Raw genomic sequence first — 113602 nt, 5'->3', positions numbered from 1 at the left:
CGCGCATGATCCAGCGGAGCGTCAGCACGTCGGCCCGCGGCACGTCCTTGACGAAGTCGCGCACGTAGTCGTCGGCGGGGGCGCCGACCAGTTCGTCGCCCGTGCCGCACTGCACCGTCCGGCCGTCGCGCATGATCAGGATGCGGTCGCCGAGCTTGAGTGCCTCGGACAGGTCGTGGGTGATGAACACCATCGTCTTGCCGACCTCGTGGTGGAGGCGGATGACCTCGTTCTGCATGTCGCGGCGGATCAGCGGGTCGAGCGCGGAGAACGGCTCGTCGAAGAAGAGGATGCCGGGGTCCCCCGCCAGTGCCCGGGCCAGGCCGACGCGCTGCTGCATGCCGCCGGAGAGCTGGTCGGGGTAGGAGTTCTCGTAGCCCGCCAGGCCCACCAGTTCGACGACCTCCAGGGCCCGTTTGACGCGCTCGGCCCGGCCCATGCCGCGGATCTCCAGGCCGTACGCGACGTTGTCGACGACCCTGCGGTGCGGCAGCAGGCCGAAGTGCTGGAAGACCATGGAGAACCTGTTGCGGCGCAGTTCGCGCAGCCGCTTGGCGTCGGCGGCGAGGACGTCCTCGCCCTCCAGGACGACCTGGCCGGCGGTGGGTTCCACGAGCCGGGTCAGACAGCGCACCAGGGTCGACTTGCCGGAGCCGGACAGGCCCATCACGACGAACACCTCGCCGGGCGCGACGTCGAAGTGGACGTCGCGCACGGCCGCGGTGCAACCCGTGCGCTCCATCAGCTCACGGCGGCCGAGCCCGCGCAGCTCCTGCGATTCCGGCACCCTGTCGCCCTTCGGCCCGAACACCTTCCACAGCCCGCGCACGGAGATGACCGCGTTCCGGTCCTGGTCCTGGTCCTCGTCGTGGGACGCGCCGCGCCGCTGCGGCACATCGGTCGGTGCTGGGGTCACGGTCGGCCTCTCCTGGGCGTTCAGCCGCGGAACCAGTGCTGCGGCCTGGGTCGGATGTTCTGCCAGATGTGCTTGGGCTCGCGGTACTCGTCCAGGCCGGTCGGTCCCAGCTCCCGGCCCACGCCCGAGTGGCCGAAGCCGCCCCATTCCGCCTGCGGTACGTAGGGGTGGTAGTCGTTGATCCACACGGTGCCGTGGCGCAGCCGGCGGGCGACCCGCTGGGCGCGGCCGGCGTCCCTGGTCCAGACGGCCCCGGCGAGGCCGTACTCGGTGTCGTTGGCGATGCGTACGGCGTCGTCCTCGTCGGTGAAGCGCTCGACGGTCAGCACGGGCCCGAAGGACTCCTCGTGGACGACGCGCATGCCCTGGTCGCAGTCGTCGAGGACGGTCGGCGGGTAGTAGAAGCCGTCCTGGAGCGCAGCGTCCGCGGGGCGGGCGCCGCCGCAGCGCAGCACGGCGCCCTCGGCGATCCCGGCGGCGACGTACGCCTCGACCTTGTCGCGGTGGGCGGCGGAGATCAGCGGGCCCGTCTCGGCCGCGGGGTCGAAGGGACCGCCGAGGCGGATCGCGCCGGCGCGCCGTACGACCTCGTCGACGAATGCGTCGTGGACCGTGTCCTGCACGATCAGCCGGGCCCCGGCGGAGCAGACCTGGCCGGAGTGCAGGAAGACGGCCGTGAGCGCGAAGTCCACGGCCGTCTCGAAGTCGGCGTCGGCGAAGACCACGTTGGGGTTCTTGCCGCCGAGTTCGAGGGCGACCCTCTTCACCGTGGCGGCGGCCGCGGCCATGACCCGCTTGCCGGTCTCCAGGCCGCCGGTGAAGGAGACCATGTCGACGCCGGGGTGCTCGGCGAGCGGGGCGCCGGCCCCGGGCCCGGCGCCGAGGACCAGGTTTCCGGCCCCGGGCGGGAGTCCGGCCTCCTCCAGGGCCCGCATCAGGAGCACGGAGGTGGAAGGCGTCAGCTCGCTGGGCTTGAGGACGAACGTGTTGCCCGCGACGAGCGCGGGCGCGACCTTCCAGGAAGCCTGCAGCAGTGGGTAGTTCCAGGGGGTGATCAGGGCGCAGACGCCGACCGGCTCGTACTCGACACGGCTGACCGCGTCGTCGCGGCCGGTGTCGACGACCCGTCCGGCGGAGGTCCCCGCGATGCCGCCGTAGTGGCGCAGGCAGGCGACGACGTCGGCGACGTCGTACTCGCTCTCCACGAGCCGCTTGCCGGTGTCGAGGGATTCGGCGCGGGCGAATTCCTTGGCGTCCCGTTCGACGATGCCTGCGGTGCGGAGCAGGAGGGCGCCGCGTTCGCGCTCCGGGGTGCGCGGCCAGGGGCCGTGGTCGAAGGCGGCGCGGGCGGCGGCGACCGCGGCCTCCGCGTCGGCGCCGGTCGCCTCGGAGACCGTCGCGACGAGCACTCCGTCGGCGGGGCAGCGGATCTCCCGGCGGCCTCCGGCCACCGCCTCGCGCCACTCTCCGTCCAGGTACAGGTCTGCCACGCGCGGAGTCCTCGCTTCGTTGCACATAGCGCATCGAATTGCTTGTGGTGGAACACCCTGTCCGAACGGCCACCGGCCGTCAAGGGGTGCCACGGGGTGTACGGCACATCTTGATCCGGTGAACGCGGCACCGGACACGATCAGTTGGCGGTGGCGTCGCGGTGCCGGTAGAACTGCGCCTTCGAGGGCGGCAGCGGTTCACGGTCGAGGATCAGATCCGCGGCCTTCTCGGCGATCATCATCACGGGGGCGTAGATGTTGCCGTTGGTCACGTAGGGCATCACGGAGGCGTCGACCACGCGGAGCCCCTCCACGCCGTGCACCCGCATGCTCGCCGGGTCGACGACGGCCATCGCGTCGGTGCCCAGCCTGCAGGTGCAGGACGGGTGGAGGGCGGTCTCGCCCTCCTTGGCGACCCACGCCAGGATCTCCTCGTCGGTCTCGACCCCGGGGCCGGGCGAGACCTCGCCGCCGTTGAAGGGGGCGAGCGCGGGCCGGCCGAGGATGTCGCGGGCGACGCGCACCGCCTCGACCCACTCGCGGCGGTCCTGTTCGGTGGAGAGGTAGTTGAAGCGCAGCGCGGGCTTCTCGCGCGGGTCCCTGCTCCTGATCTTCACCGAGCCGCGGGCGTCGGAGTACATCGGCCCCACGTGCACCTGGTAGCCGTGGCCGCCGGCCGGGGCCGAGCCGTCGTAGCGCACCGCGATGGGCAGGAAGTGGAACATCAGGTTGGGGTAGTCCACGTCCTCGTTGCTGCGCGCGAAACCGCCGGCCTCGAAGTGGTTGGTGGCGGCGGGACCCTTGCGGAAGAGCCACTGCAGACCGATGAACGGGTAGCGCCACTTGGCCAGGTACGGCTGCATGGAGACCGGCTGCGTGCAGGCGTACTGGACGTAGACCTCCAGGTGGTCCTGGAGGTTCTCGCCGACGCCCGGCAGGTCGTGCACGACGTCGATGCCGAGCGCGGCCAGTTCCCCGGCGTTGCCGACGCCCGACAGTTGCAGCAGCTGGGGCGAGTTGACGGCCCCGCCGCACAGGACGACCTCGCGGGCGCGCACCTGTTCGCGGATGCCCTTGCGGCGTTCGTACTCCACGCCCACGGCGCGCTTGCCCTCGAAGAGCACCCGGGTGACCAGGGTCCGGGTCCGTACGGTCAGGTTGGGGCGCCTGCGCACCGGGTCGAGGTAGGCCCGGGCGGCGGAGAGCCGGCGGCCGCGGTGGACGTTGCGGTCGAAGGGCGCGAAGCCCTCCTGGCGGAAGCCGTTGACGTCGTCGGTGAGCGGATGCCCCGCCTCCTGAACCGCCTCGAGGAAGGCGGGGAACAGCGGGCTGGAGGCGGGCCCGCGCTCCAGGACGAGCGGACCGTCGTGGCCGCGGAACTCGTCGTCGGGGCCGGCGGCGAGGCAGTTCTCCATGCGCTGGAAGTACGGCAGGCAGTGGGCGTAGTCCCACTGCTCCATGCCGGGGCCCTCGGCCCAGCGTTCGTAGTCCAAGGGGTTGCCGCGCTGGAAGATCATGCCGTTGATGCTGCTGGAGCCGCCGAGCACCTTGCCCCGGGCGTGGTAGATCCGCCGTCCGCCCATGTGGGGCTCGGGCTCGGACTCGTAGCCCCAGTCGTAGAAGCGGCTGCCGATGGGGAAGGTGAGCGCCGCCGGCATGTGGATGAAGACGTCCCACGGGTAGTCGGGGCGGCCGGCCTCCAGCACCAGGACACGGTTGCCCGGATCGGCGGAGAGCCGGTTCGCGAGGGCGCAACCGGCGGAGCCCCCACCGACGATGACGAAGTCGTACTGCACGGGAGCCATGTCAGCCTCGTCTCACTCGTCTGGCTTGTCTCGCTTGAATCGCTCGTCTCGATCGCGCGGTCGACAGGTCGACTGGCGCAGCATGCTAGTACGGTGCCGCTATGCGCACCAGGTTGCGAGCCGCGCAACTTGACAGCGGAGTTTCGGCGGTGTTTCCCGTCCGGACTCCGCCGGGGAACCCCGGCGCTGTTGTTTACCGCGCGTATAGTTTCGCTGTGAGCAACTTCAGTGCAGATACCGAAACAACCGCTGCGCAGCCGGGCGGCGTCCAGTCCGTGGACCGGGCCATCAGCGTGCTGGAGATCCTGGCGCAGCGCGGCGAGGCCGGCGTGAGCGAGGTCGCCGCCGAGATCGAGGTCCACAAGTCGACGGCGTTCCGGCTGCTCGGCGCGCTGGAGGCACGCGGGCTGGTGGAGCAGGCGGGCGAGCGCGGAAAGTACCGGCTCGGCTTCGGCATCGTGCGGCTGGCCGGCGCGGTGACCGGCCGCATCGACATCACCCAGCAGGGCCGGCCGGTCTGCGAACGGCTCGCCGAGGAGATCGGCGAGACCGTCAACATCGCCGTGATGGAGAAGCACTTCGCGATCAACCTGTACCAGGTGCGCGGACCGGCGGCGGTGACCGCGCACAACTGGGTCGGCCAGCTGACGCCGTTGCACGCGACCTCCAGCGGCAAGATCCTGCTGGCCCACCTCTCCGCCGCGCAGCGCGCGGAACTCCTCACGGACGCGGGCCTGGAGAAACTGACCCCGCACACCCTCACCTCGCGGACGAGGCTGGAGAAGAACCTCGCCGAGGCCAGGGAGCGCGGGTACGCCTGGACGCTGGAGGAACTGGAGATCGGCCTGCACGCGATGGCCGCCCCCGTCCGCTCCCGCGACGGCGAGGTCATCGCCGCCGTCAGCGCCTCCGGCCCCTCGTACCGCTTCACGCAGGAGCGCATGCACGAGCTCGCGCCGCTGCTGGTCGCCGGCGCGGCCGAGATCAGCCACCGCATGGGCTACCTGGGCTGAGCCGTGCCGAGGCGCTCGAGGACCCAGTCGTGGAAGCCGGCGATGTGGTGCTCGCTGGGGACCAGCACCCCGCCCTTGGCGTAGAGCCGGGAGCCCATCGCGGGCTGGCAGCGCTCGCAGGCCTCGAAGTCCTGGCGGTTGACCCGGTCGAAGAGCTCCACCGAGCGGCCGACGTCCCTGCCCGCGGTGACGACCTCCTCCAGGTAGAGCCAGTCGCACTCGACGACCGTGCGGTCGGCCGCGACCGGGTACATGCGGTGGAAGATCACGTGGTCCGGCACCAGGTTGACGAAGACCTGCGGCTTGATGGTGATCGCGTAGTAGCGCCGGTCCTGGGCCGCGGAGACCCCCGGTATACGGTCCAGTCCCGGCGAGCCGTCCACCGTGAAGCCCTCGATGTCCGCGCCGAACTCGGCGCCGTGGCCGACGTAGTACTGCGCCGCGTAGCCGCCGGCGAACTCCGGCAGCACCTCGGTCAGTTCGGGGTGGATCGTGGCGCAGTGGTAGCACTCCATGAAGTTCTCGACGATGAGCTTCCAGTTGGCCCTGACGTCGTAGACGATCCGCCGGCCGACCCTCAGGTCCTCGATGCCGTAGCGCTCCAGGGACTCCACGTCCCCGAGCCGGGTGACCACCTCGCCGACCACCTGCTCCTCGAAGGAGGGCGGGTCCTCGGCCAGGCAGACCCAGACGTAGCCCAGCCATTCGCGGACGTGGACGGGGACGAGCCCGTACTCGGTGCGGCCGACGTCGGGCATCTTGGTGAGGTTGGGGGCCGCCACGAGCCTGCCGTCCAGGTCGTACGTCCAGGCGTGGTAAGGGCATTGGAACGCCCGCCTGACCTCGCCGCCCTCCTCGGTGAGCAGCCGGGCGCCGCGGTGCCGGCACACGTTGTAGAAGGCGCGCACCGCGTGGTCCCGGGACCGGGTGACCAGGATGCTCTCGCGGCCGACGTCCACGGTCCTGAAGGCGCCCGGCCTGCCGAGCTCGGAAGAGCGCGCCACGCAGAACCACATCGTCTCGAAGATGCGCTCCTGCTCCTGGGCGAAGATCCCGGGGTCCGTGTAGTAGGAGCCGGGGAGGGTGGCGATCAGGCTGTCCGGCAGGCCGGTCGGGGTCACGGGCACTCCTTGCGGGACGTTGTGTAATGAGCAACGGAGTGTGCACTGCGCAACTGCAGCATGTGGTGCCGCTCCGGCGCTGTCAAGACGCGGCGGCAGCCAGCTGCTTGCGCCAACGGGTGAACGACCGGGGCCGGTTCATGCCCAGTACAGCGACCGGAACCCCGCCCCTGCGGTAGACCGCGAGGACGTCGCGTTCCTCCGCAATGCCCTCCTCGACCGTGACGGTGTCGGCCCCCGCGGCGCGGCCCGCGAACTGGATGCGCACGCCGTACTGGTCGGACCAGAAGTACGGCGGGCGGGGGGCCCGTTGCCCGCCCGCGCCGCCGGACAGCAGTGCGGCGACGGCGGTGGCCGGTCGCTCCAGGGCACCCGTCCAGTGCTCCACCCGGTGGTGCGTACCGGCGGCCGGGTCGTACCAGGCGGCGCAGTCGCCGACGGCGACGACGCCCGGCAGGCCCGTCCGGCCGTCCGCGCCGCACAGGACGCCGTCGCCGAGCTCGATCCCGGACCCGGCGAGCCAGTCCGTGCACGGGCGCGCCCCGATGCCGACGACCACGGTGTCCGCGGGCAGCCTGCGGCCGTCGGCCAGGACCACGGCCACCACCCGCCCGTCGCCGTCCGCCTCGGTCCCCCGCACCCCCGTGCCGCACAACAGCCGTACGCCGTGGTCGGCGTGGAGGCCCGACACGACGCCGCCCATCGTCTCGCCGAGCGGACCCGACAGCGGGGTGGGCGCCGCCTCGACGACCGTGACGTCCAGGCCGAGGGCGTACGCGGTCGAGGCGACCTCGGCCCCGATGAAGCCGCCGCCGATGACGACGAGCCGCCCGCCGCGCGCCAGATCGGCCCGCAGCGCGCGGGCGTCGTCCAGGGTGCGCAGGGTGTGCACACCGGACCGGCCCGCCGCGCCGGGCAGCGTACGGGCGGCGGCCCCGGTGGCGATGACGACCCCGTCGGCGGTGAGGGCGCGGCCGTCCGCGAGCCCGACGCCCCGCGTGCCCGGGTCGAGCGTCACGGCCCGGGCGCCCAGCAGCCATTCGGCCCCGAGGTCCTCGCCGTCCGCCTCAAGGACCAGGGCCGCCTCGTCGGCCCGTCCGGCGAGGAACTCCTTGGACAGCGGCGGCCGGTCGTACGGCCGGTGCGGTTCGTCGCCCACGACCACCAGCCGGCCGTCGTACCCCTGGGCGCGCAGTGCCCGCGCCGCCGACAGCCCCGCCAGCGAGGCGCCGACCACGAGGACCGCTCTCATCCGGCTCCCCCGGCGAGCCGGCCGGCCGCGCACGAGGGCGGGCCGGGGGCGGCCGCCGACAGCCGTACGTGGATCACGCCGTCCTCGACCACGACCTCGTGCGTCCGCACGGGCCGCCGGGCCGGGGGCGCGTCCACCGCACCCGTGCGCAGGTCGAACTTCGAGGCGTGCAGCGGGCACTCGACCTCGCACCCCTCCAGCCAGCCGTCCGCGAGCGACGCGTCCTGGTGGGTGCAGGTGTCGTCGACGGCGTAGAGCTCGCCCTCCTCGGTGTGGAACACCGCGACGGGCGGGTCGGTCTCGAGCCGGAAAGCCTCGCCACGCGGGAGGTCCGCGAGCCGGCACACGGGAATCATCATGACACCTCGGTGCGTATGGCGGAACTGATTGCGGTTGACGCAACATCAGTGTGGGGGTGCCCCCCACCCCTGTCAAGGCATCGTCCGGACACCCGGACGGCGTATCTGACGGGGGTTCATCCGCAGCTCCGCGGGGGAGGCCGGCGGCGGATCGTCGCGATTCGGTCACGGGGGTTGTCCGGGTTCAGGTGAATGGCATAATCCGTTCCTCTTCTGTGTGACAACGGCCGGAATACGGCCCGGAGGAAGTGACCCGCGGCATGAACGTGACCGTCTCGGCCCAGCAGCCCCGCGTGCTGGTCGTGGAGGACGAGGCGAGCATCGCCTCGATGCTCGCGATGGCGCTCCAGTTCCTGGGCTTCGACGTGGTCACGGCCGGGACCGGCGAGGAGGCGGTGAGCACGGCCGCCGACCGCGCCGCCGACGTGATCCTGCTCGACGTGGGACTGCCCGACCTCGACGGCTTCGAGGTGTGCCGCAGGCTCCGCGCCGCCCGGGTCGACGCGCCCGTCCTCTTCCTCACGGCCCGGGACGCCGTGGAGGACAAGATCAGGGGCCTGGCCCTGGGCGGCGACGACTACGTCACCAAGCCCTTCGACATCAACGAGGTCGCGGCCCGCGTGAACGCCCTGCTGCGCCGGGGCCGGGCCCCCGAGCCCGCCGGGCGCCGGCTGCGCGCGGGCTGGGTCGAGCTCGACGCGGACACCCACGAGGTGTGGCGGCACGGCCGGCCGGTCCAGGTCTCGGCGACCGAGTTCGCGCTGCTCCGCTTCCTGCTGGAGAACCCGGACCGGGTGGTGTCCAAGGGGCAGATCCTCGACGCCGTGTGGAGCTGCGACTTCCAGGGCGAGTCCGGGATCGTGGAGACCTACATCTACTACCTCCGCCGGAAGCTCGGCGACACCGACCAGTCGCTCATCCGCACCGTGCGGGGGGCGGGCTACCTGGTGAGGGCGGCGCCGGCCGGCGATACGGCTTCGCGCTGACGGTGCCCGCGCGCGGCGCTATGTTGGCCTTCGGAGGAAGAGCCGACGAGAAGAGGGCACGATCCCGAACGAAGCCGCCGCCCAGGAGCCTGAAGCGCCGCTCGACCAGCCGGGAGCGGAGCGGCTGCGCCTGCTCCGCTCCTCGGGCGACGACCAGGGCGAGCGCGAGGCGCTGCGACTGGGACTGCAGCAGGCCGTGGCGGCGCTGAACGGCTTGGGCGGACTGGTCCACCTGCGCGGGCAGGAGGCCAGGGGCGGAGTGCCCCTGCGCCTGGCCGCCAGCAGCGGTCTGCCCAGGAACCTGACCCGTGCCTGGCTCTTCCTCCCCCCGCAGGACGCCACCGCGCCGGGCCGCGCGACGACCGGCGGCGAACCGGTGTGGCTGCCCACGACCGAGACGACCCCCGGCCCGCTGCCCGGCGGGTCCGGGCTCGCCGCCGTACCACTCCCCGGCCCCGAGGGCCCGCTCGGCGCGCTCTCGGTGGTGACCGCGGACGCCGTAGCGCCGGCTCCCGGCGCGTGGGAGCTGCTGCGGGGGATCGCCGCGTGGGTGTCGGAGCGGCTGGGCCGGACGGCGGCCGTCGGGTCGCGCGAACGCTGGCGCCTGGCGGAAGGAGGCTCGGGTTCCCGGCCCCGGGAGACCCCGTCCGACGTGGGCATCGGCACCTGGGAGTGGAACGTCCGCACCGGCGAGGCCTACCTCGACGAGACCGCGCGCTCCGTCTTCGGGATGTCCCCGCAGATGTACGACGGGCGCCTGGAGACCTGGGTGGAGCTGGTCCACCCCGAGGACCTGCCCTGGGTGATCGCCGACGCCGAGGAGGCCGCCCGGGCCCGCGGCGGCTTCGCCTGGGAGTACCGGGTCCGCCGGCCCGACGGGAGCTTCCGTTGGGTGCAGGCCCGCGGCCGCAGCGTGCTCGGTGCGGACGGCAAGGCCGTCCGGCTGGCCGGTGTGCTGTGGGACAGCACGGAGACCCGGATCGCGATGGACGCCGCCGGCCGGGCCCTGCGTCACATGAGCGACGGCTTCCTGGCGGTCGACGACGACGGCCGCATAGCCTTCGCCAACCCCCAGGCCGAGCGGCTGCTCGGGGCGCGGCAGCCCCTGGTCGGCGCGGTGCTGTGGGACCTGCCCGGTGTCCACGAATCGGAGCTCGAGGCCCACTGCCGCCGGGCGGCCGAGGGCGACGCGACCGTCAGCGCGGACATCGAGTGGGGCGGCGGCACGCGCCGCTACCACCTGCGCGTCATGCCCGTGCCCGACGGCCTGACCCTCTACCTCACCGACGTCACCGAGCACCGGCTGGCCGAGGAGGCGCGCGCCGACGCCGCCCGTACCGCCGCCGACCGCGCGGCGCACATCGGCCGGCTGACCACCGCGCTCGCCGAGGCCGTCACCGTCAAGGACGTCGTCGCCGCGGTCGCCGACCGCGTGCTGCCGCTGTTCGACGCCACCGGGCTGATCATCAAGACGCTGGAGGGCGACCTGCTGCGCGTGGTCGGCTTCGTCGGCTACCCCCCGGGCCTGATGGAGCGGCTCAGCCGGACCCGGCTCGCCGAGGGCAGCCCCAGCACCGACGCCATCCGCGAGCGCGTGCCCCGCTACATCACCTCCGCCAAGGACTTCCACGAGGCGTACCCGGCCCGGGTCCACCTCCAGGAGTGGTCCCAGAAGCACGCCTGGGCCTTCCTGCCGCTGATCGTCTCCGGGAAGGCCGTCGGCTCCTGCGTCGTCTCCTTCTCCGAGCCGCGCCCGTTCAGCGAGGAGGAGCGCACCCTGCTGACCGCGCTCAGCGGGCTGGTCGCCCAGGCCCTGGAGCGGGCCCGGCTGTACGACGCCGAGCACGGACGGGCCCAGGAGCTGCAGCGCGGCCTGCTGCCGCGCGTCCTGCCCGAACTGCCGGCGGTCAGCGCCGCGGCGCGCTACCTGCCCGCCGTCGAGGGGACGACGGTCGGCGGGGACTGGTACGACGTCATCCCGCTCTCCGCCGACCGGGTCGCGCTGGTCATCGGGGACGTGATGGGACACGGCATCTCCGAGGCCGTGACCATGGGGCGGCTGCGTACCGCGGTGCACACCCTCGCCGGTCTCGAACTGCCCCCCGACGAGCTGCTCGCGCACCTCAACGAGCTGGTCAGCGACCTCGGGGACGACTTCTACGCGACCTGCCTGTACGCCGTGTACGACCCCACGAACCGCACCTGCTCCTTCTCCCGGGCCGGGCACCCGCCGCCCGCGCTGGTGCTGCCCGACGGCACCGTCCACTTCGCCGGGCACTCGCCGGACCCACCTCTGGGCGCCGCCACACCACCGTTCGCGACCGTGGAGCTGGAGATCCCCGAGGGCAGTCTGCTGGTGCTCTACAGCGACGGCCTCGTCGAATCCTCCCGCCGGGACATCGACACGGGCATGGCCGGGCTGGCGAAGGCCCTCACCGGCGCACCGGCCGCGGCACCCGTACGGCCGGCTGACGGTCGCCGGGGCGAGGTGGAGCGCCTGGGAAGGCTCTGCGACGAGGTCGCCGCCGCCCTCGACCCCCACCAGGAGCACGCCGGGGACGACGCGGCCCTCCTCATCGCCCGCACGCACGCCCTGTCGCCCGGCGACGTCGCCTCCTGGTCCCTGCCCGAGGACCCGCTCGCCGCGGGCCAGGCACGCGAGCACATCCGCCGCCGGCTGGACGCCTGGGGACTGGGCGAACTGGTCATGACGACCGAGCTGATCGCCAGCGAGCTGGTGGGCAACGTGGTCCGGCACGCCCGGGGCCCCATCGGCCTGCGGCTGATCCGCAGCCGCACCCTCGTCTGCGAGGTGTCGGACGGCAGTCTCAGCACCCCCCGGATCCGGCACGCCGGCGACACCGACGAGGGCGGCCGCGGGCTGCAGCTGGTGGCCGCGCTGTGCCAGCGCTGGGGCACCCGCTACGTCCCCGGCGGCAAGTGCATCTGGACCGAGCAGGCGATCCCCTGACCGTCGTGAGGGCGGGCGATCCCCAGCGCGGACTCTGATCCCGCTTTGATGTGACTCTGATACTCCGGTGCTTGGCTTGCGCGCATGACCACCCACGCACCGGTGTCCACGGGCCTGGATTCCTGTCTTGACCTGGGATTCACCGACTCCGGCGGAGGCGAGCCCTCGCTGCGGCGGGAGCTGTTCGCCGCCCTGATAGAAGTCGTCTCCGGCTCGGGAGAGTGGAGCGAGCAGACCGCCGCGCGGATCCGTGGCGAGGGGGTCGCCTGGGCCGCTCGGGGCGAACCGGTGAGCGCGCTGCGGGTCGCCGTCCAGGAGACGACGGAGTACATCCTGGTCTCCGGCGGGCACGCGGCGGCCGGGGCCGACGGCTCGCGCGGCGAGTTCGCCCGGCGCCTGACGGACGCGGGGCGCCGTGTGGCGCGGGAGCTAAACCGGGGCTACTTCGCCCAGTCCGGGCGGGAGGCCCCCGCCTCGGTCCCGGAGCCACCGCGGCCCGGGCCGGCCTACGCCCCGCCCGCCTACGCCGTGATGGCGCTGCGCGCACCCGGCCTCCCCCTCGGCGACGTCGAGGCCGTGGCCCGCGGCCACGGCGGCCCCGAGACGGCCGTGCTGCCCTCGGCGCGCGGGCTGTACGTGCTCACCCCCGCGCCGCGCCACGAGGAGTCGGTCGACCTGGCGGACCGCATCCACCGCGACCTCGCCGCGACGGCCCGGCTCGCGGTGCACTGGAAGCCCTACAACGAGGTGACGGCGGGTCAGCTGCTGGCGGACGACATCTGCGCGGTGGTGGACGCGCTGGGCTTCGGGCCCGGCGTCTACCAGCTGGACGACGTGCTGGTCGAGTACGCGGCAGCGCAGACGCCCGACATCGCCCAGCGGCTGGTCGGCATGGTGCAGCCGGTGCTGGACGACCATGTGCTGCGCGAGACGCTGAGCGCGGTGATCTCCGCCGACGGCGACCCGGACCTGGCGTGCGAGCTGCTCACGCTGCGCCGCAAGTTCTTCGACCGTCGGCTGCGCCGGGTCGAGGAGCTGACCGGCCGGCGCGTCGACGGCCCGCGCGACCTCCAGGTCCTCAGGACGGCCGTCGCGGTCGCCGCGATCATGCGCCAGTGAGCGCCGGCAACCGCATCCGGAACCACGCACCCGACTCCGAGGCCTCCACCCGCACCGACCCCGCGTGCGCCGCGGCGATCGCGGCCACGATGCTCAGGCCCAGTCCGCTGCCGGGGGCGGGGTGGTCGTCCCGGCGGGCGGGGCGGGGGGTGCCGCCGGCCCGGAAGAACCGCTCGAAGATCCGCTCGCGCAGTTCCTCGGGTATCCCGGGCCCGCCGTCGATGACGTCGACGATCTGCTCGTCGCCCTCGCGGCCGACCCGCACCTCGGCGGGGACGTCGTGGGCGGTGTGCGCGACCACGTTGGCCAGCAGGTTGGTGACCACCTGACGGAGCCGGTCAGGGTCGCCGGTCACCATGTGGGGCCCGGGTTCCACGACCAGGGTCACCGGGCGCTCGGGGTCGACGACGCGGGCGTCGGCCACCGCGTCGGCGCAGAGTTCGGCCAGGTCCACGGGGCGGCACTCGAGGGGGCGGCCCTGGTCGAGGCGGGCCAGCAGCAGCAGCTCGTCCACGAGGGCGGACATCCTGCGGGTCTCGTTCTGCACCCGGCGCATGGCGTCGTCCAGACGGGCCGGGTCGTCGAGGGCACCGAAGCGCACCAGCTGCGCGTAGCCGCCGATCGCGGTGAGCGGGGTGCGCAGCTCGTGGCTGGCGGCGCCGACGAAGTCGCGCAGCTGCTCCTCGGCCTTGCGGCGGCGGTTGAACTCCTCGTCGACCCGGCCGAGCATCGCGTTGACGGCGTCGGCCAGCGCCTCCACCTCCGCCGTCGACACCGGGGCGGCGACCCGCTGCGAGAGTGCGCCCTCGGCGGCGAACCGGCGGGCGGTGGCGGTGATCTCCTTGAGCGGCGAGATGGTTCGGCGGCTGAAGTACAGGGCGCCGAGCACGACTCCGGCGACCAGCGGCACACCGGAGACGGCCTCGATGACCACGAGGTTGTGCACCGTGGCCGCGTCGTCCGCGGTGGACTCCGCGATCACCAGGTAGCCGCCGTCGGGCAGCTTCTCGACGACCGCCCGCATCGGGGCCGGGCCGACCGCGCCCGCCCGGCCGGCGGTCGCCATACGGTCCAGGTCGGCGCTGGACAGCCGGATGACGGCCCGCTCCACCATCGCGCCGGACTCGCGCTGGACGACCCTGCCGATGGCGTCGGTGAGCAGCACCACGGCCGTCGCCCCGGCGGGCTTGAGGTCCGAGCTGGTCTCCAGTTCGTCGAGCCGGTCCTGGCGTATGGAGGCCAGCTGCTGGTCCAGCCGGTTCCGCAGGCCGTCGGCGAGGGCCTGCGCGGCGTAGACGTCCGCGGCCGCGACGCCGACCGTGGTGATCGCCAGGAAGCCGAGCGCGAGGCGCCAGTACAGCGAGCGGGGCCACCAGCGCAGCCGGCGCCGCCTGCCGGGTGTCTCCACGTGCCCACCCCTCGTCCGGTTCCGGCGGCTGTCGGGTTCCGGCCGCTTTCCGAGCAGATACTAGGACAGACCAGGGGGACACCCGTTCGACCGATCGAGCCGAGGAGACCGCACCATGCGCATCGCCGTCCTGGACGACTATCAGAAGGCGGCGCACCGGTTCGCCGACTGGGACGCGCTGGGAGCCGAGGTGGTCTTCCTCCACGACCACGTCTCCGGTACGGCCGAACTGGCCGGGGCGCTGGACGGCGTCGACGTGGTGGTCGCCATGCGTGAGCGCACCCCCTTCACCGAGGAGCGCTTCGCGGCGCTGCCGGCGCTGCGGCTGCTGGTGACCACCGGGATGGCGAACGCGTCCGTCGACCTGGACGCCGCCCGCCGGCACGGGGTGACGGTGTGCGGCACGGAGAGCGTCGCGCACGCCACCGCCGAGCTGACCTGGGGGCTCGTCCTGTCGCTGGTCCGGCACCTCCCCGAGGAGACCGCCGGGATGCGGCGCGGTGAATGGCAGCACACGATCGGCGGCGACCTGCACGGCCGGACGCTGGGCGTGGTGGGGCTGGGCCGGCTGGGCGCGCGGGTCGCCTCCATCGGCACCGCCTTCGGGATGCGCGTCCTGGCGTGGAGCGCCAACCTCGACCCGGAGCACGCCGCCGCGTGCGGCGCGCGGGCGGTCGCCAAGCGGGAGCTGTTCTCGCAGTCGGACGTCGTCACCGTGCACTACAAGCTCAGCGCGCGCAGTACCGGCCTGGTCGGCGCCGAGGAGCTGGGCTGGATGAAGCCCACGGCGCTGCTGGTCAACACCTCGCGCGGTCCGCTCGTCGACACCCCGGCGCTGGTCGCCGCGCTGCGCGAGCGGCGGATCGCCGGTGCGGCGCTGGACGTGTACGACACCGAGCCGCTGCCCGCCGGGGACGTCCTGCGGAGCTTGCCGGGCGCGCTGCTCACCCCGCATCTGGGCTACGTCACGGAGGCGACGTACGAGGTCTTCTACCGGCAGGCGGTCGAGGACATCGCCGCCTTCCGGGACGGCGCGCCGCTGCGGGTGCTGACCGCCTGAGCGGCGGGCGCGCTTTCCGGCCGAACCGGCGTCCCGGCACCCGCGGGGCGCCGGTCCGCGTTTTCCGGGGGCGGTGGTGGGCAGAAGCTCCGTGTACAACTGTTCACCGAATTCCCCGGAACGTCGGAGCACAGGGAAGGACCGGAATGCTGTTCCTGGTGGCCGCACTGGCCCTGTTCGGGCTGCTGCTCGGACCGGTCGCGCATCTGCCGCTGCACGTGACCCTCGCCGTCGCCGCCGTCATCGTCGGGTGGCTCGCGCTGTACGCGGCACGCCGGCGCGTCGCGCACCGAAGGGAGGGATGAGGGATGCCCGGGACACCCGTGAGCACGCGCCGCGCCCACGCGGACGGCGCGGCGGTGGCGTCGTTCGTCCTCGGACTGGTGGGCCTGCTGGTCTTCAGCGTGGTCCTCGGCCCCGCCGCCCTGGTGCTGGGCTCTATGGCGCTGTTCCAGGGCACCGCCCGCCGCGGGCGGGCCGTGCTGGGGCTCGTACTGGGGGCGGCCGACCTGGTCGTGCTCGCGGTGGTGACCGCGAGCGACCACGCCTACGTGTGGTCGCTCTGACCGCGGTGACCGCCGCACCCGCGGGTGCGGCGGTCACGGGGGCTCAGTGGCCGCGGGCGATCCACTCGTCCAGATGCGGGGCCTCGGCGCCGATGGTGGTGCTGTCGCCGTGGCCGGTGCGGACGACCGTCTCCGGCGGCAGGGTCAGCAGCCGCTCGCGGATGGACTCGATGATGGTGGGGAAGTCCGAGAAGGACCGCCCCGTGGCGCCCGGGCCGCCCTGGAAGAGGGTGTCACCGGTGAAGACCGTGCCGAGGGCCGGCGCGTAGAGGCAGACGGCGCCCGGCGCGTGGCCCGGGGTGTGGAGCACCGTGAGCTCGGTGCCGGCCACCGCAATGACCTGACCATCCGTCAGCTCCTCGTCAGGGGAGCGCTCCGGGTGGGTCTGCTTCCACAGCGGCAGGTCGTCGCCGTGCAGGAGGATCTTCGCACCGGTCCGGGCGGCGAGCGCGGGCGCGGCGTCGACGTGGTCGTTGTGGGCGTGGGTGCTCACGATCGCGACCAGGCGGCGGCCGCCCAGCGCCGCGGCGATGGCGTCGGCGTCGTGGGCGGCGTCGACGACGATCGCCTCGGTGTCGTCGCCGACGATCCAGACGTTGTTGTCGACGTCCCAGGTGCCGCCGTCCAGCGAGAAGGTGCCCGAGGTGACGAGGTGGTCGATGCGGGCGGCCATCACAGGACCACCACCGAGCGCAGCACGTCGCCGTGGTGCATCCGCTCGAAGGCCTTCTCCACCTCGTCCAGGGCGATGGTCTCGGTGACGAAGGTGTCCAGGTCCAGCCGGCCCTGCAGGTGGAGGTCGATGAGCATGGGGAAGTCGCGGGAGGGCAGGCAGTCGCCGTACCAGGAGGACTTCAGGGCCCCGCCGCGGCCGAAGACGTCCAGCAGCGGGAGTTCCAGCTTCATCTCGGGGGTGGGCACGCCGACCAGGACGACGGTGCCGGCCAGGTCGCGGGCGTAGAAGGCCTGCTTGTACGTCTCGGGGCGGCCGACCGCCTCGATGACGACGTCGGCGCCGAAGCCGCCGGTCAGCTCGCGGACCGCCTCGACGGGGTCGGTCTCCTTGGAGTTGACGGTGTGCGTGGCGCCCAGCTTCTTCGCCGTCTCCAGCTTCCGCGCGTCGATGTCCACCGCGATGATCTTCGCGGCACCGGCCAGCCGGGCGCCGGCGATCGCCGCGTCGCCCACGCCGCCGCAGCCGATGACGGCGACGGAGTCGCCGCGGCCGACGTTGCCGGTGTTGATGGCCGCGCCGATGCCCGCCATGACACCGCAGCCCAGCAGCCCGGCGACGGCCGGTGAGACGGCCGGGTCGACCTTGGTGCACTGCCCGGCGTGGACGAGGGTCTTCTCGGCGAAGGCCCCGATGCCGAGGGCCGGGGAGAGCTCGGTGCCGTCCAGCAGGGTCATCTTCTGCTTGGCGTTGTGGGTGTTGAAGCAGTACCAGGGGCGGCCGCGCAGACAGGCACGGCACTGGCCGCACACCGCACGCCAGTTGAGGATGACGAAGTCGCCGGGGGCGACGTCGGTGACGCCCTCGCCGACCGACTCCACGATGCCCGCCGCCTCGTGGCCGAGCAGGAACGGGAAGTCGTCGTTGATCCCGCCCTCGCGGTAGTGCAGGTCGGTGTGGCAGACCCCGCAGGCCTGGATCCGTACCAGCGCCTCCCCGGGCCCCGGGTCGGGCACGACGATCGTTTCCAGGCTGACGGGGGAACCCTTCTCCCGGGCGACGACGGCACGGACCTGGTGAGCCATGGGGCACTCCTCGGCTGGTACGGAACCCTGAGACGGGCGTTTCTCATTACGGCACATTCTGCACGTGCCGCAACACAAGCATCGACGACGGCCGACAGAGCGGTCAAGGACCGCGCAGCCGGGCCGGCCGGCGCGCTTCATTCTTACCAAGGATCTTGCCCGGCGGCCCCGTTCGGCGGGGCACGGCGTCCGGTGTCTTCCCCTTACTGGGCGTTGAACAGCATCCGCGGATTGCGGTCCCCCGCCGCGCGGGAGGCGGGCAGCAGCGAGAGTGCCACCGCCGCCGCGACGCACACGCCGACGATCAGGGCCAGCACCGCTCCCGGCGGGGACTGGGCGATCCCCGCGCCGACGCCGCTGGAGCCGGCCTGCAGGTCGATCAGCCAGTCGGAGGCGAACACCCCCGCGGTGACCCCCGCCGCGGCGGCGGCCAGGACCACCAGACCGACGCCGGTCACGACGGTCGCCACGGTCTGCTGGGGCGTCAGGCCCACGGCGCGGTAGGCGCGCATGTCGCGGGCGTGGTCGCGGATGCCGCTGCCGACGGCCGTGGACAGTTCGGCCAGGGCGATCAGCGCGAGCACGCTGACCAGTCCGATGATCACGCCGCGCACCGGGGAGAGTTCGGCGCCGGGGCCGGTGACCTCGCGCACCTCCAGGGCGCCGTGCGACGCGTCGGTGAGGGCGCCGCGCACCGCCGCGCGGTCGGCGCCGGGACGCAGCACCAGGCTGTAGTACGAGGGCCCGATGGAGGCGTCCTGGGCCCGCAGCACGTCGAGCGGGGCGGAGATCACCCGTCCGCCGTGCCCGGTCTCGATGCTGCGGCCGACGATGTGGAGGATGTGCGGGGTGCCGCCGACGGTGACCCGGACCCACTGGCCGACCTCGATGTGCAGCGCGTCGAGCAGGCCCTGTCCGGCGAGTGCCTCGTCGGGGCCGGCGGGGCGCCGGCCCTCCGCGACGGCGAAGGGGTAGGGGTCGGCGGTGGTGCCGATCCCCCGCAGGGTGACCGACTGCGACTGGCCGGGGGCGAGCGCGGGGAGGTCGACGCCCGGGTGCGCCGCGGCGATCTCCGGTCGTGCGGCGAGCAGCTGCCGGACGGCCTCGTCGGTGAGGCCGTTGGGGCGGGCGGTGAGCGCGCCGGCCTGGCCGAGCAGTTCGGGGTGGTGCTCGAAGCGGTCGAGGGTGGCCCAGGTCCCCAGCGCCACGGTGATCATCAGGACCGGCAGGGCGAGCCGGGCCACGGCGGCCGCCGAGCGCGCGGGCCGGTGCAGCACGCCGCGGCAGCCGAGCACCAGGGCGGGCGGGGTCCCCAGACGCAGCGCGGCCCGGGCCGCGCCGGACATCCTGCGGCGTCCCGGAACGGCCCCCCGCGCGGCGGGGATCGGCGGCACGCGGCCGGCCCGCCAGGCGGCGAGCACCGTGGCCAGGGCGATGACCAGCACGGTCGCCGCGGCCGTACCGGGGAGCGCCCAGGTGTGCTGCGGCAGTCCCTGCCAGAGCCCCATGGCGTCCCCCATCGGCCCGGGGATGCCCGGCGCGAGCGTCTCCGCGGCCACCGATCCGAGCACCACACCGGCGGTGGCGAGCACCGCGTGCTGCACGAGGAACATCCGGACCACCTGGGCCGGGGTGAAGCCGACCGCCTTCAGGACGGAGATGTCGCGGACGTACGCCAGGACGCGGGTGGCGATGCCCCCGGTCACCGCGATCGCGGCGGCCAGCAGCGCGGCCAGCCCGAACAGGCCGAGCAGCAGCCCGAGGAGGTGGTTGTCGCCCTCGGCGTCGGCGCGGGCCTCCCGCCAGGTGGCGACGCTCGTGACGCGGTCCGGTCCGACGGCGGAGACGGCCCGCTGGATGACGAAGGCGGTGTCCGCCGGGTCCTTCAGCCGCAGCCCCACGGTCTGCCCCGCCCGCGCCGGGCCGGTGGCGAGGCCGCTCACCAGCGTGGGCGACGCCCAGGCGACACCGGGGTTGTCTCCCGGGGAGTAGAGCGGTTCGGCGGTCCCGGCGACGCCGACCACGCGGACGGTGCTTCGCCGTCCGTCGCGGGTCACGCTGATCTCGTCGCCCGGCTCGGCCCACAGCGCCGACGCCACCGACCGTTCCAGCACGATGCCGTCGCCGTCGTCGCCGTCCAGCCAGCTCCCGCGGTCCATGAGCGGCCGGCCCACCGACGGCGGGCTCGTGCCCGCGGCCCGCAGGTCGAGGGCGGCCTTCTCCCGGCCGTGCTGCGCGGTGACGGTGAGGGTGCGGAAGGGTCCGGAGACCGCGGTGACCCCGTCGATCCGCGACAGGGCGCCGGTGTCGGCGCGGCCGTCCGTGCGCAGCCAGACGTGGGCGCCCTCGGTGGCGGTGAACATCCGCTGCCAGGGGTTGGCCGCGTACACCAGCAGCGCGACGGAGAGCAGCAGCGCCACGGTGATGCCCGCGGTGGCCAGGACGATGGACAGGGCCTGCCCGCGGTGGGTGCGCAGATCGGCGAGGGCCCAGCGGGCGGTGGCGCGCACGGCGGTCAGCCCTGCAGCTTCACGACGTCGGCGGCGGCACGGGAGGGACGCGAGGCGTACGGCGGGGCGTCGAGGGTGATGTCGTCGACCACTTCGCCGTCGAAGAGGCTGATCACCCGGTCCGCGGCACTGGCCACCTTGGCGTCGTGCGTGACGAGCAGGATGGTCTGGCCGCGTTCGTGGCAGCGGGTCAGCAGCCGCAGCACCTCCCGGGTGCCCTTGCTGTCGAGGCTGCCGGTGGGCTCGTCCGCCAGCAGCAGGGCCGGGCGGTTGACCAGGGCCCGGGCGAGGGCGACCCGTTGCTGCTCACCGCCGGACAGGTCGGCGGGGGTGCTGTCCTCCTTGCCCGTCAGGCCGAGGTCGGCCAGCAACTCCTGGCGCGCGGCGCGCACCTGGCGGGGCGAACGGCCGGCGAGCAGGGCGGGCAGTTCGATGTTGTCCGCGACGGTGAGGGTGGAGACGAGGTTGAAGAACTGGAAGACGATGCCGACGCCGCGCCGGCGCAGTACCGCCCAGCGTGCCTCGCTGAGCTGGTCGACCCGCTGCCCGTCCAGCCATATCCGCCCCCGGTCGGGGCGTTCGAGGCCGCCGAGCAGATGCAGCAGGGTGGACTTGCCGGCGCCGGAGGGGCCGGTGACGGCGACGAACTCGCCCGGCCGCACCTCCAGGTCGACCCCGCGCACGGCCCTGACCTCGCCGCCGTCCACGCGGTGCGTCTTGACCAGGCCCTCGACCCGGAGCATGTGCGGCGCCGCGGGGGGCGGCTCGGCCCTTCTCATTCCAGCTCCTCCTGGCAGCGCTCCAGCCAATCGAGGTCCGCCTGCAGATGCAGCGTCGCGCCCTCGATCAGCAGCTGCGCGATGGTGTTGTCCCGGTCCTCCCCCGCGGCGAGCCGGGACATGGCCCGCATGAGGTTGAGGTAGTGGCGGCGCTGCTTGTTGATCAGGGAGACCTGGTCGGCCAGGCCCGTGGCCGGGGCGAGGGCGAGCTTCATGAAGAACTCGTCGCGCACCCGCGGCTCGCTGGACGGCTCGTCGAACCAGGCGGAGACCGCCTCCCGCCCGGCGTCGGTGAGTTCGTAGATCCGCTTGTTGGGCCGGCCGGACTGGGTGACGTCCTCGCCCCGGATCAGTCCCGACTTCTCCAGGCGCGCCAGCGTCACGTAGATCTGGCCGATGTTCGGCTGAGGATAGGCCGCACCGAAAAGCTTCTCAAGTGCCGTTTTGAGCTCGTAACCATGGGCGGGCCCCTGGGCGAGGAGTGCCAAGAGCGGAAGGCGCACGCTCGACCTGCCTCCTCCCCGGCTACCTGCTTGTTAGGGGCCGCTGACCAGCCCGATCATCGGTGAGCAGGCCATCTTGCCGCAATGGCTAGTATCGCGCATGTCCAACAGGTATACATGTCCCTTCGGACGACGACGCCGTCGCCGGAAGCGGGACCTGGAGGATCGTATGCGCTGGGCGCGGGCCGCGGGCAGGACCCTGCTCGCCGCTGCCCTGCTGCTGACGGGATACGCCTCCGAGGGCGCCCGCGCCGCCGACGGACCGCCCGGCACGACGGGCCGGGGCCCGGTGACCCTCGCGACCGGACGCGATCTGACCGGCTACCTCCAGCACGTGCTGGACGGCTGGAACCGTGGCCACCCCCTGGAGAAGGCGACGCTCGTCGAACTGCCCGAGGCGGCCGACGAGGTGCGCGCGCAGATGGCCGACAGCCTGCGCTCCGGCAGCGACCGCTTCGACGTGCTCAACATCGACGTGGCGTGGACCTCCGAGTTCGCGGGCGCCGGATGGATCGCGCCGGTCGACCCGCATGGCCTGCCGCTGGACCGGCTGCTGCCCTCGGTGGTGGACACCGCCACCTTCCGCGAGCGGCTGTACGCGGTCCCGTACGTCACCAACGCCGGGCTGCTCTACTACCGCAAGGACATCCTCGACCGGGAGCACCTGGATCCGCCGCGCACCTGGGCGGAGTTGGAGCGCCAAGCGCGCACGCTCGCCCCGAAGTACGGGATCGGCGGCTACGCCGGGCAGTTCCTGCCGTACGAGGGCCTGACCGTCAACGTCACGGAGGCGGTGCAGTCGGCCGGGGGCGGCATCCTCGGCGGCGACGGCAGCCGGGTCACCGTGGACTCCGCCGCGGCCCGCGAGGGGCTGGGCTTCCTGGTGCGCGGGGTGCGCGAGGGCTGGATCCCGGGCGAGGCACTGCGGTTCAAGGAGGAGGAGTCCCGGCAGGCCTTCGAGGACGGCCGGCTGCTCTTCCTGCGCAACTGGCCGTACGTGTACGATCTCGCCTCCGCGCCCGGCTCCAAGGTCGCGGGGCGCTTCGGCGCGGTGCCGCTGCCAGGACCGGACGGGCCGGGCGCCAGCGTGCTGGGCGGGTCCAACCTCGCGGTGAACGCGCACTCGCGGCATCCGCGGACGGCCGCCGACCTCATGGCGTACATGACGGGTGAGTCCGTGCAGCGCCAGGTCCTGACGGAGGGCTCGCTGCCGCCGGTGTGGGCCGATCTGTACCAGGACCCCGGGCTGGTGCGCAGGTATCCGTACCTGCCGGTGCTGGAGCAGAGCGTACGGGCGGCCAGGCCGCGCCCGAAGAGCGCCCGCTACGAGCAGGTGAGCCTGGCGGTGGCGGCGGTGAGCCGGGACGCGCTGGCGCTGCACACCACGCCGGAGCAGGCCGTCGCACGGCTGGACCGCGAGCTGCGGGAGATCGTGCGGGACCGCTGATCCGGCGGTGCCCTTCGGTGGCTGTCGCCACCTACCTCATACCTACTTGTTAAGTAGCTGCGACAACCTCCAGATGCCCTCTCGGCTCCGGACTGCGGATCTTACTCGCACAAATCACCCCAGTAAGCGCCGTCTATTGGCAGCTCCGTTGACACCTTCCTGACACTGCTACTTAACATGCATGCATAACGAGCCACCCCGCGCGGCGTGCAATGTCGTGACCGTCCGCGCGCCCGCAGTCAGGATGGTGACGGGTGTTCACAGCCCCTCTGGAGGACGGTTCCTCCACCGCCGCCGCCCCCTCCCCGGCACTCACCGCCGTACGCCCCTGGTGGCGCGACGCGGTGGTCTACCAGGTCTACGTGCGCAGCTTCCTGGACAGCACCGGCGACGGTGTCGGGGACCTGGCCGGCGTCCGGGCCGGTCTGCCCTACCTGCGCAAGCTGGGCGTCGACGGGATCTGGCTGAGCCCCTTCTACCCCTCGCCGCAGCACGACCACGGCTACGACGTGGCCGACTACACGGGCGTCGACCCGCTCTACGGCGACCTCGCCGAGTTCGACCGCCTCGTGGCCGACGCGCACCGGCTGGGTCTGCGCACCGTCGTGGACGTCGTCCCCAACCACTGCTCGGCCGCCCACCCGTGGTTCCGCGAGGCACTGGCGGAGGGGCCGGGCGGCCCCGCCCGGTCGCTGTTCCACTTCGCCGACGGACGCGGCGAGCACGGCGAACTGCCGCCCAACAACTGGCGGGCGATGTTCGGCGGTCCCGCCTGGTCCCGGGTGACCGAGCCGGACGGCCGGCCGGGCCAGTGGTACCTGCACCTGTTCACCCCGGAGCAGCCCGACCTCAACTGGCGTGACCCGCGCGTCGGGGAGCACTTCGAGCACGTGCTGCGCTTCTGGCTGGACCGGGGGGTCGACGGCTTCCGCATCGACGTGGCGGCGGGTCTGTTCAAGCACCCCTCGCTCCCCGACTCCCCCGACCCCGCGGCGGACGAGCGGTCCCGCGACTCCGTCAACCCGCTGGCCTGGAACCGTCCCGAGGTGCACGGGGTGTGGCGGCGGTGGCGCGCGATCTGCGAGGAGTACACCGCCCGCGACGGTCGCGAACGCCTGCTGGTCGGCGAGGTCTCCGTCCCCACCCCGGCCGAACAGGCCCGCTACGTCCGCCCCGACGAACTCCACCAGGCCTTCTTCTTCCACCTGCTGAGCGCCCCCTGGAACGCGCAGGCGTTCCGCACGGCCATCGCCGAGGCGCTGCGCGACATCGCCGGGACCGGGTCCACCGTCACCTGGGTGCTCAACAACCACGACCAGGTCAGGACCGTCACCCGGTACGCGGGCGGCCCCACCGGGCACTTCGGCGCCGCCCGGGCGCGCGCCGCCGCGCTGCTGATGCTGGCGCTGCCGGGAGCCGCGTACGTCTACCAGGGCGAGGAACTGGGGCTGCCCGAGGTCGTCGACCTGCCGGACGAGGTCCTGACCGACCCGATCTTCCGCCGCACCGGCAGCCGCCGCTTCGTCCGGGACGGCTGCCGGGTACCGCTGCCCTGGTCGGGCCACGCCTCGCCGTTCGGCTTCACCGCCGAGGGCAGCGCGGCCCGGCCGTGGCTGCCGCAGCCCGACTGGTTCGCCGAGCACAGCGCCGACCGCGCGCTGCTGGACACCGGTTCCTTCTGGCACCTGTACCGGGAGGCGCTCGGCCTGCGGGCCCGGCTGCCCCAGCTCGGCGAGGGAACGCTGCGCTGGCTGGAGGCACCGCCCGGCGTGCTCGCCTTCGTCCGCGGCGAGGGCCTGGTCTGCGCCGTGAACTTCGGCGACGAGCCGGTCCCCGCTCCCGTACCGGGACAGCCGCTGCTGTCCAGCGCCCCCTGCCCGCCGGGGGTCCTCCCCGGCAACGCCGCCGCCTGGTGGGTCCACGACCCGGCGCGCACCTGACCGTTCCGCACCACTCCACCGAAGAAGGGACACCACCCCGATGAAGCGCACCCTCGTCGCGGCCACCGCCATATGCGGTCTGGCCCTCGCGACCACCGCCTGCGGCGGTGACACCAAGGCCTCCTCCGACTCCGGCCCGGCGGCCGGCGGCCAGAAGCTCAAGGGCCAGACGGTCACCGTCGCGGCCGTCTGGACCGGCGTCGAGCAGCAGAACTTCCAGAAGGTCCTGGACGGCTTCACCGCCAAGACCGGGGCGAAGGTGGCGTACGTCTCCACCGGTGACAACTTCGCGACCGTCCTGGGCAGCAAGGTCGAGGGCGGTGACTCGCCCGACGTCGCGATGGTGCCGCAGCCCGGCGTGCTCAAGGAGTTCGCGGGCAAGGGCTGGCTCCAGCCGCTGTCGCCGGAGGTGAAGGGCGCCGCGGAGAAGAACTACGCCAAGATCTGGCAGACGTTCGGCACGGTCGACGGCACCTACTACGGCCTGTACTTCAAGACCTCCGACAAGTCGACGGTCTGGTACAGCCCGCAGGCGCTGGAGACGGCCGGCGTGCAGCCGCCCAAGACCTTCGCGGAGATGCTGGACGCCGCCCGCGCCGTCTCCGACTCGGGCCTGCCCGCCTTCGCCGTCGGCGGCTCGGACGGCTGGACGCTCACCGACTGGTTCGAGAACGTCTACCTCTCCCAGGCCGGCCCGGAGAACTACGACAAGCTGACCCGGCACGAGATCCCGTGGAGCGACCCCACCGTCGTCAAGGCGCTCACCACCTTGTCCCAGCTGTTCGGCGAGGACGACCTGCTCGCGGGCGGCCGCAAGGGCGCCCTGGCCACGAGCTTCCCGGACTCCGTCGCGCACGTCTTCGGCAAGAGCCCCAAGGCCGGCCTGGTCTACGAGGGCGACTTCGTCGGCGGTGTCATCTCGGGTGACCTGGGCGGCAAGGTCGGCGAGGACGCCAAGTTCTTCCCCTTCCCCTCGGTCGACGGCGGCCCGGCACCGGTGGTCGGCGGCGGCGAGGCCGCCGTGGCGCTGAAGTCCGGCAAGAACGCCAAGGCCGCCATGGAGCTGATCGCCTACCTGGCCACCCCCGAGGCCGCGCAGATCTGGGCGAAGGCGGGCGGCTTCCTCTCCCCCAACACCAAGCTGGACCCGGCCTCCTACGCGGACGACACCCTGCGCACGGCCGCCAAGTCCCTGGTCGACGCCGGTGACACGGTGCGCTTCGACATGTCCGACCAGACCCCGCCCGCCTTCGGCGGCACGCCCGGCAAGGGTGAGTGGAAGATCCTGCAGGACTTCCTGCGCGACCCGTCGGACCCGAAGGCCACCGCGGCGAAGCTCGAGGCCGCGGCCGCCAAGGCGTACAAGGGCTGAGGCCGGATCATGTCCGCCCTCACCCGCAAGGTGCCGTCCGCCCCGGCGGGCGGCACCGCCCCGGCCTCCGTCCGGCGGCGTGCGCGCCGGGCCCGCATCACGGCGATCGTCTTCGCGCTCCCGGCGCTCGCCCTGCTCGGCGCCCTCGTCGGCTACCCCATCCTCTTCTCGGTCGGCCGCAGCCTGTTCGACGCGAGCGGCGACCGCTTCGTGGGGCTCGCCAACTACCAGGAGATGTTCAGCGACCCGTCCTCGCTGAAGGCCATCCGCAACACCGCGATCTGGGTCGTGGCCGCGCCGGCACTGCTCACCGGCGTCGGCCTGGTCCTGGCCGTGCTCACCGAGAAGATCCGCTGGGCCACCGCCTTCAAGCTGCTGATCTTCATGCCGATGGCGGTCTCCTTCCTCGCCGCGGGCATCACCTTCCGCCTGGTGTACGACCAGGACCCGCAGCGCGGCGTCATGAACGCGGTCGCCGTCGCCGTGCACGACACCTTCAACGACTCCTCCGCCTACCCCGGCGCCCGTCCCCGCGGCACGGACGTGCTGAAGGAGTCGGGCGACGGCGGCTACCAGGCGGTCGCGCGGGTGGAGCCGGGCGAGGGCGTCACGCTGGGCCTGGTCGGCCTGCCGCCCGCGTCCCTGCCGGAGCAGGCCCGCCCGGCCGCGCCCGCGCAGGCCTCCGACGACGCCGTCACCGGCGTGGTCTACCTGGACTTCGTCCCGGGCGGCGGGGGCACGCCCGGCGCCGTGGACCCCCAGGAGCGCGGGCTGCCGCACATGGCGGTCGAACTGACCAAGGGCGATGCCGTGGTCGCCACCACGACCACCGGTGACGACGGTTCCTTCCGCTTCGCAGGAGCTGGGGACGGCCCGTACGGCGTCCGGCTGCCCGGGAAGAACTTCGCGGAACCGTACGCGGGCATCGACTGGCTCGGCCCGGCACTGATCACCCCGGCGATCATCGGCGCCTACCTGTGGATCTGGACCGGCTTCTCCATGGTGCTGATCGGCGCCGGGCTGTCCTCGCTGCCGCGCGAGACGCTGGAGGCCGCCCGGATGGACGGCGCGGGCGAGTGGCAGATCTTCCGCAGGATCACCGTGCCGCTGCTCGCGCCGGTGCTGGGCGTGGTCTTCGTGACGCTGGTGATCAACGTGATGAAGGTCTTCGACCTCGTGTACATCATCGCGCCGGGCCCGGTGCAGGAGGACGCCAACGTCCTGGCGCTGCAGATGTGGCTGGTCTCCTTCGGCGGCGGCAACAACCAGGGCCTGGGCAGCGCGATCGGCGTCGTCCTGCTGCTGCTGGTGCTGCCGGCCATGGCCCTCAACATCCGACGCTTCCGCAGGAGCAACCGATGACCGTGCAGACCGCCGCTCCGCGCCCCGCTCCGCCCACCCCGCCCGGCGGGACGTCCGGCCGGACCCCCGGGCGTCCCTCCGTGGCGGGCCGGCTGGTCTCGGTGCTGCGCGGGGGGCTCGTCCAGGTCCTGCTGACGGTCGTCGCGCTGATCTGGCTCACCCCGACGGCCGGGCTGTTCGTCTCCTCGCTGCGGAACGCCGACGACAACGCCGGTTCCGGCTGGTGGACCGCCCTGGTCCACCCCGGGTCGCTGACCTTCGACAACTACTCCGCGATCCTCGGGGACAGCGGGATCACCCAGGCGTTCTGGAACACCGTGCTGATCTCGGTGCCCGCCACGGCCGCCGTCGTGGTCCTCGCCGCCCTGGCCGGGTACGCCTTCGCCTGGCTGGAGTTCCCGGGGCGCGACTGGGTCTTCCTGGTGGTCGTCGGCATGCTGGTGGTGCCGGTGCAGATCGGACTGCTGCCGGTGGCCCGGCTGTTCGGGGCGGTGGGGCTGTTCGGCACGACCGCGGGCGTGGTCCTCTTCCACGTGGCGTACGGGCTGCCGTTCGCCATCTTCCTGCTCCGCAACTACTTCGCGGAGATCCCGCGCGAGATGCTGGAGGCCGCCCGCATGGACGGCGGGACGGAATGGACGATCTTCCGGAAGCTGGTGCTGCCGGTGGGCCGTCCGGCGATCGCGAGCCTGGCCATCTTCCAGTTCCTGTGGGTCTGGAACGACATGCTCGTCGCGCTGATCTTCGCCGACAGCGGCTCGCAGCCGCTCACGGTCGCCCTGCAGTCCCAGATGCGGCAGTTCGGCTCCAACATCGACGTGCTGGCGCCGGGGGCCTTCCTGTCGCTGATCGTGCCGCTGGCGGTCTTCTTCGCCTTCCAGCGCCACTTCGTGGAGGGGGTCATGGCGGGATCGGTGAAGTAGGTGAAGCAGGTGAAGTAGCCGCCGAGCCGCCGCGGATGCGGATGCGGATGCGGATGTGGGTGTGGTGATACGTCGGAGGTATTTCTTGTCAGTCGCCCCGATCCCCCTTAGGGTCGGGGCGGAGGACAGGACTCCTCCGACGTATCACCGCATCCGCGGTCGCCTTCTCCCCTCCCGCGAGGACTCGTCAGCCATGCCCCTGCAGCCGTGGTTCGCCGACGCCAAGCTCGGCATCTTCATCCACTACGGGATCTACGCGGTCGACGGCGTGCCCGAGTCCTGGGCCTTCTACAACGGCGAGGTCCCCCACGAGCGGTACATGCGCCAGCTCGACGGGTTCACCGCGGCGCGGTACGAGCCGCGCGCCTGGGCCGGGCTCTTCGCCCGCGCGGGCGCCCGCTACGCGGTGCTGACCGCCCGGCACCACGACGGCGTCGCCCTGTGGGACACCGCGCAGGGCGACCTGTCGGTCGCCCGGCGCACCCCGGCCGGTCGCGACCTGGTCGCCCCGTACGCGCAGGCGCTGCGCGAACACGGCCTGAAGGTCGGGTTGTACTACTCCCACTCGGACTGGAACCACCCGGACTACCCCAGCGTCGTCCACCCCGCCCCGCCCACCGAGGACGTGGTGACCAGCCCCTTCGTCGCCCCGGCGGACGGCAAGGAGGACCCGGCCGCCTGGGAGCGCTACCTCGCCTACCGCGACGCCCAGGTCGGCGAGCTCGTCGACCGCTTCCGCCCCGACCTGCTGTGGTTCGACGGCGAGTGGGAGCGCAGCGAGGAGCAGTGGGGCCTGGACGCCCTGGCCGCGCGGATCCTCGCCGGGAACCCGGAGACGGTCCTGAACGCGCGCATGCTGAGCCACGGCGACTACGCCACACCCGAGCAGGGCATCCCCGTCGAACCGCCGGCCGGGCCGTGGGAGCTGTGCCTGACCGTCAACGACTCCTGGGGCTTCCAGCACGCCGACCACCGCCACAAGTCGGTGCGCCAGCTGGTCCGCTACTTCACCGAGACGATCGGTGCCGGCGGCAACCTGCTGCTGGACGTCGGCCCCCGTGAGGACGGCACCATCACCCCGGAGCAGACGGCCCGCCTGGAGGGCCTCGGCGACTGGATCCGCGGCCACGCCGACGCCGTGTACGGCACCGTCGCCGGCCTGCCGGCCGGGCACCACTACGGCCCCAGCACCCTGTCCGCCGACCGCCGCACCCTGTACCTGGTGTGCTTCGACGCCCCGCGCGAGACGATCGCGCTGCGCGGCCTGCGCAACCGCGTCCGCCGTGTGTCGGTGGTGGGCACGGGCGCCGAGCTGGGCCACCACGTGACCGGCGGGCTCCACGACGTGCCCGGCGTCACCTGGATCGACGCGCCCTTCCCCGACGCCCTGGACCCGTACGCCACCGTCCTCGCCCTCGAACTCGACGGCGAACTGGACCTCTACCGCGGCGCCGGTCGTGCCTAGCTCCGTGCCGCCCTCCCATGAGGTGCCTTCCCGTCCCCGCTTCCGGAACCCTCCCGCGCTGCCCCACGAGGTGGTGGCCGAGACCCTGGAACGGGCTCTGCGCGACCGCTCGCACGAGGCCGAGGCGGCGAGCGTCCTGGTCGGGAGCGCGCTGAACGACGACGACCGGCGGTTCGTCGAGCACTGGTGCGTCGAGGTCGGGACGCGGGCCGCGCCGGGAAGTCCCCTTCTCGGCCTGGCCGGTCTGTGCCTGGGACACACCGCCCGACGGTTCTCGGCGATGCGTCCCTCGCGCTGACGGAGTCGCTGGCGGCGCGTGCGGAGGCCGATCCCTCGGACGTGGACGCCCGGGCCCTCGACGGCCGTGCCGACGTCAGGAACTTCCTGCGCCTTCGGTGAACCGACCGCGCCGCGGTGCGGGGCCACTGGCGGGCGTCCAGCGCCGTGGGGGCGAAGGTCGCCGGGTCCATGGTGCCGTCGCTCCATTCCTGCCCGTTGGCGGTGTTGACGCCGGCGTGCAGGAAGACGCCGGATCCCGCTTCCTGTCAGGCGTATTGGGCCGGGGCCGGGACGGGGACGGCGATGTGGTCCTTCCTCAGGCGGAACGTGCGAGCGCGTCGCGGTGGACGGCGTGGGCGAGGGGCGCACCGTGGGCGAGACGTTCGATCTCCTCGATCGCGGTGTCGGCGAGCCGGGCCAGTTCGCCGCCGAGCGAGCCGGCGACGTGCGGGGTCAGCAGGACGTTCGGCAGATCGTAGAGCGGCGAGTCGGCGGGCAGCGGCTCGGGGTCGGTGACGTCGAGGACGGCGTGCAGCCGGCCGGAGACCAGTTCGGCGGTGAGCGCGGCGGTGTCGACCAGCGAGCCCCGCGAGGTGTTGACCAGCGTGGTCCCGTCCCGCAGCAGCGCCAGGCGCGCGGCGTCGAACAGGTGCCGGGTCTCGGGCAGTTCGGGGGCGTGGACGGTGACCACGTCGCCGAGCAGGCACAGTTGGTCCAGCTCGACCGGCTCCGCACCGAGCGCGACCGCCTCGCCGGGGTCGAGGTGGGGGTCGTGGACGAGCAGGCGCAGGTCGAAGGGGCGCAGCAGCTCGATGACCCGCCGCCCGATGCGGGAGGCGCCGACGACCCCCACGGTACGACGGTAGTTGCCGATGCCGGGGAACACCTCGGAGGGCTCCGGCCGGTGGCGGGCCTCCCGGTAGGCCTGCGCCGAGGCCAGGACGCGCTTGTTGGCGAACAGCACGGCGGCGACGGTGTACTCGGCCACCGGCAGGGCGTTGGCCGCGGCGGCGGTGGAGACCTGGATGCCGCGCCGCCACACGGCGTCGGTGACGTGCTGCTTGACCGATCCGGCGGCGTGGACGACCGCGCGCAGCGCGGGCATGCGGGCCAGCGCCGCCTCGTCCAGCGGCGGGCAGCCCCAGCCGGTGAGCAGCACCTCGGCCTCGGCGAGCGGTTCCGCCACGGCGGGGTCCCCGAAGTCCTCGACGAGCAGGGCGGGGTCGACGCGGGCGACGCGGCAGAGCCGTTCGAGCGCCGCGTCGCCGAGGACGGCCTCACGGGTCCCGGCACTCATGGCCAGGACGGTACGGGGACGGTGGTGCGCGCGGGTCACGTGGCGGCTCCCCCTGTGGAGACCTGCGGACGGGTGACGGCGCCATCATTCGCACGTGACCCGGCGACGTCAAGGGCGGACCGGGCCTCCCCGGCCCCGGCACGCGCACCGCCTCGGGCGCCGCACGCGGGGTACCGGACCGGGGACCGGGCCGGTACCCCCCTCAGGGGTCAGCTGCCCGCGGCGAGCACCGTCTCGTAGCCCGGCAGGACGACGTCGCGGATGATCGCGTTCCGCTCGTCGAAGGGGAGGAACGCGCTCTTGAGCGCGTTGACGGTGACCTCGCGCAGGTCCTCCGCCGTCCAGCCCGCCTCGGTGACGAGCAGCTCCATCTCGCGGGTCATGGTGGTCGCCGAGACCAGGCGGTTGTCGGTGTTGAGGGTGACGCGGAAGCCTAGGTCGCGCAGGAGGGTGATGGGGTGCTCGGCGATGGAGGTGGCGGCGCCCGTCTGGAGGTTGGAGGTCGGGCAGACCTCCAGCGCGATGCGGCGGTCGCGTATCCAGCCCGCGAGACGGCCGAGCTTGCCGTCCACGATGTCCTCGGCGAGGCGGACGCCGTGGCCGATCCGCAGCGCGCCGCAGACCTGCACGGCCTGATGGATGCTGGGCAGGCCGTGGGCCTCGCCCGCGTGGATGGTGAAGGGCACGTTCTCGCGGCGCAGGTGCTCGAAGGCGGCGAGGTGGTCGGCGGGCGGGAAGCCGTCCTCGGCGCCCGCGATGTCAAAGCCGACGACGCCCGCGTCGCGGTACGCGACGGCGAGGTCGGCCACCTCGCGGCTGCGGTCGGTCATGCGCATCGCGCACAGCAGGGTCCCCACGCGGACCGGCGTGCCCGCGGCGGCGGCCTTCGCCATGCCGGCGGCCAGGCCCTGCTGGACGGTCTCGACGACCTCGGCCAGGGTCAGGCCCCGGTGCACCAGCAGTTCGGGCGCGTAGCGCACCTCGCCGTAGACGACGCCGTCGGCGGCGAGGTCGAGCACGTACTCCTCGGCGACGCGCAGCAGGCCCTCGCGGGTGCCCATCACGGCGATCGTGTGCTCGAAGGTGGCGATGTAGCGGACCAGGTCGCCGGAGTTGGCGGCGTCGTAGTACCAGGCGGCCAGCTCGCCGGGGTCGGTGGCGGGCAGGGTGTGGCCGATCTCCGCGGCCAGTTCGACCAGGGTGGCCGGGCGCAGGCCGCCGTCCAGGTGGTCGTGGAGGACGGCCTTGGGGAGCCGGCGGATCAGGTCGGTGTCGAGGGCGGTCACGCGGTGGGCTCCTGGTCGGTGGGGGCGGTGGCGGCGGGCTGGAGGAGGTCCCAGCGGTTCCCGTAGGGGTCCTGGAAGACGACGACCGAGCCGTACGCCTCGTGGCGGGGCTCCTCCAGGAAGGTCACCCCGGCGGCGCTCATCCGCGCGTGGTCGCCCGCGAAGTCCTCGGTGTGCAGGAAGAAGCCGACCCGTCCGCCGGTCTGGTCGCCGACCCTCGACAGCTCCGCGTCGTTCTTGGCGCGGGCGAGCAGCAGCCCGCTGCCCGCGGCGCCGCCGGGCGGGCGCACGACGACCCACCGGCTGCCGCCGGGGCGCGGCTCGTCCTCGACGAGCTCGAAGCCGAGGGCGCCGGTGTAGAAGGCGATGGCCTCGTCGTAGTCGCGGACGACGAGGGTGACCAGGGCGATACGGGACATGCGCGAACGTTATACGTAACACCACGACCCGGGCAAGACGCCCCCTCCGACTGGGAGGGGGTGCCGGTCCCGGGGGCCGGGCGGGGCGGCCGGCCGCCGCCCCGCCCGGCCCCCGGGTCAGCCCGCCTCGGCCGGCCGGGCGCGCAGGGCGCGGCGCCGCAGCGCCCGGGCGTGCCGCCGCTCGTCCTCGGCCGACGCCGGCCTGAGCTCCGCCACCGGCCGGGGCCTGCCGTCGGCGCCGGTGGCCACGAAGACCAGGTGCGCGGTGACGACCTCGGTCGCCGGGCCCGGGGCGTCCCAGCGCTCGGCGGTGACGCGGACGCCGACGTCCATCGAGGTGCGGCCCGCGTGCTCCACGACCGCGTGGACGGTGAGCAGGTCACCGGCGTGCGCCGGGTGGAGGAAGGCCATCCCCTCCACGGAGACGGTCACCGCGGGGCCCGAGGCGTGCCGGGCCGCGGCCGCCGCCGCCGCGTCGTCGACGAGCTTCATCACGACCCCGCCGTGGACGGTCCCGTACAGGTTGGTGTCGTGCTCGCTCATGATGTGGGCGAGCGTCACGGCCGAGTCGGCCGGGGTCTTGTACCGCGGGGCCATCCCGCTCACCCCCGCACCCGGCGCGCGGCGGCCACCAGGTTCTCCAGCGCGGCACGGACCTCGCCCGGGGCCCGGGTCTTCAGGCCGCAGTCGGGGTTGACCCACAGCCGTTCGGCGGGCAGGACCCGCAGCGCCCGGTCGATGAGGTCGGAGATCTCCCGTTCCGAGGGGACGCGCGGCGAGTGGATGTCGTACACCCCGGGGCCGACCTCCCGCCGGTAGCCGGCGGCGGCCAGCTCGCCCGCGATCTCCATGTGGGAGCGGGCGGCCTCCAGGCTGATGACGTCCGCGTCCAGGGCCTCGATGGCCGGCAGGATCTCCCCGAACTCCGCGTAGCACATGTGGGTGTGGACCTGGGTGTCCGCGCGGACCCCGGAGGTGGCGAGGCGGAAGGCCTCGGTGGCCCACTCCAGGTAGCCGGGGCGGGCGGCGGCGCGCAGCGGCAGGCTCTCGCGCAGCGCGGGTTCGTCGACCTGGATGACCGCGGTCCCGGCCGCCTCCAGGTCGGCGACCTCGTCGCGCAGGGCGAGGGCGACCTGGCGGGCGGTGTCGGCGAGCGGCTGGTCGTCGCGGACGAAGGACCAGGCGAGCATCGTGACCGGGCCGGTGAGCATGCCCTTGACCGGCCTGCCCGTGAGCGACTGCGCGTAGGAGGTCCAGCGCAGCGTCATGGGCGCGGGCCGTGACACGTCGCCGACGAGGACCGGCGGCTTGACGTAGCGGCTCCCGTAGGACTGGACCCAGCCGTGCCGGGTGACGAGGAAACCGTCCAGCCGCTCGGCGAAGTACTGCACCATGTCGTTGCGTTCGGGCTCCCCGTGGACGAGGACGTCCAGACCCGCCTTCTCCTGGAACGCGACGACCTCGCGGATCTCGGCGGCGATCCGCTCCTCGTACTGCTGCGCCGTCAGCTTCCCCGCCCGCAGGGCCGCGCGGGCGGCGCGCAGGTCGGCGGTCTGCGGGAACGAGCCGATGGTCGTCGTCGGCAGCGGGGGCAGGCCAAGCCGGTTCCGCTGCGCCGCGGCCCGCTCCCCGTACGGCTGGGGGCGGCGGGCGTCGTCGGGACCGGCGGCCGCGCAGCGGGCCCGTACGGCGGGGTCGTGGGTGAGGGCGGAGGCGGCACGTGAGGCCCGGGCGGCACGGCTCGCGGCCAGTTGCGGGGCGACGGCCTCGCGGCCCCCGGACAGGGCGCGCGCCAGGGTGACGGTCTCGTCGAGCTTCTGCCGGGCGAAGGCGAGCCAGCGCGTGACCTGCAGGTCCAGGGTGCGTTCCCGCGTCAGGTCCAGGGGGACGTGGAGGAGGGAGCAGGAGGGCGCCACGTCGAGGTGGTCGGTCAGGCCCAGCAGGGTGGCCAGGGTGGCGAGCGAGGCCTCCAGGTCGTCGGCCCAGACGTTGCGGCCGTCGACGACCCCGGCGACCAGGCGCTTGCCGGGCAGGCCGCCGAGGCGGCCGAGCGCGTCGAGGTTCGCGGCGGCGGGACCGGTGAAGTCCAGGGCCAGCCCCTCCACGGGGGACTGCGCGAGGACGGGCAGGGCCTCCCCGAGGGCGTCGAAGTAGGTGGCGACCAGCACCTTCGGCCGGTCCTCGGCGGCGGTGAGTTCGCGGTAGGCGCGGGCGGTGGCGTCGAGCACGGCACGCGGCTGGTCCTGGACCAGTACGGGCTCGTCCAGTTGCACCCATTCCGCGCCCGCGGCCCGCAGGTCCGCCAGGAGGGACGCGTAGACCGGCAGCAGCCGGTCCAGCAGCGCGAGCGGTGTGAAGCCGGCGCCGGCGCCGGGCGCGGGCTTGGACAGCAGCAGCAAGCTGACGGGGCCGAGCAACACCGGACGGGCCGTCAGGCCCTCGCGCCGGGCCTCGGCGTACTGCGCGAGCTGCCCCCGCGGGTCGGGGGCGAAGCCGGTGCCGGGGCCGATCTCGGGCACCAGGTAGTGGTAGTTGGTGTCGAACCACTTGGTCATCTCCAGCGGCGCCAGCTCCGCCGTGCCGCGAGCGGCGGCGAAGTAGGCGTCCAGCTCGCTCACCTCGCCCGCGCGGTAGCGCGCGGGGACGGCACCGACCGCCCAGGCCGTGTCCAGGACGTGGTCGTAGAGCGAGAAGCCGCCGGTCGGGATCTCGGTGATGCCCGCCGCGCGCATCTGGCGCCGGGCGCCCGCCCGGACGGACGCGGCGGTCGCGAGCAGGTCCTCCGCCCCGACGCGGCCCGCCCAGTAGCCCTCGAGGGCCCGCTTGAGCTCCCGGTCGGGGCCCTGCCGCGGGTAGCCGTGGAGGGTCGCACCGATGTGCGTGAGTGCCATGGAACTCTCCTTCGCGAGTTCGCACGGACCCCGGCACGGGACGCCGGCACGGCACACGAAGGCCGCCGCCGACCCGCCCACGAGGTCCCGGTGGAACCGCGCCCCACCGCGGGGCACGGGCAGTGGCAGGTCTTCGGACTCACGGGCACGTCTGCCGGGCAGACACCTACTGGCCGTCGCTTCCCGGACGCTTGCGCGCCCAGTGCGTATGACGGCGGTCGTTCCCGCTCACCGCTGCGGGGCAGTCCCGGATTCCCACCGGGTTCCCTCTTGCGACGCATCCCGCCTGGCGGACGGGGCGAACCAGCTGCACGCGCCAGCCTACGGGGTGCGTCGGCCGCGGACGGGGAGATCCGCGTACCGGACGTCCCGGTGGGCACGGTGAGCGGCGCCGGGTGCCGGGGTGGCAGGGCCCGGGACACGACGGAACGGAACGGACGCAGCGCACGCAGTCGGCCGCTGGCGGTACGGGCGGCGGGCGGCCCCGCGGCACGGGTGAACCACGCGGCATGTCACCGGGCACCAGGTGGCCGGCCGGGCATCCGGCACGACCTCGTGCGGCAGGCAGGGCAAGCGCGGGTCCGCACCGACGGCGACGAGGTCGTCGTCCGGGACGTGCCGGAGGCCGCCGCGCACCCCCAACTCGGTCTCCCGCAGGGCCTGGTGGTTCCCGTAAATTGCTTCCATGGGGGCACGGGACGCACAGCACGAACCGATGCGAGGCGGCCGGCGATCGGAAGGGCGGGGCTCGGTCGAGGGCTCCGCGCATCCCCTGGCGCTCCTGCTGGCCGGCGTGGTGTTCCTCGCGGCGGGCGTCTGGCTGCTGACCGCGACGGCAAGGGACACCCTGGCCGTGCGCTACGGCGTGCACACGGTGGGCACGGTCCGCGAGGCACGCGACGCCTCCGGCGACGGCCGGCTGTGGGTGACCTTCACCGTGGCGGGCGCCGAGGTGACCCACCCGCTGCCGCCGGGCACCAACCGCCGCCAGGTGAACCACGGGGACCGGCTCCCCATCGTCTACCGGGCCGACCGTCCCGAGCGGGTCGTCGCCCGCCGTGACGTCGGGCACGGTCCCCTGCTGTTCTGGTCGGGGTTCACCGCGGTGGGACTCGTCCTGGCCGGCTGGTCCGGCCTGGCGCTGCACCGCGCCGGCCGGCGGCGGACGCGCGCCGCCCCGCGGAAGCCGTGGGTCAGTCGGTGGGGGTGATGTGGCCGTCGCGGAGTTCGAGGACGCGGTCGGCGAGGGCGAGGAGCTGGGGGTCGTGGGTGGCGACGAGGGCGGTGACGCCTTCGCTGTGGACGACGGCGCGCAGGAGTTCCATGACGGCGCGGCCGGTGTCGGCGTCGAGCTGGCCGGTGGGTTCGTCGGCGATGATCAGGGCGGGGCGGTTGGCGAGGGCGCGGGCGATGGCGACGCGTTGCTGCTGGCCGCCGGACATCTCGCCGGGGCGCTGGCCGGCGTGGCCCTGCAGGCCGACGAGGGAGAGCAGGAGGGCGACGCGTTCTTCGCGTTCGCGGCGGGGGGTGTTGCGCAGGCGCAGGGGGACGCCGACGTTCTCGGCGGCGGTGAGGATGGGCAGCAGGCCGAAGGACTGGAAGACGAAGCCCATGCGGTCGCGGCGCAGGGCGAGCAGGTCGCGTTCGCCCAGGCCGTTCAGGACGGTGCCGTCGACGGTGACGCGGCCGGCGTCGGCGCGGTCCAGGCCGCCGATGATGTTCAGCAGGGTCGTCTTGCCCGAACCGGAGCGGCCCTTGAGCGCGACCAGCTGCCCGCGGGCCACGGAGAAGGACACCCCGCCCAGGGCGTGCACCGCGGTGTCCCCGGTGCCGAAGGTGCGCACCAGGTCCTCGACCACGACCATCGCCTCGGAGGCCGCCCCGCCGCCCGCCGGGCCCTCACGCCGTTCCAGCAGTCCCTCGCTCATGCCCGCCAGCATAAGGGGCTCTCTCGTACCACTGTTCACACGGTGGTAACGAGCACGGCATCGCGGATGCGATGATCGTATCCGTTCGCCCGTTCCCGACCTCACCGCAGCGTGACGGTGGGGACACGTGTGCGATCACGTCATGACATGGGCGTAGTCTGTGTCACTCCTCACCGCTCGGCGGTGACCTGGTCGTCCACTCGCAACACACTGTTACGGGCATCGAGAACGGGGGGCATGGTGCCGGGCTTCGTCTTGCTGCGCCTGCGCGCGCACCGGCTGCTACTCGCCGCCGCATTGTTGTCCGTCGTCCTGACCACCTGCGCCGTGGCCGCGCTGGCCGCGTTCAGCGGCGCGGTCGGGGACGCGGGGCTGCGGCGCGCGCTGCAGGGACCGTCGGCCGCCAGGACACAGATCGACGTGACGTCGGAGGTGGCCGAGCAGGACGCCGGGCGGCTGGACTCCCGCGTGCGCAAGACCCTCGCGGGGGCCTACGACGGGCTGCCGGTGCGGGTCTCGTCCAGCACCCGCTCCGGTGCGTACGGACTGCCGCAGGACTCGCGCCCGGCGGACGCGCCGCGCTCGGACAATCCGGACCTCACGCTGCTCGCCACGTTCGACCGGTCCCGGGTGACCATGGTCGAGGGGACCTTCCCCGACGCGCCGCAGGCCGAAGGCCCGGTGCCGGTCGCGCTGCCCGACACGGCCGCGAAGGCCCTCGGCGTGACGCCGGGGGACGTGATCACGCTCGCCGACCGGCGGAACGGGCCGCCGCTGCGCGTACGGCTGACCGGCCTGTACCGCCCCACGGATCCGTCCGCGCTGTACTGGCGGCTGGACCCGATGGCCGGGCGCGGCGTGCGGACGCTGTCGTTCACCACCTACGGACCGATGCTCACCGATCCCCGGGCTTTTGCTTCGGGCGCGGTGCCTGCGACCGAGGTCCAGTGGACCGCGGGGGCCGACTTCTCGGCCATGACCGCCGGCCGGCTCGACAGCGTCGGTCAGGACGTCCGGCGCACGGTGGGGCAGTTGGACGACAAGCAGCTGGACGGGAAGACGACGGCGAGCAGCGAGCTGCCCGCCCTGGCGGCCGACCTGAGCCGCAATCTGCTGGTGAGCCGTTCGACGCTGCTCATCAGCGCGTTGCAGCTGATCGTCCTCGCGGGCCTGGCGCTGATGCTCGTCGCCGGCCTGCTCGCCAGCGAGCGCTCCGAGGAGACCGCCCAGCTGCGGGCCCGCGGTGGCTCCCGGTCCCGCATCGCGGGCCTGGCCTCCGCCGAGGCACTGCTGCTGGCGCTGCCCGCCGCCGTGCTGGCACCGCTGTTGGCCGGTCCGCTGGTGCGGCTGCTCGCCGGGCACGGGGCCCTGGCGCGGGCAGACGTGCACCTGGACGTACCGTCCTCCACGGCCTGGTGGGCCGGCGTGCTGGCCGCGCTCGCCTGCGGCGTCGCCGTGGCCTCGCCGGCGCTGCGCCGCACGGGCACCTACTCCATCGAGCGGCAGGCACGGACCCGCAAGGGCGCACTGCCGGGTGCCGTGCAGGCGGGCACCGACCTCGCGCTACTGCTCGTGGCGGGACTGGGCTACTGGCAGCTGTCCCGGCGCGAGGGCGGGACGGGCGCGCTGTCCACCGACACCGCGGGGAAGCTCGGACTCGATCCGGTGCTCATCGTGGCCCCCGCGATCTGCCTGCTGGCGGGCGCGGTGCTCGCGCTGCGTCTGCTGCCGCCGGCCGCCCGTCTCGGGGAGCGGCTGGCGGCCGGTTCCCGCGGCCTGCCGACCGCGCTGGCCGGCTGGCAGCTGGCCCGGCGGAGCGGCCGCGGCGCCGGCCCGGCCCTGCTGCTGGTCCTCGCGGTGTCGATCAGCATGTTCGCGATCGGCGAGAACGCGAGCTGGGAGCGGTCCCAGCGCGACCAGGCCGACTTCATGGCGGGCGCTGACGTCCGCGTCGCCGGTACCTCCACGCAGCCCTTCGGACAGGGCGGCGTCTACGACCACATACCCGGGATCGCCGCGGTGACCCCGGCGAGCCGCAGCACGGTGCCGCTGCCCAGGAACCGCGAGGCGACGGTGCTGGCGCTGGACACCACCGTGGCCTCCCGGGTGACCGGTTTGCGCGACGACCTCACCGACCGGCCGTTCCCGGACCTGCTGCGCTCCCTGCGTCCCACGGAGGGCGCCGCCTCGCGGGGCGCCGGGTTCACGCTGCCGGACGATGCGGCACGGCTCCGTCTGACCGTCCGCCTGCAGGCCCGGGACGCCCGCGGCCGCGCGAGGACGAGCGAGATCGGCGACCGGCTGTCGGCGACCTTCACCGACCGCTACGGCGTCCCCTACTCCATCGCCCTGGGCGAGGTCCCCGCCGACGACCGACCCCACGTCCTGGAGGCGGACTTCGGCGCCGAGGCGGGCCGGGCCGTCGGCACCGGCCCGGCCGGGCCGCTGCGCCTGACCGGGATCAAGGCCGGCTTCTCCGTGCCCCGGTCGTCCGAACACCACCGCCTGTCCGTCACAGCCCTGCAGGCGGTGGCCGCCGGCGGCGCCACGCATGCCGTACCCGTACCGGCCCGCTCCGCCTGGCAGGCCCACGCCCTCATGGGCAACCGGGACTTCACCGAGGACCCCGATCGCGGCTTCGTCTCCACGCGGGCCGGCAGTCCGCGCTCCGGCGGGGGCACACCGCTGACCGTCGAGTACGACACCGGTCAGATGCTCCTCGAGGGGTACGTGCCGAGCGGCTTCGACCAGGCGACCGTGATCGTGACCTCGGGACCGAAGGCTCCGGCCGCGCTGACAGGGGTCGCCACCGACTCCTTCCTGCGGGCGGTCGGCGCGAAGGTGGGCGACCCGGTGCGGATCCAGCTGGCCGGCGCGACCGTGCCGGTCCGCGTCTCCGCCGCCGTGCGCGCCCTGCCCACCGTCGTGCCCAGGACCGACGGCACCGACGGCGGGGCGCTGCTGCTGGACCTGCGCTCCGTCAACACCCTGTTGAACGGGACCGACCAGGGCTCCCTGGCACCCGGCGAGTGGTGGCTGGCGGCCGAGCCCGGCGCGACCGCCCGCGTCGCTTCGGTGCTGCGGGCCCGCGGCGACATCACCTCGCTCCTGGTGCGCGACGAGCAGCGGGCCGAGCTGCAACGCGATCCGCTCGGCGCCGGGCCGGTGTCCGCGCTGCCCGCCGCCGTGGTGACCGCAGCGGTGCTGGCCGCGCTCGGCTACGTCGTCGCGGCGGCCGGAGCGCTGCGCGAACGCTCCCAGGAATTCGCGATGCTACGGGCGCTGGGCACCCCGCGCCGCTGGCTCGCCCGGGTGATCGCCGCCGAACAGGGCCTGCTGGTCCTGGTCGCGGTGGGCGTCGGCGCCGTACTCGGCGGACTGCTGACCCGGCAGGTCGTCCCCCTGATCGTCCTGACGGCCCGCGCGCAGAGCCCGGTCCCCGAGGTCCGGGTGGAACTGCCGTCCGGCCCGCTGGCCGTGCTGCTGATCACCGTCACCGTGCTGCCCCTGCTCGGCGTCATGCTGACGGCGTGGCGGTCCGCCGACCCGGCCCAGGCGCTGCGGCGCCAAGGAGGTGAATGACGTGGCCGAGCCCCGTTCCCCGCGCAGCGGTGACGTCTCCTGGATCCGCGCCCGGCTGCGCGCCGCCCCCGGCGGGACGCTGGCACTCGCCGCGCTGGTGTTCGTCACGGCGTTCCTGGCGGCCGCGCTGCCGCGGGCCGTCGAGGGCTACGAGGACACCGCGCTGCGTGACACCGTGTCACACGCCTCGACACCGAACCGCAGCGTCACGATGTCGCTCCAGGTCTCCCAGCTGTCCGTCCCCTTCGGCCCCGAGGCGCTGCTCACCCCGCGGTCGCTGAAGGCGACGGAGGCGCAGTTCCAGCGTCTCGTGCGGCCTCCGCTGGCGCTGGACGCGGACCGGACCGTGTACGGCGTGCGTTCCGTGGAAACGGTCGCCACCGACCCCGGACTGCCCCGGTTCCCCGCGGTGGACCCGCTCCCCCCGAAGAGCACCCTGGTGGCGCAGCCCGACCTGGCGGCGAACACCCGGCTCCTCGAGGGGCGTCTGCCCCGGCCCGGCGCCGACGCCCACAGCGTCGAAGCGGTGATCACCGACCGCACCGCCAAGGTGACCAAACTGCGCACCGGTTCGGCCTTCCACCTCCAGGACGCGGTCGGATCCGTCGTGACCGTCCGGGTCACCGGTATCGTCACGCCGCGCTCACCTGGCGCCGTCTGGTGGAACGCGGAGTCCGACCTGCGCAGGCCCAGCCTGCGCTCGCTGCCCAGCCCGGGCGACGATCCCTTCCGCTACTGGCACTTCGCCGCGCTCATCGACCAGAACGCCACCAAGGCCCTGCTGAGTCTGCAGGACGGCGCGCTGGCCTACTGGCACCACCCCGCGGACGTCGACGCTCTCACCGCGCAGGACGTCCCCGCGCTGCGCGACCGGCTGTCCGCGCTGACGGCGGGCCCTGCCGCGGCGCAGTTGCAGACCCGGCAGCGCGGTCTCCACGTCGAGGAGCAGGGGCTGGGCGAACTTCTGGGCCCCTTCGTCGCGGAGCGTACGGCTGCGCAGCCGCTGGTCCTGGTCGCCGCTGTGGGTGTGGGTACCGTCGGCGCCGTCGTGCTGCTGATGGCGGCGGGCCTGTCGGCGGCCCGGCGCAGGGCCGAGTTCACCTTGCTGCGGGCCCGTGGCATCAGCATGGGCGCGCTCACCGGCCGGCTGCTGGCGGAGGGCGCGGTGGTGGCGGTGCCGTCCGCGGCGGCGGGTCTGGCCGTGGCGCTGCTCCTGCTGCCGGCCGAACGTGCCGCGCTCGCCGTGTGGTCGGCCACCGCCGTGGCGGTCCTGGCCACGGTCAGCCTGCCGCTGCGGGCGGCTGCGACGGCTCGCCGGCCGCGCCCCGAGCAGCGTGAGGACCTCGTCGCGGCACGGCCGTCGCGGCGCCGCACGGTGGCCGAACTGGCGATGCTGGTCGTCGTCGCCGGCGCCGTGGTCGCACTGCGGCAGCGCGGCACGGCCGACGGCGGTGCGGACGTGCTGACCGCCGCGGCCCCGGTGCTGCTCGCGATGGTCGCCGCGCTGGTGCTGCTGCGGCTGTACCCCTGGCCGGTACGGCTGCTGGCGCGGCCCTTCGCACGGCTCAACGGAGCCGTGCTGCACCTGGGCCTGGCCCGCGCCGGACGCGCCCCCTCCACCACCGCGCTGCCACTGCTGGCCGTGCTGGTGGCCCTCACCATCACCTCCTTCGGCGGATCGGTGCTCGCGGGCGTGGAGTCGGGACGCGACCACGCCGCGGTGACGGCGGTCGGCGCGGACGCCCGCGTGCAGAGCTACGGCGCCCTGCCGCAGGGAATCGACGCCCAGGTCCGCAAGGTCACAGGGGTGCGGGAAGTCACCGGCGTCCGGATCGAATCCGGGCAGAAACTGATCAACTACAGGGACCGGTTCGACCTGCTGGTCGTCGACCCGGAGCCGTACGCCCGGCTCGTGGCGGCCACCGGCCTGGGCTCCTCCTTCCCCGCCGGCAAGCTCGACTCAGGCGCGAAGGAGCCCATTCCCGGCATCGCCTCCCCGGCGCTCGCACGGAAGTTCGGCAACGGCGTCGGTGACCCGGAGACCGTCAGGTCCTCGGTCGGGCGGGTCATGGTGCACATCGTGGCCACGCAGGACGCCACCCCGGCCGCCCCCAACCACGAGTTCGTCATCGTGTCGCGGGCCGCCCTGGCGAAGGTCGCGCCCGGGACGAAAGAGCCGGCACACGGGCCGTCGACGCTGTATGCGACGGGCACCGGCATCGACGCGAAGGCGCTGCGCGCCGTCGTCGCCAAGACCGCGCCCAAGGCGCAGGTCACGCTGCGCACCGAACAACGCGCCTCCTACGGCACGACCTCGGCCCTGCAGTCGGGCGCACGGCACGTGTACCTCGCCGCCGTCGCCGCGGGCGCCGGCTACAGCGTGCTGGCGTTGCTGCTGTCGCTGCTGCACAACGCTCCGCAGCGCAAGGCGCTGCTGGCCCGGCTGCGGACGATGGGCATGACCGGTCGTCAGCGGCAGTGGCTGGCGGTGCTGGAGATGCTGCCGCAGGTCCTGCTGGGAGCCCTCGGCGGTGTCCTGGTGAGCGTGGCCACGGTGCCGCTGGTGCGTCCGGGCGTGGACCTGGTGGCACTGGCCTTCACGGTCCGCACGCCCGCCACGGACCTGTCGGGGGCGGTGCTGCGCACCGACGCGGCGTCGCTGCTGCTGCCCGCCGCAGGGCTGGTGCTGCTGGCCTGTGTGGTGCTGGCCGTCCAGGCCTGGCTGACCGGGCGACGGGGAGAAGGAACCGAACTCCGGATGGGGGAACGATCATGACTCAGAACACGTCCGGCACCGCCGAGCGCGACAACGTCACACTGGCGGACCTGGAACGACGCGTCACCGAGAGCCGGGAGCAGCCCGCCTACGGGCATGACGCGCTGATCGTCTGCGACCGGCTGGTGCGGATCTTCACCGCCCAGGGCGTGGAGGTCCAGGCCCTGCAGGGACTGGACCTGCTGGTGCAGCAGGGCGAACTGATGGCCCTGGTCGGCGCCTCGGGCAGCGGCAAGTCCACCCTGCTGAACATCCTGGCCGGGCTGGACACCCCCACCGCGGGCGCCGCCTCGGTCGCCGGCTTCGACCTGCTCGCCCTCGACGCCGGCGACCGCCTGCGCTACCAGCGCGAGGTCGTCGGCTTTGTCTGGCAGCAGACCTCACGCAACCTCCTGCCCTACCTGACCGCCCTGCAAAACGTCGTCCTGCCCATGCGGCTGTCCGGCCGCGTCAAAGGCCGCAAAGCGCGCACCGACCGCGCCACCGAACTGCTGGACCTGATGGGCGTCGGCTACTGCGCCGACCGCCGGCCCCAGCAGATGTCCGGCGGCGAACAGCAGCGCACCGCGATCGCCGTCGCCCTGGCCAACCACCCCTCCCTGGTACTCGCCGACGAACCCACCGGGCAACTGGACTCCGCCACCGGCGAACAGGTCTTCAACTCCTTCCGCACGGCGAACAAGGAACTCGGCACGACCATCGTCGTCGTCACCCACGACCAGGCCGTGGCCACCGCCGTCGACCGCACCGTCGCCATCCGCGACGGCCGCACCGCCTCCGAAGTCGTCCGCCGCACCAGCGTCGACGACGAAGGCCGCACCACCGTCCACGCCAGCGAATACGCCACCGTCGACCGCTCCGGCCGCCTCCAACTCCCCCGCGACTACACCCACGCCCTCGACATCCGCAACCGCGTCATGCTCGAACTCGAACCCGACCACATCGCCATCCGCCCCGACCACCCCGAAGAGGACTGACGCGGCGCAGGGCGCCTACGCGTCCTGCGCCGCGTAGACCCGCTCGCCGCCCACGAAGGTCTGCAGCACCCGCGTCGCGGTGATCTCCGCGGGCGGCCCGGCGAAGGGGTCGCGGTCGAGGACGACGAGGTCGGCGAGCTTGCCCGGGGTGACCGTGCCGGTGTCGTCGAGGTGGTTCACGTACGCGCTCCCCGCGGTGTACGCGGCGATGGCCGCGGCCAGGTCGACGCGCTGCTCCGGCAGGAAGACGGGGGTGCCGTCCGGGGCGTCCGGGGTGCGGCGGTTGACCGCGACGTGCAGGGCCTGGAACGGGTCGGGGCTGCTGACCGGCCAGTCGCTGCCGGCGGCGAGCGTCGCGCCGGAGCGGAGCAGATCACCGAACGGGTACTGCCAGGCGGCCCGTTCGGGGCCGAGGAACGGCAGGGTGAGCTCGTCCATCTGCGGCTCGTGGGCGGCCCACAGCGGCTGGACGTTCGCGGCGGCGCCCAGCGCGCGGAAGCGGGCGACGTCGTCCGGGTGGACGACCTGCAGATGGGCGAGGTGGTGCCGGGTGTCACGGAAGCCGTTGGCCGAACGGGCCGCCGCCACCGCGTCCAGCGCCTCACGGACGGCCCGGTCGCCGAGGGCGTGGAAGTGCACCTGGAAGCCGAGCGCGTCCAGTTCGGTGACGTGCTTCGCCAGCGCCGCGGGGTCCACGAAGCTGATGCCGCTGTTGGCGGAGGCGCAACCGCAGGCGGTGAGGTAGGGGCCGAGCAGCGCCGCCGTCCCGTTCTCCGCGATGCCGTCCTGCATGATCTTGACGCTGGTGGCACGGAAGCGGCCCCGGCTCACGGCGGTCCGCCGTTCGACGAGTTCGGGGATCTGCTCGGCGCCGCGCGCCCGGTCCCACCACAGGGCACCGACGACGCGCGCGGTGAGCAGCCCGTCGGCGATCAGGGCGTGGTAGGCGGACACCGGGTCGGTCATGTTCGCGTAGTCGCCGACGATGGCGTCCTGCCAGGCGGTGACACCCAGGGAGTGCAGCACGCGCTGGGCACGCAGCAGCGCGGCGGTCCGCTCGCCCGGGGTGACCGGCGGCAGGAGCCGGCCGACGAGGTGGAGGGCGCCCTCCTGGAGCATCCCGGTGGGGTTGCCGCCGGCGTCGCGCTCGATGCGGCCGTCCGCGGGGTCGGGGGTGTCCCGGGTGATCCCGGCGAGTTCCAGGGCGCGGGAGTTGACCCAGGCCCCGTGGTGGTCCCGGTTGGGCAGGAAAACCGGACGGTCGGCGACGACGCCGTCCAGGAGCGCGGCGGTGGGGGTGCCGCCGGGGAAGGCGTCCAGCGACCAGCCACCGCCGGTGATCCACTCGGCGCCGGGATGCCCGTCGGCGTACGCGCGGACGAGCCGCAGGTACTCCTGCGCCTCGTGGGCCTCCGCGAGATGGCACTGGCCCAGCTCGATGCCGGCGCCGAGCGGGTGGACGTGGGCGTCCTGGAAACCGGGCAGCAGCATCTTCCCGGCCAGGTCCACGACCTCGGTGCCGGGCCCGATCAGCTCCCTCACCTCGTCGTGGCCGACGGCGGCGATGCGGCCGTCGCGCACCGCCACCGAGGTGGCCCGGCCGAGGACGGGGTCGACGGTGTGCACCGGGCCGCCGGTGAGGACGAGGTCGGCGTGCGGGTGGGACATGGCGTGCGCTCCAGGGGCAGGGGTCGCAGGGCTTCGGGCTTCGGGCAGTGCGTCAGACGGTCGTACGGTCCACCGGCAGGGTCAGGGCGTCCGCGTCCGTGCCGCGGCCGGTGGCGAAGTAGGGAGAGCGTCGCACGGCGAGCGCGCCCATGCCGACGCCGATGCTGGTGGTGGCCGCGGTGCTGGAGGCGGTGATGGCGACGCTGTCGACGACACCCAGCGAACGGCGCAACTGGGCGGGGGATCTGGCGGGTCGGGAGGCGGAGGCGGGTCCGGTGGTCGGCATCTGTGGCTCCTCTGAGGGAGGACGGACGGGGAGGAGCCGCGCGGGGTTGTGATGAAACAGCCCGCGTTCACCTACCGTCAATGGTGTTGACATAAGGCGGCCGGGCCCCTTCACTGTGCGCGACGCCGACAGAAGGGCCCGACCATGACCGCCGCCACCGGCGACCGCGTCCCCCGGGAACGCAAGCGCCGCCGCCCCACCCGCTCAGGCGTCCTGCTGTCCGCCCCGCTCATCGTCGACACCGCCCTGCGCCTCATCGGCGAACACGGCCCCGAGGCACTGAGCGTCCGCCGCCTCGGCGCGGCGCTCGGCTGCGACCCCAGCGCGGTCTACCGCTACTTCCACAACACCGACGACCTGCTGCTCGCCGTCGCCGACCGCATCATCGGCGACGCCATGGACGGCTTCACCCCCGGCGACGACTGGCAGGCCTCCCTGCGCGACATGGCCGTCCGGGTCCGCGACGGATACCTCGCGCACCCGCGCGCCGCCGCCATGGCCTCGTACCGGATCACCCGCCGCGAACACGAGTTCCGCGCCGTGGAGGCCGGCATCGGCATCCTGCTGCGGGCGGGCTTTGCACCCGACAGCGCCGTCCCCCTCTACCTGGCGTTCATCGACACCGTCCTCGGCCACGCCGCCCTCGACGCCGCCCACCTCGCACTGCCGCGCGCCCAGCGCGAGGCCGACCGGCGCGCCTGGACCCAGGAGTACCGCTCCGCGACGGTCGACCCACAGGCCTACCCCGCACTCTCCGCCGCCCGCGGCCACCTGCACCTGATGGCCGGCAGCTCCTTCGACACCACCGTCGACCTCATGATCACCGCCCTCGCCGCACGATTGCGCCCACAGCGTGATCGCTGACGTCCGGCCGCACCGCGGGGCACAGTGGCCGGTATGAAGCTGCTGACCCTGGGTGGAACCGAATTCGTGGGACGCGCCGTCGTCGAGGACGCGCTCGAGCGCGGCTGGGAGGTCACGGTGTTCCACCGCGGCCGGCACCAAGCACCGCCCGGCGCCACCGTGCTGCTCGGGGAACGCGGCACCGAAGGCGGCCTCGCCGCCCTCGCACACGGCGAGTGGGACGCAGTCGTCGACACCTGGTCCGGCGCACCGGCCGCCGTACGGGCCACCGCCCGCCTCCTGGCCGGCCGCGCCCGGACGTACGCCTACGTCTCCAGCCGCTCCGTCTACACCTACCCCGCCCCCGCCGGACTCGACGAGGAAGGACCCGTCGTGGACGCCTCCCCCGGCGACGGACCCGACGTCGACTACGCCCGCGCCAAGCGCGGCGGCGAACTCGCCGCGACCGAGTCCTTCGGCGACCACGCCCTGCTGGCCCGCGCCGGCCTCATCCTCGGCCCCTACGAGAACATCGGCCGCCTCCCCTGGTGGCTCACCCGCATCGCCCGCGGCGGCCCCGTCCTCGCCCCCGGCCCCCGCGACCTCCCCCTGCAGTACGTCGACGCCCGCGACCTCGCCGCATGGGTCCTGGACGCCGCGGAATCCGGCCTCGGCGGCGCCTACAACCTCGTCAGCCAGCCCGGGCACACCACCACCGGCGAACTCCTGGCCGCCTGTGCCGCGGTGACCGGCTCCGACGCCGAACTGCGCTGGACGGACCCGGAGACGGTGCTGGCCGCGGGCATCGAGCCCTGGACCGAACTGCCGGTCTGGCTCCCCCCGGGCGAGCTCTACGACACGCTCCACACCGCCGACGTCTCCCGCGCCATCGCCACCGGACTGCGCTGCCGCCCCGTCACCGAGACCGTCGCCGACACCTGGGAGTGGCTGCGCTCGCTGGGCGGCACCGCACCCCAGCGCCCCGACCGGCCCACCGTGGGCCTCGCCCCGGAGAAGGAGGCCAAGGTGCTGGGCGGTTGAGACCCACCGCCCGGCACCGACACCGGCACCGGCACCGGCACCCGTGCGAAGCCCCGCGTCACGCCTGCCCCGCGCCGCGACGACGCCCCGGCGCGGACAGCGCGGCGGCGAAGTCGCCCAGGGCCGCCAGGTCATGGGCGCTCACCACGGCGTCGCAGTACGGCAGCGCCGCGGCCATCCCACCCACGAGCGGACGGTAACGGGGGCTGGCGGTACGAGGGTTGGCCCACACGACCCGGAAGGCCACCCGGGCGAGCGCCGCCATGTGCCGGGCAAGGACGGCGGGGTCGCCGGTGTCCCAGCCGTCCGAGACGATCACCACGACGGCACCGCGGGCCATGCCACGGCGTCCGTACCGTTCGTTGAACTCCCCCAGGCACGCGGCGATCCGCGTGCCCCCCGACCAGTCCGGTGCCGTACGCCCGGCGCGCGCCAGCGCGTCGGAGGGCAGGCCGGGCCGCCGCAGGACGGGGGTCAGCCGGGTGAGCCGGGTGGCGAACGTGAAGACCTCCGCCCGCGCGCCGCGCGACGCGCAGTAGAGCAACTGCAGCATCGCCCGGGCGTACGGCTCCATCGACCCCGAGATGTCGCAGAGGACGACCAGGCCGCGGCGGCGGGGCCGCGGCACGAAGCGGCGCAGCCGCAGCGGGTACCCGCCCGTGCGGCGCCCGGCGGCGAGGGTGCGGCGCAGGTCGATGCGGTCTCCGTGGCGGGCGGGCCGGCGCCTGCGGGACGGGCGGAGCGGGGTGTTGAGCACGATCGCGCGCATCGCCCGTGCCAGGAGGGCGAGCTCGTCCTCGGTCAGCTCCGCGAAGTCCCGGGTGGCGAGCCGGTCGGCGGGGCTGGCCGTGGTCGGTGCCTCGACCTCGCGCGCCCGCCCCGGGGTGTCCTCCGCGGGCCGCCCGGCACCACGCCGTGGGGCGGCACGTCCGGCCCCGGCGGACGACCGCGGCGGGTCGCCCCGCTGCCCCCGTGCGACCGCGTTCCCGGGACCCTCAGCGCCGAACACCATCCGGAACACGGCGTCGAACACCGGGATCTGCTCCGGGTCCGCCACCAGCGTGGCCAGGGCGCAGTGCCGCAACTGCGGCGTCGTCACCGGAGCCAGCACGGTCACCGCCCGCGCGAACCGCGCGGCCCTGTCCGGTCCCACCGGTATCCCCGCCCGCCGCAGGGCCTCGCAGAGCGCGGCCACGACCTCCGCCAGCCCTGGTACCGGTGCCGTCTCGACCCTCGCATTACTCGTGTCGCCTCCGGCCTCACGCATCGCTGTCCACCAGGTGCGCGAGACCCTCGGCGCGGACCGCGGCGAGGTCCTCGGCGTACTTGAGGACCGCGCCGAGGGTGCGGTCGGCCGCGTCCGCGTCGAACGAGGTGAGGCCCAGCGCACGCAGCGCGGCCGCCCAGTTGACGGCCTCGGCGATGCCGGGCGGCTTGGTGAGCCGGTGGTCGGCGCGCAGCCGGTCCACCGCGCCGGCCACGCGGGACGCCAGCCACTCCCCCGCGCCGGGGACGCGGCGCCGGATGACGGCGGCGACGCGCTCCGTGTCCGGGTACTCGATCCAGTGGTAGAGGCAGCGCCGCTTCAGCGCGTCGTGCAGGTCACGGGTGCGGTTGGAGGTCAGGACGGCCACGGGCGGCACCGTGGCGGCGCGCGTGCCGAGTTCGGGGACGGTGACGGCGGCGTCGGCCAGCAGCTCCAGCAGGAAGGCCTCGAACTCGTCGTCGGCGCGGTCCACCTCGTCGATCAGCAGGACCGCCGGCCGCGGCCCCGGATGGGTGATCGCGGCGAGCAGGGGCCGCGGCATCAGGAAGTCCTCGGTGAACAGGTCGGCGTCGCGCAGGGGTTCGCCTCGGGACTCGGCGAGCCGGATCGCGAGCAACTGGCGCGGGTAGTTCCACTCGTACAGCGCCTCCGCGGAGGACAGCCCCTCGTAGCACTGGAGGCGGATCAGCGGGGTGTCGAGGACGGTGGCCAGGGCGCGGGCCGCCTCGGTCTTGCCGACGCCCGGTTCGCCCTCGAGCAGGATCGGCTGGCGCATGCGGACGGCCAGCAGCAGGGCCGTGGCGAGCGCGTCGTCGGCGAGGTAGTCGGCGGCGTCGAGCCGGGCGCGCAGGGCGGGGACGTCGGGGACGAGGGCGTCGGGGTCAGGAGGCATGCGCGTAGCGGGTGGGGTCGTCGGTGTAGGCGTGCCGGCAGCCGGGGCCGCAGAAGTAGACGGCGCCGCCGCCCTGCCCCGTCAGCGCGACGGTGCCGGGGGTGACGGCGACGGTCATGCCGCACACCGGGTCCACGGCCTCCGCGACGGGCCGCGCCGGCGCCGCGGGCTCGCCCGCGCCTGGGTGGCCGCCAGGGCAGGCGGCGGGGCGCGGTCGCACCGCGATGACCTCGGCGTACACCGACACGGCGATCTCCGCCGGGGTCCGGGCCCCGATGTCCAGCCCCGCCGGGGTGTGGACGCGGGCCCGCTCCTGCGGTGTCAGCCCGAGCCCGGCGAGGACGGCGGCGCCGCGCCGGGGGCTGGCGACGAGCCCGACGTACGGGACCCCCGCGCGCACCGCCGCGGCCAGCGAGGCCTCCTCGTCACGGCCGTGCGAGGCGATCACGACGGCGTCCAGGTCGTCGGGCAGCGGGGTCCCGGGTTCCGCGGGCCTGGCGTCGTAGCCGAGGGCCCGGCCGACGTCGAGCACGGCGCGGGCGATCGGCGCGTGGCCGAGCACGTGCACCAGCAGGGGCGGCAGATGGGCCTCCAGGAAGATGTCGAGGGTCCCGCCGGACCGGCACGGGTTGGCGACGGTGACCAGGCCCTCGCCGTCCGCCCCGCCCCCGTCCGCCCCGCGCTCGGCCGCGCCCTCCGCGCCGCCGGGGGTGATCCGCAGCAGCACCGACTCCCCGGTCTGCAGCAGGCGCAGCCCCTGCAGTTGCACGGTCGACTCGGCGCAGACGCCGCCGACGAAGCCCTCCACGGTGCCGTCGGGCAGCACCAGCGCGCTGTCGCCGGGCTTGGCGCTGGTGGGGCGCTGCGCGCGGACGACCGTGGCGAGGACGAACGGGGTGCGGCCGTGCCGCAGTTGGTCCGCGCGGTTGAGCAGTTCCGTGCTCGTCATCGGGGGCCTCAGGTGATCGCCAGGTCGCTGCGGAGCGGCCGTCCCCGTGCGGCCCGCCAGACCGCCGCCGGGGTCAGGGGCATGTCGATGTGGCGTACCCCGAGCGGTCGCAGGGCGTCGACGACGGCGTTGACGACGGCGGCGGGTGAGCCCACGGTGGCGGACTCGCCGACGCCCTTGGCGCCGATCGGGTGGTGCGGCGACGGGGTGACGGTCTCGCCGAGCTCCCAGGAGGGGCATTCGACGGAGGTGGGCAGCAGGTAGTCCATGAAGGACCCGCCGAGGCAGTTGCCGTCCTCGTCGAAGGCGATCACCTGCATGAGCGCCATGCCGAGCCCGTCGGCGAGCCCGCCGTGCACCTGCCCCTCGACGATCATGGGGTTGATGCGGTTGCCGCAGTCGTCCACCGCGATGAAGCGCCGCACCTTGACCTGCCCGGTGCCGGCGTCGACGTCGGCGACGCAGATGTAGGCGCCGAAGGGGAAGGTGAGGTTGGGCGGGTTGTAGACGCAGGTCGCGTCCAGGTGTCCCTCCACGCCTTCGGGCAGTTCGAGGCTGGAGTGCGCGGCGAGCGCGATCTCGGCCATCGTGCGTCCCTGGTCGGGGTCGCCGGTGACGAACCAGCGGCCCTTGGTCCACTCCAGGTCGTCCGGGCTCACCTCGAGCATCGCCGAGGCGACCAGCCGGGCCCGTTCGCGGACCTTGCGGGCGACCAGCGCGGCGGCCGCGCCGGACACGGGGGTGGAGCGGGAACCGTAGGTGCCGAGCCCGAAGGGCGTCTGGTCGGTGTCGCCGTGCACCACCTCGACGTCCTCGGGCGGGATGCCCAGTTCCTCGGCGACGATCTGCGCGAACGTCGTCTCGTGGCCCTGACCTTGTGTCTGCACGGAGATCCGCAGCACCGCCTTGCCGGTGGGGTGGACGCGCAGTTCCGCGCCGTCGGCCATGCCGAGGCCCAGGATGTCCATGTGCCGCCGCGGGCCCGCGCCGACGGCCTCGGTGAAGAAGCTGACGCCGATGCCCATGAGTTCGCCGCGCCCGCGCCGCTCGGCCTGCTCGCGGCGCAGGTCGTCGTAGTGCGCGAGGTCCATCGCGAGCCGCAGGGCCCGCGGGTAGTCACCGGAGTCGTACTCCCAGCCGGTCTTGTTCCGGTACGGGAACTGCTCGGGCCGCAGCAGGTTGCGCATCCGCAGTTCTGCGGGGTCGGTGCCGAGTTCGGCGGCGAGCACGTCGACCATGCGCTCCACGAGGTAGACGGCCTCGGTGACGCGGAAGGAGCAGGCGTAGGCGACGCCGCCCGGCGCCTTGTTGGTGTAGACGCCGGTGACCTCGCAGTGCGCCGCCTCGATGTCGTACGAGCCGGTGAAGACGCCGAAGAAGCCGGCGGGGAAGTGGGTCGGCTGGGCGGTGGCGTTGAAGGCGCCGTGGTCGGCGACGACCTTCACGCGCAGGCCCAGGATCCGCCCGTCCGCGGTCGCCGCCATCTCCCCGTGCATGTGGTAGTCGCGGGCGAAGGAGGTGCTCATCAGGTTCTCCGAGCGGTCCTCCACCCACTTGACCGGCTTGCCCGTGACGATGGAGCCGACGACCGCGCACACGTACCCGGGGTAGATGCCGACCTTGTTGCCGAAGCCGCCGCCGATGTCGGGGGAGATGATGCGGATCTTGTGCTCGGGGATGCCGGACACCATGGCGTAGAGGGTGCGGTGCGCGTGCGGGGCCTGGGTGGTGGACCACACGGTGAGCTTGCCGGTGACGGCGTCCATGTCGGCGACGGTGCCGCAGGTCTCCAGCGGGGCGGGGTGCACCCGGGGGTAGAGCATGTCCTGCGTGACGACGAGGTCGGCGCGGGCGAACACCTCGTCGGTGCGCTCCTTGTCGCCCGCGGACCAGTCGAAGACGTGGTTGTCGGTCTGGCCCTCCTTGTCGTCGCGGATCAGCGGCGCGTCGGGGTCGAGCGCCCGGCGGGCGTCGACGACGGGCGGCAGCGGGTCGTACTCGACGTCGATCAGCTCGAGGGCGTCGCGGGCCGCGTAGCGGTCCTCGGCCACGACGAAGGCGACCTCCTGCCCCTGGAAGCGCACCTTGTCGGTGGCGAGCACCGCCTGGGTGTCGTACGAAAGGGTCGGCATCCAAGCGAGTCCCAGCCCGGCCAGGGTCCGTCCGGTGATCACGGCCTTGACCTTCGGGTGCGCCTCGGCGGCGGAGGTGTCGACGGACACGATCCGCGCGTGCGCCAGCGGGCTGCGCAGGACGGCGCCGTGGAGCATGCCGGGCAACCGTACGTCGTCGACGTAGGTGCCGTGGCCGCGGACGAAGCGGGCGTCCTCCTTGCGGGTCATCCGCCCGAAGCCGACCGGCCGCTCCCCGGTGGTGGTCATGTCCGCACCTCCTCACGGCCGGAAGCCTCCTGCGCCGTCTCTTCGGCGGGTCGCGCGGTGCGGCCCCGCTCGGCGGCCCAGCGGATGGAGCGCACGATGTTCTCGTAGCCGGTGCAGCGGCACACCTGGCCGGAGATGGCCTCCCGGATGTCCTCCTCGGAGGGGTCGGGGTCGTGGTCGAGCAGCCAGCGGGCGGTCATCATCATGCCGGGGGTGCAGAAGCCGCACTGCAGTCCGTGGCAGGCGACGAACCCCTGCTGGACGGGGTCGAGTTCCGCCCCCTCGGCCAGGCCCTCGACGGTGCGGACCTCGTGGCCGTCGGCCATCACCGCCAGCACCGTGCAGGACTTGACGGGCTCGCCGTCCAGCCAGACGGCGCAGACCCCGCAGTTGGAGGTGTCGCAGCCCCAGTGGGTGCCGGTGAGGCCCAGCTCGTCGCGGAGGAAGTGCACGAGCAGCAGCCGGGGTTCGACGTCCCGGGTGTACCGCTCGCCGTTGACGGTGACCGTGATCTGCATGTCAGGCCTCCTGCCCGTGGGCGCGGGCGGCCGCGGCGCGCAGCGCCCGCACGGTGAGCTCGGCGGCGAGGTGCCGCTTGTAGTCGACGGGGCCGCGCTGGTCGGCGGAGGGGCGGCACTCCTCCCCCGCGATCCGGCCCGCCTCGGTGAACCGCTCCTCGCCCGGCGGTCCCCCGCGCAGGTACCGCTCGGCCTCCTCGGCGACGAACCGGGGCGCACCGACGGCGGTCAGCCCGATGCCCGCCTCGGTGACCACGCCCGCCGACAGTTCCAGGACCGCGGCCGCGGCGGCGACCGCCCAGTCACCGGCTCGGCGCTCCACCTTGCGGTAGGCGCTGGCGTGCGAGCGGATCGGCACCCTGATCTCCAGCAGCAGCTCCGCCTCGCCGAGGACGGTCTCGTACGGGCCGAGGAAGAACTCCCGCACCGGCACGGCCCGACGGCCGTCCGGCCCCTGGGCGACCAGGGTCGCGCGCAGCGCGCAGAACGCGGCGGACAGGTCCTCGGACGGATCGGCCTGGCACAGCGAGCCGCCGACCGTGCCGCGGTTGCGCACGAGCGGGTCGGCGATCATCCGCTCCGCGTCACGCAGGACGGGGAAGTGCTCGCCGACCACGGCCGAGGCCAGCAGGTCGGCGTGGCGGACCATGGCGCCGACGGCCAGCTCACCGCCGTCCACCCGGATGCGGGTCAGCTCGTCGAGGCCGTTGATGTCGATCAGCGCCTCCGGCTGGGCGAGCCGCAGCTTCATCATCGGCAGCAGGCTGTGCCCGCCCGCCACCACGCGGGCCTCGGGCCCGTACCGGATGAGCAGCTCGATGGCGTGGTCGACGCCGGTCGCCCGCGCGTACTGGAACGTGGCCGGAACCTGCATGGCGCCCTCCTGGATCCGGGCGTTCCCCCTGTGCGGCGATGCTGCGCCTCGCCGCCGCGCCGGGGCAATGGGCCGATAAGGCTTCACTTATCGGGGCGAAAGGGAGAAAATCGAAGGGTGACCGTGACGCAGCTCAGCACCTTCGTGCTGGTGGCCCGGCTCGGTTCGGTCACCGCCGCGGCGCGGACGCTGAACGTGAGCGAGTCCGCCGTGTCGCAGTCGCTCGGCGCGCTGCGCGCGCACTTCGGCGACCCCTTGATCCGGCGCGCGCCGGGCGGCGGGATGCGGCTCACCCCGGCGGGCGCGCGGCTGCTCCCCGTCGCCTCGCGCATGGTCGCGCTGAGCGCGGACGCGGAGGCCGCGGTGCGGGCGGCGCAGGGCGGGCCCGACGAGCTGCGCGTGGTGGCCGCGGGCACGCTCGCGGAGTTCGTGCTGCCGTCACTGACGGAGGCCTTCGCCGAACGGACGGGCCGCCGCATCGACACGTCCTTCGGCGTCGCCACGACAAGCGAGATGCGGGCGCTGGTGGAGCACCGCCTGGCCGACGTGGCGCTCGGCCCTGACCTGGGTGCGGTGCGCGGCGGGGGGCTGATCGGCGAGCCCGTCTTCCGCGCCCTGCTGGTCGCGGTGACCGGACCCCGGGCACCCCGGCCGGCGGGACCGCCGTCCCGCTGGACGTGGCTGGTCGACGCCTCCGGCACCGACCCCGGCGCCGACACGGGCCGCCTGCTGCGCAGGCTGCGGGTGCCGGAACCCCGCGTCCGGGTCTTCCCGCACCAGACCGCGGCCTGGGACGCGGCCGCGGAGGGCGCGGGCGTGGCGCCCGCGGTGGCGCACCTGGTCACCCCGCGCCTGCGGCGCGACGAGCTGCGCCTCCTCGACACCCCGGCCACCCCGGCGGACGCCACCTGGTACGCCACCGTCCTGCCCCCCGGCTTCCGCTCCCCCGCGACCGACGTCTTCCTCCACTTCCTCCACACCGCCGCCGCCACCCGCATCATGGGCGCCCCCGGCACCGGCATCACCCCCTCCCGCTTCCGCCCCGCCATCCACGTCACGCTGTGGCCCACCGCCTGACCCCGCCCCGGCATGCGGCACGCGCTCGCTCCCCGGCCCGGCCCAGGTCGCGGGGCCGGTGACCCATGAGACGGGCCTTTCGGCCGCGGTACGCTCCTGCCATGTCCCGATCAGCCGATGCCGGCCCCTCCCGGTCACCCGTCACCGCGGATGACCTCGACCTCGCCGTGCAGCTCGCGGTGGCGGTCCTCCGAGAGGCGCCCCCGGCTGCTTGGGAGGGCAAGGCCGGTTCGCTGGAATGGGACTGCTGGGAGACCGTCGAGCACCTCAGCGACGACCTCTTCGCCTACGCGGCACAACTCGGCCCCAGGACACCGCCCTTGGACCGCGAGGTGCCCTTCGTATGGGAGAGCCGGCGGCCCGGCGGCCCGGCGAACGCCCTTCACGCGAACCGCGCGGCGGGGCCCGCCGGTCTGCTGCAGGTCCTGGAAGCGAGCGGGGCGCTGCTGGTCGCCATGGTGCGCACGACGCCACCGCAGACCCGCGCTCACCACGTCTTCGGCGTCTCGGACCCCGAGGGATTCGCCGCGATGGGGATCGTGGAGACGCTCGTGCACACGCACGACCTGGCGCAAGGGCTCGATCTCGTATGGAGCCCGCCTGCCGGTCTGTGCTCCCGGGTGCTCGCCCGGCTGTTTCCGCACGCGCCGTCGTCCACGGATTCCTGGTCCACCCTTTTGTGGGCCACCGGACGCGCCGACCTGCCCGGACACCCTCGTCCCACGTCGTGGCGCTGGGACGGCACGCCCCGGGCATAGGCCGTGCCCGAGGGCACGGCCGCGCTCGGCCCCTCCCTCACCCACACCGCGGCACCGAGGAACCGGGGCGCGCCCGCACGAACGGCAGCGGTCAGTGCGGGGCCGGGGTGACCAGGACTTCCTTCAGACGGCTGAGTTCCGCCGCCGTCAGGCCGCGGTCGCGCAGCCAGGGGCCCGCACCGCCGTGGCCGGTGCGGAGGACGTCCAGGAAGCGGTGCATGACGCGCGGTTCCGAGGCCATGAAGGCGTGCTCCACGGCGGGCAGGTCGCGGTAGGACGGGAAGCGGGCCAGGCGGGCGCGGATGCGGACGACGCGCTGGGCGGTGAGCGCGTAGTCGGCGGCGATGGCGGGGGCGGGCACGCCCACCGCGTCGAGCAGGAGCGCCGCGAGGACACCGGTGCGGTCCTTGCCGACGGCGCAGTGGAAGACGACGGCGTGCCGGTCGGTGTCGGCGACGACGCGCGCCGCGGCGACCAGCGACTCACCGCTGCCGTCGAGCAGTCCGAGGTAGAAGCCGGTCGCGTCGCCGTCGTCCGCGGTCGTCGCCGGGACGGCGTCGGTGACCAGCGCCCGTACCCGGCTGACCGGCAGGTTCATCCGGCGCACCGCGGCGTCCGCCAGCAGGCCGTGCCCCTCGCGGGCCGCCTCGTCCGGGCCGCGCAGGTCGAGGACGGTACGCAGCCCGTAGCGGCCGAGCAGCAGTTCGACGTCGTCCGCCGTGGCCTCCTGGAGGGTGCTGGCCCGGAACACCACACCGCGCCGGGTCGTGCCCCCGCCCCGCACCGGCAGACCGCCGAGGTCGCGGATGTTGTCCACCTCCGCCAGCTCGAGCCAGCGCGGCGTCTCACCGGTCGATCCGTCCTGCGTCGTCTCCAAGGCGCCCTCCTCGTAAAGCCCCTGGCCATCGTGCCGTGCGCGGCCGCCCCGGTCCACCGGCGACCGCCGCCCCGGGGATATCGTCGGCTGATCCCGGGGACTCCCCGCCGACCACCGACCGGAGGTGCCCGCCATGGCCCAGCCCGAGCCGCCCGTGGAGCCGTTGGTGCGGACGGAGCGGCACGGCCGCGTCCTGGTGATCCGGATGTGCCGCGCGCACAAGCGCAACGCCGTGGACCGGCACCTGGCCGAAGCGCTCGACGCGGCGTTCAACACCCTGGAGGACGACCCGGAGCTGTGGGCCGGGGTGCTCACCGGCTCCGGCGGGGTCTTCAGCGCGGGCAGCGATCTGAACGCCATCGGCGACTACGTCACCGAGCGCGGCGGCGAGTACGGGCTGATCCGCCGTCACCGGCGCAAGCCGCTGGTCGCCGCCGTCGAGGGCGCCGCCCTGGGCGGCGGGATGGAACTGGTCCTCGCCTGCGACCTGGTCGTGGCCGCGGCGACCGCCCGTTTCGGGCTGCCGGAGGTCCGGCTCGGCCTGGTGCCCACGTGTGCGGGGTTGTTCCGCGGCCCGCGCGCGCTGCCCGTCAACCTGGCCAGGGAGATGGTGCTGACCGGCGACCCCGTCGACGCCGCTCGGGCGCACGCCGCCGGGCTGGTCAACCGGCTCACCGGTGAGGGCGAGGCGCTCGCGGGCGCGCTCGAACTCGCCGCGCGCGTCTGCGAGAACGCGCCGGTCGCGGTCCAGGCGAGCCTGGTGGCGATGGACGCGTGGCTCTCCGGCTCCGACGGACCCGGCTGGCGGGCCACGGAGGAGGCGACCCGCACCGTGATGGCCTCCGAGGACCGGCACGAGGGCGTCGCCGCGTTCCGGGACCGGCGCCCGCCCCGCTGGACCGGCCGCTGACGCCCCGGTAACCGGCGGATACACGCACGCGGGTGACTCCGGCGTGCGCCACGCCGGGGACCGGGCTTATCTGGAAGCCGTGACCGGTGTCGTCCGGACGCGGTCCGCCGCGCAGGAGGCGCCCCCGAGCGAGGAGCTTCCTTTTGGCACGCAGGATTCCGCCGACCACCGCGGTCGCCGTGGTGTTCGTCGCCGCACTGTTCATGGCGATCATGGACACCACCATCGTCAACGTCGCCGTACCGGCCATCGGCGAGGACTTCGGCGTGCCGGCCTCCGGGCTGGGCGGCGTCAACATCGGCTACCTGGTCAGCCTGGCGGTCTTCATCCCCGTCGCCGGCTGGCTGTCCGACCGGTACGGCACCCGCAGGGTGTTCCTCGCCGCGCTGGTCGCCTTCACCGCGGCGTCGGCGCTGTGCGCGATGTCGACCAGCCTCGAACAGCTCACCCTGTACCGGATCCTGCAGGGCGCCGGCGGCGGTCTGCTGGTCCCGGTCGGCCAGACCATGCTGTTCCGGGCGTACCCGCCGGCGGAACGGATCAAGGCGCAGCGCGCGCTGATGGTGCCGACCGCGATCGCCCCGGCCGTGGGCCCGGTGCTGGGCGGCTGGCTGTGCGACGCCGTGTCCTGGCACTGGGTCTTCCTGGTCAACCTGCCGGTCGGCGCCGCGGCCGTGGTCTTCGGTCTGCTCTTCCTGCCGGACTACCGGCTGGAGCGGCCCGGTCGCTTCGACCTCGTCGGCTTCCTTTTGGCGGGCAGCGGGCTGTCGCTGACGCTCTACGCGCTGACCAACGGCGCCAAGGACGGCTGGGGCACCGCGGGCATCCTCGTGCCGCTGCTCGTGGGGCTCGCGGCGCTGGGCGCGATGGTGCTGGTGGAACGGCGGATCACGATGCCGATGCTGGACCTGGAGCTCTTCCGGGACCGGCTGTTCCGCGCGAACACCGTCGTGATGTTCCCGCTCAGCGCGGTCTTCCTCGGCACGGTGTGGCTCTACCCGATGTTCCTCCAGGAGGCGCTGGGCTTCAACGCCTTCGAGAGCGGCCTGGCCACCTGGCCGGAGGCCGTGGGCGTGATGGCCGCCGCGCAGATCGCCCCGCGGCTGTACCGGCGGATCGGGCCGCGGTGGCTCATGGTGGGCGGTTCGGCCGGCATGGGCGTGTGCGTGGCGGTGATGACCGGGTTCACGACGGCCACCTCGCCGTGGGTGCTGCGCGGGGTGCTGTTCGTCCTGGGCTACTGCATCGGGCACGTGATGATGTCGGCGCAGAACGCCGCCTTCGCCACGATCCCCCCTCCCTCGACGGGGCGGGCGGCGACCGTGTTCAACATGCAGCGGCAGCTGGGCGGTGCCTTCGGGACCGCGCTCATCGCCACGCTCCTCACCGCGGTCGGGACCACCACCGTGACGGCGGGCGGCACCACGACGGCCAACCTGGGCGCGTACCACGCCGGCTTCGTGCTCTGCACGGGCCTGGCCCTGATCTCGGCGGTGGCCGCGCTGTTCGTCTCCGACAAGGACGCCCTGCGCGTCGAGAGCCCCCGTCCGGGCCGCCACGCCCGTCCCGACGCCGCCGCCTCGCCTGCCACCTGACCGCGTGCCACGGGTGCCCCGAGGGCTGCCGCCGTGTCGTCGCGGTGCGGGACCGTCACGCGGCGCACCGGCGGCGCCTGACCGCCGATCAGGCCCCCGGGCAACGGCGGGAAGGCGTCCGGGCCCCGGCTCCAGCACCCGCCCCTGCGGGCCGCCGCCGGGTGCCGGTCCGTCACAGCTCGCGCCGGGCGTGCGGGCGGGCCACGGTCCCCGGGACCGACGGCCCGGCCCTGCGGCTCTGGGGCACCGGGCCCTCCTCGACGGGCACGTGTGCTGTCCGGCGGCGAGGGGCCCGGACCGAGCCGCGGACGAACATGTCCCCCGCACGCGGGCCCGGCCCGTGCCGCCCCGGCCGGGCCGCGTGCAGCCGTCCGGGGTGCGCGCACACGGCAACCAGCAGCCGACGCAGCACCTCCGCCGAAGGCCGGGGGGTGAGGGGGCCGAGCACCGGCCGGCGTCCTCCCGCTGCCGGGCACCGGTGGATGCCCGGGGGGACTGTGCGACAGGGCTCAGCGGCACCCGCGGAGCGGCGGCCGACGCCGCGTGCTCCGACATGCGGCCGCCACGTCAGGCCCTAACATCGACCCATGCCTCGCCTGGAACGTCTCCGTGCCGACCACGCCACCGCGCTCCTGGAGTTCGAGCGGGCGAACCGCGCGTACTTCGCCGCGTCGATACCGGACCGGGGCGACGACTACTTCGCGTACTTCGACGCGCGGCACCAGGCGCTGCTCGCCGAGCAGGACGCCGGGTTCTGCCACTTCCACGTGCTGGTCGGCGCGGACGACGAGGTGCTGGGCCGGGTCAACGTGGTGGACGTGACGGACGGATCGGCGGAGCTGGGGTACCGGATCGCCGAGAGCGCGGCCGGGCGGGGGCTCGCCACGGCCGCGGTTCACGAGGTGTGCGCCCTGGCGGCCGGGGAGTACGGGCTGACGACGTTGTGGGCGGTCACCACGCTGGACAACGCGGGCTCCCGCACGGTGCTGACCCGTACGGGGTTCGTGTCGGCCGGCACGGTCGAGCTGGAAGGCCGCCCCGGGCTCCGGTTCGTCCGCGCCCTGGGCGACGGCACGGCGCCGTCCTCCGCAGGCTGAACGCGGGCGGCGAGCGCGCGCAGGCCGGGGAGGGCGAGCACGGCGATCCCGGGGAGGCTGGAGACGAGGGTGAGCACCCCGTAGACGACGGCGGTCGCGAGGCCCTGCGTGGCGCCCAGCCCGGCCGCGCCGAAGGCGAGCGTCGCGGCGGCCTCTCGCGGGCCCCAGCCGCCGATGTTGACGGGCAGTCCCATCACGAGCAGGGCCAGGACGAGCGGCGGTACGAGCGTGGTGACCGGAGCCGACGAGCCCGCGACGCGGGCCGCGACCACGAACAGGGCGATGTGGCCGGCGAATCCCGCCGCGGACAGCGCGACCACGCCCGGCCAGGTGCCGCGGGCGAGCAGTCCGCTGCGGACGTCGGCCAGCCCGGTGGCCAGGGCCTGCCGGCCCTTGGCGCCGCGCCGCCACAGCAGCCATCCGCCGAGCACCACGACGGCCAGGAGCACGCCGGCCGTGACCTCCGCGGCGGCCCGGCCCGGCACGAGGTCCCCGGCGATGGCCGTGACCAGGGCGGGTCGGGTGAGCAGGACGGCCGCGCCGAGCGCGAGGACGACGACCTGCCCGCCGACCCGTTCCAGGACGACGGCGCGCACGCCGCGGCCGACGTCGCCGGAGTGCTTGCCGTGGCGGACCGCCCGGTCGACGTCGCCGAGGACGCCGGCCGGGAGCACCGCGTTGAGCAGCAGCGCCCGGTAGTAGTCGGACACGGCCCGGGCCATCGGGAGCCGCAGGCCCAGCCGGCGGGCGACCAGGCACCAGCGCCAGGCGCTCGTGACGGTGGTGAACAGGCCGATCGCGAGGGCGGCGAGGACCGCGGGGCCGTCGACGACCCGCAGGCCGTCGACGAACGCGCCGGTGCCGAGCCGCCACACGAGGGCGGCGAGGATGCCCGCGCCGATCAGCAGCCGCAGCCAGGCCCACAGTCGTTGCCTCACCGGGCGCCACCTCCGGGCAGGGCGAGCAGGTCGCCGTGGCCGACGACGGCGGTCAGCCGCCCGGCCGCGCAGTCTTCGAGCCGTCGGCGCAGGTAGGGCTCCGCAAGGGCGGCCAGGCCGGGTTCCTGCTCGACGGCGGCGCCCACCCAGCCGCGCATCCACTCGGCGGTGAGCGCGGACCGGTCCGCGCCGAGCCGCCAGGGGCTGGGCCGGGTCGTGACGGTGGCGCCGTACCGGGTGAACGCCCGGCCGGCTGTGTCGAGGGCGTCGGGGCCCAGTAGTGCGCGGCCGCCGGCCGTGCGCCGCTGGTGCGCGTTGAAGGCGGCGGTGACCTCCGCGTCGAGCGGGTCGGCGGGCCCGAGTTCGACCTCGCCGACCACCGAGAGACCGAAGAGCACGGGCACTCCTGCAGCGGTGCAGGTGGCGGCGAGGGTGTCGATCTCGCCGGCGGTGAGCAGGTCCAGCAGCGCGGAGGCGGTGACGAGCGAGGTCCCGGCGAGGTCGGCGGGGGTGAGCCGGGTGAGGTCGCCCACGCGGGTCTCGGCGGTGACGGGGACGCCGCCCGCGGTGAGGCCGGAAAGGCTCGCCGCGGCCAGGTCGAGCAGGGCGGGGTCGTGGTCGTGGAGGATCCAGTGCTGCGGTCCTGGCAGTCGTCCGCTGAGCCAGCGGCCCATGGAGCCGGTGCCGCAGCCGAGGTCGCGGACGACGAGCGGGCCGGTGCCGCGGGACGCTCCCGCGAGGTGCTCGCGGAGCGGGCCGAGCAGGTCCGCGGCGCGGGCCGCGGCGTCGGCGTCCTCGCGCAGCGCGAGCCAGTGCGGTGTGAAGGGGGCGGTGTCGGACGTGGTCATCGGGTTCCCTCCCGCAGCAGTTCCAGTACCGCGTCCATGTGCCGCGCGGCGTGCTCCCAGCCGTGCAGCGTCTCGCGCCGCCGGCGGGCCGCCGTGCGCAGCCGGCCGCGCAGGTCGGCGTCGTCGAGCCAGCGGCGGAGCGCCGCGGCGAGTTCGGTGGTGTCGTCCGGGGGGACGAGGAGGCCGGGCGGTGTGCCGTCCGGTGCCAGGCCGAGGGCGTCGGGCACTCCCCCGGCGGCGGTGGCCAGTACGGGTGTGCCGCGCATCAGGGCCTCGGTGACGACCATGCCGAAGGTCTCGGCGCGGGACGGCAGGACGAGCAGGTCGGCGGCGGCGTACTCGGCCGCGAGGGGTTCACCGGTGAGCGGGCCGGTGAGGTGCACGCGGTCGTCGAGGCCGTGCCGGCCGATCAGCGCGCGTACGCGTGCGAGGTGTTCGCGGTCGCGGCCGAGCGGGCCCACGCAGCGGCAGGTCCAGGTCAGGTCGGCGACGGCGGCGAGCGCCCCGGCCAGCAGGTCGTGGCCCTTGCGCGGGGTCAGCGAGGCGACGCACAGCAGCCGGGTGCCCTCCTGCGTGCCGGGCGCGAGCGGCGCGGGATCGGTGCCGGGGGTGACGACGTGGACCCGGCCGGCGGGCAGCGCGTGCCGCTCGGCGATGCGCCGGGCGGCCCAGGGGCTGGTGGCGACGACCGCGGCGGCGGCCCGCAGGGTCTCGCGCTCCAGGGCGTCGAGTGCGCGGGCCGCGGCGGGGTCGAGGCCGGTCTCGTCGGCCAGGGGCAGGTGCACCAGGACGGCGGTGCGCAGCCGGCGGGTCTGCGGGACGACGATCTCGGGGACCCCGCAGGCCACGAGCCCGTCGAGCAGGACGACGGCGCCGTCCGGCACCGATGCGAGCGCCCCGGCCAGGGCCTGGCGGGCGGCGCTGTCCGGACGGGGCCACGTGCCCCGCACGGGGAGTTCCCACAGCGGACGGCCCGCCGCCGCGAGGGTCTGGCTCAGGCGGCGGTCGTAGACGTTGCCGCCGCTGGGCGCGGTGGCGTCGTCGACGTCGCCCGGGAGGACGACGTACGCGGGGGCCGCCCCCGCCGGAGCGGGGGCGGCCGTGCGCGCGGGCGTGCTCACAGGGAACGCTCGTAGCTCGCCCAGGCGACGTGCGACTCGTGCAACGTGACGGAGATGCCGGTCAGGCCGTGGGCGCCCTCGCCGAGCTTGCCCGCGGCCACGCGGTCGGCGAGCCGGTCGGCGATGACCTTCGCCAGGAACTCGGTGGAGGTGTTGATCCCGGCGAAGTCCGGATCGTCGTCGAGGTTGCGGTAGTTGAGCGCGGCGAGCACCGCGCCCAGTTCCTGGGTCGCCAGGCCGATGTCGACGACGATGTTGTCGGCGTCGAGCTCCTGGCGGCGGAACGTCGCGTCCACCAGGAACGTGGCGCCGTGCAACCGCTGCGCGGGTCCGAAGACCTCGCCGCGGAAGCTGTGGGCGACCATGACGTGGTCGCGGACGGTGATACTGAACACGCGAGGACAACCTTCCCCAAAGGCCTAACCGGGACGGTAGGCAATACGGTGACAGAGCACGGAACGTTCACCGCCTGCGATCTCCTTCATCAGCAGGGGCAGTTCCTCGAAGTCGCTCTCGCCGGTGACGAGGGCGTCGTAGACCGGGTCGGCGAGCAGGCGCAGGGCCAGTGCCATCCGGTCCGCGTAGGTGCGCCGGGTGCGGCGCGAGGGTGAGACGGTGCCGACCTGGCTGCTGCGCACGACCAGGCGGCGGGAGTGGAAGGCCTCGCCCAGCGGCAGGCTGACCCGCCGGTCGCCGTACCAGCTCAGCTCGACGACGGTGCCCTCCGGCTCCAGCAGTTCCAGGGCACGGCCGAGCCCTGCCTCGGTGGCGCTGGCGTGGACGACCAGGTCGCAGCCGCCCTCCGCCGCGTCGGGGTGGGCGAAGCCGACGCCGAGCGCCCCGGCGACGGCGGCGCGGGAGGGGTCGACGTCGACCAGCTGCACCCGCGCGCCGGGGACGCCGGCGAGGACGGCGGCGACGCTGGAGCCGACCATGCCGGCGCCGACCACGGCGATCCGGTCCCCGATCTGCGGACCCGCGTCCCAGACCGCGTTGACCGCGGTCTCGACGGTGCCCGCCAGCACCGCCCGTCCCGCGGGGACGTCGTCGGGCACGGGCGTCACGGCGGTGGCCGGGACGACGTACCGGGTCTGGTGCGGGTAGAGGCAGAAGACGGTGCGGCCGAGCAGCCCGGGCGGCCCCTGTTCGACCACGCCCACGTTGAGGTAGCCGTACTTCACCGGCCCCGGGAACTCGCCGTCCTGGAACGGCGCCCGCATCGCCTGGTGCTGGCTCACGGGCACCCCGCCCCGGAAGACCAGGGTCTCGGTGCCGCGGCTCACCCCGGAGTACAGGGTGCGCACCAGGACCTCCCCCGGACCGGGTTCCGCCAGGGGGACCTCTCTGACCTCGCCCTCGCCGGGTTCTCGAAGCCAGAACGCACGCGCCGAACGCTCCACCGATTTCCTCCGTACTCCATGGCGGGCAACAGGCACCCGCCATCCGGGTGGTGCCGGGCCCGTACCGTACGCGGCTGTGCCGCACAGGCGACAAGCGGGGACGTCTCATGACCGTGATGACCGTTGGATCCGAGTTCCGTGGGGGCACCGCGGGGCGTGAGCAGGCCGGGGCGGCAGCAGCCCAGCTGGCGCTGCTCGCCGCGCTGTGGGCCACCGTGGGCCTGGACACCGTGGGCTGGCTGACCGGGACCGTCTACGCGGCGGGCACCTGGGCGCTGCTCGCCGCGGGCCTGCGGCGGGCGGGACGCCGCTCGCTGGGCCCGGCCGACCACGTGACCCTGGCCCGGGCGGTGCTCGTCGGCGCCGTGACGGCGATGGTGGCGGGCGGCGTCGCGCACGGCGCGCCGCTGCTCACCGGGCTGACCGCGGTGGCGCTGGCGCTCGACGCGGTGGACGGGAAGGTCGCCCGGCGCACGGGCACGGCGTCCGCCCTGGGTGCGCGCTTCGACATGGAGGTCGACGCCTTCCTGATCCTGGTACTGAGCGCGCGGCTCGCGCTGACGCTGGGCCCGTGGGTGCTGGTGATCGGCGCCATGCGCTACGCCTTCGTGGCGGCGGCGTGGGTGCTGCCGTGGCTCAACGCGCCGCTCCCGCCGAGCTTCGCGCGCAAGACGGTGGCGGCACTGCAGGGCGTCGTCCTGCTCCTGGCCTGCTCGGGGCTGGTCCCCCCGAGGGTCTCCGCGGCCCTGACCTTGCTCGCGCTGGGCTCACTGGTCTGGTCGTTCGGCCGTGACGTGCTGTGGCTGTGGCGGCACCGGCCGGCACCGCGGTCCGCGGGGGGCTTCGCGGGGCCCGAGGGGATGGTGGCGGAGACCCGCACGCTGGTGTCCGCGTCCGCAGGCGGCCGGACCTCCTGACCCGGCCCGTTCTCGCCCGAGGCCCCGGCGGCGTCTTCCACTGCCGGGGCCTCCGCCTGTCGCCCGGCACCCCCGACGCCGGGCCCGCGGATGCTTCCTTTACGCCGCGCGGGATCGTAGGGCGTCGCCCAGGCGTCGCAAGTTCGCGGGCTGCCCGCGCTGGGGGTCCGCCACGGGCTTCGCGGGGGCCGAGGGCAGGCTGGCGGATAATCGAACGCCGGCGGCCGGACCTCCTGACCCGACCCGTTCGAGGCCCCGGCGGCGTCTTCCGCCGCCGGGGCCTCCGCCTGTCGCCCGGCACCCCCGACGCCGGGCCCACGGATGGTGTCGCAGGTTCGCGGGTTGCCCGCGCGGCTGGTGGCTTGGTCAGGCGTCCTGACGTGGCAGGTAGCGCAGCAGCACCACGTCGCCGATCTGCCGGGTCTCCGCGAGCGTCATCCGGTGCTGGGGGCCCTGCGGGAAGACCGCGGGGTGCACCATGCGCGGGGCGTCGGCCTGGCCGACGAAGAACGGCGCGTACACCAGGTGGAGTTCGTCGACGAGTCCGGCGCTGAGGAACATGGTGTGGACGACTCCCCCGCCCTCCACCATGAGCCGTTCGACGCCGCGCCCGGCGAGGTCGGCGAGCAGGAGCCGGACGTCCAGCGGGTCGCCTGCGTCGACGACGGAGCAGACGTCACCCAGGCGTTCGCGGAGGCAGTCGCTCGCGCAGGACGTCGTGTAGACGACCTTCTCGCACTCCCCGGTGGTGAAGAACCGGGCGCCGGGGTCGAGTTTCCCGCTCTCCGTGACGGTGACCTTCAGCGGGGTCGGCGGGAGCCCGGCGCGGACGCGCCGTTCGCGGCGCTCGGCGGAGCACACCAGCAGCCGGGGGTCGTCGGACCGTATGGTGTTGGCTCCGACGAGGATGGCGTCCACCCCGGAGCGGACCTCGTCGATCCGGTCGAAGTCCTCCTCGTTGGAGAGCAGCAGCCGGGTCGTGCTCGTGTCGTCCAGGCATCCGTCCAGCGAGGAGGCCACGGACATCAGTACGTACGGGCGCGATCTCATGAGGACACATTGCCGCACGGCGGCGTTCGCGGATGTGAAGCTTCGTGAAGTTAGGTGCCGGGGGCCGGATGGATGTAGGGTCCGCCGATCATCGTGCGGGCCTGGTCAGGGCCCGGTGGCCCGTCAGTCCCGCACCCCGGCCAGCACGTCGAGGGCGAGGGTGTCGTCGGCGTCGTGGGAGAGGGAGACGGTGACGCGTGTGCACAGGCCCGCGAAGCGGTCGCGCACGGCCCGGCCGACCTCCCGCGGTTCACCGTGGAGGGCGAAGGCGTCCAGGACGTCGTCGTCGACCAGCCGGCCCATCTCGGCCCAGCGGCCGCGCACGGACAGCCGGTGCAGCTCGTCGTGGAGTTCGCCCCAGCCGTGGAGGTCGAGCACGGCGCGGTAGGCGGGCGTCGAGGCGTAGAACGCGATCCTCTCGCGGGTGGCGGTGAGGGCCGCGGCGTACTCCTCCTGCGTACGGCCGGTCGCGACCAGGGCGTTGCCCACCACGTCGAAGGGCTGCCCCGCGTGCTCGGAGGACTCCCTGGCCTTGTGCACGGCGGGGAGCGTCACCTGCCGCAGGTAGTCCGGGGAGGTGAGGGCGTGGCAGATCAGCCCGTCGGCGACCTCGCCCGCGACGGCGGTCATCAGGGGGCCGACGCCGGCGAGCCAGATGCGGGGCGGCCCGGACGGCAGGGGGCCAGGGTCGAACATCGGCGTCATCAGCGTGTGGGTGTAGAACTCGCCGCGGAAGCGGAGCCGTTCGCCGGTCTGCCAGCTGTGCCAGATGGCGCGCAGCGCGCCCGCGAACTCCTTCATGCGGGCGGCGGGCCGCGACCAGGGCATGCCGTAGCGGTGGGTGATGTGCGGCTTGACCTGGGAGCCGAGGCCGACGGTCATCCGCCCGCCGGAGAGCCGCTGGACGTCGTACGCGGCCGTGGCCACCGTCATCGGGTTGCGGGCGAAGGCGATCGCCACGCCGCTGACCAGGTCGGCCCGCCGGGTGGCGCCCGCGGCGAGGGCCAGCTGGAGGAAGGCGTCGTGCCGCATCTCGTTGACCAGCACGCCGTCCGCGCCGTGCGCCTCGGCGCGGGCGGCCTCGGTGGCGGTCCGCTCGATCCGGCCGGTGAAGGTGAAATCGGCCTTGAGCGGCGGGGCGGGTGTCGGGGGCGGGGTCGGGGGCGTCACGCGCCGGCTCCCCCGGCCGGGCCCGCCGTCTCGGTCAGCCGCGGCGGCGCGGCCTGCCGCCAGGAGTCGGCGACGATGTCGCGGAGCTCGTCCACGTCGTCCAGGGCGGCGAGCCGTACCCGCACCCAGTTCGATCCGGCCTCGTGCGGCGGCACCCAGAACTTCCCCGGCTCGGCCGCGATCAGCTCGCCCCGCTCGTGCATGGGGCAGCGCACGGCGAAGGACGTCTCGTCGTCGGGCAGCGTGAGGTACATCTTCCCGGCGACCCGGAACGTGGGCATGCTCCAGGCCTCCTTCTCCACCGTCTCGGGGAGCGAGAGGGCGATGCGGCGGACGTCTTCGGAATCGGGCATGCGACCACCGTAGCCATCGCCTCCGACAACGGCCGTGACGCGTCCCCCGGCCGCTCCGGGCCCCTCCCGCCCGGGGCTGAGTAGCAGGAGGAAACCTAGGTGTAGACTGTCCTTCCGCCGCATCGGGCAGGAGGTGAGCCGCGGTGACGAACGGACGGCACGTGTCGGGCCCCCAGGAGGACCAGCCGGCCTGCTCCATCGAGCGGAGCCTGCAGATCCTCGGTGAGCGCTGGTCCCTGCTGGTGCTGCGCGAGGTCTTCGCCGGGCGGCACCGCTTCGCCGAGATCCAGACGTCGCTCGGGATCGCGCCCAACCTCCTCAGCGCCCGCCTCAAGCTGCTCGTCGAGGCCGGGGTGCTGTGCACCCGCACGTACCAGGAGCCGGGCAGCCGGCAACGGCAGAGCTACCACCTGACCGAGGCCGGGCGGGAGCTCGACCTCGTCATGGCCTCGCTGCAGCAGTGGGGCGACCGCCACCGGCCGCGCCCGTCCGGCCCCTCCGCGCGCCGGCGGACGCGCTCGACGGGCCACGCCGTCCACGTCGGCTTCCTCACCGACGACGGCCGCGAGGTGCCCGGCACCGATGTGTCGATCGCGGTGACGCAGCCCACCGGTACGGCCTGACCGGCCGGGCGGCCGGGCGGCCGGGCGGCCGGGCGGCCGGGCGGCCGGGTTCAGTGCAGGTCGGCCCGTTCGGCGGTGTCGTCCAGGAAGCCTCCGGACTGGTGCTGCCACAGCTTGGCGTAGGCGCCCTCCTCCGTGAGCAGTTCCTGGTGGGTGCCCTGCTCGATGATGCGCCCGCGGTCCAGGACGACCAGCCGGTCCATGCCGGCGACCGTGCTCAGCCGGTGCGCCACCACCAGCGCCGTCCGCCCGTCCATCAGCCGCCACAGCGCCTCCTGGACGAGGACCTCGCTCTCCGAGTCCAGGGCGCTGGTCGCCTCGTCCAGCAGCAGGATCGGCGCGTCGCGCAGGATCGCCCGGGCGAGCGCGACCCGCTGCCGCTGTCCGCCGGAGAGCTTGATCCCGCGCTCGCCGACCATGGTGTCGAAGCCGCCGGGCAGCGCGTCGGCGAACTCCGTGACGTGGGCCGCCAGGGCTGCGCGGCGGATCTCGCCCTCGGTGGCGTCCGGCCGCGCGAAGGCGATGTTGTCCCGCAGCGAGCGGTGGAACATCGCCGGGTCCTGCGGCACGTAGGAGATCAGGCTGCGCAGGTCGGCCTGGCGCAGCCGGCTGATGTCCTGCCCGCCGATGAGGATCCGGCCGCCGTCGATGTCGCTCATCCGCAGCAGCAACCGGGTGAGCGTGGTCTTGCCGCCGCCGGACCGGCCGACGAGCCCGATCCTGGCACCGCTCGGCACGGCCAGGTCGAGCCCCTCGAAGAGCGGCTCCGCGCCCCCGTGGGCGAAGGTCACGTGCTCGAAGCGGACGTCGGCGCCCCGGGAGCGCAGCGGTTCCGGCGCGGGCGGGTCGAGCACGGTGGGCGGCTTCAGCAGCAGTTCGGTGAACTGCGCCGCCTCCGTCATCGAGCTCTCCAGGCGGCGGTAGATCTGGTTGAACTCGAACATGATCCGCGTCGCGTTGGAGTAGTACGTGAAGGCCACCACGACAGCCTCCACGCCGTGCGTGCCCGCACCCAGCGTGACCGCCAGGAGCAGGCCCAGCGCGTTGGTCAGCACGGACAGCGGTGCGACCAGGGTGTCGATGCGCAGGTTGCCGTAGTCCCACGACTTGAGCGTGAGCCTCCGCGACTCGGCGACACGGGAGCGGTGCTCGGCGGCCTCGCGTTCCTCCGCGGCGAACGCCCGCACCGTGTCCATGTTCATCAGGCTGTCGGCGACGTGCCCGGACACCCGGGCGATCGCCTCCTCGCGCCGGCGGACGAGCGCCTGGCGCCGGCGGATGAGGGGCGCCACGCACAGCGCCGTCACCGCGATCATCGCCAAGAGGCCGACGACCAGCAGCGGTTCGTAGGACCACAGCACCACCGACCCGAACAGCAGCGGTACGAAGCTGCCCAGGACGCTGAAGGTCAGCGTGTCGACGAACTCCTCGAAGCGCGAGGCGAAGCTCAGCACCCGCTTGGTGAGGGACCCCGCGAAGTTGTCGTGGAAGAACGACGCGTCCTTGGCGAACAGCTCGTCCATGCCGACCACGTACAGGTGCTCGATGCCGCGGGCGTCGAGGCGGTTCAGGCAGTGCAGCCCGATGCGCCACAGCGTCTCCGCGAGCAGCAGCACGCCGGCGAAGGCCAGGACGTAGGGGAGGGTCGAGCCGATGCCGGGAGCGGTGCCGTCGACGAAGCCGCCGACGAGCTTCGCGACGATCAGCGGTGCGACGTAGTTGATGCCGATGTTGCCGAGGGCCGGCGACAGCATCGCCGGAAGCGTCAGCCACCGGAACCGGGCCAACTCCCCTCCGTAGTAGCGGAGTGCCAGGAGCACCGGGCCCCTGGCCGGCCGGAACCTGCGTGATTCAGGCGATCCCATCTCCACCCTGTGGTGTCGTGCGGCGTGCTGCCGCGGGTTTCTCCGGGAGGTGCCGCTGCCGCCGTGGCGGTACGGCGGCGCCGAGGTGCGCATGAGTGGGCGGTCCGGAAGTGGCAGTGTCCCGCGGCGGCCCACGTGGCGTCCAAGCGTTTTCCGGCCCGGTGGCACGGCGCACGGAGGCGTCCCGGCGCACGCGCGCGGCCCTCGGCGGCCGGGGGCGGCGCGGGCCCGCCAGGGGGCGGCCGGCCGGGGGCGTACCGCTCCGGCCGCGCCTCATGTGCCGCAAACGCAACCAGCGGGTTCGTCATGAATGACGAACCCGCTGGTCGACACCGTCGGGACGACAGGATTTGAACCTGCGACCCCTTGACCCCCAGTCAAGTGCGCTACCAAGCTGCGCCACGTCCCGGTGTCGCTTTCGTCCCGGGCTTCCCGCCCGGCCGACCGCGCACGAGAACAATACCGCACGTCGTCGGGTGCTCGCTCGCACCATTCCCGCAGCACGCCGGGCGCCGCCGCGACGGGGTACCCGGCCCGGGATGAGTAGCCGTACTCATGTGGCGCGGGCCACGACGGCCGATGCTTCGGTCATGGCGAATCCGATCCAGCAGCAGACGACCGCGGCCTTCTCGGCCCAGGCCGCGATCTCGTTCGCCATCGCCCTCGGGGCGATGGTCGTGGGCATCGCCTACCTGCCGGTCGGCCCGTGGGTGCGGGCCTTCCTGGCGGTGGGACTGCTCTACGTGGTGACCTCGGCGTTCACGCTCGCCAAGGTCGTCCGCGACCGGCAGGAGGCCGGGCAGGTGACGAGCCGGGTGGACCAGGCCCGGCTGGACAAGCTGCTGGCCGAGCACGACCCGTTCAAGGTCGACGGGGTGTAGCCGACTCGTCGCCCAGCAGGTAGCGCGCGCCGGGGCCCTTGGCGGCGGCGGTGTCGTCCGGGTTGTACAGGGCGCACTTGCGCAGGGAGAGGCAGCCGCAGCCGACGCAGCCGGTGAGGTTGCCCTTGAGCCGTTCGAGCTCCGCGATCTGCTCGTCGATGCGGCGGGTCCAGGTGCGGGCGACGGTGTTCCATTCGGCGGCGCTGGGGGCGCGGTCCTCGGGGAGCCGGGCGAGGGCCGCGCCTGCCTCCTCCAGCGACAGGCCGACGCGCTGGGCGGCCCGGATGAAGGCGACACGGCGGAGCGTGGCGCGGGCGTAGCGGCGCTGCCCGCCGGCGGTGCGCTCGGAGCGGATGAGGCCGAGCTCCTCGTAGTAGCGCAGGGCCGAGGTGGCCAGGCCGCTGCGGGCGGCGAGCTCACCGATGGCCAGGCGGTCGCGGCGCGGTGCGGGGTCGCTCATGGGCCCGAGGATAGCGCTTGACCTCAAGCCGACTTGAAGTTGCATCCTCTCGATATGACTCCGACCAGCACGGACACCGCGTACGGCTACGACGATCTGCGGCGGCTGATGTCGCTCATGACCGGCGACGAGAAGCACGGGCCCGCCGCCACCTCCACCCTGGACGTGTTGTGGGTGCTCTACGACCGCGTGCTGCGGGTGACCCCGGGGACCGCGGAGGACGCCGGCCGGGACCGCTTCCTGCTCTCCAAGGGCCACGGCCCGATGGCGTACTACGCGGTCCTCACCGCCAAGGGCTTCGTCCCGGAGGGGTGGCTGCCGGGCTTCGGATCCTTCGGGTCGCCGCTCGGTCACCACCCGGACCGCGTGCTCGTGCCGGGCGCCGAGATCGGCTCCGGCTCGCTCGGCCACGGGCTGCCGATCGCCGTGGGCAGCGCCCTGGGGCTGCGGGCGCAGGGCCTGACCGACGCCGCGGTGTGGGTGCTGGTCGGCGACGCCGAACTGGACGAGGGCAGCAACCACGAGGCCGTCGCCTTCGCCGGCGCCGTCGGCCTGGAGGGCCTGCACGTCGTCGCGGTCGACAACACCTCCGCCACCTACCGGCGCCCCGGCGGTCCGGCCTCGCTCTTCGCCGCCGAGGGCTGGTCCGTGGCCACCGCCGACGGCCGTGACCACGAAGCCCTGTACGAGGCGTTCACCATGCCGCACCCCGGACGGCCGCACGCCGTCGTCGCCCATGTCGAGTCCAAGCGCTGACCGCCGCCCCGAGCCGAGGAGACCTTCCCGTGGACACCATGCGTGAACGCTTCACCTCCGTCGCCGGACGCCTGCTGGAGGACGACCCCCGGCTGGCCGTCGTGCTGGCGGTCATCTCCGGGGACCGCTTCACCGACGCCGCCCGCGCCCACCCCGACCGGGTGGTCGACGTCGGCATCCGCGAGCAGCTGCTGGTCAGCGTCGCGGGCGGGCTGGCGCTGACCGGGCTGCGGCCGATCGTCCACACCTTCGGCAGCTTCCTGGTGGAACGCCCCTTCGAGCAGGTCAAGCTGGACCTGGGGCACCAGGGCGCGGGCGCGGTGCTGGTCAGCGCGGGCGCTTCATACGACATCGCCGCGGGCGGCCGCACCCACCAGGCCCCCGGTGACGTCGCCCTGCTGGACACCCTCGACGGCTGGACCGTGCACGTGCCCGGCCACCCCGACGAGGCCGAGGCCCTGGTCCGGCACGCGGCGGCCGACGACGACCACCGGGTCTACGTGCGGCTCAGCGAGCAGTCCAACCGCACCGCGCGGCCGGTCTCGCCGGGCCGGTTCCGGGTGCTGCGCGAGGGCCGGGCGGGCGTGGTCGTCGCCGTGGGCCCGCTCCTGGACGCCACGCTGGCCGCGGTCGCGGACATGGACGTGACCGTGCTGTACGCCTCCACGGTGCGCCCCTTCGACGCGGCCGGGCTGCGGGCGGCCGTCGCGGGTACGGACGCGGCGGACGTGGTGCTGATCGAGCCGTACCTGGCGGGGACCTCGGCGCCCTTCGCCGCCGAGGCCCTGCTCGACCTGCCCCACCGCGTCCTGGCCCTGGGCACCGCCCGCGCGGAGTTGCGCCGCTACGGCACCTGGCAGGAACACGTGGCGGCGCACGGCCTGGACGCCGCCGGGCTGCGGGCACGCATCGGGGGCTTCCTGGCGGGCTCCCGCCGCCCGGCGCGCCTCGCGGGCTCGGGCGCCCGCTAGCTCCGGGCGCCCGCTAGCTCCAGGGGAGCTCCGCGCGGTGCCGCCAGTACGCCGGGGCCGGTTCGGCCAGGGCGGCGAGCCGGGCCAGGTGCTCCGCGTCGAGGCCGAGGGAGGCGGCCCGGGCGTTGGCGGTGACCTGGCCGGTCGTCGCGGCGCCGGAAAGCACGACACCGGCCCAGGGGCGGCGCAGGACCGCGGCGAGGGCGACGGCGTCGGGCTCGGCCCCGGTCCGGGCGGCCACCGCGGCGAGGGGGGAGTCGGGTTCGGCCGTGGCCAGGCGGCCGTTGGCCATCGCCTCCTTGACGATCACGGTCAGTCCCGCGTCGTGCGCCTCGGCCAGGGCGGGCCCGGCGGAGGGCTCCAGCAGGTTGTAGGTGGCCTGCACGACGGAGAACAGGCGCCGCCCGTCCACCGTCACCTTCAGCGCCGCGCGGATCGCCTCGGCCTGCAGCGGACCGCTGGTGGACAGGCCGACGGCCACCCCGTCGGCCGCCAGCCGGGCGAGGCGTTCGTGGAGGACGCGGTCGGCGAGGGCCGGGCTGTCCGGGGTGACGGAGTGGATCTGGTAGAGGTCGAGGCGGTCGCCGAGCAGGGCGCGGGTCTCGGCGATCTGCCGGTCGTAGGTGGCGGTGCCGTGGTCCTTGACCTCGTGCACCTCGGCGTCGGGCCGCCACCCGGCGGTGTAGGTGTAGCCCCACTTGCTGCCGGTCACGACGTCGGTGGCCTCGGGGTGGGCGTCCAGCCAGCCGGCCAGGAACTCCTCCGCCCGGCCGTATGAGCGGGCGGCGTCGAAGTAGCGGATGCCGAGCGCGTAGGCGGTGTCGAGGACCGCGTGGGCGCGGTCCCGCATCGCCTCGACGGTGCGGTCGGCGGGCAGGTCGGCGGCGCGGCCGAGGTCGATGTAGGCGGGACGGCCGACGGCGGCGAGGCCGAGACCCAGCCGGGGCAGGGGGGCGGTGACGAGTCGTTCGAGGGGCACGGTCGTCACCGTACTCCCGGTGCAGTACGCCGATCCGGTGCCTGAGGCGGACGTCGCGGGTGATCACCGGAATGCATAGTGGGGGCGTCACACTCGTCGTCCCCGTCCGAGGATCACGCATGCGATTCGCCCTGCCCAGGACCTGGCGCACCCGGCGGCGGCTGGCGGCCGGCGCCGCCGCCCTCGCCCTGCTCGCCGGAGGCGGCGCCGTCACCCTCGCGACGGCCGACGCCCCCGCGCCCGTGCGCCGCCAGGACCGGGTCTTCTCGCTGCCCGAGGCCCCGGGCAGTGCCGCGAAGGTGCGGATCGACACCTCCTACTTCGCCTCCGGCGGGTCGGCGCCGCGCCCGGCGGTGCTGCTCGCGCACGGTTTCGGCGGCACCAAGGACGACGTGCGGGCCGAAGCCGAGTCCCTCGCCCGCAGCGGCTACGCCGTACTGACCTGGTCCGCGCGGGGATTCGGCGCCTCGGGCGGGCGGATCGGGCTCAACTCCCCCGACGCCGAGGTCGCCGACGTCTCACGGCTCATCGACTGGCTGGGCCGGCGGCCCGAGGTGCTGCGCGACGGCCGTGACGACCCGCGGGTCGGCGTCGCGGGGGCCTCGTACGGCGGGGCCATCTCGCTGCTGGCCGCCGGGTACGACCGGCGGGTGGACGCCATCGCGCCCGCGATCACCTGGTGGGACCTGGGCGAAGCGCTGTTCCCGCAGGGCGTGTTCAAGAAGCTGTGGGCGGGGATCTTCTTCTCCACCGGCTCGCGCGGCGCGGCCTGCGGCTTCACCGCCGAACTGTGCGCCATGTACGACCGGTCGGCCGTCGCCGGCCGCCCGGACGCCGCGACGCTGCGGCTGCTGACGCGCTCCAGCCCCTCCTCGGTGGCCGGGCGCATCAAGGTGCCGACCCTGGTGGTGCAGGGCCAGAACGACTCCCTCTTCCCGCTCGACCAGGGCGACGCCATCGCGCGTGCCGTCGCCGCGAACGGCGCGCCCGTGGCCGTCGACTGGTTCTCCGGCGGGCACGACGGGGGCGACCAGGAGACCTCGCGGATCGAGGCGCGCACCACGGCCTGGTTCGACCGCTGGCTGAAGAAGGACGAGGGCACCGACACCGGGCCCGCGTTCCGGGTCACCCGGACCGGAGGCGTCGACACCACCGACGGCAGGGCCGTGCGGCGCGGCGCGGACGCCGACGCGTACCCGGGGCTGGAGGGCACCCGGACCCGGACGGTCCCGCTCGGCCGCCGCGCGCAGACGGTGGCCAACCCCGCCGGCGGCAGCCCGCCCGCGATCTCGGCGGTGCCCGGTGTGGGCGCCCTCTCCCAGCTCTCCGACCTCGGCCAGGGGCTGTCGCTGTCGCTGGACTTCCCCGGTCAGCGCGCCGCCTTCGACTCGGCGCCGCTGAGCTCGTCGCTGCGCCTGACGGGCGCGGCGACGACACGGGTCACCGTCGACACGGACGCGCCCGCCGGTGCGGTGCTCTTCGCGAAGCTCTACGACGTGGGCCCGGGCGGCAACGAGACCCTGCCGCACCAACTGGTCGCGCCGTTGCGGGTCGCCGGCGCCGGCACGGTGCAGGTGCGGCTGCCCGCCGTGGACCACGAGTTCGCCGCGGGACACCGGCTGCGGCTGGTGCTGTCCACCACCGACCTGGGCTACGCCTCCCCCGTCGCGGCCGCCACGTACCGGGTGTCCCTGCCCGGGGGCGCCGCGCTGACGGTGCCCACGGACCCGGAACTGACCACCGCCCAGGGGACGCTGCCCGCCTGGGTGTGGCTGCTGCCGCTCGCCGCGCTCGCGCTGGCGGCGGCGCTGCTGCTGACCGGCCGCCGCCGGGCGGGCGCGGTGCGGCAGGCGCCGGACCCGGCCCTGACGGACGTACCCCTGGAGATCTCCGGGCTTTCCAAGCGCTACCACGGCGCGGCGGACCGCTACGCCGTGCGGGAGTTGTCCTTCCGGGTGGAACGGGGCCAGGTGCTGGGGCTGCTCGGCCCCAACGGCGCGGGCAAGACGACGACGATGCGCATGATGATGGGCCTCATCCGGCCCGACGCCGGAACGATCCGCGTGTTCGGCCACGCGATCCGGCCAGGCGCGCCCGTGCTGTCCCGGGTCGGGGCCTTCGTGGAGGGCGCGGGCTTCCTGCCGCACCTGACGGGGCGGGCCAACCTGGAGCTCTACTGGCGGGCCACGGGCCGGCCGGCGGCCGACGCCCACGTCGAGGAGGCCCTGGAGATCGCCGGCCTCGGCGAGGCCTTGGAGCGCGCGGTGCGCACGTACTCGCAGGGCATGCGACAGCGGCTCGCCATCGCGCAGGCCATGCTCGGCCTGCCCGACCTGCTCATCCTCGACGAGCCGACCAACGGGCTCGACCCGCCGCAGATCCGCGAGATGCGCGACGTGGTGCGGCGCTACGCGGCGGCGGGCCGTACCGTCCTCGTCTCCAGCCACCTGCTGTCGGAGGTCGAGCAGAGCTGCACGCACCTGGTCGTCATGGACAAGGGGCGGCTCGTCGCGGCCGGTCCGGTCGGCGAGATCGCCGGGAGCGGGCAGACGCTCTTCGTCGGCGCACCGGGCATGGGCGACGAGGAGCGCGAGGCGGTCGCCGCGAAGCTGTCGGCGCTGCCCGGCGTCGAGACGGCCGAGTCCGCGGACGACGGGCTGCTGGTCCGGCCGGGCACCATGACCGTGCCGGAGCTGCTGTCCGAACTCCTGCGGCTCGACGTGCCGGTGGAGCGCGTCGGCCCGCACCGCCGCCTGGAGGACGCGTTCCTGACCCTGATCGGAGGTCCCGCGTGACCGAGACCCTGGAACTGGCCGCGGGGTACCGTCCGGGCCGCACCCTGCCGCTGCGGGTGGAGGCGGTGCGGCAGCTGCTGCGGCGCCGCACCCTCGTCGCGTTCGCCGTCGTCCTCGGGCTGCCCGTGATCGTGTGGGCGGCCTTCGCGATCGGCGGCACCCCGCGGGGGCGGGATTCCGGCCCGACGATGATGGACGTGGCCACCGCCTCGGGCGTCAACTTCTCGCTGGCGGTGCTGTTCGTCTCCTCCGGCTTCCTGCTGACGATCCCGGTCGCCCTCTTCTTCGGCGACACGATCGCCTCGGAGGCCAACTGGTCCTCCCTGCGCTACCTGCTGGCCGCCCCGGTGCCCCGCGCCCGGCTGCTCGCCTCCAAGGCGCTGGTGTCCCTGGTCTTCAGCGCCGCCGCCGTGCTGGCGCTGCCCACGGTGGCGCTCGGCGTCGGCACGCTCGCCTACGGCTGGGGCGACCTGGAGCTCACCACGGCCGGCTCGCTGCCCCCGGGCACCGCGACGGGCCGGCTCGCGATCGCCGCCCTCTACGTCTTCGTCGGCCAACTGGCCGTCGCGGGCTTCGCCTTCTGGCTCTCCACGCTCACCGACGCACCCCTGGGGGCGGTCGGCGGGGCCGTGGGCGTCGCGATCCTCTCCAACATCCTGGACGCGATCACGGCCCTGGGCTCGCTGCGGGACGTCCTGCCGACGCACTGGCAGTACGCCTGGATCGACGCGCTCCAGCCGCGCCTGGAATGGTCGGGCATGCTCAAGGGCACCTCGGTGTCGCTGTCCTTCGCGGTGGTGTTCTTCGCGCTGGCCTTCCGTGGCTTCCGGGGGAAGGACATCGTGTCCTGAGGGGCGCGGGCGCGCCTGGCGGAACAGGCAACTGCTGGCCGCCGTGACGCTCGTGGTCGTGGGGGAGGTCTCGCTGGAGGCGGCCGAGGACGCCGCGCGGCTGCTCGGGGCGGCGGGCGCCGGCGCCCGGGTGCGCTGCACATGGAGCGGGTGCGTCTTCGCCCCCGGCTCCGGGCCCGGCGACGAGCAGCCGTGCACGCCTCCCGCATGGTCGGCGTCAGGCTGCCCGCCGGCACCCCGCTTCCTCCGCTGCTGAACCCGGCTGAACCGCTACACCGGGCTGCCCGCCGTCCCGACGGGCGACACCGGCGTGTCGGCGGAGGGATCGGCCGACGGATCCGCGCCCCAGGCGGCGGCGCACAGGGCGCGGGAGAGTTCGTCGGCGTAGACGGCGGCGGCGAGCCAGGCGAGGGCGAAGCGGTCGGTGTCGGCGGGCAGGAGGCGGCCGAAGGGGTCGCGGCCGCGGTCGGCCGCGGTGCGGTGGAGGTCTTCGAGGAGGTCCGCGGCGGTCGGAAGGGCGGCGCGGCGCAGGCGCCGGGCGTCGGGGGCGGAGTTCGTGGGGAGGGCGAGCACACGGCGGCCGCCGGAGGCGGCCTGGTGGACGCGGCGGAGCAGGAGGTGGACGGGGGCCTCGTCGGGCGCCGCGGACGGGGGGAGCGGGAGCGGGACCGGGGGTTGGGCGGCGGGGAGGTCGGCGCGCTGCAGGCGGTCGAGGCCGGTGTCCACACGGGCCTCGGGATCGGCCGGATGACTGGTGGCCAGCAGCAGCGCGCGCGGGTGAGGGGCCGGGTCGAGCCGGGCGATGACGCGCAGAGGGGTGCCCGGCGCGCCCGCGAGCAGCCGCAGGTTGTCGCGGTGGGGCAGCGCCGGATGGTCGTGCGCGGCGGCGAGCCGGAGCGTCAGGCCGTCGCATTCGGCGAGCAGGCAGTCGCCGCCGGCCTCGCGGACGGTGCCGATGAGGGTGACGTCGAGGAAGAGCAGGCCGTCGCCGGTGGTGAGGGCGCGCACCGCCTGTTCGGCGACGGGCACCCGCCACAGGCGGTCCAGGGGTTCGGCCGTCCAGGCGGCGCCGGGGGCCCGTACGGCGCGGACGGCGGCTCCCGCGCCGAGTCTGCCGGTGGGCGAGACCGTCGCTCCGGACACGGCGAGGCCCGCGCGGGACAGTTCGCGGTGGCTGAGGGCGGTGTCGCCGATGCGCACGGCCCGGTCGGCGGCGCCCGTGGCGCGGCCGGGGCCGCCGGGCGCGACGTCGGAGACGGTGTAGAGGCGGCCGTCGGCGTCCGCCGTCCAGGTGACGGCGCCCGCGTAGCCGCTCGCGGTGAGGACGGGCTCCGAGAACAGGCCGTACAGGCGCAGTGAGCCGTCCGGGGTGTACGGCTGTCGCGCGGTGCCGCGCACGGTGGCCAGTTCGGGGCCGGTGGCGTACGGGACCCGGTGGGCGGTGCCGAGGAGTTCGCGCAGCGCGGCGGCCAGGTCGGCGAGGCGGTGCCCGGGGTCGGCGGCGCGGGCGGCGCGCAGCCGGGTGACGACGGAGACGGCCGCCGCGGCGGCGCGGGGCAGCCCGCTCAGGCGGGCGGAGTGCGCGGCCCGCAGCAGTTCGGCCTGGACGACGGCGCCGGAGCCGTCGATGCCCGCGTCGAGGACGGCGGCGCCCGCGGCGCGCAGGGTGTCGGCGGCGGCGTGTTGCTGCGGGGTGGCGCTCTCGGGCGCGGGCCCCGCCTCCCCGGGGGCCTGCGATGGGGCTCCTTCGGCGGTCGGCCCGGTCGCCTCGGCGACGGGTGCGGCCGAGGCGGCCGCGGCGCGGTGCAGGCAGTCGGGGGCGAGCAGGCAGCCGCAGCGCACGTCCTCCGCCCGGGTCACCGTGCCGCCGGGAGCGTGCAGTTCCAGGTCGGTGTCCTCGTCCACGGCGATCCGCACGGTGTCGCCGTCGACGACGACCGGGCGGCCCGCGAGCTTGGCCACTCCGGCGTCGAGGCGCTTGCGCAGCCGGGGCGAAAGCACCCCGACGAGTTCCGCGGTCACGGCCGGTGCGACCGGGGGGAGTTGCTGGCTCATGTGATCTTCTCCCCTACCCAGCGGGCGAGTTCGAGGGGGCTGAGGGCGGCGACGGGCATGCCCGCGGCAACGAGCTGTCCGGCGACGCCCGTGGAGTAACGGGGGCGCCCGGCGTCGTCCAGGCTGGCGCAGCCCAGGACGTGGCAGCCTGCCCCGACCAGGGCGCGGACCTCGGCCAGGAGGCCGCCGAGCGGATACCCCTCCTCGAAGTCGCTGACGACCACGACGAGGGTGCGCGAGGGCACGGTCACCAGTTCGCGGGCGTGCCGGAGTCCGGCGGCGATGTGGGTGCCGCCGCCGACGCTCACCTCCAGGAGGAGGGAGAGCGGGTCCGCCACGTGGTCGGTGAGGTCGATGACCTCGGTGGAGAACGCGAGGAAGTGCGTGGACAGGGTGGGCACCCCGGCCAGGACGGAGGCGGTGAGCGCGGCCCAGATCGTGGAGGCCTCCATGGACCCCGACACGTCGGTCACCAGGATCAGCCGCCAGTCCGCGGCCCGCTGGGCCCGGGCGCGGAACACCGGCCGCTCCGGGATCACCTGGACGGTGCCGTCGGGACCGCGGCGTGCGGTGGCCAGGTTGGCGCGCAGCGTACGGGCCAGGTCGAGGCCGCCCCCGGGGCGCCGGCTGGGGCGCGGGAGCGCGGTCCCGTGCAGCGCCGGGCGCAGCCGTGTGGCGAGTTGGCGGGTGAGGGCCTCGACCAGGCGCCGTACGAGGGGGCGCAGCGCGGCCAGCCGGGCCTCCGGCAGCCCGCCCGCGTGCCGCAGGACGGTGCGCAGCAGGTCGACGGAGGGGCGCACGCTGCCGGGGTCGAGTTCGGCCACCACGTCCTTGCGGCCGGACGCGGCGGCGGCCGCCAGGACCTCCTCGCGGATGCCGGGCCCGAACAGCGCCGCCAGTTCCTCGGACCACTCGCGCACCCCGGGGTAGGGCGCCTCGCGGCCACCACGGCCACCACGGCCACCGCCGTGCCCGCCGAGGTCGCCGCGGCTGCCCTCGCCCCGGCCGTTGCCGTACAGCTCGTCCAGCGCGGTGGCCAGGGCCCCGGCGGAAGGCGGCAGCCGGTCGCCGCGGCGGCCCAGCACGAGGCGCCACCGGTCGGCGGGCGCGAGGGTGCGGGCCGCGGCGACGGGGGCTTCGCCCGGTGCGCCGGGGGTGGTGGCGGGCTGCTGCGTGCCTGGCGACGCCGCGTCGGCGGGGCCCGCACCTGCGGCCGCTGGGCCGGTGGGGTCGTCCTCCCGGCCGGCCGCATCGGCGGCCTGCTCGGGCGCGGCGCCCGGCTCCGCCGGGACTGCCGCTGCCGTGGCGGCCGTTGGTGCTGCCTCGGGCGTCTGGTGCGAGAGCAGGCCGAGCCGGCCCAGGGTCGCGCGGGCGGCCAGGTCGGCGCGGGTCCAGGTGGCGAGGGCGACGGGGTCGACGCCCGCGGTGTCGGCGATGCCGTCGGCGTCCAGACGTTCCTCGACGGCCGCAAGGAGGCGGTCGCGGGCGGCCGGGCTGAGGGTGTCGAAGCCGCCGCGCAGAGCCGGGAGCCGTGACAGGAAGGCCTGGTCGGGCAGGTCGCGGACGCGGTCGAGCAGGGGTTCCAGGGCGGCGGCGGCCGCCTCGAGCAGCGGGCCGGCCGCCGTCAGCAGCCCGGTCAGCCGGGCGGTGAGGGCGGCGCGGGAGTCGGGGTCGCCCGCCGCGTCGACCCAGGAGGCGACGCGGGCGCCGAGGGTCTCGGGCGCCTCCTGGCCGAGGAGGACCCTGACGGCACCCGCCGCACCGCGCATCAGTGGGGAGCCGTCCGCGGCGAGCCGGGCGAGGGCGTCGGTGAGCCGGACGCCACCCAGGAGGTCTGCGCGGTGGGCGAGTTCGAGCAGCGCGTGTGCGTCGGCGGGGTCCTCGGACCCGGTCAGGCCGTCGACCTGACGGACCGCCGCCGCGGTGAGCAGCTCGGCGACGGCGGTGGCGCGGGCGGTGCGGGCCTCGTCGGCGCCGAGGCCGGCGATGTGGCCGGCCCGGACGCGATCCAGCAGGGCGAGTCCCGCGAGGAGTTCGGGGAGGGTGCCGGAGGCGGGGAGCACGTCGGCGGTCTCGGCGAGACGTTCCCCGGCGAGCCCGGGCAGCCCGCACTCCGCGGCCCGGGCCAGTCCTGCGAGGGTCTGCGCCGCGGTGGGGCCACCCTCGTCCGTCTCCTGGCGGCGGCGTTCGCGCAGCACGCCCTCGGCGGCCTGGGCGGCGGTGACGCCACGGACCCCGGCCGCGGTGAGCATGGCCGCGGTGGCGGGTGTCCAGCGGGCCTCCCAGCGGGTGGTGAGGCCCTCGGTGCCGGCCGCGCCCGTGACGTCCTTCGGCTCGGCGTAGGGCACGCCGCACACCGACAGCCTGCGCAGCAGGAGTTCGCGGCGGCGGTCGAGCTCGGAGCGGAGCGGATCCAGGCGCAGGTCCCGCGCCTCGGCCGGGGCACCGGAGTCCGGACCGGGGGCGGGCAGGCCCAGTGCGGCCAGTTCCGCCTCGACGGCGGGGGCCAGGCCGCTGCGGGGCGCGTCCGGTGCGGGGCGTCCGCCGCGGGTGCCGACCAGCACCCGTTCCATGGCGCGCGCCACGGCCCGTCCGCGGCCGTACGGCTCGCCCTGGGCCAGCACGGTCTGCACCGCCTCCACGAGTTCCCCGCGGCCGGCCGCGGGCAGCCCGCGCAGCCGGGAGAGGTCACCGGCGAGCCGGCTGATCTCGCGCGCGTCGGCCGGGCCCGACGGGTGGCCCTGGGCGCGCAGTTCGGCGCAGATGCGGACGGCGGCGCGGGTGAGCGCCTCGTAGAGGGCGGCGGGGTCGCCGGCCGCCTCCAGCACCATGTGCTGCCACTCGGGGTCGCGGATGCCCGCCGGATAGCCGGAGCGTTCGTCCAGCAGCGGGTACGCGTAGGGGATCAGGGAGGTCGTCCAGGTCGTGCCGCCCTCGGGTGCGGGCGCCGCCTCCGGGCCTTCCACGGGGGCGGTGCCCTCCGGCCACGCGTCGGCGGGGACCAGGGCGGGCGCGTGGAAGGCGCCGACGACGACGGCCGCGCGACGGCCGTCCGCGGTGGCCTCCGCGATGCGGGCCCGCATCCACTGCTCGCGGCGCAGGTCGAGTACGGGGACGCCCGCGCCCTCGGCGGCGTCCCGGCGCAGCGCCCATCCCGTCAGGAGGGCGGCGCGGCGCAGCGCTTCGGGCGGTGAGCCCGGGGCGGAGGCCTCGACGAGACGGTCCCACAGGTCGTCGCCGGGGCGGCCGGTGAGCCGGGCGCGCAGGGCCCCCTGCAGCCCGGGACCGGAGTCGCCCGGCGTGGCCGTCGTGCGTCCGGCGTCCCAGGCGCGGTCGGCGAGCGGCAGGTCGCAGGCGACGACGGGGACACCGCCCCGCGCCGCCCAGCGGACGGCGGCGAGTTCGGGCGAGAAGTCGGCGAAGGGGTAGAAGGCGGGACCGGCGCCCCCGTCGCCAGGGGCAGCGGCGAGGGCGACGGGGGCCCGGGTGTCCTCGTGGGCGAGCCAGGGCAGCCACTCCTGCATCTCGCCGGGGAGTTCGACGAGCAGCACGTCGGGCTTCGCCCCGTCGAGCAGGGCGGGCAGCGCGGCCGCCAGCGACGGGGCGTGGTGCCGTACGCCGACGAGGTAGGGCGCCGCCGGGTCGGTGAGGACCGTGACGGCCTCGTCCGGGGTGAGGGACACGGGCTCAGCCTTCCAGGACGGCGCGCAGCTCCCACAGGGTGCGCCAGGTCGGGGAGCCCTGCTCGGCGCGCCGCCGCACGGGGCCGTCCCAGTAGCCGAGCAGCCGGGCGGCGTCGGCCGGGTCGTCCTTGCGCACGACGCCGAGGAGGTGGCCGGGCAGCAGGCCGAGCACATCCCGGTCACCGGGGAAGTACGCCGCGGCCAGGCCGAGCGCGCCGGCGACCGCGACGGCCTCCGCGGTGCTCATGACCGTGGAGGGCCGTTCGACCTCCCAGCCTTCGGCGGAGCGGCCCTCGCGCAGGTCGCGGAAGGCGGTGACGAGGGCTTCCAGGACGGCGTCGTCGACCTCGTAGGGGGCGCCGGCCCGTTCGACGGCGGCGCGGGACTGGCTGCGCACGAGCGCCGTCTCGGCGTCGAGGTCGCCGATGGGTCCGACGGTCTCGAAGTTGAAGCGCCGTTTGAGGGCGGCGGACATCTCGGAGACGCCCTTGTCGCGGAGGTTGGCGGTGGCGATCAGGTTGAATCCGGGCGCCGCGTGCGCCAGGGCGTCGTCGCCGCCCGCGAGTTCGGGGACGGCGATGCGGCGTTCGGAGAGCAGGGAGACCAGGGAGTCCTGCACCTCGGGCAGGCAGCGGGTGACCTCCTCGACGCGGGCGATGGCGCCGCGCGACATGGCGGTGAGCACGGGTGAGGGGACGAGCGCCTGCCGGCTGGGGCCCTGGGCGAGCAGCAGGGCGTAGTTCCAGCCGTACTTGAGCTGGTCCTCGGTGGTGCCGGCGGTGCCCTGGACGACGAGCCCGCTGGTGCCGCAGATCGCGGCCGACAGCAGCTCGGACAGCATCGACTTGGCGGTGCCGGGCTCGCCGACGAGGAGCAGGCCGCGTTCCCCGGCGAGGGTGACGACGCACCGTTCCACCAGGGCGCGGTCGCCGACGAACTTCCCCTCGACGACGAGGCGGCGCGGCACGCCCCCCGGGACCTCGGCGTCGTCGGGCAGGCGCAGGGCCTGGCCGTCGCTGCCCATCACGAAGGTGACGACGGCACGCGGGGTGAGCCGCCAGGCGGGCGGACGTGGTCCGCCGTCGTGGGCGGCGAGGAAGGCGAGTTCGGTGGCGTACCGGTCCTCGGGCGGGGTGATCTGCCGCGCGACGGGTGCGGGAGCGGTGGTGGTCATCGGCGGCGGCCCTTCCGGGTGGCACGGGTGGTGAGTTCTTCAAAGCCGGGGGCGTCGCCGGCGCGGACGCGTTCCCAGGCGCGGGCGAACAGCTCGGGCACGGGCAGCAGCGGCACGACGCGAGCGTGGTCGCGGACCGGGTAGAGGCCTTCCTTCCAGGTCTCCACGGGAAGGGCGGGCGCCTTGAGGTCGCGCCAGCCGCAGGGCAGGAAGAGGGTGCGGCCGGCTCGGGGGCGCCTGGCCTCGACGACGAGGCCGGTCGCGGCCAGTTCGGCGCGGGCCTTCTTCATGCGGGCGGGCTTCCAGTCCGTCCAGCGGGCGCAGTTGCGGTCCGTGGGGTCGGGCAGGGCGAGCAACTGGAGGTAGAGCGCGGCTGCGTCCTCGCCCAGGCCGTGGGCCGCGGCGACCTCGGTGACCAGGGCGGGCACGGAGACCGTGGGGTCCTGGGCGTGACCGGCGGGTGCGCCGGGCTCACCGCCCGCCGCGACGGCGCGGGCGAGGTCGTCGCCGAGCACGGCGCGCAGCGCCTGGATGCCGCCGCCCCGCAGGCCGACGAGGCCCTCGACGAGCCCGAGGACGGGGTCCTCGGACCCGGTCAGCCCGGCCGGGCGGACGAGCACCGTCTCGGTGTCGCCGTACCAGGGCCGGAGCACGAGCGCGTCGCCCGCGTGGGTCAGGCCGTGGGCGTCGGCGCCGCCGGCGGCGGGCAGCCCGTACGCCGTGCGGATCTGGACGGCGGTGGGGCCGCCCTTCTCCGTCCAGGCGATGTCGAGGTCGACCAGCAGGCCCGGGTCGGCGATCCGCCGCCGCAGCGCCGCCAGGCCCTCGGGGAGGGCGGCGCGCAGCGGATGCCCGTACGGCAGTCCGTAGGCGAGGCCGGCGAGCACGGCGACGGCACCGGTGATGTCGTGCCGTCCGGGCAGGGCCGAGGGGTCGGCGGGGAGGAGGTTGCCGTCCTTGTCGGGGCGTTGCACGGTGGTGCGGCTCAGCCAGGGCGTCAGCGCGGGGTTGAGCACGGCCTCGGCGGACGCGGTGGTGACTCCGGCGAGTTCGGCGGCGACGTCCTCCGGCAGGCGGACGACGGAGCCGAGGCGCTGCTCCCAGACCCGGCCGGCGGCGGCGGTGTCGGGGCCGCTGCCCCACAGGTCGGCGGGGTCGTCGGGCAGCAGGGCCCCGAGGACGGCCGCGTGGTCGTCCTCGGAGAGGGAGCTCAGCAGGCCCGCGCCGAGGTTCTTCTGGCGTGCTTTCAGGTCGATGCGGGCGAGGGCTTCGGCGTCCGGGTCCTGCGGCCGCCCGGCGAGCAGCAGGGTCGCCTGGACGGGGCCGAGGCCGCCGCGGGTCGCCGCCGCGAGCGCGGCGGGGGCGTCGGGGCGCCAGGGCGCGGGGCCCTTGTCGCGGATGAGGCGGCTGACGGCGGTGAGCCGCTCGGCGGGGAAGACGGGCGTGCGGTCCGTCTCGTCCTGCAGGGTGAAGTGGGCGACGGCGCCGAACGCCCCGGTGGGGTCGTGGTCGAGGGCGAGCCAGTGGACGCGGTCGCGGTCGCCGTCGACGCTGTCGCAACCCAGGATCACGACGGTGCGCCCGTCCTTGCGCAGGACCTGGCCGGCGCGCCGCTGCTTCCCGTGCTTCTCCACGAGGACGATCTCGCGGAGTCCGCTCCCGGGCACCGCCAGCGGGCCCTCGGTGATCGCGTCCAAGAGCAGCAGGAGGGCCTCGCGTGCGGCCTGCGTGACGGCGGGCGACGCCGCCCGGTAGGCGAGCGGCCGTAGCACGGACAGGGCGGGCAGCCACCCCAGGCCCATGCCGGGGACGGTGTGTTCGTCGCTGTGCCAGCCGTCGCCCGGGTCACCCAGTTCCTCCCGGTCGGGCAGCGGCTTGCCCTCGGCCTCCTTGCCGGACAGGACGTGGTTGACCGCCCGGATCTGCTGCAGGGCGCTCCACTGGGGGCCGCTGCTCCACCAGTGGCCATGCCGGCCCGCGATGCCGTCCAGGGCGGTGCGCAGGGTGCCGTCGTCGCCGTGCAGCGGCTTGTGGTCGGCGAACATGTCCTGGGTGCGCCGGAGCGACTGCCGCGGCTTGTCGGTGGGCGGGGCGACGAAGGAGGCGACGGACTCGGCGTGGCGCAGCGTGCCCCGGACGAGGGCGGTGACGCCGATGAGCAGCCGCTCGTCCGTGAGGGCCGGCAAGGCGGCGGCGACGGCGGACCGCGCGACGGTCTCCGCGGAGGGACCGGTGTACTTCTTCGTCCTGTTCACCTCGGCCTGATGCTCCGCCAGGGCGTGGGCGGCGGCGCGCAGCGTTTCGGCTGCCTGCTCGTCGGTGAGGGCGCGCAGCACCGCCGAGGCGCCCTCGTCGCGGGCGCGCAGGGCATGCCAATAGGCGAGCGGCGGTACGTAGCGGGTGCCGGCGGCGAACTCGCCGCCCTGCTCGGTGAGGGTCACGCTGCCCAGCTCGTCGTCGCAGGTGACGTCGCCCGCCGCGTACAGCGACACCTTCTGGTGGGTGAGCGCGACGACGGGCTCGGCCCCGCCGGGGAACCGCAGCGCACCGAGCGGTACGCGGCGCGCCCACCCCTGCTTGCGGGTGGGGAGGGCGACGGTACGGCCGTCCGGGGTGCCGGCGACGGTGCGGGACCCGCCGCCCTCGCCCTCGACGCGGACCCAGCGGCCGAGGACGGTGCCGTCGGTGCCGAAGGGGCTGCGCTCGAGCCCGGGTTGCAGCGGCAGGACCTCGCAGTCCTCCTGGCTGAGCCGTGCACCGTCGAGGATGCCGGAGCGGAGGAAGGCGGGCAGCGAGGCACGCCCGTGGGTGCCGGAGGCCGGGTCGTACTCCATCCACACCTCGTGGCGGCCCTGCTTGCCCTGGCGCCAGAGCGCGGTGCCGTCGCCGAGGACGGGGCGGCCGGCCGGCACCACGGTGTCTCCGGCGTGCAGGGTGCGGCCGCCGGTGGCGCGGCCGCCGCCGGGCAGCGGGATGGACGGGGCGGCGATGTGGCCGTGCCACCAGTGCGGGAGCTGTTCGCCGCCGAGGGTGAACACCTCGGCGGGCCGGGCGGACCAGTAGCCGAGCTGCTTGTCGTCCTGCCGCCACATGACGAGGAGTTCGCCGTCGGCCCAGCGGAAGTGGGGGCGGTTCCATCGGTCGAGTTCGACGGGGATGCGCAGGTCGTGGTCGAGCAGCACCTTGTCGGGCCCGACGACGACGGCCTTGTCCCCGCGGGCGAGGATCAGCGCGGGCCAGGCCTCGGCGACGGCCAGGGTGTGGTCCTTGTTCTTGGCGACCGCGGCGTCGAGCAGGCGCAGGCCCTCGTCGAGGGCGGGCCAGCCCAGTTCGTCGAGGATGCCCTCGCGCAGCGTGCGGCCGAGCAGCGGCGCGATCTCCTGCGCGGCGACCCGGGCCACGGCCTGCGGGTTGACCCGGGCCGCGACGGAACGGAACGGGCGCAGCCGGCTGATCGCGCTGCGGGCGGCGGGCAGGCCCGCGGCACGGGTGAACTGCGCGGCGGCCTCCTCCAGCCATGCGTGCAGGACGTCGCCGAGCACGGGGTGGCCGGCCAGGGCCTCCAGCACGCCGGCCAGTCCGCGGTCCTCGCCGAGGCTGCCGACGGCCTTGTACAGCAGACGGCGCAAGCGCGGGTCGGCACCGGTGGCGACGAGGTCGCGGCGGGCCGGGTCGGCCGTCTCCAGCCAGCGGTGGAGCGGCAGGTGCACGGTCACGTCCTCGGCGGGGACGGACAGCGGCACGCGCTCGGCGGCGCACAGGTCGAGCAGGTCGAGTTCGGCGCCGTGGTGCCAGCGGCCCGTGAAGAGGTCGACGGGCCTGCCGTCGGCCCGCAGCCGGGGCGCCATACGGCTGACGAGGTCGAGGGTGGCCGCGGAGCGTTCGGGGGCGCTGGAGCCGTGCTTGCGGTGACTCGCCCAGCGGCTGAGCCAGTCGGCCGCGTCGACGGCCCGCGCGGCCTCCCCCGCCTCGCCGGTGAGCAGGGTGTCGGCACCGGTCTCGACGAGCAGGGCGAGCCAGAACCCGTCGCCCTCGGCGTCGCGGCCGAGTCCGGCCGGCATGATCTCCAGCAGCCGGGCCCGGACGGCCGGTTCGCGCTCGGCGAGGACGGCGAGGGTGGCGCGGTAGGCGGTCCAGAAGGAGCCGGGGGCACGGACGACGGCGGGCGAGGCGACGAGGTCGGCGACGAGGGCGCACTCCTCGGTGACCCGGTCGAGGCCCGCTGCCTTGATCAGGCTGCGGGCGTCCTGCGGCAGGGACGCGTACGGGGGCATCCCGGCGGCGCAGCGCTCCACCGTCAGCTGCCGGAACTGCCGCCAGGCCTCGGCGGGGTCAAGCCGCCGTGCGAGGTCCTTGACGTGCTCTTTGAGGGCCTTGACGGTGAGGGCGCCGGCGAAGGCGAACTCCAGGAAGACGGCGCGCTGGCGGTCCTCGTCGACGGCGAGGCCGTGGACGCGCTCGGCGGCGCGGGCCTTGCCGAAGAAGGCGGCGGCGTACGTGGTGTTCTCGTGCTGGAGGAAGACGCGCGCCGCCTGCTCGTGGAAGGTGGGCAGGAAGTGCGGTACCGCGCGGCCCAGGCGCTCGGCGAGCGCGTCGAAGCCGTCCTTGGCGGCGCCGGCGCGGGACTTGGCCATCCGGGCGAGCCGCTCGACGTCCTTGACCAGGGCGAGCGCGTGGTGGCCGTTGGCCGGGTCGTTGACCAGGGCCCAGGCGGGGAACCCGAGGGTCTCCCGGCGGACCTGGCCGACCTCGGGGGCCTCGTCCTCGCGGGTCAGGCCGAGGAAGTCCAGGGCCAGGTCCTCGGCCTCACCGAGGGTGCCGGGCACGAGGCGGACGACGCGGCGGTCGTCCAGCACGGGGTGGGTGTAGGTGCGGACGGTGAGGCTGTCGGCGTCCTCGCGGGTGCTGGTGCCGGGTGGCAGCACGGCGCCCGCGTCGAGCAGCGCGGCCGTGGTGGTGGGGTCGTACGTGGTCATGCCGCCTGCTCCTCGTCCTCGATGTCGCGTCCCGCGTAGAGCGCGGCCGCCATGCGCATGCCCTCCGACCAGGCGACGGCGCCGACCTGGGAGAAGGTCAGGGTCTTCCCGGCGGTGTCGGTCCAGGACAGGGACCCGGTCTCGGTCTCGCTCCAGCCGTCGTAGTCGCCGATCCAGATGCGGGCCTCGACGGCGCGGCCGTCCTCCAGAACGGGGCAGACGCTGTGCCCGCCGCGCACGCGGTAGCCGAGGGAGGTGGCGCGGCCGTGCAGGAAGCGCAGCTCCTTGAAGCTGCCGCCCGCGTACTCCTCGACGAGCGTGCCCTCGGGGTCGAGCCCGGCGGGCCGCTGCCACACCTCGCGGAAGAGCTGCTGCGCCCTCTGCTCCACGCCCAGCTCGACGGCGAACTCCCGCAGCTCCTCCAGGTCGTCGAGGAGCACGGGGTGCGGGATGCGGACCATGTCCGGGGCGATGCGCACGGTGTCGCCGTCGAGGTCGACCAGGCCGAGGCCGCGCTCGGTGTCGGCGTCCCGCAGGAAACCGGCGACCTGACCGTCCTCCCCGGTGACGACGAGGTCGCGCAGGGCCGCCCGCCACGCCGGGTCGGGCCACACCCGGCCGATCACGGCGAGGGGCACGGGCAGCGAACGCACCATCCAGCGCTCGACGTCGGCCAGGCATTGGCGTTCGTGCCGTTCCAGCCATTCGGCGAGCTGCCGCAGTCCCGTCACCGCCGGGTCGTCCGCCAGCTTGGCCGGCACCGACTTCAGCCGGCGGCCGGCCGCGTTGCGGCACACGACCTTCCCTTCGTGGAGGGCGACTTCGTAGTCGCCCGCCGTGACCCACCCCATGCGTGCCTCCCTGCAACGCCGTGATCAAGTGACCGGAACACTAGGTGAGGCCACTGACAAAGCCCCCGTCACCCTGTTGACAAGGCGCCGGGCCACAACCGGAACGGGGCGGAGGCAGACGTCGGCGGGGTCCGTGCCGGGCCACCGGCGGGGGCGGGCCTACACTCCGCACCATGAGCACCGTGACTGCCGCCGTCGTGAGGGACCTGGCGCCGACGGGCGTCCTGCGGGCGTCGATCAACCTGGGCAACCCGGTGCTGGCGCACGGCACCGCCCAGTCCCCCGGCGGCGTCACCGTCGACATCGCGCGCGAGGTGGGCGCACGGCTGGACGTGCCGGTGGAACCGGTCTGCTTCGACGCGGCACGCACGTCGTTCGAGGCCATGGCGTCGGGTCGGGCCGACATCTGCTTCCTCGCGGTCGAGCCCGCCCGGGAGGCGGAGGTCGCCTTCACCGCGCCGTACGTGGTGATCGAGGGGGTGTTCGCCGTGCCCCGCGACTCGCAGGTCGGCGCGGTGGACGAGGTGGACCGCGCGGGTGTCCGGATCGGCGTGAAGCGCGGTTCGGCCTACGACCTCTTCCTGTCGCGCACGCTGCGCCACGCCACCGTCGTCCGCGGGGACGAGGGCGTGGGCGTCTTCCGCGCCGAGGGCCTGGAGGTCGCGGCCGGGATCGGGCAGCCGATGGCCGAGTACGTCGCCCGCCACCCCGACCTCCGGCTCGTCGAGGGCGCGTTCATGCAGATCCGGCAGGCCGTCGGCACGACGGTGGACCGGCTGCCGGAGTCCGTGGCCTTCCTCCGCGAGGTCGTGGAGGAGCTGAAGGCGGACGGGTTCGTCGCCCGGGCCCTGCGCCGGGCCGGGCAGTCCGGCGCGCTGGTCGCCCCGCCCGCCTGACCGGACCCCCTCGGCGCGATCCGCCCCCGTGTGTCGCACGACACCCCCGAGGGCGGGGAAGTTGACGGTGCGACGATTCGCCACCCCCGCACGGGCTTGGTGATCTCCGGTTGCGGGGATCACCACAAGAGCGCACAAGGGGGATGTGACGGGGGGATGTGCCATGGGGACGGTGTTCGCCGCGCCCGCGGCCGCCGGGGACGGCGGCCCGTGGCCCCAGGGGTTCTGGGAGCAGTCCGGGGGCACCGCCGTGTGGGTGCTCGGCATCTTCGCGGTCGCCGTGTTCATCGGCCTGGTACGGCTCGGGTCGGGGCTGCTGCGCCGCCACCGCGGCAACCGGCTGCTGCCCGTGGTGGTGTGCGAGGACCGCGGTCTGCTCGGCGGCCACGGCAACGGCCACCGCGGCAACGGCGCCGGCCCGGGCGGCCCCGACCACGGCCACGAGTCCGCGGCCACGGCCGAACTGGCCGCGTACATCACGGAGCACATGGCCGCCGACGCGCTCGGCCCGAACGTCCTGACCCCCGGCAGCGGCACGACCATCGGGCCCGATCCGGCGCCGGAGACCGCCTCCTCCCCGCACGGCTGGGTGGACGTGATGAAGCGGCTGGCGTTCTTCCGTCCCCGGGCGTACCACGTGATGCTGCACTGCCTGTCGACGGGCGACCAGCCGACCCGCTTCTCGGTGCGGATCCTGTACATGCCGAAGAACACGGTGGTGGCCGCGACCATCATGGAGGGCCGCGCGCCGGAGCCCGGCGCGGCGGACGGCGGCAGGCGCGCCGCCGACCGGGAGCTGTACGAACGCGTCGCCTGCTACTGCACCGTCAAGATCCTGGCCGACCCGCGCTCGCAGGACCGCATCCCCCGCTGGGAGAGCTGGGGCGACGACCCCGACGCGTACCGCTGCTACCGCATGGGCACCAAGGCGCAGGAGGACGCGCTGGCCGCGAACAAGCGCCGGGACGTGGCCGGGGAACGGACCGGGCACGAGCGGGCCCTGGAGCACTTCGAGGAGGCCGCGGCGCTGGTGCCGGGGAACCTCACCGTCCGGCTGCACCAGGCGGGCGTCCTGGAGCTGATGAGCCAGTTCCCCGGTGTCGCCGAGCCCGGTGACTACATCCGGCAGGCCGTGGAGATCTACAAGTACTGCGTCCAGCTGTGGCCCGAGCACATAGAGACGGCCTACCGGCTCTCCATCGCCCGCGCCGAGGAGAGCCGCTACCCGGCGCACAGGGACGAGCGGGCGAGGCGCCGCGAACCCCGTTCCCGGGAGCACCTGCGGCTGCTGCTCAGGCGGCTGTCGCGGCGTGCCATCCTGCGCCGGTACGCCCGCACCTGGCTCCCCGGCCGCCGCAACCTCGGCGAACGCCGCTACTGGCGGCAGTGGTGGGCCATGGAGCGGCCCCGTCCCGCCCTGCGCACCCGCCGCCGCTCCTTCCGCGGGGCGGTGCGGATCGCCAGCGCCGCCGAGGTGCTGCGCGAGAACGTCTCCCCCGGTCCGCGGGAGTTGCGGACGGCGTTCCGCGACGTGGCGAGGGAGGTCACCGGGGGCTGGGCGCGGTGGGGCCGGCTGTGGGGCGGGCCCGACTGGGGGCTGCGCCGCCTGCTCTACGCCGACCACCACACGGGCGCGGACCACACGGGTGGGGACGCCCACAGCCGGGCGGGCATCGCCGGTTCCGCGCCCCGGCACCGCGGTTCGAACCGGGCCGCCGCCGGATACCTCGTCAACTACAACGCCGCCTGCTTCCTCAGCCTGGCGCTGGCGGCGCGGCCCCCCGTCGGCTCCGCCGCCTGGACGGACGACGAGTGGCGCGAGGACTGTGCGCGGGCGGCCGTCGTCCAGCTCAACACCAGTCTCCGGGTCACCCGCAGCCAGTTCTCGGCGGCCTGGGCGGAACGCGACACGGACCTGCGCCCGCTGTTCACCGGCCGTCTGGGCGGCGGGCCGGTGGCGGGCTGGAGCGAGATCGGACGCAACTGGGCACGGTTCACGGGCATCGACGTCGAGGAACCGGCCGGCGCCCCCTCGTGAGCCACCGCCCGCCCACGAGGCACCGCGTGGCGCGCGGGCGGCGGGGCGGCGTACTCCACCGCCGCCCGCGGCGTCGTTAAGGTCGCGGCATGTTAGCTGTGTTGGTCAACGGACTGCCCGGAGCGGGGAAGACGACCCTCGCCCGGATGCTCGCCCGCGAACTGGAGCTCCCGCTGTTCAGCAAGGACTCCGTGAAGGAGACCCTGGCCGACGCGCTGGCCGCGCTGCGCCCGGCGGGGGGCGGCGGGCGCGAGTGGAGCCGCTGCCTCGGGGCCGCGGCCGGCGAGACGTTGTGGACGCTGCTGGCCGACGCACCGGTCGGGGCGGTGCTGGAGAGCCCGTGGCTGGCGCACATGCGTCCCGTGGTGGCCGCGGGCCTGACGCGGGCGGGCGCGTCCGAGGTGCACGAGGTGTGGTGTGCCGTGCCGCCCGACACCGCGCGCCGCAGGTTCCGGGAGCGGGCGCCCGCGCGGCACCCGGTGCACACCGAGGGCGCGCGCTTCCCGGAGGAGGAGTGGCGGTTCTGGACCGAGATGGCCGAACCGCTGGGCCTGGGCAGCGTGCACCGGGTGGACACCTCGCGCCCGGTGGACGTCGCGGCGCTCGCCCGCCGGATCGCGGGCGGCCCGTCCCCGGCGCCGTGACGTCCGGCGGGGGTGTGGGTGAAGCGCTTGTCCGGCTCCCGCGCGGCGCCTAGCGTGTGTTCCCGTCGGCGGCGGCACGGGAGGGGGACCCGGGGGTGGAGCGGACGTCGCGTGACCTCCGCGCGGCCGCCCGCGCCGGGCCGCGCGGGCCCGGGAACGCCCGCGCGAGGACCGCGGGCGGCGGGTCGCCGTCCCCACCGCGCACCCTTCCGCGACCTGCGTCCGGGGAGCGCCGCGCCGACCGCACCCGCGCGCACCGGCGCCACAGCGCAGCGAACGGCAGACCGGCATCGAGGGCCGACCGAGGAGTCGTATGACCATGCCCGCGCACCCGTCCGGCTCCCCGGCCGCGCGGCCGGAACTCCCCTACTACGAGGACTTCTCCCCCGGCCACGGCGCCCTGCCGCCCCGGGCCTGGGTGCCCGCCTCCGACGCGGCCCGGCTGAACCTGGGCGGCATGTGGTGGTTCCGGCTCTCGCCGACCGCCGGGGCCGAGGACACCTCCTTCGCCCGGCCGGACTTCGACGCCTCGCGCTGGGACATCCTCGCCGTCCCCGGCCACTGGGTGCTGGGCGGCCACGGCGCGCCCGCCTACACCAACGTCCGCTACCCCTTCCCCGTCGACCCGCCCCGGGTCCCCACCGAGAACCCGACCGGCGACCACCGGCACGCCTTCGCGCTGCCGGACGACTGGCCCGCCGGCGGCGAGACCGTGCTGCGCTTCGAGGGCATCGAGTCCTGTGCCAGGATCTGGCTCAACGGCCGTGAGGTGGGGGTCTTCAAGGGGAGCAGGCTGCCCGCCGAGTACCCCGTCGGGCACCTGCTGCGGCCGAAGGGGAACGTGCTCGCGGTCCGCGTCCACCAGTGGTCCTCGGCCAGTTACCTGGAGGACCAGGACATGTGGTGGCTGCCGGGCGTCTTCCGGGACGTCACGCTGCTGCACCGGCCCGCCGGCTGCGTCGCCGACTTCTTCGTGCACGCCGGCTGGGACCACACCACCGGCGAGGGCACCCTGCGCGTGGACGCCCCGTCGGGCGGCCGGGTCACCGTGCCGGAGCTGGGCGTCGACGTGGCGGTGGGCGAGCCGGTCAGCGTGCCCGCCGAGCCGTGGAGCGCCGAGGTCCCGCGGCTGTACGAGGCCGTGCTCACCGGCGCGGGCGAGCGCGTCCCGTTCCGCGTCGGCTTCCGTACGGTCGCGGTCGAGGACGGGGTGCTGAAGGTCAACGGCCGCCGGATCCTGTTCCGCGGGGTCAACCGCCACGAGTTCCACCCCGAGCACGGCCGCGCGCTGGAGATCGCCACCATGCGCGAGGACCTGCTGCTGATGAAGCGTCACAACATCAACGCCGTGCGCACCAGCCACTACCCGCCGCACCCCGCCTTCCTCGACCTGTGCGACGAACTGGGCCTGTGGGTCGTCGACGAGTGCGACCTGGAGACCCACGGCTTCGCCGGGACCGGCTGGGAGGGCAACCCCGTCGACGACGACCGCTGGACCCCGGCGCTGCTGGACCGTGCCGCCCGCATGGTCGAGCGCGACAAGAACCACCCCAGCGTGCTCGTCTGGTCGCTGGGCAACGAGTGCGGCACCGGCCGCGGCCTGACCGCCATGGCGCGGTGGATCCGCGACCGGGACCCGGACCGGCCCGTCCACTACGAGGGCGATCCGACCTGCGCCGACACGGACCTGTACTCCCGCATGTACGCCGGGCACGCCGAGGTCGAGCGGATCGGCAGGCGCGAGGAGGCGCCACTGGACGATCCCGTGCTCGACGCCAGACGGCGCGCGATGCCCTTCCTGCTGTGCGAGTACGCACACGCCATGGGCAACGGACCGGGCGGACTGGGCGAGTACCAGCGGCTGTTCGAGACCCACGAGCGGCTGCAGGGCGGCTTCGTCTGGGAGTGGATCGACCACGGCATCGCACGCCGCACCCCCGACGGGAGGCGCTGGTTCGCCTACGGCGGCGACTTCGGCGAGGAGCTGCACGACGGCAACTTCGTCTGCGACGGGCTGCTCTTCCCGGACCGGACGCCCTCGCCCGGTCTGGTCGAGTACAAGAAGGTGATCGAGCCGGTGCGGATCGAGGGCGACCCGCTCGGGGGCACGGTCCGCATCACCAACCGCCATGACGTCGCGGATCTTTCGCACCTGCGCTTCACCTGGTCGTACGAGGCGGACGGGGTGGCCGTCGCCGAGGGTGACCTGGAGGTGCCGCCGCTGGCCGCGGGCGGCACGACGGAGCTGAAGCTGCCGGAGCCCGCGGCGGCGGGAACGTCCGGGGAGGCGTTCTGGCTGGTGCGGGCGGTCCTGGCACGCGACACCCCGTGGGCGCCGGCCGGCCACGAGGTGGCGTGGGGCCAGTGGCCCGCCGCGGAACGCCCGGGCGGCCGGCGAACGGCCCCCGAACCCGAGCGCCCGCACCGCCCCCGGCACGCCGAGGGCGGTGTGGTGCTGCTGGGCCCGGGCACCTTCGACGCGGCCACCGGCGAACTGCGGCTGCTCGACGGCTTCGCCCTCGCGGGTCCCCGGCTGGACGTGTGGCGGGCCCCGACGGACAACGACCTCGGCGCCCCCTGGCAGTCCGGCCCGCGCTTCGGCCTGCTGTGGCGGGAGGCCGGACTGCACCGGATGCGGCACCGGGTGGACGGCGTCGAGGCCGGGGACGACGCGCTCACCGTCACCACGCGGGTCGCCCCGGCCGCCGCCTCCTTCGGGCTGCGCACGGTCTACCGGTGGACCGCCGACGGCGACCGGCTGCACCTGACGATGGACGTGACCCCCGAGGGGCGGTGGACGCTGCCGCTGCCCCGGCTCGGCGTCCGCCTCGGGCTGTGCGGCACGCTGACCCGGGCCGAGTGGTACGGCGGCGGCCCCGGCGAGGCCTACCCCGACACGCGGGCCGCGTCCCGGATCGGGCTCCACACGGCGACGGTCGACGCGCTGCAGACCCCGTACGTCCGCCCGCAGGAGAACGGGGCGCGCGCCGACGTGCGCCGGGTGCGGCTGCGCCGGGAGGACGGGACGGGGGTCGCGATCGAGGGCGGCCCGCCCTTCTGGTTCACCGCCCGTCGCTGGACCGGCGAGGAACTGGACGCCGCCGCCCACACCTGCGACCTGGTGCCGGGGAACATCCTGTGGGTCAACCTCGACCACGCCCTGCACGGCATCGGCAGCCAGTCCTGCGGGCCCGGCGTGCTGCCCCGCTACCGGCTGGAGGCCGCCGAGGCCTCGTTCGGCTTCACCTTCACCACCCTCGCGGACGGCCGGTGACCGCCGTCCTGCGGGAGACCACGCCCGCGGCGCGGCCCTTCAGCCGGCCCGCGGTGGTGGCGTCCTGCGCCGGGTTCGTGCTCATCGGCGCCCTCCAGGCGCTGTACGGTCCCGCGCTGCCCGCCCTGCGGCAGGAGCACGGGCTGTCCCCGTCCATGGCCGGGCTGGGGCTGAGCGCGCACTTCGTCGGCGGTGTCGCGGGGGTGCTCGTCTTCGACGCGGTGCGCGGCCGGATCGGCGACCGCAGGCTGCTGACGGTGGCGTACGCGCTGATGGCGGCGGGCAGCGGGGCCTTCGCGCTCGCGCCGGACTGGCCGGTCGCGCTGGGCGCGGCGCTGCTGACGGGGCTCGGCTTCGGCGGCATCGACTACGGCCTCAACCAGCTGTTCGCGGTGGGTTTCGGGGACCGCGGCGCGGCGATGCTCAACGTCCTCAACGCCCACTTCGGGATCGGCGCGGTCGCCGGACCCGCCCTGCTCGCCGCGCTGGGCCCGGACCGCTACGCGTCCGTGTTCGCCGGATGCGCCGTCCTCGCCGGCGCCCTCGCGCTGTGCACGCGCGGGGTGCGGACGCAGCCTCCCGGGCCCGCGCCCGCCGCCCGGCCTGGGGCGCGGGGGCGGCTGGTCACACCGGTGCTGCTGGGGTTCGTGGTGCTGTACGTCCTCCATGTGGGGGTGGAGGCGGGGGTCGGCGGCTGGGAGCCGACCCATCTGCAGTCGCTCGGCCACCCGGCGGCGTACGCCGCGTCCGCGACCGCGGTGTACTGGCTGATGATGACCGCGGGCCGGTTCCTCGTCGTCCCGCTGGCCCTGCGCTACCCGGCGCCGCGGATCCTGCTGGCGTGCTGCGCCGGGATGACGGGCTGTCTGGCGCTGGCGGCCGTGCCCACGCTCGCGCCGTACGCCTACGCGGGCGTCGGCCTGTTCATCGCCCCGGTCTTCCCGACGGGGCTGCCGTGGCTGGCCCGCGCCGTGCCCGGGGCGCGGCGCGCGGGGGCGTGGGTCATCGCCGCGTCGATGATCGGCGGTGTGGCCGCCCCGCCGGCGCTCGGCAAGGGCATCGAGGCCTCCGGCATCGGCGCCGTCCCCCTGCTGCTGCTCCTGCTGTCGGCGGCGAGCCTGGCGGCGACGGCCTGGCTCACGCGGGCGGCGGGCGACGGCTGACGGCTGACGGCGCGTGCGGGAGGGGGCGGGTGCGGCGGGCGCCCCGCCCCTCCTCGCTCACGACCGGCTCACAACGCGCTCACGCCGGGGCGCTGTCCGGCTGCGGGGCGGCCGGCCGCGCGTCGTCGGTGAGCGCGGGCCAGGTGCGGGCGGCGGCCCCGTGCGCGATCGCCCGCCACCAGGGGTCGAGCGGCACCCCGGCCGCGGGCTCGAAGGGCTCTCCGGGGCGCGGCACGGCGACCCGGGCCCCCACGACGCGCGCCGCGGCGACGGTGCCCTCGGCGGGCTCCTCCCACGGGTGCGGGGCCAGGTTGAACGTGCCCCAGTGGATGGGGAGCATGAGCTCGCCGCGCAGGTCCTGGTGGGCGCGGACGCCCTCCTCTGGGGTCATGTGGATGTCGGGCCAGAAGTCGCTGTAGGCGCCGATCTGCACCATGGTGGCGTCGAACGGCCCGTAGGCCTCGCCGATCTCCGTGAAACCGGGGAAGTATCCCGTGTCACCGCTGTGGTAGACGCGGTGCTCGGGCCCGGCGACGACCCAGGAGGCCCACAGGGTGTGCTGGGTGTTGCGGATCGCCCGGCCGCAGAAGTGCCGCGCCGGGGTCGCCGTGAGGGTGAGCCCGGCGACCTGCGTCGACTCGTGCCAGTCCAGCTCGGTCATGCGGTCCGCGGGGACGCCCCAGCGTTCCAGGTGGGCGCCGACGCCCAGCGGCACGACGAAGCGGGTGCCGGTCCCGGCGAGCGCCTTGATCGTGGGCATGTCGAGGTGGTCGTAGTGGTCGTGGGAGATGACGATCGCGTCGGCCTCGCCCAGCTCCTCCAGCGGTACCGGCGGCCGGTGGAGGCGCTTGGGGCCGACGAAGGAGAAGGGGGAGCACCGCTCGCCCCAGACCGGGTCGAACAGGACGCGGCGCCCGTCGATCTCGGCGAGCACGGTGGAGTGGCCCATCCAGGTGAGCCGCAGGCCCGAGGCGGGCGGTGCGGCCAGGTCGGCGAGGGTCGTGGCGTGCAGCGGGATGTCCCCGGCGGGGGCCCTGCGGACCCGCTCCTCCTTGCGGAAGTACGTCCGGGCGAACCGCAGCATCGATCCGGAGGGCGCCGTACGTGCGCCCAGGGGGTTGGTGAACACCCCGTCGGCGAAGTTCGGCGACCGCCGGATGCGCTCCATCCTCTCCCCGTAGGGGTTGTCTCCGAAGGCGGGGATGAGGCTGGAGAGCAGGGAACGCTTCGGACTGGAGCCGGACACGGCACCTCCCGTTGGTCGGCGGTCACGAACGTGCCGTGAGCCGTCCGGGCCCCGGCAGAACCAGTATGTACAGCGACAACTCCTACACCGGTCATTCCGGTTCCGCGCCCCTTTGTGGGATCGGCCGCCGTCGGCCCACCGGCTCCCGCCCACGACCGGCGGGACGACCGTGACCAGGCGGTTCCCCGGTGCGGGAGATCGTCCCCGCTGTATCGCGCAGTGTCGCTCAGTGTTGCGCAGTGTTGCGCAGTGTTGCGCAGTGTCGATGCTGCCACCGTCGGGGGCCGGATGCCGCCCGCCCCCACGGGGAGCGGGCGGCGGGGCGCACCGCAGGGGCGGCTACGCGCCGCGCGGCTGGCCGTACGCGCGCTCGACGTGGAGCTTCAGCACCAGGCGCTTGTCCTCGACCATGGCGCGGCGGTAGTCGTCCCAGTCCGGGTGCTCGCCCTGCAGGGCCCGGTAGAGGTCGACGAGCTCCTCGACCGTCGCGTCGTCCCGGTCCGCCGCGACGGGGGTGAGTTCCGCGGTGCCCTCCGCGACCGTCCAGGCCCAGCGGTCGGCCGTGGTGACGTGGTAGCTCGCGCGGGGGTCGCGGCGCAGGTTGCGGGTCTTGGCGCGGTCGTCGGTGAGGGAGACGCGCAGCACCCCCGTGTCCGGGTCGTAGTGGTGGATGACGTTGGACATCTGGGGGCGGCCGTCACGCTTGATGGTGACGAGCACGCCCCCCTTGGTGTCGGCGAGCAGGCGGAGGAGGTCTTTGTCGCTCATGGCAGCCTCAACGAGCGTCCGGGGGCGAGGATTCCACGACCACGTCGGCCGTGGTCAGCCGCGCCCGGTGCGTGGCTCCGTCGGCCCAGGTGACGGTCACCTCGTGGACCCCCGACGGCGACACACCGGCCTCGGCCCGGGCGAGGGCGGACAGCGGCTCCGCGTCGGCGGCGCCGGTGAGCCGGGCCGCGCAGAGGAAGAGGTCGCCGCGGCTGCCGCCGCCTTCGGTGGTCTCGCCGGTGAGGACGGGGGTGACCGCGCGTCCGGTGCACGCGGTCGGGGCGGGCGGCAGGCCGGGGGCGGCCCGCAGGCCCTGCAGCGGCAGCAGTTCCGAGGTCAGGCCCTCGCCCGCGGGCCAGCCGGTCTGCCGTACCGGCGAGCCTTGCGGCGCCCCGCTGACCAGGTGGGCGCGGATCTCGGCGGCGCCCCTGGCCATCACGAGGCTCACGACGCGGACCCGCTCACCGGCGCGGGAGCGTGAGGCGGCCCATCCCTCGCCGGCGCCGAGCGGGGTGAGCCCGGTGCGCGCGGTGACACCGCCGTCGGCGTCCAGAAGGCCGAAGTGGTTGTCGGGGAGCGTGTCCCCGGTCAGCGGAGCGGTGGCCGTGGAGTAGGCGAACCGCGTGTAGTGGGCGGCGTAACGGGTGTCCTCGCTGCCGTGGTTGTGCAGGCGTACGAGGCCGTCGGCGGCCGTCGACTGGATCAGCCAGTTGGGCGCGGGCAGCGCGGTCATGACGTCGCCGCGTTCGACGGGGGCGGGCTCCTCGGGCGCCGTCCACACCGCGTGTCCTGGCGGCAGCAGCAGGCCGAGGAAGCCCTTGCTCGCCCAGTACGGGGAGCCGGGCCCGGAGTAGTCCTGCAGGACACCCGCGTAGGGGCCGTGCCAGCCCAGGGACAGCAGCCCGTCGGGGCCCGCCGCGCCGCGGTCCAGGAAGTGGCGCAGGGCGCCGGAGGCCAGGCGCCGCGTGGTGCCGGGGGCGAGCGGGGTGTGTCCGGTGAGGGCGCCGAGCCACAGCGGCGCGGCCGCGGCGACCCGGTAGGTCAGCGAGCGGCCCTGGTGGAGGGGCGAGCCGTCGGCGCCGAACAGGCGGGACTGGTCGGCGAGATGGATCCGCAGCCGCTCACCGTAGCGGTCCAGCAGGTCGGCGTCGCCGGAGAACCAGGCCTCCAGCACGGGGTAGAGGTGCAGCGCCCACCCGTTGTAGTGGTCGAAGGCGCGCAGGTCGCCGTCGGTGTACCAGCCGTCGCCGACGTACCAGCGCTCGATCCGCCGCAGTCCGCGCGCGACGGCGTCCCGGTCGCCGAGGAAACCGCCGACGGTGGCCGGGAACATCTCCCAGTTGTTGGGCCACGCCTGCGCGGCGGCCGCCCGGGCGAGCCAGGCGGTGGCGCGTTCGCGCACGGGCCCGTCGAGCCGGTCCCACAGCCAGCGGCGGGTCAGCCGGAGCGCGATGGCGATGGACGCGGCCTCGACCAGCGGCTGCGTGCGGTCGGCCACGACGGGCCAGTCCTCCGGCCCGTCCCCGCCGGGCCGCGCGGTGCCGGCGGCCAGGCCGTCGGCGTACCGCTGCAACAGTCCTGACGGATCGTCACCGTTCGTGCCCGCCACGCGGATCGCGGCGAGCAGGAATGTGCGCGCGTACCCCTCCAGGCCGTCCGAGCGGGCGCCCGAGGCGCTGTTCCGGTCGCCGGGGAGGTGGTAGAGCGCCCCGCCGGGCGTGGCGTGCGGGGCGACGGCGGCGAGCAGCCCGTCGGCGACCGCCTCCCAGTGGGCGCGGGTCCACCCTGTGTACGGGCTCAGCTCCCGGTCCTCGGGCGGCAGTTGGAAGGGGTGCGCCGGCGTTTTCCGGGTCACGGTTCGCATACGGCCTTTCCGGGGTCGGGGAACGGCTTCGCCGCCGGGCGCCGACCTCCCGGCGGTGCCCGGCCGGCGGGCGACTCTACCGCCGCGCCGCAAGCGCTTTCCAGAGCGTGTCGGCCTCGCCCGGGGCCGTCAGGCCCCCTCCGGATCCGTGGAGAGCGTGCCCGGACGGATCGCGGCACGCCCCACGCCGAGGGCACGCAACAGGACGTCCAGTGCCTGCTCGTGGTCGTCCACGGAATGGTGGACCCAGGCGTAGGTGCCGTAAGAGCCCCCGTCGAACTCGTGCAGCGCGTACTCCGTCCTGCCGATGCGGAAGACGGCGACGCCCACGTCGCCGAGGTCCTGCCAGCTGCGTTCGACGGTCAGCCTCAGCCGCGCGGCGAACGCCGCCAGGGGCGGATCCAGCCTCGCGAGACATCGGAAGTCACAGGCGACCCGGTCCCACAGCCCGATCTGCAGGGCGGGGTTGCGCTTCCCGCCCTGGTACTGCGGCGCGGGCTCCCCGTCGGCCTCGGGGCCGGGCACCTCCACGCGACGCTCCCCTCCCACCGGCGGCACACCGCGATCCCCTCAGCCCCCGTCCGTCGCCGACGTCCCGCGTCCCAGGTACGTCAGGGGACCGGGGTCCGGGACGGGGAGCTCACGGAACCCCATCCGGTCGTAGAAGGCGCGGGCCGCGGTGTTGGCGGTCACCATGCCGAGGTGGACGGCGCCGACGCCCCGGGCGGCCAGCGCGTCCAGGAGACGCCCCATCAGTTCCCGCCCGTAGCCGCGCCGCTGGTACTCGGGCAGCAGGTCGATGTGCAGGTGCGCGGGGTACCCGGCGAGTTCCGGCACGATCATGCGCTCCGGGCGGTGCAGCAGGTCCGCCATCTCCTCGTCCGGGGTGACGGGCGGCCCGGACGGCTTGGGGTGGCGGTGTTCGAGCCGGGGCAGCCACTCGGCGCGGAAGCGCCGCACGAAGGCGGCGGTGTCCGCGGTGCCGACGATGTAGCCGACGGCGCGCGTGCCGTCGTCGACGACGAAGGCGAGTTCGGGCTCGAGGTGGGCGTAGGGCCCCGCGAAGTTGTCCGGGAGCAGGTCGTGGTCGGTGTAGAGGTGCCGCGCGTCGCCGCCCTCGTGGCCGGTGCGCACGCAGATGTCGTAGACGGCGGCCCGGTCCTCCGGGCGGTACGGGCGGATCACGGCGCGTGGGGTCATGCGGGCATGATGACGGTCATGGGAGCGCTCCCACAACCCCTGCGACGTACCGCGTTAGGCTGAACCACATGGGGGCCCACAGGCCGAGGGAGGTCGCCATGGCCCCGGCCACCGAGGCGCTGGCCGTGTCGCACGGCCCCTACCGGCTGCACGCCGAGATCACCCCGGGCCCCGGCGCGCCCGCGGTCCTGATGCACGGCTTCCCCGACAGCAGCCGGCTGTACGACCGCCTCCTGCCCCACCTGGAGGGCAGGCTGCCAGTGGTGCGGTTCGACTTCCTCGGGTGGGGACGCTCCGACAAACCGCCCGGCCACGCCTACACCGTCGCCCAGCAGGTGGACGACCTCGCCGCGGTGGCCGACGCCCTCGCGGCGGGCCGCACCGGCCGGCGCCTGGTGCTGGTGGCGCACGACGCCTCGGGACCGCCCGCGATCGACTGGGCGCTGGAGCACCCCGACCGCGTGGCCCGGCTGGTGCTGCTCAACACCTACTACCACTGGACCCCCGCGCTGCGCCGCCCTCCGGCGATCGCCCTGTACTCCACCCCGTTGCTGCGCTCGGCGGCCCGGGCCGTCGCCAGGCGCCGGCCCGGTCTGGACCGCAGGCTCTACGTCTGGCAGGTGGGCGGCTTCATCCGCGACCCGGAGGTGCGCGGGACGTACGTCGAGCGGCTCTACGCGCAGTACCCCGCCGCCCGCCCGGCGTTCTGGGGGCTCAACGACGAGCTGCTGCACGCGATGCTGAGCCGCCGGCGGCGCATCCCGGAGATGCGCGAGTTCCAGCCGCCGGTCCGGGTGGTCTTCGGCACCCGGGACCGGTGGCTCAACACCCGCGTCGCCCGGCAGTTCTCCGTGATCTTCCCCCACAGCGAACTGCGCCTGCTGATGCACGCCGGGCACTACGTGCAGGTCGACGAGCCCGAACGGGTCGCCGACGCCATCACCGCCCCGTGAGCGGGGCTGCCGGGTGACGCGGGCCGGGCCCCTTTCCCGCCCAGGGCCCGGCCCGCGGGGCGCCGGGGACTACGCGCCGGGGCACTCCTTCCACGCCAGGTGGTACGTGGTCCTGATGCTTCCGTCCGTGGAGTCCATCGTCATGAAGCTCGTGGTCCGCGACGGGTCCGAACTGCCGGCGCTGACCCGCAGTTCGGTGTTGATGTTGAAGTTGCGCAGTTCGCCGCAGGGCGCCCAGACCAGCGCGGCGACGTCGACGCTGTCCGTGGTCTGCCAGTTGTCGTCCAGCGCGCCGCGGAAGGTGTGGCTGATGGCGTTCGTCTCGGGCGAGCCCTGGAAGTAGTAGCTGGCCTTCTCCACGCCGGAGGCGCCGCGCTCCAGGTGCGCGAAGCCGCGGTAGTCGGCCGCGGCGATCGCGTAGGTGAAGCCCTGCGGCACGTGCACGTTCAGGTTGAGCTGGCAGTTCTTGCGGAAGTCGGTCGGCTTGGAGCCGACGCCCACCTGGGCGATGTAGGCGCTGTACGTGACGGTGAAGGCCTCGTTGTCCGGCGAGACGGCCACGGCGGCGGTGCCGGCCGGACAGCCGGAACCGTTGACGGTGGCGACGTCGATGACGATCCGGTCCGGCGGCGGCAGGGTGGCGCCGCCCGGCTCCCAGGCCTGCGGGCCGAGCAGCGAGGCGGCCGCCAAGCCGCTCATGGCCAACGCACGTAACGTCATGGGGGGATTCCCTTCAGGTCGTTGAGGGGTCGCGACACCGGGTCGTGCACCCCGTTCCGGTGTCGCGTACACGACACCATGCGTCACCGTTCGCGTACAGAATCCCCATAGGTTTCCCACAGGAATGGCCGACCGCCGTCACCCCTGGCGCGGAAGTGACGCACGAGATCCGGACAGTCACCCGGCGCGACACGGGTCGGCCTCCCGGCTGAGACGGACTGAGACGGATCACGGGCAAATGGCTGGTTTCCATACGCGGACGTCTACCCTGGAGGACATGGACGCACTCTCGGGCCTGCTCGACGGACCCCGTGCGCGGGGTGCCTTCCTGCTGCGCATGGTCATGGAGCCGCCGTGGTCGGTGCGGATCGAGGACCGGGCGCCGCTGTGCGTGATGACGGTCGCGCGCGGAGGGGCGTGGGTCGTGCCCGAGGAGGGCGCGCCGGTGCGGCTGCGGCCCGGGGACGTGGCCGTGGCGCGCGGCCCCGTGCCGTACGCGGTCGCCGACCTCCCCTCGACCCCGCCGCACGCCTGGATCCTCCCCGGTGCGGTGTGCCGCACCGCGGACGGCCACGACCTGGCCGACGCGATGGCGCTGGGGGTGCGGACCTGGGGCAACCGGGTCGACGGCTCCGACGTCATGCTGGTCGGCACCTACGAGGTGGACGGCGCGGTCGGCCGACGGTTGCTGGACGCGCTGCCCCCGCTCCTGGTGCTGCCGGCGCGGGAGTGGGAGAGCCCGCTGCCGCCGCTGCTGGCCGAGGAGATCGTCAAGGACGATCCGGGGCAGGAGGCGGTGCTGGACCGGTTGCTGGACCTGCTGCTGATCTCCGTGCTGCGGGCGTGGTTCGCCCGGCGCGGCGAGGCGGCCCCCGCGTGGTACCGGGCCTTCGCCGACCCCGTGGTGGGCCGGGCGCTGCGGCTGCTGCAGAACAACCCGGCCCACCCGTGGACGGTGGCGGCGCTCGCCGCCGAGGCGGGCGTGTCGCGGGCCGCGCTGGCCCGGCGCTTCGGCGAATTGGTGGGCGAGCCGCCCATGGCGTACCTGACCGGCTGGCGGCTGGCGCTCGCCGCCGATCTGCTGCTCGAACCGGACGCCACGCTCGGGGCGGTCGCCCGCCGGGTCGGCTACGGCAGCCCCTTCGCGCTGAGCGCCGCCTTCAAGCGGGTGCGGGGGGTGAGCCCCCAGAAGCACCGCGTCGGCGCGGCCCGGGCGGAGTGACACTGGAGGGAGGAGTCATGAACGGTTCGGTCGTTGTGGGACGCGTCTTCGGGGTTCCGCTCCGGATGCACTGGAGCGTCCCCGTCCTCATCGTGCTGCTCGCCTACGGGCTCGGCCGCGAGACCCTGCCCGCCTGGGTCCCGGGCCTGTCGGCCACCGCCTACACCGTCGCGGCGGCCGTGGGCGCGGTCCTGCTGATGGCGAGCCTGCTCGCGCACGAGGTCGCCCACGCGGCGACGGCCCGGCGCGAGCACCTGTCGGTCGAGGACGTCACCTTGTGGGCCATGGGCGGCATGACGCGCATGGGGCGGCCCGGCTCCGCGGGCGCCGCCTTCCTGGTGGCGGTCAGCGGCCCGCTGGCGAGCCTGGTCATCGGCGGCGCCGCGCTCGGCGCGGGCATCGGCGTGGACGCGGCGGCCCACCGCTCGGTGCCGGGGGCGCTGCTGATCTGGCTGGGCTGGGCGAATCTGCTGCTCGGCGTCTTCAACCTGCTGCCCGCCGCGCCCCTGGACGGCGGCCGCGTGCTGCAGGCGCTGCTGTGGTGGCGGACGGGGGACCGCGACCGCGCCGACCGGGTCGCCGGGCGCGGCGGGCAGGTCCTCGGCTTCCTCTTCGTCGTGGTCGGGTGGCTCGCCTTCGCCCGCGGCATGGCCGGCGGCCTGTGGCTCGCCCTGGTCGGGCTCTTCATGGCCCTCACCGCGGGCGCCGAACGCCAGCGCGCGGTCATCAGCGCCGCGCTGCGCGGCGTACGGCTCGCGGACGCCATGTCGGCCCCCGTCGTGACCGGCCCCGACTGGCTGCCGGTGGACCGCTTCATCGACGAGGTCGCGGTGGCCGCCCGCCATTCCACCCTGCCCCTGGTCGACTTCGACGGCCGCCTCAGCGGGGTGGTGCAGCTGCGCCGGCTCACGTCGGTCCCCGCGGACCGCCGCGCCGACGTGCGGGTCCGCGACGTCGCCGTCCCGCTGTCCAGGACCACCACCGGCACACCGGAGGAACTCGTCAACGACGCGCTCGACCGCCTCCAGCCCGGCGCCGGCGGCGTCCGGGTCGTCGTCGTCGACGGCGGCCGCCCCATCGGCATCGTCACCGGCACCGACGTCACCCGGCTCGTCCAGCGCCGCCGCATGACGGGCGGACGGCCCCCCGTCTGACCCGCCCGAGGGCTGCGCGCCCGGCGCGGGCGGTCCAGGATGGAGCCATGCTGCTCGCGGAGCTCGCCCGGACGTCCCGGGAGGTGGCGGCCACGTCCGCCCGGTCGGAGAAGGTGGCGGCGCTGGCCCGGCTGCTGCGTACCGCGGAGCCCGACGAGGCGCCCGTGGTGATCACGTACCTGGCGGGGCGACTGCCCCAGCGGCGCACCGGGGTGGGCTGGAGCACCCTGCGGGAGCGGCGGGAGCCCGCACCGGCGCCCCGGCTGACGGTGCACGAGGTCCACGAGACGCTCGACCGCATCGCCGCGGTCACCGGCAAGGGGGCGGCGGCCGAACGCAAGCGGCTGGTGGCGGACCTCATGGGCGCGGCCACGGAGGAGGAACAGGCGTTCCTGCTCGGGCTGATCGGCGGGGAGCTGCGGCAGGGGGCGCTCGACGCGCTCGCGGTCGAGGCGCTCGCCGTGGCGGCAAAGGCGCCCCCGGAGGACGTGCGGCGCGCGGTGATGCTGGGCGGTTCCCTGGGCACCGTCGCGCAGGCGCTGCTGGCCGGGGGGCCGGAGGCGCTCGCGGCGTTCCGGCTGGAGGTGGGGCGACCGGTGCAGCCGATGCTCGCGCAGACCGCGAAGGACGTGGACGAGGCCCTGGACCGGCTGGGCCCGTGCGCGCTGGAGGAGAAGCTGGACGGCATCCGCGTCCAGGTGCACCGCACGGGCGAGGACGTGCGCGTGTACACCCGCACGCTGGACGAGATCACCGGCCGGCTGCCGGAAGTCGTCGCCGCCGCACGGGAGTTGGCCGTGGAGGAGGCCGTGCTCGACGGCGAGGTCATCTCCTTCGGCGAGGACGGCCGCCCCCGCGCCTTCCAGGAGACCTCCTCCCGGGTGGGCTCGCGGCTGGACGTCGCGGCCGCCCGGGAGTCGCTGCCGGTGGCACCGGTCTTCTTCGACCTGCTGTCGGTCGACGGCCGCGACCTGCTGGACCTGTCCACCGCCGAGCGCCACGAGGAACTGGCCCGGGTCGCCCCCGCACCGCGCAGGGTGCGCCGGCTGGTGGCCGCCGACCCGGCCGACCCGGCCACCCGGCAGGCGGCCCGCGACTTCGCGGAGCAGGTGCTGGAACGGGGCCACGAGGGGATCGTGGCCAAGGCGCTCGACGCCCCGTACAGCGCCGGGCGGCGCGGGGCGGCCTGGCTCAAGGTCAAGCCGGTGCACACCCTCGACCTGGTGGTGCTCGCCGCCGAGTGGGGCCACGGCCGCCGCACCGGCAAGCTGTCCAACCTCCACCTCGGCGCCCGCCGCCCCGACGGCACCTTCGCGATGCTGGGCAAGACCTTCAAGGGCCTGACCGACGCCATGCTCGCCTGGCAGACCGAGCGCCTGCGGGAACTGGCCGTGAGCGACGACGGGTGGGTGGTCCGGGTCCGCCCGGAACTCGTAGTGGAGATCGCCTTCGACGGCCTGCAGCGCTCCACCCGCTACCCCGCGGGCGTCACGCTCCGCTTCGCCCGCGTCCTGCGCTACCGCGAGGACAAGACGGCCGCCGAGGCGGACACCGTCGACACGGTGCTGGCCCTGCGGCCCTGACCGGGGGCCCGGCGCGGTCGGGGTGACCGCGGCGGGCCGGGATCGCCCGTGCCGGCAGGCGGTGGCGCCGCGGGAAGCCGCGCCGTCCGACGCGGCCGGTGCCGTGATCGGCGGGGCTCACACCGTCCGCCTCGCTTCGCACAGGGTGGCCACCGGGGCGAGCCGCTCCGCCAGTTCGTCGAGGGCGGCGTCCACCGTCTCCCGCTGGGCGCGGCTCAGCCGGAGCAGCGGGCTCCACTCGCCGTCAGGGGCGGACGCCGCGAGGGCCTCCTCGGCGTGGCCCGGCTCCCGGTCGGGCGCCGGCAGGTCCTCCCGGGTGCCGTCGGGGGTCGCCCGGGCGGTGCCGAGGTCGCCGCCGCTGCCGAAGCCGGTCCGTCCGGTCAGCTCGAACTGCACGTGTTCTCCAGGATCTCGTGTGCCCGCGGCCCCGGTCGGGCCGGACCCATGCGGGCCTGTGACCAGTCGGCGCCCAGGATCCCGGCGCGTACGCCCGGACGCGAGAGCCGCGGCCCAGGGCCGGACGGCGGCGTTCCGGGCCGCCCCCGGGGTCGTACGGTGCGTGATCACCTCATGCTAGGCAGGGCTTGCGGTCCCGGAGCTTTCCCAAAGGAATCGATGACCAAGAGTTCCGCCCCGGTTAACCCGCACCACGGGCCGGACACCGCTCCGTGCCCCGCTCCCGGACGCCGAGGTCACCGCTCACCGAGCCCTCCCCCGGGAAGTCGCGCCGCGAACGCGGCGTAGGCCGCGTCGTCGAAGAGGACGAAGCGGACCTCCTCGACCTCGGTGTCCGTGTCCTGGACGGTGGCGACGGCGATGCGCGCGGCGTCCTCGACGGGCCAGCGGTAGACGCCGGTGGAGATCGCGGGGAAGGCGACCGTCTTCGCGCCGACCTCGTCGGCGATCCGCAGCGCCTCGCGGTGACAGGAGGCGAGCAGCCCGGAGCGGTCCTCGCCGGCGCTGTGCACGGGGCCGACGGTGTGGATCACCCAGCGGGCCGGGAGCCGGCCGGCCGTGGTGGCGACGGCCTGTCCGGTCGGCAGACCGCGCCCGTACCGCGAGGCGCGCAGCGCACGGCACTCCTCGAGGATCTCCGGGCCGCCGCGGCGGTGGATGGCGCCGTCGACGCCGCCGCCCCCGAGCAGCGAGGAGTTGGCGGCGTTGACGACGGCGTCGACGGACTGCTGCGTGATGTCGCCCCGGACGAGGGTGATGCGTGCCATACCCGTGATCCTGCCACCGCGAGGTGCCCGGGCGCCCGGCCGTTCCCGCCGGGTCACCAGTCGCAGGGCACCCGCAGGTCGAGCAGTGAGTCGCAGAACTCCGCGGCGGGCTTCGGCCAGCCCTCGCGGTGCCAGTGCGCGATGCGCCAGCCCAGCCGTTTGGGCCACAGCGGCAGGTGCCGCAGGTCGTCGACGGGGACCCAGACGGGGGCGGCGGCCTCCTCCAGGTCGAGGGAGGAGCGGGGGCCGATCTCGCCGTGCGCCTCGACGAGGAAGTAGTGCCCGGGGTGCGAGCCGCGGTGCACCCGGTTCACCCGGGCGATCTCCTGCCCGACGGTGCCGCT

Annotated in this window: 93 protein-coding genes, 1 tRNA gene, 1 pseudogene and 1 riboswitch (2 of these 96 only partly in view); of the genes and pseudogenes, 42 read left to right on the top strand and 53 right to left on the bottom strand. The window is 74.7% G+C overall.

Annotated features, from left to right (window positions below; genetic code table 11):
- The 3 genes from AC1VWI_RS36710 to betA form a co-directional block, all read right to left on the bottom strand.
- On the bottom strand, window positions 1-916 hold the 5' portion of the coding sequence (locus tag AC1VWI_RS36710) for a quaternary amine ABC transporter ATP-binding protein (RefSeq protein ID WP_499515335.1). It extends 185 nt beyond the left edge of the window; 916 of the gene's 1101 nt are visible here — the first part of the coding sequence; its start codon is at window positions 914-916; its stop codon lies beyond the left edge, outside the window.
- A gap of 20 nt (window positions 917-936) precedes the next feature.
- Window positions 937-2406: an aldehyde dehydrogenase family protein gene (locus AC1VWI_RS36705; RefSeq protein WP_499515334.1), complete on the bottom strand. Its 1470-nt coding sequence runs from the start codon at window positions 2404-2406 to the stop codon at window positions 937-939.
- A gap of 140 nt (window positions 2407-2546) precedes the next feature.
- Window positions 2547-4211 carry a choline dehydrogenase gene (gene betA, locus AC1VWI_RS36700; RefSeq protein ID WP_499515333.1) on the bottom strand — a complete coding sequence of 555 codons (1665 nt, stop codon included), beginning with the start codon at window positions 4209-4211 and terminating at the stop codon, window positions 2547-2549.
- A 215-nt stretch (window positions 4212-4426) separates the two neighbouring features.
- Between betA and AC1VWI_RS36695 the strand changes: the two genes are divergently transcribed.
- Entirely contained in the window at window positions 4427-5224 is a 798-nt protein-coding gene (locus tag AC1VWI_RS36695; protein ID WP_499515332.1) for an IclR family transcriptional regulator, read from the top strand.
- Here the strand turns inward: AC1VWI_RS36695 and AC1VWI_RS36690 are convergent.
- From AC1VWI_RS36690 to AC1VWI_RS36680, 3 genes are all read right to left on the bottom strand, one after another.
- Window positions 5212-6345 carry an aromatic ring-hydroxylating oxygenase subunit alpha gene (locus AC1VWI_RS36690; RefSeq protein ID WP_499515331.1) on the bottom strand — a complete coding sequence of 378 codons (1134 nt, stop codon included), beginning with the start codon at window positions 6343-6345 and terminating at the stop codon, window positions 5212-5214. The two genes, AC1VWI_RS36695 and AC1VWI_RS36690, sit on opposite strands and share 13 nt — an antisense overlap.
- Before the next feature lie 82 nt (window positions 6346-6427).
- Entirely contained in the window at window positions 6428-7597 is a 1170-nt protein-coding gene (locus tag AC1VWI_RS36685) for an NAD(P)/FAD-dependent oxidoreductase (RefSeq protein WP_499515330.1), read from the bottom strand.
- Window positions 7594-7956, bottom strand: coding sequence for a bifunctional 3-phenylpropionate/cinnamic acid dioxygenase ferredoxin subunit (locus tag AC1VWI_RS36680; RefSeq protein WP_499515329.1), 363 nt, complete (start codon window positions 7954-7956; stop codon window positions 7594-7596). The genes AC1VWI_RS36685 and AC1VWI_RS36680 overlap by 4 nt, the downstream gene beginning before the upstream one ends.
- A 260-nt stretch (window positions 7957-8216) precedes the next feature.
- Between AC1VWI_RS36680 and AC1VWI_RS36675 the strand changes: the two genes are divergently transcribed.
- The 3 genes from AC1VWI_RS36675 to AC1VWI_RS36665 all read left to right on the top strand — a co-directional run bounded on the left by AC1VWI_RS36675 (window position 8217) and on the right by AC1VWI_RS36665 (window position 13032).
- Window positions 8217-8942 (top strand): response regulator transcription factor, encoded by a 726-nt coding sequence (locus AC1VWI_RS36675; protein ID WP_499515328.1) that lies wholly within the window; start codon window positions 8217-8219, stop codon window positions 8940-8942.
- 196 nt (window positions 8943-9138) lie between these two features.
- Complete coding sequence (locus tag AC1VWI_RS36670) at window positions 9139-11913, top strand: SpoIIE family protein phosphatase (RefSeq protein WP_499515327.1); 2775 nt, start codon at window positions 9139-9141, stop codon at window positions 11911-11913.
- A gap of 84 nt (window positions 11914-11997) precedes the next feature.
- Window positions 11998-13032 carry a helix-turn-helix domain-containing protein gene (locus AC1VWI_RS36665; protein ID WP_499515326.1) on the top strand — a complete coding sequence of 345 codons (1035 nt, stop codon included), beginning with the start codon at window positions 11998-12000 and terminating at the stop codon, window positions 13030-13032.
- Here the strand turns inward: AC1VWI_RS36665 and AC1VWI_RS36660 are convergent.
- On the bottom strand, window positions 13019-14440 hold the full coding sequence (locus AC1VWI_RS36660; RefSeq protein WP_499515325.1) for a sensor histidine kinase: 1422 nt from the start codon (window positions 14438-14440) through the stop codon (window positions 13019-13021). The genes AC1VWI_RS36665 and AC1VWI_RS36660 overlap by 14 nt on opposite strands.
- A 115-nt stretch (window positions 14441-14555) precedes the next feature.
- Between AC1VWI_RS36660 and AC1VWI_RS36655 the strand changes: the two genes are divergently transcribed.
- The 3 genes from AC1VWI_RS36655 (at window position 14556) to AC1VWI_RS36645 (ending at window position 16066) form a co-directional block, all read left to right on the top strand.
- The gene (locus AC1VWI_RS36655) at window positions 14556-15500 is read left to right on the top strand and encodes a D-2-hydroxyacid dehydrogenase family protein (protein WP_499515324.1); all 945 of its coding nucleotides are present in this window, start codon (window positions 14556-14558) and stop codon (window positions 15498-15500) included.
- 146 nt (window positions 15501-15646) lie between these two features.
- Entirely contained in the window at window positions 15647-15805 is a 159-nt protein-coding gene (locus tag AC1VWI_RS36650; RefSeq protein WP_499515323.1) for a hypothetical protein, read from the top strand.
- Window positions 15806-15808: 3 nt separating this feature from the next.
- Window positions 15809-16066: a DUF4190 domain-containing protein gene (locus AC1VWI_RS36645; RefSeq protein ID WP_499515322.1), complete on the top strand. Its 258-nt coding sequence runs from the start codon at window positions 15809-15811 to the stop codon at window positions 16064-16066.
- Between the two features lie 43 nt (window positions 16067-16109).
- Here AC1VWI_RS36645 and AC1VWI_RS36640 read toward each other — a convergent pair whose 3' ends face one another.
- The 5 genes from AC1VWI_RS36640 to AC1VWI_RS36620 form a co-directional block, all read right to left on the bottom strand.
- On the bottom strand, window positions 16110-16739 hold the full coding sequence (locus AC1VWI_RS36640; protein WP_499515321.1) for an MBL fold metallo-hydrolase: 630 nt from the start codon (window positions 16737-16739) through the stop codon (window positions 16110-16112).
- Window positions 16739-17824, bottom strand: coding sequence for an S-(hydroxymethyl)mycothiol dehydrogenase (locus AC1VWI_RS36635; protein WP_499515320.1), 1086 nt, complete (start codon window positions 17822-17824; stop codon window positions 16739-16741). Before AC1VWI_RS36635 ends, AC1VWI_RS36640 begins: the two co-directional genes overlap by 1 nt.
- 203 nt (window positions 17825-18027) lie before the next feature.
- On the bottom strand, window positions 18028-20334 hold the full coding sequence (locus tag AC1VWI_RS36630; RefSeq protein WP_499515319.1) for an ABC transporter permease: 2307 nt from the start codon (window positions 20332-20334) through the stop codon (window positions 18028-18030).
- Window positions 20335-20339: 5 nt separating this feature from the next.
- Window positions 20340-21113, bottom strand: a complete 774-nt coding sequence (locus AC1VWI_RS36625) for an ABC transporter ATP-binding protein (RefSeq protein WP_499515318.1) — start codon at window positions 21111-21113, stop codon at window positions 20340-20342.
- The gene (locus AC1VWI_RS36620) at window positions 21110-21616 is read right to left on the bottom strand and encodes a PadR family transcriptional regulator (RefSeq protein ID WP_499515317.1); all 507 of its coding nucleotides are present in this window, start codon (window positions 21614-21616) and stop codon (window positions 21110-21112) included. Before AC1VWI_RS36620 ends, AC1VWI_RS36625 begins: the two co-directional genes overlap by 4 nt.
- A gap of 169 nt (window positions 21617-21785) precedes the next feature.
- Here AC1VWI_RS36620 and AC1VWI_RS36615 point away from each other — a divergent pair, with 169 nt between their 5' ends.
- From AC1VWI_RS36615 to AC1VWI_RS36585, 7 genes are all read left to right on the top strand, one after another.
- A complete protein-coding gene (locus tag AC1VWI_RS36615) occupies window positions 21786-23063 on the top strand; it encodes an ABC transporter substrate-binding protein (RefSeq protein ID WP_499515316.1) in 1278 nt (425 codons plus the stop codon).
- A gap of 254 nt (window positions 23064-23317) precedes the next feature.
- A complete protein-coding gene (locus AC1VWI_RS36610; RefSeq protein ID WP_499515315.1) occupies window positions 23318-25003 on the top strand; it encodes a glycoside hydrolase family 13 protein in 1686 nt (561 codons plus the stop codon).
- Window positions 25004-25043: 40 nt separating this feature from the next.
- The gene (locus tag AC1VWI_RS36605; RefSeq protein WP_499515314.1) at window positions 25044-26375 is read left to right on the top strand and encodes an ABC transporter substrate-binding protein; all 1332 of its coding nucleotides are present in this window, start codon (window positions 25044-25046) and stop codon (window positions 26373-26375) included.
- A 9-nt stretch (window positions 26376-26384) separates the two neighbouring features.
- The gene (locus AC1VWI_RS36600) at window positions 26385-27737 is read left to right on the top strand and encodes a carbohydrate ABC transporter permease (protein ID WP_499515313.1); all 1353 of its coding nucleotides are present in this window, start codon (window positions 26385-26387) and stop codon (window positions 27735-27737) included.
- Window positions 27734-28660: a carbohydrate ABC transporter permease gene (locus AC1VWI_RS36595; protein WP_499515312.1), complete on the top strand. Its 927-nt coding sequence runs from the start codon at window positions 27734-27736 to the stop codon at window positions 28658-28660. Before AC1VWI_RS36600 ends, AC1VWI_RS36595 begins: the two co-directional genes overlap by 4 nt.
- 193 nt (window positions 28661-28853) lie before the next feature.
- Entirely contained in the window at window positions 28854-30125 is a 1272-nt protein-coding gene (locus AC1VWI_RS36590; protein ID WP_499515311.1) for an alpha-L-fucosidase, read from the top strand.
- Window positions 30126-30198: 73 nt separating this feature from the next.
- Window positions 30199-30423: a hypothetical protein gene (locus AC1VWI_RS36585; RefSeq protein WP_499515310.1), complete on the top strand. Its 225-nt coding sequence runs from the start codon at window positions 30199-30201 to the stop codon at window positions 30421-30423.
- 297 nt (window positions 30424-30720) lie between these two features.
- On the opposite strand, the gene AC1VWI_RS36580 is transcribed toward AC1VWI_RS36585, so the two are convergent.
- The 5 genes from AC1VWI_RS36580 to metE all read right to left on the bottom strand — a co-directional run bounded on the left by AC1VWI_RS36580 (window position 30721) and on the right by metE (window position 36297).
- On the bottom strand, window positions 30721-31701 hold the full coding sequence (locus AC1VWI_RS36580) for a hydroxyacid dehydrogenase (RefSeq protein WP_499515309.1): 981 nt from the start codon (window positions 31699-31701) through the stop codon (window positions 30721-30723).
- A gap of 209 nt (window positions 31702-31910) precedes the next feature.
- Window positions 31911-32987 carry an adenosine deaminase gene (locus AC1VWI_RS36575; protein WP_499515308.1) on the bottom strand — a complete coding sequence of 359 codons (1077 nt, stop codon included), beginning with the start codon at window positions 32985-32987 and terminating at the stop codon, window positions 31911-31913.
- Window positions 32984-33406: a VOC family protein gene (locus AC1VWI_RS36570; RefSeq protein WP_499515307.1), complete on the bottom strand. Its 423-nt coding sequence runs from the start codon at window positions 33404-33406 to the stop codon at window positions 32984-32986. Before AC1VWI_RS36570 ends, AC1VWI_RS36575 begins: the two co-directional genes overlap by 4 nt.
- 117 nt (window positions 33407-33523) lie before the next feature.
- Window positions 33524-34003, bottom strand: a complete 480-nt coding sequence (locus AC1VWI_RS36565) for an acyl-CoA thioesterase (RefSeq protein ID WP_499515306.1) — start codon at window positions 34001-34003, stop codon at window positions 33524-33526.
- Between the two features lie 5 nt (window positions 34004-34008).
- The gene (gene metE, locus AC1VWI_RS36560) at window positions 34009-36297 is read right to left on the bottom strand and encodes a 5-methyltetrahydropteroyltriglutamate--homocysteine S-methyltransferase (protein WP_499515305.1); all 2289 of its coding nucleotides are present in this window, start codon (window positions 36295-36297) and stop codon (window positions 34009-34011) included.
- Window positions 36298-36404: 107 nt separating this feature from the next.
- Window positions 36405-36621: riboswitch (cobalamin riboswitch) on the bottom strand.
- A gap of 361 nt (window positions 36622-36982) precedes the next feature.
- Here metE and AC1VWI_RS36555 point away from each other — a divergent pair.
- A complete protein-coding gene (locus tag AC1VWI_RS36555; protein ID WP_499515304.1) occupies window positions 36983-37507 on the top strand; it encodes a hypothetical protein in 525 nt (174 codons plus the stop codon).
- On the opposite strand, the gene AC1VWI_RS36550 is transcribed toward AC1VWI_RS36555, so the two are convergent.
- Complete coding sequence (locus tag AC1VWI_RS36550; protein WP_499515303.1) at window positions 37491-38225, bottom strand: ABC transporter ATP-binding protein; 735 nt, start codon at window positions 38223-38225, stop codon at window positions 37491-37493. The genes AC1VWI_RS36555 and AC1VWI_RS36550 overlap by 17 nt on opposite strands.
- A 237-nt stretch (window positions 38226-38462) precedes the next feature.
- On the opposite strand from AC1VWI_RS36550, the gene AC1VWI_RS36545 reads away from it, so the two are divergent.
- The 3 genes from AC1VWI_RS36545 to AC1VWI_RS36535 are packed head-to-tail and all read left to right on the top strand — an operon-like array spanning window position 38463 to window position 45560.
- Window positions 38463-41807 (top strand): FtsX-like permease family protein, encoded by a 3345-nt coding sequence (locus AC1VWI_RS36545; protein WP_499515302.1) that lies wholly within the window; start codon window positions 38463-38465, stop codon window positions 41805-41807.
- 1 nt (window position 41808) lies between these two features.
- The gene (locus AC1VWI_RS36540) at window positions 41809-44583 is read left to right on the top strand and encodes an ABC transporter permease family protein (RefSeq protein WP_499515301.1); all 2775 of its coding nucleotides are present in this window, start codon (window positions 41809-41811) and stop codon (window positions 44581-44583) included.
- Complete coding sequence (locus AC1VWI_RS36535; RefSeq protein WP_499515300.1) at window positions 44580-45560, top strand: ABC transporter ATP-binding protein; 981 nt, start codon at window positions 44580-44582, stop codon at window positions 45558-45560. The genes AC1VWI_RS36540 and AC1VWI_RS36535 overlap by 4 nt, the downstream gene beginning before the upstream one ends.
- Before the next feature lie 15 nt (window positions 45561-45575).
- Here AC1VWI_RS36535 and AC1VWI_RS36530 read toward each other — a convergent pair whose 3' ends face one another.
- Both AC1VWI_RS36530 and AC1VWI_RS36525 read right to left on the bottom strand, forming a co-directional pair.
- The gene (locus AC1VWI_RS36530; protein WP_499515299.1) at window positions 45576-47228 is read right to left on the bottom strand and encodes an amidohydrolase; all 1653 of its coding nucleotides are present in this window, start codon (window positions 47226-47228) and stop codon (window positions 45576-45578) included.
- 52 nt (window positions 47229-47280) lie between these two features.
- On the bottom strand, window positions 47281-47514 hold the full coding sequence (locus AC1VWI_RS36525; RefSeq protein WP_499517074.1) for a hypothetical protein: 234 nt from the start codon (window positions 47512-47514) through the stop codon (window positions 47281-47283).
- 144 nt (window positions 47515-47658) lie between these two features.
- Between AC1VWI_RS36525 and AC1VWI_RS36520 the strand changes: the two genes are divergently transcribed.
- Window positions 47659-48378 (top strand): TetR/AcrR family transcriptional regulator, encoded by a 720-nt coding sequence (locus tag AC1VWI_RS36520; RefSeq protein WP_499515298.1) that lies wholly within the window; start codon window positions 47659-47661, stop codon window positions 48376-48378.
- A gap of 33 nt (window positions 48379-48411) precedes the next feature.
- Window positions 48412-49398 (top strand): NAD-dependent epimerase/dehydratase family protein, encoded by a 987-nt coding sequence (locus AC1VWI_RS36515; protein WP_499515297.1) that lies wholly within the window; start codon window positions 48412-48414, stop codon window positions 49396-49398.
- A gap of 58 nt (window positions 49399-49456) precedes the next feature.
- On the opposite strand, the gene AC1VWI_RS36510 is transcribed toward AC1VWI_RS36515, so the two are convergent.
- From AC1VWI_RS36510 to AC1VWI_RS36485, 6 genes are read right to left on the bottom strand one after another with little or no spacing between them, the layout of a single operon-like run.
- Window positions 49457-50665: a vWA domain-containing protein gene (locus AC1VWI_RS36510; protein ID WP_499515296.1), complete on the bottom strand. Its 1209-nt coding sequence runs from the start codon at window positions 50663-50665 to the stop codon at window positions 49457-49459.
- Window positions 50658-51557 (bottom strand): AAA family ATPase, encoded by a 900-nt coding sequence (locus AC1VWI_RS36505; protein ID WP_499515295.1) that lies wholly within the window; start codon window positions 51555-51557, stop codon window positions 50658-50660. The genes AC1VWI_RS36510 and AC1VWI_RS36505 overlap by 8 nt, the downstream gene beginning before the upstream one ends.
- Window positions 51547-52506: an XdhC family protein gene (locus tag AC1VWI_RS36500; RefSeq protein WP_499515294.1), complete on the bottom strand. Its 960-nt coding sequence runs from the start codon at window positions 52504-52506 to the stop codon at window positions 51547-51549. Before AC1VWI_RS36500 ends, AC1VWI_RS36505 begins: the two co-directional genes overlap by 11 nt.
- An 8-nt stretch (window positions 52507-52514) precedes the next feature.
- Entirely contained in the window at window positions 52515-54887 is a 2373-nt protein-coding gene (locus AC1VWI_RS36495) for an aerobic carbon-monoxide dehydrogenase large subunit (RefSeq protein ID WP_499515293.1), read from the bottom strand.
- Window positions 54884-55405 carry a (2Fe-2S)-binding protein gene (locus AC1VWI_RS36490; protein ID WP_499515292.1) on the bottom strand — a complete coding sequence of 174 codons (522 nt, stop codon included), beginning with the start codon at window positions 55403-55405 and terminating at the stop codon, window positions 54884-54886. Before AC1VWI_RS36490 ends, AC1VWI_RS36495 begins: the two co-directional genes overlap by 4 nt.
- Before the next feature lies 1 nt (window position 55406).
- Entirely contained in the window at window positions 55407-56279 is an 873-nt protein-coding gene (locus tag AC1VWI_RS36485; RefSeq protein WP_499515291.1) for an FAD binding domain-containing protein, read from the bottom strand.
- 117 nt (window positions 56280-56396) lie between these two features.
- On the opposite strand from AC1VWI_RS36485, the gene AC1VWI_RS36480 reads away from it, so the two are divergent.
- Complete coding sequence (locus AC1VWI_RS36480; RefSeq protein ID WP_499515290.1) at window positions 56397-57356, top strand: LysR family transcriptional regulator; 960 nt, start codon at window positions 56397-56399, stop codon at window positions 57354-57356.
- 101 nt (window positions 57357-57457) lie between these two features.
- On the top strand, window positions 57458-58114 hold the full coding sequence (locus AC1VWI_RS36475; protein ID WP_499515289.1) for a maleylpyruvate isomerase N-terminal domain-containing protein: 657 nt from the start codon (window positions 57458-57460) through the stop codon (window positions 58112-58114).
- 91 nt (window positions 58115-58205) lie between these two features.
- Here the strand turns inward: AC1VWI_RS36475 and AC1VWI_RS36470 are convergent, their stop codons facing one another.
- Window positions 58206-58991 (bottom strand): tyrosine-protein phosphatase, encoded by a 786-nt coding sequence (locus AC1VWI_RS36470; protein ID WP_499515288.1) that lies wholly within the window; start codon window positions 58989-58991, stop codon window positions 58206-58208.
- 133 nt (window positions 58992-59124) lie between these two features.
- Here AC1VWI_RS36470 and AC1VWI_RS36465 point away from each other — a divergent pair, with 133 nt between their 5' ends.
- The 3 genes from AC1VWI_RS36465 to AC1VWI_RS36455 all read left to right on the top strand — a co-directional run bounded on the left by AC1VWI_RS36465 (window position 59125) and on the right by AC1VWI_RS36455 (window position 62593).
- Complete coding sequence (locus AC1VWI_RS36465) at window positions 59125-59901, top strand: enoyl-CoA hydratase-related protein (RefSeq protein ID WP_499515287.1); 777 nt, start codon at window positions 59125-59127, stop codon at window positions 59899-59901.
- 143 nt (window positions 59902-60044) lie between these two features.
- Window positions 60045-61496: an MDR family MFS transporter gene (locus AC1VWI_RS36460; RefSeq protein ID WP_499515286.1), complete on the top strand. Its 1452-nt coding sequence runs from the start codon at window positions 60045-60047 to the stop codon at window positions 61494-61496.
- A 587-nt stretch (window positions 61497-62083) separates the two neighbouring features.
- Complete coding sequence (locus AC1VWI_RS36455) at window positions 62084-62593, top strand: GNAT family N-acetyltransferase (protein WP_499515285.1); 510 nt, start codon at window positions 62084-62086, stop codon at window positions 62591-62593.
- Between the two features lie 110 nt (window positions 62594-62703).
- Here the strand turns inward: AC1VWI_RS36455 and AC1VWI_RS36450 are convergent.
- The 5 genes and pseudogenes from AC1VWI_RS36450 to AC1VWI_RS36430 form a co-directional block, all read right to left on the bottom strand.
- A pseudogene (locus AC1VWI_RS36450) lies at window positions 62704-63468 on the bottom strand (lysylphosphatidylglycerol synthase transmembrane domain-containing protein); the annotation flags it as partial.
- A 59-nt stretch (window positions 63469-63527) separates the two neighbouring features.
- The gene (locus AC1VWI_RS36445) at window positions 63528-64379 is read right to left on the bottom strand and encodes an SAM-dependent methyltransferase (RefSeq protein ID WP_499515284.1); all 852 of its coding nucleotides are present in this window, start codon (window positions 64377-64379) and stop codon (window positions 63528-63530) included.
- Window positions 64376-65500: a glycosyltransferase family 4 protein gene (locus AC1VWI_RS36440; RefSeq protein ID WP_499515283.1), complete on the bottom strand. Its 1125-nt coding sequence runs from the start codon at window positions 65498-65500 to the stop codon at window positions 64376-64378. Before AC1VWI_RS36440 ends, AC1VWI_RS36445 begins: the two co-directional genes overlap by 4 nt.
- A complete protein-coding gene (locus AC1VWI_RS36435) occupies window positions 65497-65895 on the bottom strand; it encodes a 6-pyruvoyl trahydropterin synthase family protein (RefSeq protein ID WP_499515282.1) in 399 nt (132 codons plus the stop codon). The genes AC1VWI_RS36440 and AC1VWI_RS36435 overlap by 4 nt, the downstream gene beginning before the upstream one ends.
- A gap of 24 nt (window positions 65896-65919) precedes the next feature.
- Window positions 65920-66900 carry a zinc-dependent alcohol dehydrogenase gene (locus tag AC1VWI_RS36430; protein ID WP_499515281.1) on the bottom strand — a complete coding sequence of 327 codons (981 nt, stop codon included), beginning with the start codon at window positions 66898-66900 and terminating at the stop codon, window positions 65920-65922.
- Between the two features lie 116 nt (window positions 66901-67016).
- Here AC1VWI_RS36430 and AC1VWI_RS36425 point away from each other — a divergent pair, with 116 nt between their 5' ends.
- Window positions 67017-67817, top strand: a complete 801-nt coding sequence (locus tag AC1VWI_RS36425; RefSeq protein WP_499515280.1) for a CDP-alcohol phosphatidyltransferase family protein — start codon at window positions 67017-67019, stop codon at window positions 67815-67817.
- A gap of 366 nt (window positions 67818-68183) precedes the next feature.
- Here the strand turns inward: AC1VWI_RS36425 and AC1VWI_RS36420 are convergent, their stop codons facing one another.
- The 3 genes from AC1VWI_RS36420 to AC1VWI_RS36410 all read right to left on the bottom strand — a co-directional run bounded on the left by AC1VWI_RS36420 (window position 68184) and on the right by AC1VWI_RS36410 (window position 70390).
- Window positions 68184-68867 carry a RibD family protein gene (locus AC1VWI_RS36420; protein ID WP_499515279.1) on the bottom strand — a complete coding sequence of 228 codons (684 nt, stop codon included), beginning with the start codon at window positions 68865-68867 and terminating at the stop codon, window positions 68184-68186.
- Window positions 68868-68990: 123 nt separating this feature from the next.
- Window positions 68991-70037, bottom strand: coding sequence for a TIGR03617 family F420-dependent LLM class oxidoreductase (locus tag AC1VWI_RS36415; protein WP_499515278.1), 1047 nt, complete (start codon window positions 70035-70037; stop codon window positions 68991-68993).
- Window positions 70034-70390, bottom strand: coding sequence for an MmcQ/YjbR family DNA-binding protein (locus AC1VWI_RS36410; RefSeq protein ID WP_499515277.1), 357 nt, complete (start codon window positions 70388-70390; stop codon window positions 70034-70036). Before AC1VWI_RS36410 ends, AC1VWI_RS36415 begins: the two co-directional genes overlap by 4 nt.
- A gap of 143 nt (window positions 70391-70533) precedes the next feature.
- Here AC1VWI_RS36410 and AC1VWI_RS36405 point away from each other — a divergent pair, with 143 nt between their 5' ends.
- A complete protein-coding gene (locus tag AC1VWI_RS36405; RefSeq protein ID WP_499515276.1) occupies window positions 70534-71013 on the top strand; it encodes a winged helix-turn-helix transcriptional regulator in 480 nt (159 codons plus the stop codon).
- Between the two features lie 50 nt (window positions 71014-71063).
- Here the strand turns inward: AC1VWI_RS36405 and AC1VWI_RS36400 are convergent, their stop codons facing one another.
- Together AC1VWI_RS36400 and AC1VWI_RS36395 are read right to left on the bottom strand one after the other, a co-directional pair.
- A complete protein-coding gene (locus tag AC1VWI_RS36400) occupies window positions 71064-72878 on the bottom strand; it encodes an ABC transporter ATP-binding protein (protein WP_499515275.1) in 1815 nt (604 codons plus the stop codon).
- Window positions 72879-73213: 335 nt separating this feature from the next.
- Window positions 73214-73287: transfer RNA gene (locus AC1VWI_RS36395), tRNA-Pro, on the bottom strand.
- Window positions 73288-73468: 181 nt separating this feature from the next.
- Between AC1VWI_RS36395 and AC1VWI_RS36390 the strand changes: the two genes are divergently transcribed.
- Window positions 73469-73759, top strand: coding sequence for a YiaA/YiaB family inner membrane protein (locus tag AC1VWI_RS36390; protein WP_499515274.1), 291 nt, complete (start codon window positions 73469-73471; stop codon window positions 73757-73759).
- Here AC1VWI_RS36390 and soxR read toward each other — a convergent pair.
- A complete protein-coding gene (gene soxR / locus AC1VWI_RS36385) occupies window positions 73740-74219 on the bottom strand; it encodes a redox-sensitive transcriptional activator SoxR (protein WP_499515273.1) in 480 nt (159 codons plus the stop codon). The genes AC1VWI_RS36390 and soxR overlap by 20 nt on opposite strands.
- A gap of 54 nt (window positions 74220-74273) precedes the next feature.
- Between soxR and AC1VWI_RS36380 the strand changes: the two genes are divergently transcribed.
- Together AC1VWI_RS36380 and AC1VWI_RS36375 are read left to right on the top strand one after the other, a co-directional pair.
- A complete protein-coding gene (locus AC1VWI_RS36380; protein ID WP_499515272.1) occupies window positions 74274-74975 on the top strand; it encodes a thiamine pyrophosphate-binding protein in 702 nt (233 codons plus the stop codon).
- 29 nt (window positions 74976-75004) lie between these two features.
- Window positions 75005-75946, top strand: a complete 942-nt coding sequence (locus tag AC1VWI_RS36375; protein ID WP_499515271.1) for a transketolase family protein — start codon at window positions 75005-75007, stop codon at window positions 75944-75946.
- A 13-nt stretch (window positions 75947-75959) separates the two neighbouring features.
- Here AC1VWI_RS36375 and AC1VWI_RS36370 read toward each other — a convergent pair whose 3' ends face one another.
- Complete coding sequence (locus AC1VWI_RS36370) at window positions 75960-76925, bottom strand: aldo/keto reductase (RefSeq protein WP_499515270.1); 966 nt, start codon at window positions 76923-76925, stop codon at window positions 75960-75962.
- A gap of 119 nt (window positions 76926-77044) precedes the next feature.
- Between AC1VWI_RS36370 and AC1VWI_RS36365 the strand changes: the two genes are divergently transcribed.
- The 3 genes from AC1VWI_RS36365 to AC1VWI_RS36355 are packed head-to-tail and all read left to right on the top strand — an operon-like array spanning window position 77045 to window position 80827.
- Window positions 77045-79720, top strand: coding sequence for an alpha/beta fold hydrolase (locus tag AC1VWI_RS36365; protein ID WP_499515269.1), 2676 nt, complete (start codon window positions 77045-77047; stop codon window positions 79718-79720).
- A complete protein-coding gene (locus AC1VWI_RS36360) occupies window positions 79717-80571 on the top strand; it encodes an ABC transporter permease (protein ID WP_499515268.1) in 855 nt (284 codons plus the stop codon). The genes AC1VWI_RS36365 and AC1VWI_RS36360 overlap by 4 nt, the downstream gene beginning before the upstream one ends.
- A gap of 43 nt (window positions 80572-80614) precedes the next feature.
- Window positions 80615-80827: a hypothetical protein gene (locus AC1VWI_RS36355; RefSeq protein WP_499515267.1), complete on the top strand. Its 213-nt coding sequence runs from the start codon at window positions 80615-80617 to the stop codon at window positions 80825-80827.
- Window positions 80828-80841: 14 nt separating this feature from the next.
- Here AC1VWI_RS36355 and AC1VWI_RS36350 read toward each other — a convergent pair whose 3' ends face one another.
- From AC1VWI_RS36350 to AC1VWI_RS36330, 5 genes are read right to left on the bottom strand one after another with little or no spacing between them, the layout of a single operon-like run.
- Window positions 80842-82626: a hypothetical protein gene (locus AC1VWI_RS36350; protein ID WP_499515266.1), complete on the bottom strand. Its 1785-nt coding sequence runs from the start codon at window positions 82624-82626 to the stop codon at window positions 80842-80844.
- Entirely contained in the window at window positions 82623-86309 is a 3687-nt protein-coding gene (locus tag AC1VWI_RS36345) for a vWA domain-containing protein (protein WP_499515265.1), read from the bottom strand. Before AC1VWI_RS36345 ends, AC1VWI_RS36350 begins: the two co-directional genes overlap by 4 nt.
- 4 nt (window positions 86310-86313) lie before the next feature.
- The gene (locus AC1VWI_RS36340; RefSeq protein WP_499515264.1) at window positions 86314-87483 is read right to left on the bottom strand and encodes an ATP-binding protein; all 1170 of its coding nucleotides are present in this window, start codon (window positions 87481-87483) and stop codon (window positions 86314-86316) included.
- On the bottom strand, window positions 87480-92459 hold the full coding sequence (locus AC1VWI_RS36335) for a hypothetical protein (RefSeq protein ID WP_499515263.1): 4980 nt from the start codon (window positions 92457-92459) through the stop codon (window positions 87480-87482). Before AC1VWI_RS36335 ends, AC1VWI_RS36340 begins: the two co-directional genes overlap by 4 nt.
- Window positions 92456-93310: a DUF4132 domain-containing protein gene (locus tag AC1VWI_RS36330; RefSeq protein WP_499515262.1), complete on the bottom strand. Its 855-nt coding sequence runs from the start codon at window positions 93308-93310 to the stop codon at window positions 92456-92458. Before AC1VWI_RS36330 ends, AC1VWI_RS36335 begins: the two co-directional genes overlap by 4 nt.
- Window positions 93311-93483: 173 nt before the next feature.
- On the opposite strand from AC1VWI_RS36330, the gene AC1VWI_RS36325 reads away from it, so the two are divergent.
- The 5 genes from AC1VWI_RS36325 to AC1VWI_RS36305 all read left to right on the top strand — a co-directional run bounded on the left by AC1VWI_RS36325 (window position 93484) and on the right by AC1VWI_RS36305 (window position 101325).
- Window positions 93484-94206 (top strand): transporter substrate-binding domain-containing protein, encoded by a 723-nt coding sequence (locus AC1VWI_RS36325; protein WP_499515261.1) that lies wholly within the window; start codon window positions 93484-93486, stop codon window positions 94204-94206.
- 163 nt (window positions 94207-94369) lie between these two features.
- A complete protein-coding gene (locus AC1VWI_RS36320) occupies window positions 94370-96244 on the top strand; it encodes a tetratricopeptide repeat protein (RefSeq protein ID WP_499515260.1) in 1875 nt (624 codons plus the stop codon).
- A gap of 89 nt (window positions 96245-96333) precedes the next feature.
- On the top strand, window positions 96334-96888 hold the full coding sequence (locus AC1VWI_RS36315; RefSeq protein ID WP_499515259.1) for a P-loop nucleotide/nucleoside kinase family protein: 555 nt from the start codon (window positions 96334-96336) through the stop codon (window positions 96886-96888).
- A gap of 313 nt (window positions 96889-97201) precedes the next feature.
- A complete protein-coding gene (locus AC1VWI_RS36310) occupies window positions 97202-100162 on the top strand; it encodes a glycoside hydrolase family 2 TIM barrel-domain containing protein (protein ID WP_499515258.1) in 2961 nt (986 codons plus the stop codon).
- The gene (locus AC1VWI_RS36305; RefSeq protein WP_499515257.1) at window positions 100159-101325 is read left to right on the top strand and encodes an MFS transporter; all 1167 of its coding nucleotides are present in this window, start codon (window positions 100159-100161) and stop codon (window positions 101323-101325) included. Before AC1VWI_RS36310 ends, AC1VWI_RS36305 begins: the two co-directional genes overlap by 4 nt.
- 79 nt (window positions 101326-101404) lie before the next feature.
- On the opposite strand, the gene AC1VWI_RS36300 is transcribed toward AC1VWI_RS36305, so the two are convergent.
- The 5 genes from AC1VWI_RS36300 to AC1VWI_RS36280 form a co-directional block, all read right to left on the bottom strand.
- On the bottom strand, window positions 101405-102571 hold the full coding sequence (locus AC1VWI_RS36300) for an MBL fold metallo-hydrolase (protein WP_499515256.1): 1167 nt from the start codon (window positions 102569-102571) through the stop codon (window positions 101405-101407).
- Window positions 102572-102910: 339 nt separating this feature from the next.
- Window positions 102911-103339, bottom strand: a complete 429-nt coding sequence (locus tag AC1VWI_RS36295) for a PPOX class F420-dependent oxidoreductase (protein ID WP_499515255.1) — start codon at window positions 103337-103339, stop codon at window positions 102911-102913.
- Window positions 103340-103346: 7 nt separating this feature from the next.
- Entirely contained in the window at window positions 103347-105194 is a 1848-nt protein-coding gene (locus AC1VWI_RS36290; protein WP_499515254.1) for a DUF2264 domain-containing protein, read from the bottom strand.
- A 138-nt stretch (window positions 105195-105332) separates the two neighbouring features.
- Window positions 105333-105734, bottom strand: coding sequence for a hypothetical protein (locus AC1VWI_RS36285; RefSeq protein WP_499515253.1), 402 nt, complete (start codon window positions 105732-105734; stop codon window positions 105333-105335).
- A 39-nt stretch (window positions 105735-105773) separates the two neighbouring features.
- On the bottom strand, window positions 105774-106403 hold the full coding sequence (locus tag AC1VWI_RS36280) for a GNAT family N-acetyltransferase (protein ID WP_499515252.1): 630 nt from the start codon (window positions 106401-106403) through the stop codon (window positions 105774-105776).
- 68 nt (window positions 106404-106471) lie between these two features.
- Between AC1VWI_RS36280 and AC1VWI_RS36275 the strand changes: the two genes are divergently transcribed.
- The gene (locus AC1VWI_RS36275; RefSeq protein WP_499515251.1) at window positions 106472-107356 is read left to right on the top strand and encodes an alpha/beta fold hydrolase; all 885 of its coding nucleotides are present in this window, start codon (window positions 106472-106474) and stop codon (window positions 107354-107356) included.
- A 69-nt stretch (window positions 107357-107425) separates the two neighbouring features.
- Here the strand turns inward: AC1VWI_RS36275 and AC1VWI_RS36270 are convergent, their stop codons facing one another.
- On the bottom strand, window positions 107426-108076 hold the full coding sequence (locus AC1VWI_RS36270; protein ID WP_499515250.1) for a DUF4360 domain-containing protein: 651 nt from the start codon (window positions 108074-108076) through the stop codon (window positions 107426-107428).
- A 277-nt stretch (window positions 108077-108353) separates the two neighbouring features.
- Between AC1VWI_RS36270 and AC1VWI_RS36265 the strand changes: the two genes are divergently transcribed.
- From AC1VWI_RS36265 to AC1VWI_RS36255, 3 genes are read left to right on the top strand one after another with little or no spacing between them, the layout of a single operon-like run.
- Complete coding sequence (locus AC1VWI_RS36265) at window positions 108354-109298, top strand: AraC family transcriptional regulator (RefSeq protein ID WP_499515249.1); 945 nt, start codon at window positions 108354-108356, stop codon at window positions 109296-109298.
- Between the two features lie 17 nt (window positions 109299-109315).
- Window positions 109316-110452, top strand: coding sequence for a site-2 protease family protein (locus AC1VWI_RS36260; RefSeq protein ID WP_499515248.1), 1137 nt, complete (start codon window positions 109316-109318; stop codon window positions 110450-110452).
- A gap of 47 nt (window positions 110453-110499) precedes the next feature.
- The gene (locus tag AC1VWI_RS36255) at window positions 110500-112035 is read left to right on the top strand and encodes an ATP-dependent DNA ligase (protein WP_499515247.1); all 1536 of its coding nucleotides are present in this window, start codon (window positions 110500-110502) and stop codon (window positions 112033-112035) included.
- A gap of 117 nt (window positions 112036-112152) precedes the next feature.
- Here the strand turns inward: AC1VWI_RS36255 and AC1VWI_RS36250 are convergent, their stop codons facing one another.
- The 3 genes from AC1VWI_RS36250 to AC1VWI_RS36240 form a co-directional block, all read right to left on the bottom strand.
- Entirely contained in the window at window positions 112153-112431 is a 279-nt protein-coding gene (locus tag AC1VWI_RS36250; RefSeq protein WP_499515246.1) for a hypothetical protein, read from the bottom strand.
- Window positions 112432-112727: 296 nt separating this feature from the next.
- Window positions 112728-113258 (bottom strand): O-acetyl-ADP-ribose deacetylase, encoded by a 531-nt coding sequence (locus AC1VWI_RS36245; RefSeq protein WP_499515245.1) that lies wholly within the window; start codon window positions 113256-113258, stop codon window positions 112728-112730.
- Between the two features lie 53 nt (window positions 113259-113311).
- On the bottom strand, window positions 113312-113602 hold the 3' portion of the coding sequence (locus tag AC1VWI_RS36240) for an NUDIX domain-containing protein (RefSeq protein ID WP_499515244.1). 555 nt of this gene lie beyond the right edge of the window; only the last 291 of its 846 coding nucleotides appear in the window; the start codon falls outside the window, past its right edge; the stop codon is at window positions 113312-113314.

The organism is Streptomyces sp. TOM-9 (assembly GCF_056858595.1).
This window is presented reverse-complemented; position numbering and strand designations above follow the sequence as displayed.

Excerpts from the sequence above, each read along its gene's own strand:
- betA (WP_499515333.1), bottom strand. The coding sequence starts at position 4,211 with ATGGCTCCCGTGCAGTACGACTTCGTCATCGTCGGTGGGGGCTCCGCC.
- AC1VWI_RS36685 (WP_499515330.1), bottom strand. The coding sequence starts at position 7,597 with ATGAGAGCGGTCCTCGTGGTCGGCGCCTCGCTGGCGGGGCTGTCGGCG.
- AC1VWI_RS36680 (WP_499515329.1), bottom strand. The coding sequence starts at position 7,956 with ATGATGATTCCCGTGTGCCGGCTCGCGGACCTCCCGCGTGGCGAGGCT.
- AC1VWI_RS36675 (WP_499515328.1), top strand. The coding sequence starts at position 8,217 with ATGAACGTGACCGTCTCGGCCCAGCAGCCCCGCGTGCTGGTCGTGGAG.
- AC1VWI_RS36665 (WP_499515326.1), top strand. The coding sequence starts at position 11,998 with ATGACCACCCACGCACCGGTGTCCACGGGCCTGGATTCCTGTCTTGAC.
- AC1VWI_RS36655 (WP_499515324.1), top strand. The coding sequence starts at position 14,556 with ATGCGCATCGCCGTCCTGGACGACTATCAGAAGGCGGCGCACCGGTTC.
- AC1VWI_RS36650 (WP_499515323.1), top strand. The coding sequence starts at position 15,647 with ATGCTGTTCCTGGTGGCCGCACTGGCCCTGTTCGGGCTGCTGCTCGGA.
- AC1VWI_RS36645 (WP_499515322.1), top strand. The coding sequence starts at position 15,809 with ATGCCCGGGACACCCGTGAGCACGCGCCGCGCCCACGCGGACGGCGCG.
- AC1VWI_RS36640 (WP_499515321.1), bottom strand. The coding sequence starts at position 16,739 with ATGGCCGCCCGCATCGACCACCTCGTCACCTCGGGCACCTTCTCGCTG.
- AC1VWI_RS36635 (WP_499515320.1), bottom strand. The coding sequence starts at position 17,824 with ATGGCTCACCAGGTCCGTGCCGTCGTCGCCCGGGAGAAGGGTTCCCCC.
- AC1VWI_RS36625 (WP_499515318.1), bottom strand. The coding sequence starts at position 21,113 with ATGAGAAGGGCCGAGCCGCCCCCCGCGGCGCCGCACATGCTCCGGGTC.
- AC1VWI_RS36615 (WP_499515316.1), top strand. The coding sequence starts at position 21,786 with ATGCGCTGGGCGCGGGCCGCGGGCAGGACCCTGCTCGCCGCTGCCCTG.
- AC1VWI_RS36605 (WP_499515314.1), top strand. The coding sequence starts at position 25,044 with ATGAAGCGCACCCTCGTCGCGGCCACCGCCATATGCGGTCTGGCCCTC.
- AC1VWI_RS36600 (WP_499515313.1), top strand. The coding sequence starts at position 26,385 with ATGTCCGCCCTCACCCGCAAGGTGCCGTCCGCCCCGGCGGGCGGCACC.
- AC1VWI_RS36595 (WP_499515312.1), top strand. The coding sequence starts at position 27,734 with ATGACCGTGCAGACCGCCGCTCCGCGCCCCGCTCCGCCCACCCCGCCC.
- AC1VWI_RS36590 (WP_499515311.1), top strand. The coding sequence starts at position 28,854 with ATGCCCCTGCAGCCGTGGTTCGCCGACGCCAAGCTCGGCATCTTCATC.
- AC1VWI_RS36580 (WP_499515309.1), bottom strand. The coding sequence starts at position 31,701 with ATGAGTGCCGGGACCCGTGAGGCCGTCCTCGGCGACGCGGCGCTCGAA.
- AC1VWI_RS36570 (WP_499515307.1), bottom strand. The coding sequence starts at position 33,406 with ATGTCCCGTATCGCCCTGGTCACCCTCGTCGTCCGCGACTACGACGAG.
- AC1VWI_RS36565 (WP_499515306.1), bottom strand. The coding sequence starts at position 34,003 with ATGGCCCCGCGGTACAAGACCCCGGCCGACTCGGCCGTGACGCTCGCC.
- metE (WP_499515305.1), bottom strand. The coding sequence starts at position 36,297 with ATGGCACTCACGCACATCGGTGCGACCCTCCACGGCTACCCGCGGCAG.
- AC1VWI_RS36555 (WP_499515304.1), top strand. The coding sequence starts at position 36,983 with ATGGGGGCACGGGACGCACAGCACGAACCGATGCGAGGCGGCCGGCGA.
- AC1VWI_RS36550 (WP_499515303.1), bottom strand. The coding sequence starts at position 38,225 with ATGAGCGAGGGACTGCTGGAACGGCGTGAGGGCCCGGCGGGCGGCGGG.
- AC1VWI_RS36545 (WP_499515302.1), top strand. The coding sequence starts at position 38,463 with ATGGTGCCGGGCTTCGTCTTGCTGCGCCTGCGCGCGCACCGGCTGCTA.
- AC1VWI_RS36535 (WP_499515300.1), top strand. The coding sequence starts at position 44,580 with ATGACTCAGAACACGTCCGGCACCGCCGAGCGCGACAACGTCACACTG.
- AC1VWI_RS36530 (WP_499515299.1), bottom strand. The coding sequence starts at position 47,228 with ATGTCCCACCCGCACGCCGACCTCGTCCTCACCGGCGGCCCGGTGCAC.
- AC1VWI_RS36525 (WP_499517074.1), bottom strand. The coding sequence starts at position 47,514 with ATGCCGACCACCGGACCCGCCTCCGCCTCCCGACCCGCCAGATCCCCC.
- AC1VWI_RS36520 (WP_499515298.1), top strand. The coding sequence starts at position 47,659 with ATGACCGCCGCCACCGGCGACCGCGTCCCCCGGGAACGCAAGCGCCGC.
- AC1VWI_RS36515 (WP_499515297.1), top strand. The coding sequence starts at position 48,412 with ATGAAGCTGCTGACCCTGGGTGGAACCGAATTCGTGGGACGCGCCGTC.
- AC1VWI_RS36510 (WP_499515296.1), bottom strand. The coding sequence starts at position 50,665 with ATGCGTGAGGCCGGAGGCGACACGAGTAATGCGAGGGTCGAGACGGCA.
- AC1VWI_RS36505 (WP_499515295.1), bottom strand. The coding sequence starts at position 51,557 with ATGCCTCCTGACCCCGACGCCCTCGTCCCCGACGTCCCCGCCCTGCGC.
- AC1VWI_RS36500 (WP_499515294.1), bottom strand. The coding sequence starts at position 52,506 with ATGACGAGCACGGAACTGCTCAACCGCGCGGACCAACTGCGGCACGGC.
- AC1VWI_RS36495 (WP_499515293.1), bottom strand. The coding sequence starts at position 54,887 with ATGACCACCACCGGGGAGCGGCCGGTCGGCTTCGGGCGGATGACCCGC.
- AC1VWI_RS36490 (WP_499515292.1), bottom strand. The coding sequence starts at position 55,405 with ATGCAGATCACGGTCACCGTCAACGGCGAGCGGTACACCCGGGACGTC.
- AC1VWI_RS36485 (WP_499515291.1), bottom strand. The coding sequence starts at position 56,279 with ATGCAGGTTCCGGCCACGTTCCAGTACGCGCGGGCGACCGGCGTCGAC.
- AC1VWI_RS36475 (WP_499515289.1), top strand. The coding sequence starts at position 57,458 with ATGTCCCGATCAGCCGATGCCGGCCCCTCCCGGTCACCCGTCACCGCG.
- AC1VWI_RS36465 (WP_499515287.1), top strand. The coding sequence starts at position 59,125 with ATGGCCCAGCCCGAGCCGCCCGTGGAGCCGTTGGTGCGGACGGAGCGG.
- AC1VWI_RS36455 (WP_499515285.1), top strand. The coding sequence starts at position 62,084 with ATGCCTCGCCTGGAACGTCTCCGTGCCGACCACGCCACCGCGCTCCTG.
- AC1VWI_RS36445 (WP_499515284.1), bottom strand. The coding sequence starts at position 64,379 with ATGACCACGTCCGACACCGCCCCCTTCACACCGCACTGGCTCGCGCTG.
- AC1VWI_RS36425 (WP_499515280.1), top strand. The coding sequence starts at position 67,017 with ATGACCGTTGGATCCGAGTTCCGTGGGGGCACCGCGGGGCGTGAGCAG.
- AC1VWI_RS36420 (WP_499515279.1), bottom strand. The coding sequence starts at position 68,867 with ATGAGATCGCGCCCGTACGTACTGATGTCCGTGGCCTCCTCGCTGGAC.
- AC1VWI_RS36410 (WP_499515277.1), bottom strand. The coding sequence starts at position 70,390 with ATGCCCGATTCCGAAGACGTCCGCCGCATCGCCCTCTCGCTCCCCGAG.
- AC1VWI_RS36400 (WP_499515275.1), bottom strand. The coding sequence starts at position 72,878 with ATGGGATCGCCTGAATCACGCAGGTTCCGGCCGGCCAGGGGCCCGGTG.
- AC1VWI_RS36390 (WP_499515274.1), top strand. The coding sequence starts at position 73,469 with ATGGCGAATCCGATCCAGCAGCAGACGACCGCGGCCTTCTCGGCCCAG.
- soxR (WP_499515273.1), bottom strand. The coding sequence starts at position 74,219 with ATGAGCGACCCCGCACCGCGCCGCGACCGCCTGGCCATCGGTGAGCTC.
- AC1VWI_RS36380 (WP_499515272.1), top strand. The coding sequence starts at position 74,274 with ATGACTCCGACCAGCACGGACACCGCGTACGGCTACGACGATCTGCGG.
- AC1VWI_RS36365 (WP_499515269.1), top strand. The coding sequence starts at position 77,045 with ATGCGATTCGCCCTGCCCAGGACCTGGCGCACCCGGCGGCGGCTGGCG.
- AC1VWI_RS36350 (WP_499515266.1), bottom strand. The coding sequence starts at position 82,626 with ATGAGCCAGCAACTCCCCCCGGTCGCACCGGCCGTGACCGCGGAACTC.
- AC1VWI_RS36340 (WP_499515264.1), bottom strand. The coding sequence starts at position 87,483 with ATGACCACCACCGCTCCCGCACCCGTCGCGCGGCAGATCACCCCGCCC.
- AC1VWI_RS36335 (WP_499515263.1), bottom strand. The coding sequence starts at position 92,459 with ATGACCACGTACGACCCCACCACCACGGCCGCGCTGCTCGACGCGGGC.
- AC1VWI_RS36330 (WP_499515262.1), bottom strand. The coding sequence starts at position 93,310 with ATGGGGTGGGTCACGGCGGGCGACTACGAAGTCGCCCTCCACGAAGGG.
- AC1VWI_RS36325 (WP_499515261.1), top strand. The coding sequence starts at position 93,484 with ATGAGCACCGTGACTGCCGCCGTCGTGAGGGACCTGGCGCCGACGGGC.
- AC1VWI_RS36320 (WP_499515260.1), top strand. The coding sequence starts at position 94,370 with ATGGGGACGGTGTTCGCCGCGCCCGCGGCCGCCGGGGACGGCGGCCCG.
- AC1VWI_RS36315 (WP_499515259.1), top strand. The coding sequence starts at position 96,334 with ATGTTAGCTGTGTTGGTCAACGGACTGCCCGGAGCGGGGAAGACGACC.
- AC1VWI_RS36310 (WP_499515258.1), top strand. The coding sequence starts at position 97,202 with ATGACCATGCCCGCGCACCCGTCCGGCTCCCCGGCCGCGCGGCCGGAA.
- AC1VWI_RS36295 (WP_499515255.1), bottom strand. The coding sequence starts at position 103,339 with ATGAGCGACAAAGACCTCCTCCGCCTGCTCGCCGACACCAAGGGGGGC.
- AC1VWI_RS36280 (WP_499515252.1), bottom strand. The coding sequence starts at position 106,403 with ATGACCCCACGCGCCGTGATCCGCCCGTACCGCCCGGAGGACCGGGCC.
- AC1VWI_RS36275 (WP_499515251.1), top strand. The coding sequence starts at position 106,472 with ATGGGGGCCCACAGGCCGAGGGAGGTCGCCATGGCCCCGGCCACCGAG.
- AC1VWI_RS36270 (WP_499515250.1), bottom strand. The coding sequence starts at position 108,076 with ATGACGTTACGTGCGTTGGCCATGAGCGGCTTGGCGGCCGCCTCGCTG.
- AC1VWI_RS36265 (WP_499515249.1), top strand. The coding sequence starts at position 108,354 with ATGGACGCACTCTCGGGCCTGCTCGACGGACCCCGTGCGCGGGGTGCC.
- AC1VWI_RS36260 (WP_499515248.1), top strand. The coding sequence starts at position 109,316 with ATGAACGGTTCGGTCGTTGTGGGACGCGTCTTCGGGGTTCCGCTCCGG.
- AC1VWI_RS36255 (WP_499515247.1), top strand. The coding sequence starts at position 110,500 with ATGCTGCTCGCGGAGCTCGCCCGGACGTCCCGGGAGGTGGCGGCCACG.
- AC1VWI_RS36245 (WP_499515245.1), bottom strand. The coding sequence starts at position 113,258 with ATGGCACGCATCACCCTCGTCCGGGGCGACATCACGCAGCAGTCCGTC.